This is a genomic window from Pseudomonas californiensis (genome assembly GCF_021147775.1).
Taxonomy (GTDB): Bacteria; Pseudomonadota; Gammaproteobacteria; order Pseudomonadales; family Pseudomonadaceae; genus Aquipseudomonas; species Aquipseudomonas californiensis.
This window is the reverse complement of record NZ_JAGTPK010000010.1, coordinates 1-115,343: the sequence shown is the minus strand read 5'-3', so window position 1 is coordinate 115,343 and position 115,343 is coordinate 1. Positions and strand designations below refer to the sequence as shown.

Annotated in this window: 97 protein-coding genes and 5 pseudogenes (1 of these 102 running past the window's edge); 33 read left to right on the top strand and 69 right to left on the bottom strand. The window is 59.8% G+C overall.

Annotated elements, in window-relative coordinates; translation table 11 throughout:
* On the top strand, positions 1–990 hold the end of the coding sequence (locus KDX37_RS12145; RefSeq protein ID WP_231652952.1) for an RHS repeat-associated core domain-containing protein. 6,606 nt of this gene lie to the left of the window's left edge; only the last 990 of its 7,596 coding nucleotides appear in the window; its start codon lies off the left edge, out of view; the stop codon is at positions 988–990.
* A 290-nt stretch (positions 991–1,280) separates the two neighbouring features.
* On the opposite strand, the gene KDX37_RS12140 is transcribed toward KDX37_RS12145, so the two are convergent.
* The 7 genes from KDX37_RS12140 to cbiE all read right to left on the bottom strand — a co-directional run bounded on the left by KDX37_RS12140 (position 1,281) and on the right by cbiE (position 7,404).
* Positions 1,281–2,654, bottom strand: coding sequence for a PepSY-associated TM helix domain-containing protein (locus KDX37_RS12140; protein WP_231652951.1), 1,374 nt, complete (start codon positions 2,652–2,654; stop codon positions 1,281–1,283).
* A gap of 80 nt (positions 2,655–2,734) precedes the next feature.
* Positions 2,735–3,202, bottom strand: coding sequence for a DUF2946 domain-containing protein (locus tag KDX37_RS12135; protein ID WP_406642112.1), 468 nt, complete (start codon positions 3,200–3,202; stop codon positions 2,735–2,737).
* A 13-nt stretch (positions 3,203–3,215) separates the two neighbouring features.
* Positions 3,216–3,683 (bottom strand): copper chaperone PCu(A)C, encoded by a 468-nt coding sequence (locus KDX37_RS12130; RefSeq protein WP_231652950.1) that lies wholly within the window; start codon positions 3,681–3,683, stop codon positions 3,216–3,218.
* 53 nt (positions 3,684–3,736) lie between these two features.
* Positions 3,737–4,123 (bottom strand): DUF2946 domain-containing protein, encoded by a 387-nt coding sequence (locus KDX37_RS12125; RefSeq protein WP_231652949.1) that lies wholly within the window; start codon positions 4,121–4,123, stop codon positions 3,737–3,739.
* A 253-nt stretch (positions 4,124–4,376) separates the two neighbouring features.
* Complete coding sequence (locus KDX37_RS12120) at positions 4,377–5,093, bottom strand: cobalt-precorrin-6A reductase (RefSeq protein WP_231652948.1); 717 nt, start codon at positions 5,091–5,093, stop codon at positions 4,377–4,379.
* Complete coding sequence (locus KDX37_RS12115) at positions 5,090–6,202, bottom strand: cobalt-precorrin-5B (C(1))-methyltransferase (RefSeq protein ID WP_231652947.1); 1,113 nt, start codon at positions 6,200–6,202, stop codon at positions 5,090–5,092. The genes KDX37_RS12120 and KDX37_RS12115 overlap by 4 nt, the downstream gene beginning before the upstream one ends.
* Positions 6,202–7,404: a precorrin-6y C5,15-methyltransferase (decarboxylating) subunit CbiE gene (gene cbiE / locus KDX37_RS12110; RefSeq protein WP_231652946.1), complete on the bottom strand. Its 1,203-nt coding sequence runs from the start codon at positions 7,402–7,404 to the stop codon at positions 6,202–6,204. The genes KDX37_RS12115 and cbiE overlap by 1 nt, the downstream gene beginning before the upstream one ends.
* Before the next feature lie 135 nt (positions 7,405–7,539).
* Between cbiE and cobG the strand changes: the two genes are divergently transcribed.
* The 10 genes from cobG to KDX37_RS12060 all read left to right on the top strand — a co-directional run bounded on the left by cobG (position 7,540) and on the right by KDX37_RS12060 (position 17,038).
* Positions 7,540–8,880: a precorrin-3B synthase gene (cobG, locus tag KDX37_RS12105; RefSeq protein ID WP_319941694.1), complete on the top strand. Its 1,341-nt coding sequence runs from the start codon at positions 7,540–7,542 to the stop codon at positions 8,878–8,880.
* Entirely contained in the window at positions 8,877–9,503 is a 627-nt protein-coding gene (locus tag KDX37_RS12100; protein ID WP_003368856.1) for a precorrin-8X methylmutase, read from the top strand. The genes cobG and KDX37_RS12100 overlap by 4 nt, the downstream gene beginning before the upstream one ends.
* The gene (locus KDX37_RS12095) at positions 9,503–10,234 is read left to right on the top strand and encodes a precorrin-2 C(20)-methyltransferase (protein ID WP_231653025.1); all 732 of its coding nucleotides are present in this window, start codon (positions 9,503–9,505) and stop codon (positions 10,232–10,234) included. Before KDX37_RS12100 ends, KDX37_RS12095 begins: the two co-directional genes overlap by 1 nt.
* Positions 10,234–11,937: a precorrin-3B C(17)-methyltransferase gene (gene cobJ, locus KDX37_RS12090; protein ID WP_231652945.1), complete on the top strand. Its 1,704-nt coding sequence runs from the start codon at positions 10,234–10,236 to the stop codon at positions 11,935–11,937. The genes KDX37_RS12095 and cobJ overlap by 1 nt, the downstream gene beginning before the upstream one ends.
* A gap of 486 nt (positions 11,938–12,423) precedes the next feature.
* Positions 12,424–13,125: a hypothetical protein gene (locus tag KDX37_RS12085; RefSeq protein ID WP_231653024.1), complete on the top strand. Its 702-nt coding sequence runs from the start codon at positions 12,424–12,426 to the stop codon at positions 13,123–13,125.
* 59 nt (positions 13,126–13,184) lie between these two features.
* A complete protein-coding gene (locus KDX37_RS12080; RefSeq protein ID WP_231652944.1) occupies positions 13,185–13,916 on the top strand; it encodes a hypothetical protein in 732 nt (243 codons plus the stop codon).
* Positions 13,903–14,538: a hypothetical protein gene (locus KDX37_RS12075; RefSeq protein ID WP_231652943.1), complete on the top strand. Its 636-nt coding sequence runs from the start codon at positions 13,903–13,905 to the stop codon at positions 14,536–14,538. The genes KDX37_RS12080 and KDX37_RS12075 overlap by 14 nt, the downstream gene beginning before the upstream one ends.
* Positions 14,539–14,567: 29 nt before the next feature.
* Entirely contained in the window at positions 14,568–15,203 is a 636-nt protein-coding gene (locus tag KDX37_RS12070) for a hypothetical protein (protein ID WP_231652942.1), read from the top strand.
* Between the two features lie 223 nt (positions 15,204–15,426).
* Positions 15,427–16,242 (top strand): hypothetical protein, encoded by an 816-nt coding sequence (locus tag KDX37_RS12065; protein ID WP_231652941.1) that lies wholly within the window; start codon positions 15,427–15,429, stop codon positions 16,240–16,242.
* A 67-nt stretch (positions 16,243–16,309) separates the two neighbouring features.
* Positions 16,310–17,038, top strand: a complete 729-nt coding sequence (locus KDX37_RS12060; RefSeq protein ID WP_231652940.1) for a hypothetical protein — start codon at positions 16,310–16,312, stop codon at positions 17,036–17,038.
* A gap of 57 nt (positions 17,039–17,095) precedes the next feature.
* On the opposite strand, the gene KDX37_RS12055 is transcribed toward KDX37_RS12060, so the two are convergent.
* From KDX37_RS12055 to cpaB, 20 genes are all read right to left on the bottom strand, one after another.
* Positions 17,096–17,692, bottom strand: a complete 597-nt coding sequence (locus KDX37_RS12055) for a MarC family protein (RefSeq protein WP_231652939.1) — start codon at positions 17,690–17,692, stop codon at positions 17,096–17,098.
* A gap of 73 nt (positions 17,693–17,765) precedes the next feature.
* Complete coding sequence (gene retS, locus KDX37_RS12050) at positions 17,766–20,555, bottom strand: hybrid sensor histidine kinase/response regulator RetS (protein WP_231652938.1); 2,790 nt, start codon at positions 20,553–20,555, stop codon at positions 17,766–17,768.
* A 91-nt stretch (positions 20,556–20,646) separates the two neighbouring features.
* Positions 20,647–21,942 (bottom strand): phosphoribosylamine--glycine ligase, encoded by a 1,296-nt coding sequence (gene purD, locus KDX37_RS12045; protein ID WP_231652937.1) that lies wholly within the window; start codon positions 21,940–21,942, stop codon positions 20,647–20,649.
* Positions 21,943–22,137: 195 nt separating this feature from the next.
* Entirely contained in the window at positions 22,138–23,742 is a 1,605-nt protein-coding gene (gene purH, locus KDX37_RS12040) for a bifunctional phosphoribosylaminoimidazolecarboxamide formyltransferase/IMP cyclohydrolase (protein WP_231652936.1), read from the bottom strand.
* 83 nt (positions 23,743–23,825) lie between these two features.
* Complete coding sequence (fis, locus tag KDX37_RS12035; protein ID WP_002555375.1) at positions 23,826–24,146, bottom strand: DNA-binding transcriptional regulator Fis; 321 nt, start codon at positions 24,144–24,146, stop codon at positions 23,826–23,828.
* Entirely contained in the window at positions 24,143–25,156 is a 1,014-nt protein-coding gene (gene dusB / locus KDX37_RS12030) for a tRNA dihydrouridine synthase DusB (protein WP_231652935.1), read from the bottom strand. Before dusB ends, fis begins: the two co-directional genes overlap by 4 nt.
* A gap of 315 nt (positions 25,157–25,471) precedes the next feature.
* A complete protein-coding gene (locus tag KDX37_RS12025; protein WP_231652934.1) occupies positions 25,472–26,863 on the bottom strand; it encodes a DUF3426 domain-containing protein in 1,392 nt (463 codons plus the stop codon).
* Between the two features lie 24 nt (positions 26,864–26,887).
* Positions 26,888–27,766, bottom strand: a complete 879-nt coding sequence (prmA, locus tag KDX37_RS12020) for a 50S ribosomal protein L11 methyltransferase (RefSeq protein WP_231652933.1) — start codon at positions 27,764–27,766, stop codon at positions 26,888–26,890.
* Between the two features lie 126 nt (positions 27,767–27,892).
* Entirely contained in the window at positions 27,893–29,236 is a 1,344-nt protein-coding gene (gene accC, locus KDX37_RS12015; RefSeq protein WP_231652932.1) for an acetyl-CoA carboxylase biotin carboxylase subunit, read from the bottom strand.
* A gap of 17 nt (positions 29,237–29,253) precedes the next feature.
* A complete protein-coding gene (gene accB, locus KDX37_RS12010) occupies positions 29,254–29,709 on the bottom strand; it encodes an acetyl-CoA carboxylase biotin carboxyl carrier protein (RefSeq protein WP_231652931.1) in 456 nt (151 codons plus the stop codon).
* 76 nt (positions 29,710–29,785) lie between these two features.
* Complete coding sequence (gene aroQ / locus KDX37_RS12005; protein WP_231652930.1) at positions 29,786–30,238, bottom strand: type II 3-dehydroquinate dehydratase; 453 nt, start codon at positions 30,236–30,238, stop codon at positions 29,786–29,788.
* 128 nt (positions 30,239–30,366) lie between these two features.
* Positions 30,367–32,154, bottom strand: coding sequence for a protein-disulfide reductase DsbD (locus KDX37_RS12000; RefSeq protein ID WP_231652929.1), 1,788 nt, complete (start codon positions 32,152–32,154; stop codon positions 30,367–30,369).
* A 112-nt stretch (positions 32,155–32,266) separates the two neighbouring features.
* Positions 32,267–32,497 carry a DUF3613 domain-containing protein gene (locus KDX37_RS11995; protein ID WP_406642164.1) on the bottom strand — a complete coding sequence of 77 codons (231 nt, stop codon included), beginning with the start codon at positions 32,495–32,497 and terminating at the stop codon, positions 32,267–32,269.
* 62 nt (positions 32,498–32,559) lie between these two features.
* Positions 32,560–33,312: a tetratricopeptide repeat protein gene (locus KDX37_RS11990; protein WP_231652927.1), complete on the bottom strand. Its 753-nt coding sequence runs from the start codon at positions 33,310–33,312 to the stop codon at positions 32,560–32,562.
* 30 nt (positions 33,313–33,342) lie between these two features.
* The gene (locus KDX37_RS11985) at positions 33,343–34,227 is read right to left on the bottom strand and encodes a type II secretion system F family protein (RefSeq protein WP_231652926.1); all 885 of its coding nucleotides are present in this window, start codon (positions 34,225–34,227) and stop codon (positions 33,343–33,345) included.
* Position 34,228: 1 nt separating this feature from the next.
* Positions 34,229–35,113: a type II secretion system F family protein gene (locus tag KDX37_RS11980; RefSeq protein ID WP_231652925.1), complete on the bottom strand. Its 885-nt coding sequence runs from the start codon at positions 35,111–35,113 to the stop codon at positions 34,229–34,231.
* An 18-nt stretch (positions 35,114–35,131) separates the two neighbouring features.
* Positions 35,132–36,388, bottom strand: coding sequence for a CpaF family protein (locus tag KDX37_RS11975; RefSeq protein ID WP_231652924.1), 1,257 nt, complete (start codon positions 36,386–36,388; stop codon positions 35,132–35,134).
* A complete protein-coding gene (locus KDX37_RS11970; protein WP_231652923.1) occupies positions 36,388–37,578 on the bottom strand; it encodes an AAA family ATPase in 1,191 nt (396 codons plus the stop codon). The genes KDX37_RS11975 and KDX37_RS11970 overlap by 1 nt, the downstream gene beginning before the upstream one ends.
* A complete protein-coding gene (locus KDX37_RS11965; RefSeq protein ID WP_231652922.1) occupies positions 37,575–38,822 on the bottom strand; it encodes a type II and III secretion system protein family protein in 1,248 nt (415 codons plus the stop codon). The genes KDX37_RS11970 and KDX37_RS11965 overlap by 4 nt, the downstream gene beginning before the upstream one ends.
* A 20-nt stretch (positions 38,823–38,842) precedes the next feature.
* On the bottom strand, positions 38,843–39,793 hold the full coding sequence (gene cpaB / locus KDX37_RS11960; RefSeq protein ID WP_231652921.1) for a Flp pilus assembly protein CpaB: 951 nt from the start codon (positions 39,791–39,793) through the stop codon (positions 38,843–38,845).
* A 342-nt stretch (positions 39,794–40,135) separates the two neighbouring features.
* Here cpaB and KDX37_RS11955 point away from each other — a divergent pair, with 342 nt between their 5' ends.
* The gene (locus tag KDX37_RS11955; protein ID WP_231652920.1) at positions 40,136–40,324 is read left to right on the top strand and encodes a Flp family type IVb pilin; all 189 of its coding nucleotides are present in this window, start codon (positions 40,136–40,138) and stop codon (positions 40,322–40,324) included.
* An 88-nt stretch (positions 40,325–40,412) separates the two neighbouring features.
* Entirely contained in the window at positions 40,413–40,820 is a 408-nt protein-coding gene (locus KDX37_RS11950; protein ID WP_231652919.1) for a response regulator, read from the top strand.
* Between the two features lie 9 nt (positions 40,821–40,829).
* On the opposite strand, the gene pbpC is transcribed toward KDX37_RS11950, so the two are convergent.
* Positions 40,830–43,169: a peptidoglycan glycosyltransferase PbpC gene (gene pbpC / locus KDX37_RS11945; protein WP_406642167.1), complete on the bottom strand. Its 2,340-nt coding sequence runs from the start codon at positions 43,167–43,169 to the stop codon at positions 40,830–40,832.
* A gap of 182 nt (positions 43,170–43,351) precedes the next feature.
* On the opposite strand from pbpC, the gene KDX37_RS11940 reads away from it, so the two are divergent.
* Entirely contained in the window at positions 43,352–43,645 is a 294-nt protein-coding gene (locus KDX37_RS11940; RefSeq protein WP_231652918.1) for a hypothetical protein, read from the top strand.
* Between the two features lie 76 nt (positions 43,646–43,721).
* Here KDX37_RS11940 and KDX37_RS11935 read toward each other — a convergent pair whose 3' ends face one another.
* On the bottom strand, positions 43,722–48,671 hold the full coding sequence (locus KDX37_RS11935) for an alpha-2-macroglobulin family protein (RefSeq protein ID WP_231652917.1): 4,950 nt from the start codon (positions 48,669–48,671) through the stop codon (positions 43,722–43,724).
* 216 nt (positions 48,672–48,887) lie between these two features.
* Here KDX37_RS11935 and KDX37_RS11930 point away from each other — a divergent pair, with 216 nt between their 5' ends.
* The gene (locus KDX37_RS11930) at positions 48,888–50,228 is read left to right on the top strand and encodes an MATE family efflux transporter (RefSeq protein ID WP_231652916.1); all 1,341 of its coding nucleotides are present in this window, start codon (positions 48,888–48,890) and stop codon (positions 50,226–50,228) included.
* On the opposite strand, the gene KDX37_RS11925 is transcribed toward KDX37_RS11930, so the two are convergent.
* The 6 genes from KDX37_RS11925 to KDX37_RS11900 form a co-directional block, all read right to left on the bottom strand.
* Positions 50,222–51,121, bottom strand: coding sequence for an alpha/beta hydrolase (locus KDX37_RS11925; protein WP_231652915.1), 900 nt, complete (start codon positions 51,119–51,121; stop codon positions 50,222–50,224). The two genes, KDX37_RS11930 and KDX37_RS11925, sit on opposite strands and share 7 nt — an antisense overlap.
* Positions 51,122–51,209: 88 nt before the next feature.
* Complete coding sequence (locus tag KDX37_RS11920) at positions 51,210–52,679, bottom strand: contractile injection system protein, VgrG/Pvc8 family (RefSeq protein WP_231652914.1); 1,470 nt, start codon at positions 52,677–52,679, stop codon at positions 51,210–51,212.
* A gap of 222 nt (positions 52,680–52,901) precedes the next feature.
* On the bottom strand, positions 52,902–54,815 hold the full coding sequence (gene speA, locus KDX37_RS11915; RefSeq protein ID WP_231652913.1) for an arginine decarboxylase: 1,914 nt from the start codon (positions 54,813–54,815) through the stop codon (positions 52,902–52,904).
* A gap of 100 nt (positions 54,816–54,915) precedes the next feature.
* On the bottom strand, positions 54,916–55,287 hold the full coding sequence (locus KDX37_RS11910) for a translation initiation factor Sui1 (RefSeq protein WP_231652912.1): 372 nt from the start codon (positions 55,285–55,287) through the stop codon (positions 54,916–54,918).
* 300 nt (positions 55,288–55,587) lie between these two features.
* Positions 55,588–56,133, bottom strand: coding sequence for an NUDIX hydrolase (locus KDX37_RS11905; RefSeq protein ID WP_231652911.1), 546 nt, complete (start codon positions 56,131–56,133; stop codon positions 55,588–55,590).
* Positions 56,133–57,215, bottom strand: a complete 1,083-nt coding sequence (locus KDX37_RS11900) for a DUF2333 family protein (RefSeq protein ID WP_231652910.1) — start codon at positions 57,213–57,215, stop codon at positions 56,133–56,135. Before KDX37_RS11900 ends, KDX37_RS11905 begins: the two co-directional genes overlap by 1 nt.
* Positions 57,216–57,487: 272 nt before the next feature.
* Between KDX37_RS11900 and KDX37_RS11895 the strand changes: the two genes are divergently transcribed.
* Positions 57,488–59,143, top strand: coding sequence for a response regulator (locus tag KDX37_RS11895; protein WP_231652909.1), 1,656 nt, complete (start codon positions 57,488–57,490; stop codon positions 59,141–59,143).
* A gap of 18 nt (positions 59,144–59,161) precedes the next feature.
* Here the strand turns inward: KDX37_RS11895 and KDX37_RS29745 are convergent.
* The 3 genes and pseudogenes from KDX37_RS29745 to KDX37_RS11885 form a co-directional block, all read right to left on the bottom strand.
* A pseudogene (locus tag KDX37_RS29745) lies at positions 59,162–59,383 on the bottom strand (response regulator transcription factor); the annotation flags it as partial.
* 86 nt (positions 59,384–59,469) lie between these two features.
* Positions 59,470–59,953, bottom strand: a pseudogene (locus KDX37_RS29740) (response regulator); the annotation flags it as partial.
* Between the two features lie 162 nt (positions 59,954–60,115).
* Complete coding sequence (locus tag KDX37_RS11885; protein WP_231652907.1) at positions 60,116–60,586, bottom strand: prepilin peptidase; 471 nt, start codon at positions 60,584–60,586, stop codon at positions 60,116–60,118.
* 72 nt (positions 60,587–60,658) lie between these two features.
* Here KDX37_RS11885 and KDX37_RS11880 point away from each other — a divergent pair, with 72 nt between their 5' ends.
* Together KDX37_RS11880 and KDX37_RS11875 are read left to right on the top strand one after the other, a co-directional pair.
* A complete protein-coding gene (locus tag KDX37_RS11880; RefSeq protein ID WP_231652906.1) occupies positions 60,659–61,114 on the top strand; it encodes a TadE family protein in 456 nt (151 codons plus the stop codon).
* Entirely contained in the window at positions 61,104–63,890 is a 2,787-nt protein-coding gene (locus KDX37_RS11875) for an ATP-binding protein (protein ID WP_231652905.1), read from the top strand. Before KDX37_RS11880 ends, KDX37_RS11875 begins: the two co-directional genes overlap by 11 nt.
* Here the strand turns inward: KDX37_RS11875 and KDX37_RS11870 are convergent.
* The 7 genes from KDX37_RS11870 to KDX37_RS11840 form a co-directional block, all read right to left on the bottom strand.
* Positions 63,869–65,893 carry a TadG family pilus assembly protein gene (locus KDX37_RS11870; protein WP_231652904.1) on the bottom strand — a complete coding sequence of 675 codons (2,025 nt, stop codon included), beginning with the start codon at positions 65,891–65,893 and terminating at the stop codon, positions 63,869–63,871. The genes KDX37_RS11875 and KDX37_RS11870 overlap by 22 nt on opposite strands.
* Before the next feature lie 154 nt (positions 65,894–66,047).
* A complete protein-coding gene (locus KDX37_RS11865) occupies positions 66,048–66,611 on the bottom strand; it encodes a DUF4136 domain-containing protein (RefSeq protein ID WP_231652903.1) in 564 nt (187 codons plus the stop codon).
* 17 nt (positions 66,612–66,628) lie between these two features.
* Positions 66,629–67,264: a DUF4136 domain-containing protein gene (locus KDX37_RS11860; protein ID WP_231652902.1), complete on the bottom strand. Its 636-nt coding sequence runs from the start codon at positions 67,262–67,264 to the stop codon at positions 66,629–66,631.
* A 19-nt stretch (positions 67,265–67,283) separates the two neighbouring features.
* Positions 67,284–68,033, bottom strand: coding sequence for a methyltransferase domain-containing protein (locus KDX37_RS11855; protein WP_231652901.1), 750 nt, complete (start codon positions 68,031–68,033; stop codon positions 67,284–67,286).
* Positions 68,030–68,335 (bottom strand): MazG-like family protein, encoded by a 306-nt coding sequence (locus tag KDX37_RS11850; RefSeq protein WP_231652900.1) that lies wholly within the window; start codon positions 68,333–68,335, stop codon positions 68,030–68,032. The genes KDX37_RS11855 and KDX37_RS11850 overlap by 4 nt, the downstream gene beginning before the upstream one ends.
* A gap of 107 nt (positions 68,336–68,442) precedes the next feature.
* Positions 68,443–69,300, bottom strand: a complete 858-nt coding sequence (locus KDX37_RS11845) for a MaoC family dehydratase (protein ID WP_231652899.1) — start codon at positions 69,298–69,300, stop codon at positions 68,443–68,445.
* A gap of 31 nt (positions 69,301–69,331) precedes the next feature.
* Positions 69,332–70,687 (bottom strand): 3-oxoacyl-ACP reductase, encoded by a 1,356-nt coding sequence (locus KDX37_RS11840; RefSeq protein ID WP_231652898.1) that lies wholly within the window; start codon positions 70,685–70,687, stop codon positions 69,332–69,334.
* Between the two features lie 109 nt (positions 70,688–70,796).
* On the opposite strand from KDX37_RS11840, the gene KDX37_RS11835 reads away from it, so the two are divergent.
* From KDX37_RS11835 to KDX37_RS11825, 3 genes and pseudogenes are all read left to right on the top strand, one after another.
* Complete coding sequence (locus KDX37_RS11835; RefSeq protein ID WP_231652897.1) at positions 70,797–72,074, top strand: acetyl-CoA C-acetyltransferase; 1,278 nt, start codon at positions 70,797–70,799, stop codon at positions 72,072–72,074.
* A gap of 105 nt (positions 72,075–72,179) precedes the next feature.
* Positions 72,180–72,458 carry a hypothetical protein gene (locus KDX37_RS11830; protein ID WP_231652896.1) on the top strand — a complete coding sequence of 93 codons (279 nt, stop codon included), beginning with the start codon at positions 72,180–72,182 and terminating at the stop codon, positions 72,456–72,458.
* Between the two features lie 32 nt (positions 72,459–72,490).
* A pseudogene (locus tag KDX37_RS11825) lies at positions 72,491–73,961 on the top strand (DUF726 domain-containing protein).
* A gap of 17 nt (positions 73,962–73,978) precedes the next feature.
* Here KDX37_RS11825 and KDX37_RS11820 read toward each other — a convergent pair.
* Positions 73,979–75,007, bottom strand: coding sequence for a bile acid:sodium symporter family protein (locus tag KDX37_RS11820; protein WP_231652895.1), 1,029 nt, complete (start codon positions 75,005–75,007; stop codon positions 73,979–73,981).
* 85 nt (positions 75,008–75,092) lie between these two features.
* On the opposite strand from KDX37_RS11820, the gene KDX37_RS11815 reads away from it, so the two are divergent.
* Complete coding sequence (locus KDX37_RS11815; protein WP_231653022.1) at positions 75,093–75,896, top strand: AraC family transcriptional regulator; 804 nt, start codon at positions 75,093–75,095, stop codon at positions 75,894–75,896.
* Positions 75,897–76,140: 244 nt separating this feature from the next.
* Positions 76,141–77,037, top strand: coding sequence for a PA4780 family RIO1-like protein kinase (locus KDX37_RS11810; protein ID WP_231652894.1), 897 nt, complete (start codon positions 76,141–76,143; stop codon positions 77,035–77,037).
* Between the two features lie 1,328 nt (positions 77,038–78,365).
* Here KDX37_RS11810 and cueR read toward each other — a convergent pair.
* The 3 genes from cueR to KDX37_RS11795 all read right to left on the bottom strand — a co-directional run bounded on the left by cueR (position 78,366) and on the right by KDX37_RS11795 (position 81,422).
* Positions 78,366–78,776, bottom strand: coding sequence for a Cu(I)-responsive transcriptional regulator (gene cueR / locus KDX37_RS11805; RefSeq protein ID WP_231652893.1), 411 nt, complete (start codon positions 78,774–78,776; stop codon positions 78,366–78,368).
* A complete protein-coding gene (locus KDX37_RS11800; protein WP_231652892.1) occupies positions 78,773–80,971 on the bottom strand; it encodes a heavy metal translocating P-type ATPase in 2,199 nt (732 codons plus the stop codon). The genes cueR and KDX37_RS11800 overlap by 4 nt, the downstream gene beginning before the upstream one ends.
* 70 nt (positions 80,972–81,041) lie before the next feature.
* Positions 81,042–81,422, bottom strand: a complete 381-nt coding sequence (locus KDX37_RS11795; RefSeq protein ID WP_231652891.1) for a hypothetical protein — start codon at positions 81,420–81,422, stop codon at positions 81,042–81,044.
* Positions 81,423–81,575: 153 nt separating this feature from the next.
* Between KDX37_RS11795 and KDX37_RS11790 the strand changes: the two genes are divergently transcribed.
* Positions 81,576–81,773: a heavy-metal-associated domain-containing protein gene (locus KDX37_RS11790; protein WP_231652890.1), complete on the top strand. Its 198-nt coding sequence runs from the start codon at positions 81,576–81,578 to the stop codon at positions 81,771–81,773.
* A gap of 138 nt (positions 81,774–81,911) precedes the next feature.
* The gene (locus tag KDX37_RS11785; protein WP_231652889.1) at positions 81,912–83,108 is read left to right on the top strand and encodes a multidrug effflux MFS transporter; all 1,197 of its coding nucleotides are present in this window, start codon (positions 81,912–81,914) and stop codon (positions 83,106–83,108) included.
* 57 nt (positions 83,109–83,165) lie between these two features.
* Here the strand turns inward: KDX37_RS11785 and KDX37_RS11780 are convergent, their stop codons facing one another.
* Positions 83,166–84,179 carry a zinc-binding alcohol dehydrogenase family protein gene (locus KDX37_RS11780; protein WP_231652888.1) on the bottom strand — a complete coding sequence of 338 codons (1,014 nt, stop codon included), beginning with the start codon at positions 84,177–84,179 and terminating at the stop codon, positions 83,166–83,168.
* Between the two features lie 116 nt (positions 84,180–84,295).
* Here KDX37_RS11780 and KDX37_RS11775 point away from each other — a divergent pair, with 116 nt between their 5' ends.
* Positions 84,296–85,201, top strand: a complete 906-nt coding sequence (locus tag KDX37_RS11775) for a LysR family transcriptional regulator (protein ID WP_231652887.1) — start codon at positions 84,296–84,298, stop codon at positions 85,199–85,201.
* Positions 85,202–85,649: 448 nt separating this feature from the next.
* Positions 85,650–86,342 carry an ArsR/SmtB family transcription factor gene (locus KDX37_RS11770; RefSeq protein WP_231652886.1) on the top strand — a complete coding sequence of 231 codons (693 nt, stop codon included), beginning with the start codon at positions 85,650–85,652 and terminating at the stop codon, positions 86,340–86,342.
* A 96-nt stretch (positions 86,343–86,438) separates the two neighbouring features.
* Here KDX37_RS11770 and KDX37_RS11765 read toward each other — a convergent pair whose 3' ends face one another.
* The 7 genes and pseudogenes from KDX37_RS11765 to KDX37_RS11735 form a co-directional block, all read right to left on the bottom strand.
* Positions 86,439–87,392 (bottom strand): adenosine deaminase, encoded by a 954-nt coding sequence (locus KDX37_RS11765; RefSeq protein ID WP_231652885.1) that lies wholly within the window; start codon positions 87,390–87,392, stop codon positions 86,439–86,441.
* Positions 87,393–87,470: 78 nt separating this feature from the next.
* Positions 87,471–88,439 carry an isopenicillin N synthase family dioxygenase gene (locus KDX37_RS11760; RefSeq protein ID WP_231652884.1) on the bottom strand — a complete coding sequence of 323 codons (969 nt, stop codon included), beginning with the start codon at positions 88,437–88,439 and terminating at the stop codon, positions 87,471–87,473.
* 80 nt (positions 88,440–88,519) lie between these two features.
* Complete coding sequence (locus KDX37_RS11755; RefSeq protein WP_231652883.1) at positions 88,520–89,614, bottom strand: BMP family ABC transporter substrate-binding protein; 1,095 nt, start codon at positions 89,612–89,614, stop codon at positions 88,520–88,522.
* Between the two features lie 150 nt (positions 89,615–89,764).
* On the bottom strand, positions 89,765–90,556 hold the full coding sequence (gene fecE / locus KDX37_RS11750) for a Fe(3+) dicitrate ABC transporter ATP-binding protein FecE (RefSeq protein WP_231652882.1): 792 nt from the start codon (positions 90,554–90,556) through the stop codon (positions 89,765–89,767).
* Positions 90,557–90,560: 4 nt separating this feature from the next.
* Positions 90,561–91,529, bottom strand: a complete 969-nt coding sequence (locus tag KDX37_RS11745) for an iron chelate uptake ABC transporter family permease subunit (RefSeq protein ID WP_231652881.1) — start codon at positions 91,527–91,529, stop codon at positions 90,561–90,563.
* Entirely contained in the window at positions 91,526–92,515 is a 990-nt protein-coding gene (gene fecC / locus KDX37_RS11740) for an iron-dicitrate ABC transporter permease FecC (protein ID WP_231652880.1), read from the bottom strand. The genes KDX37_RS11745 and fecC overlap by 4 nt, the downstream gene beginning before the upstream one ends.
* Positions 92,516–93,409: pseudogene (locus KDX37_RS11735) on the bottom strand (Fe(3+) dicitrate ABC transporter substrate-binding protein).
* 276 nt (positions 93,410–93,685) lie between these two features.
* On the opposite strand from KDX37_RS11735, the gene KDX37_RS11730 reads away from it, so the two are divergent.
* Positions 93,686–94,777 carry a calcium:proton antiporter gene (locus KDX37_RS11730; RefSeq protein WP_231652879.1) on the top strand — a complete coding sequence of 364 codons (1,092 nt, stop codon included), beginning with the start codon at positions 93,686–93,688 and terminating at the stop codon, positions 94,775–94,777.
* 97 nt (positions 94,778–94,874) lie between these two features.
* Here the strand turns inward: KDX37_RS11730 and KDX37_RS11725 are convergent, their stop codons facing one another.
* On the bottom strand, positions 94,875–95,753 hold the full coding sequence (locus tag KDX37_RS11725; protein ID WP_231652878.1) for a sensor domain-containing diguanylate cyclase: 879 nt from the start codon (positions 95,751–95,753) through the stop codon (positions 94,875–94,877).
* 550 nt (positions 95,754–96,303) lie between these two features.
* Between KDX37_RS11725 and KDX37_RS29735 the strand changes: the two are divergent.
* Both KDX37_RS29735 and KDX37_RS29730 read left to right on the top strand, forming a co-directional pair.
* Positions 96,304–97,380: pseudogene (locus KDX37_RS29735) on the top strand (methyl-accepting chemotaxis protein); the annotation flags it as partial.
* Entirely contained in the window at positions 97,366–98,238 is an 873-nt protein-coding gene (locus KDX37_RS29730) for a methyl-accepting chemotaxis protein (RefSeq protein WP_406646026.1), read from the top strand. The pseudogene KDX37_RS29735 and the gene KDX37_RS29730, both read left to right, overlap by 15 nt.
* Positions 98,239–98,324: 86 nt before the next feature.
* Here the strand turns inward: KDX37_RS29730 and KDX37_RS11715 are convergent, their stop codons facing one another.
* From KDX37_RS11715 to KDX37_RS11700, 4 genes are all read right to left on the bottom strand, one after another.
* Positions 98,325–100,844, bottom strand: a complete 2,520-nt coding sequence (locus tag KDX37_RS11715) for a hypothetical protein (RefSeq protein WP_231652876.1) — start codon at positions 100,842–100,844, stop codon at positions 98,325–98,327.
* A 104-nt stretch (positions 100,845–100,948) separates the two neighbouring features.
* Complete coding sequence (locus KDX37_RS11710; RefSeq protein WP_231652875.1) at positions 100,949–102,304, bottom strand: 8-oxoguanine deaminase; 1,356 nt, start codon at positions 102,302–102,304, stop codon at positions 100,949–100,951.
* A 168-nt stretch (positions 102,305–102,472) separates the two neighbouring features.
* Positions 102,473–103,159, bottom strand: a complete 687-nt coding sequence (locus tag KDX37_RS11705) for an SDR family oxidoreductase (protein ID WP_231652874.1) — start codon at positions 103,157–103,159, stop codon at positions 102,473–102,475.
* Between the two features lie 27 nt (positions 103,160–103,186).
* Positions 103,187–103,537 (bottom strand): MerR family transcriptional regulator, encoded by a 351-nt coding sequence (locus KDX37_RS11700; RefSeq protein ID WP_231652873.1) that lies wholly within the window; start codon positions 103,535–103,537, stop codon positions 103,187–103,189.
* An 84-nt stretch (positions 103,538–103,621) separates the two neighbouring features.
* Between KDX37_RS11700 and KDX37_RS11695 the strand changes: the two genes are divergently transcribed.
* A complete protein-coding gene (locus KDX37_RS11695) occupies positions 103,622–104,035 on the top strand; it encodes a hypothetical protein (protein ID WP_231652872.1) in 414 nt (137 codons plus the stop codon).
* A gap of 28 nt (positions 104,036–104,063) precedes the next feature.
* Here the strand turns inward: KDX37_RS11695 and KDX37_RS11690 are convergent, their stop codons facing one another.
* From KDX37_RS11690 to KDX37_RS11660, 7 genes are all read right to left on the bottom strand, one after another.
* Positions 104,064–104,990 (bottom strand): ABC transporter permease, encoded by a 927-nt coding sequence (locus KDX37_RS11690; RefSeq protein ID WP_231652871.1) that lies wholly within the window; start codon positions 104,988–104,990, stop codon positions 104,064–104,066.
* Positions 104,990–106,090 (bottom strand): ABC transporter permease, encoded by a 1,101-nt coding sequence (locus tag KDX37_RS11685; RefSeq protein ID WP_231652870.1) that lies wholly within the window; start codon positions 106,088–106,090, stop codon positions 104,990–104,992. The genes KDX37_RS11690 and KDX37_RS11685 overlap by 1 nt, the downstream gene beginning before the upstream one ends.
* Before the next feature lie 11 nt (positions 106,091–106,101).
* Positions 106,102–107,655 carry an ABC transporter ATP-binding protein gene (locus tag KDX37_RS11680; protein ID WP_231652869.1) on the bottom strand — a complete coding sequence of 518 codons (1,554 nt, stop codon included), beginning with the start codon at positions 107,653–107,655 and terminating at the stop codon, positions 106,102–106,104.
* A gap of 503 nt (positions 107,656–108,158) precedes the next feature.
* On the bottom strand, positions 108,159–108,752 hold the full coding sequence (locus KDX37_RS11675; protein WP_231652868.1) for an IMPACT family protein: 594 nt from the start codon (positions 108,750–108,752) through the stop codon (positions 108,159–108,161).
* Between the two features lie 32 nt (positions 108,753–108,784).
* Positions 108,785–109,447, bottom strand: coding sequence for a TetR/AcrR family transcriptional regulator (locus tag KDX37_RS11670; protein ID WP_231652867.1), 663 nt, complete (start codon positions 109,445–109,447; stop codon positions 108,785–108,787).
* A gap of 86 nt (positions 109,448–109,533) precedes the next feature.
* The gene (locus KDX37_RS11665; RefSeq protein WP_231652866.1) at positions 109,534–110,931 is read right to left on the bottom strand and encodes a uracil-xanthine permease family protein; all 1,398 of its coding nucleotides are present in this window, start codon (positions 110,929–110,931) and stop codon (positions 109,534–109,536) included.
* A 185-nt stretch (positions 110,932–111,116) separates the two neighbouring features.
* Positions 111,117–112,037: a LysR family transcriptional regulator gene (locus KDX37_RS11660; RefSeq protein WP_231652865.1), complete on the bottom strand. Its 921-nt coding sequence runs from the start codon at positions 112,035–112,037 to the stop codon at positions 111,117–111,119.
* A 111-nt stretch (positions 112,038–112,148) separates the two neighbouring features.
* Between KDX37_RS11660 and KDX37_RS11655 the strand changes: the two genes are divergently transcribed.
* On the top strand, positions 112,149–113,495 hold the full coding sequence (locus KDX37_RS11655) for an aspartate aminotransferase family protein (protein ID WP_231652864.1): 1,347 nt from the start codon (positions 112,149–112,151) through the stop codon (positions 113,493–113,495).
* Positions 113,496–113,592: 97 nt separating this feature from the next.
* The gene (locus KDX37_RS11650; protein ID WP_231652863.1) at positions 113,593–115,086 is read left to right on the top strand and encodes a CoA-acylating methylmalonate-semialdehyde dehydrogenase; all 1,494 of its coding nucleotides are present in this window, start codon (positions 113,593–113,595) and stop codon (positions 115,084–115,086) included.
* The last annotated feature ends 257 nt before the right edge of the window (positions 115,087–115,343 follow it).

Genomic DNA, 115,343 nt, shown 5'->3' with positions numbered 1-115,343 from the left:
ATCCTTCGCTGCTTTCAGCAGCCTGATAACCTCAGCCCATTCGGCAAGGGGGGGATAAACGATTACAGCTATTGCTGTAATCCCGTGGACTATAGTGATCCAAGTGGGCACATCATGCTCAGTCGATGGGGTAAAGATCGGCTGATTAGCCAATTAGAGCAAAGCTTGCGTGACGCTCGCCCACAGCCAGTCGGGCGACGTTGGAGAGGGGTAGCACTGAGTACGGTATTTGCCGTAACCGGAGTTTTATTGTCAATTCCCACTGGCGGCGCATCCTTCGCTTTCTTCGCGGCGATGACGGTGCTATCAACGCTTTCGCTTGCTCTCGAAATCGCCGCTGTGGCGTTGGAGAACAGCAATCCAAAGCTTGCCAAAGCGCTGGGCATTGCTGGCTTGGTAGTGGGAGGCATATCGATCATTGGCAGTTTGACGAAGGTGGGCGAATACGTGGCGGCGGCTGGCAGGGGGTTACGCTGGATATCGACCACCGCAGGGAAGGTTGTGACACGGGTGCAGACCGGTGCTCGAGGCGCCCTGCGATTTTTCGACAACGCCAAGCGATTTGGGTTTAAGCATGCGTACAAGCTTGCTTCCAAAACCACAGGCCGAAAAGTAGGCGACATTGCGTGGTTATCGCCAACCGAGTTTGTCGAGTACCTGGGAAACGGAGAATTCCTGGCAGGTACTGGAAAGCGGGCAGCATTCGCGTGGCAGCATCCTGAGTTACGGAGCATGATGACATTTACTAGAGAGGTCTATTCGGCTGTCAAGCCACATGTGCTCCGAGGCATCGATACCCTGATATTCGCTTTCGACGCTCAGAATGCTTATGAAGGCAGTCGCGATATGTTATCGAATTACATTGGGGATTGGATTGGAGTATCAAATGCATTAGAAGACCCCAAGTTGGCGGTACCGGCGTCGGGATGGACAAGCCGATGGCATATGAAGGAGGACGGCATTGGTTCAGTTGGAAGAATGGCTGTCTGACATTAGGCCAGAATCTCTCGCAAATAAACGCCTTCACCCGCTTTGAGCCGCGAGGGTTGGACAGGGTCAACGCCTAGATTTCGCCCTTGGCGTTGTCCGGGTAGGCATCGCTTTTTCTCCTGCTGACTACATAAAAGGAAACGCCCCGACAAGTCGGGGCGTTTCAATTGCGTTTCACACAGTCCGCGAAGGCGGCTTTAAAAACATTTGTATCGAGCGAGGCCTGAACCGATCAGGTGAGGAATTCATCACAAAACCGCCCGCCGATTTCAGGCCTCGCCGCGTGCAATTTAAGCTGCTGCCGAGGATTTAGCAAAGCGGGAAAAAACTATTCGATCAAATAGCCATACCGCCACCAGCGAAACGCCTACCAGTGGGAACGCAACGGCGATACCGGACATGATCACAATCGCTGTTTTCCAGCGTGGCAAGTCGTGGCGCAACGGTGGTGCACCCAAGCCTCCCTGCGGGCGTCGTTTCCACCAGATCACCAGTCCGCTGACCGCGCTGAGCAGGATCATCAGGCAGGCGAGGAAGATCAGTAACTGATTGATCCAGCCGAAAAACTTCCCTTCATGCAGCATCACGCCCATCTCAGTGGCCCTTGAAACCAGGCTGTAATCCTGCCAGCCGACGTCGGCCAGTACCTTGCCGCTGTACTGGTCAATGTGCAGCGTTGCGTCGTTGCGCGGGTCGTCAGCAAACACCGACACCGTGAACACGCCTTCGGCAGTTTTCGGTGCGGTGATGCTGTAGCCCGGCTCGATCCCGCGCGCGCTGGCAATCTCGACCACCTGCTGCAGGGTGACTTTTGGCGCCGCAGGACCGGATGACATTCCGTGTTGATGCATGTGCTCGGCATGTTCGCCGGTAGACTGCGGCATGGGCGTGTTTTCAAGCGCCCACGGCACGGTCTGCGCGCTCGCGGTGTTCAGTTCACCTGCCAGTTGCGTGGATTTTGGCACGTCAGTCCACATGGCCGCGGGGAAGGTATTCCAGACCGCTGCGTACTGCTTGCCCCACATGCCAGTCCAGGTCATGCCGCTGAGCAGCATGAACAGCAGAATCAGCGATCCCCAGAAGCCCGTCACCGCATGCAGATCGCGCCACAGCACGCGTCCACGTTGGGTCAGACGTGGCCAGAGCACGCCGGCTGCACGGGTTCCACGCGGCCACCAGAGATACAGCCCGGAGATCACCAGCATGATGCCCCAGCCTGCGGCCAGCTCGATCAGACGGTCGCCGAGCGTGCCGATCATCAGTTCGCCGTGCAGCGCCCGGGCAATCGCCTGCAGGTTTTTCGTAGCGTCCTGACTGCCCAGAATCGTGCCGCGATAGGGGTCGACGAATACATTCAGCTCGTTACCTTGATCACGAATGACAAACTGCGCGCTGCCTTCGGTACTCACCGGAGGGAAGTATTTGCTGATCGCGGCGTGAGGGTAGGTGCTCAGCACCCGCTGTTTAAGCTCATCAGCACTGATCTGATGGTGCGTCGGCGTCACGTTCAGCAAGTCGCCGTACATCAGGTTGTCCAGCTGCGGCTTGAACAGGTAAATGATCCCGGTGAGCGACAGCAGAATCATGAACGGCGCAACGAACAGACCGGCATAGAAGTGCCATCGCCAGGCAAGGTTGTAAAAAGAAACGGTGGGTTTTGACACGGTTGACGCTCCCGAATAGGGACAACACAGCACAACCCGCCTGCAGATCTGAGCTGCAGGAGGTCGTGGAATCTTTGAATTCACACTGTCTGGAGCGTTGGTGGTGCCCTACTTCGGGCATTGGGGAACACTGATCGTTGCGCATGTCCCTGCTGGAGAGCGGCAGCGAAGAAGTCTGCCGGTCGTGGCGGCGTGGCGGCGACCAGCACCAGCACTCGGGACAGTGCCGGGCAACTGAACAACAGCGTGCAGTAACCGCATTTGGCCCACAGCGCATGGTCGCTCATGCCTGCATCGGCAGGCTTGGTGGCGGCATTGTCAGCATGATGGGCGTGGCTTTCAGCCGGCATGTCCATCGAGCCGGGCATCGAGCCAGGCATCGGGTGAGACATCGAGCCTGGCATCGGCATGCTGGCGTGCTGATCCATCGGCATCGACTGGGAAACCAGTGGGCCGATAAAGATCATCAACATGGCGAACAGGCTCAGCCAGGCGCCTCGTGTGCTACGAGGGCTGACGGAAGACGATTCGCGACGCGGGCTGCTCAAGGTTGGTTGCTACTCAGTGCGCGTGTTGAGGTTCGGGGGCCTGTTTTACGACCACAACCTGAACCTCGACATCCCCGGCTTTTTCAAAATGCAGGACGAGTGGAAAGCGCTCGCCAGCGATCAGCTTCGAGCGGTCTTTCAGATCGAGCAGCATGACGTGCCAGGCCATGGGCGCGAAGCTCACCGTGGCACCGGCTGGAACGTCAACGGCCGCTACGTGCTGCATTTTCATCAAACCGTCAGCCTGAACATGCTCGTGCAGCTGCGCCTGACCGGCAATCGGGGTATCCACGCCGAGCAGACGGTCTGCGCTGTCGCCCTTGTTCTCGATGGTGAAATACGCCGCGACCGTCGGCGCGTTGGGCGGCAATGCCATGGACCAGGGATGACCGATCAGCAACGGGCCTGCGGTGTATTGATGGGCATGGGCGAAACAGGCAGGCAGCAGTAACGCGGCCAGCACGAGGGCTTTTTTCAGCATTGGGGTATCTCCGGTCAAACCAGTCAGGTGCGTTGCAACGCGAGGACAGCGGATCAGACCGGTGGAGAGGCTCGAGGATTGGCGCTCGGCCATTGCGGACGTGGTGGCGTGTGAATCAGGAAAATGGCAGGCGGAAAGGGTTCTTCCTCCAGGCGAGCAACCAAACCATGGGTGAAGCCAGACGGGATAACCACAAGCACCGAGCCCGAACAGCAAGGGCAGTGCTGCATCGCCGAATGGCGCGGTTGCTCGGGAATACTGTGCGGCGCCTCGCCCAGGGAAACCGCCACCAGACGCGTCCCGCCACCGCTACAGAACGTGCTCCACAGCGCCTGCTCACCCGAAGCCTGAGGCGTATTCGGTGACAGAGGGATGGCCAACAGGCTGAACAGCACTGCAAAGCAGGCAATCCAGACCGATGTCGTCCGGCGTGGGGACATGACAGTTTCCGTTCTTGTTAGCGATAAACCCTGTCATTTAGCCTGAATCCAGAGAATAAGTAAAAAGGCCAGGCTGTGGTCGGGTGTCGCGTGCGCTATGCGTCATGCCATAGGCCAACGCAATGTCATTCAGTGCTGCGTGCATCAGATCATCATGGGCAGGTCGCCTTCGCCATCAAGCGCAAGGCCGCCCGGTGCTGTCCCGTGAAAGCATGGCTATTGTCTCTTTGCTCGCGAACAGGCGGCCTCGACGTTACTGCGCTAACGCACTCAGCACTTCTTCGACGCTCCACAGTACCCGGTCGACGGCTGGAAGTTCGGGGCGCTTGAGGATCAGGACGGGCATGCCGCGTTCGCGGGCTACGTCCAGTTTGGGTTCGGTGGAGCTGCTGCCGCTGTTTTTGCTGATCAAGACGTCGATATTGCGTTGTTCGAAGAGGCGACGTTCGTCTTCCAGCAGGAAAGGACCACGCGCACCGATCACGTCGCAGCGCTCGTTGCCAGGGTAGGGATCAAGTGCGCGCAGGGTCCAGAACTGGTGCGCCGGGATCTCGTCGAGGTGCTGCAGTGGCTCACGGCCGAGGGTAAACAGTGGGCGTTCGAAGGGAGCCAGTGCTGCCACCAGCTCTGACCAGTCGGCCACTTCGCGCCAGTCATCCTCGGGGCCAGCCTGCCAGGCGGTACGGCGCAATGCCCAGCATGGAATGTCTGCCAGCTGCGCTGCGAGTGCAGCATTGCGACTGATTTGAGCGGCATAGGGATGGGTGGCATCCAGCAGCAGATCAACCCGCTGCTCGCGGATGAATTGCGCCATGCCCTCAGCGCCGCCATAGCCACCGACCTTCAAGTCACACGCGAGGTCGGTGGGCACCCGGCCCACGCCTGCGAGGCTGTAGATGTGCTCTGGTCCAAGCGTCCGGGCGATGGCCAGCGCTTCGGTAATACCACCCAATAACAGAATCCGCTTCATGATTGCCCCTCGGCCTGTTCAACGCCTGCGCGTCCGACGATACCGCCCTGGCGGTCAATGGCGAACACTTCTACCTGAACCTGGCCAGGCACCACGCTGCGGGCAAAATCCAGCGCGTGCTGACAGACCGCATCGCCCAGCGCGATCCCCGCTGCGGCGCTCATGGCCAGGGCCTGCTGACTGGTGTTGGCGTCGCGAATCTGTTGTTGCAAGTGCTCGTTCGCGCCGACGTCTGCAGCCCAGGTCGCCAGTTGTGGCAGGTCGATGCTGGAGTGACGGCTATGCAGATCCATATGGCCGGCAGCCAGTTTACTGATCTTGCCGAAGCCGCCGCACAGGCTCAACTTGTCCACCGGCACCTTGCGCAGATGCTTGAGCACAGCACCGACGAAATCGCCCATTTCGATCAGGGCGATGTCTGGAATGTTGTACACGCGGCGCATGGTGTCTTCGCTGGCGTTGCCGGTGCAGGCGGCGATGTGCAGATAGCCGTTGGTGGTGGCGACATCAATGCCTTGATGAATCGAAGCGATGTAGGCGGCGCAGGAAAACGGCCGGACAATGCCGCTGGTGCCCAGAATCGACAGGCCGCCAAGAATGCCCAATCGCGGGTTCATGGTTTTCAGGGCCAGGGCTTCGCCGCCTTCAACGCCAATCGTTACCTCGAAGCCACCGCGGTGCGCCATCTCCACCGCCAACTGCATCAGGTGCTCGGTCATCATGCGCCGAGGCACCGGGTTGATGGCCGGCTCACCGACGTCCAGTACCAGACCCGGGCGGGTCACGGTGCCAACGCCCGCTCCCGCCACGAAGCTTACGCCTGGCACAGCTCGCAGCCGGACCCGGGCATATACCAGCGCGCCATGTGTCACGTCAGGATCGTCACCGGCATCCTTGAGCGTGCCTGCTTCGGCGAAGTTATCCACAAGGCGGCAGAATTCCAGGCGCATCTGCACCTGTTTGCCTTTGGGCAAGACAATCTCGACCGCGTCGCAGGCCTGCCCGCCGAGCAGCAGCCGCGCCGCCGCCAGGCTGGTTGCAGTCGCGCAACTGCCCGTGGTCAGGCCGCTGCGCAGAGGGGCGGGCTGTTCTGCGGTTTCCTCACGCATCAGGGTTTGACCACTTCCAGCAACGTGATCGGCAGCGCCTGACGCCAGGTATCAAATTCGCCCAACGGCTTCGCGTGCGCGACGTGGATGCGGGTCAGCTCACCGCCATGCTTTTCACGCCAGTTCATGAGCGCCGTTTCGCTTTGCAGGGTCACGGCGTTGGCGACCAGACGGCCGCCGGAGCGCAACTGCTCCCAGCAGGTTTCCAGCACGCCAACACGCGTCACGCCGCCGCCGATGAAAATCGCGTCGGGGCGTTCCAGGCCGTTGAGGGCTTGTGGCGCATGGCCGCGTACCAGTTGCAGGCCTGGCACGCCGAGGGCGTCGCGATTGAATTCGATCAGTTGCTGGCGGCCTTCGTCTGCTTCGATGGCCATGGCACGGCAGGTCGGGTGGGCGCGCATCCATTCAATGCCGATGGAGCCACAGCCCGCGCCGACATCCCACAGCAGCTCACCGGGCACCGGGGCAAGGCGGGCGAGGGTGATGGCGCGTACGTCGCGCTTGGTGATCTGGCCGTCATGCTCGAAGGCGTTGTCTGGCAGGCCCGCAAGAGGGCTCAGGCGCAGGGCTGTCGCGTCGGTACGACAGTCGATTGCGACCAGATTAAGTGCTGCAATGTCAGGATTGCCCCATTCGCTGGCCAATCCGTCGACGCGTCTTTCAGACTCGCCGCCCAAGTGCTCCATCACGGTCATCTGGCTGGGACCGTAGCCCCGCTCACGCAGCAGACCTGCGATGATCGCCGGGCTGCTGCCATCGTTGCTCAGCACCAGCAGACGCATGCCATGGTGGAAATGGGCGTTCAGTGCTGCGACTGGCCGGGCGACCACCGATAGCGTGACCACATCCTGCAAAGGCCAGCCCAACCGTGCGGCAGCCAACGAATAGGAAGAGGGTGCTGGCAGAACGCGCATTTCTTCAATGGCGACGACCTTTGCCAGGCTGGCACCCACGCCAAACAGCATCGGGTCGCCGCTGGCAAGTACGCATACCTCGGCGCCACGCTGTTCCAGCACCGGGCTCAGAGAAAACGGACTCGGCCATGCTCGGCGCTCCGCACGAATGCAGGGCGGCAGCAACGCCAGTTGACGTGGGCCGCCAAACACCTGATCGGCCTGCAACAGAGCGTGCCGGGCGTTCCTGCCCAGGCCTTTGTAACCGTCCTCTCCGATTCCCACGACTGTCAGCCACGGTGACATGTACACACCTCAATCCGAACTTCCGACAGAGCGCCTTTTCATGCCTGCGGACAAAGCAGGCATAATACCGCGCCCAACGGGGTACAAGTGCTCTAATCCACGTCCAGTTCCAGCCAGTTCATACCGGGTGATCCATTGAACGAGCAGAAGTACGCTCGCACAGCCTCCGCAACGCTACGCCCCTCGGCCTGTCCGGGGTTGCTGCGTATCGTCCCGGCGCTGGACGGTGGCATCTGCCGGATCAAACTGGCAGGTGGTGTGATCCGTGCCGACCAGGCGGTGGTGGTAGCACAGGCCGCTCAGGCGTTTGGCGGCGGCGTGATCGAGGCCACCAACCGCTCCAACCTGCAGATTCGCGGGATCGGGGCCGATCACGATGGCTTGATCGAAACTGTGATGGCGGCAGGTCTCGGGCCATCCAGTCCCGACAGTGACGATGTTCGCAACCTGATGCTCAGCCCGACGGCCGGGCTCGATCCACAGATGCTGTTCGATGCCCGCCCGCTGGCTGCGCAGATCCTCGAAGCACTGGAGACCCATCCGCGCTTTCACGAGCTGTCACCCAAATTCGCGTTGTCGCTGGATGCGGGCGAAGCACTGGTCATGCTGGACCATCCACATGACGTATGGCTTTCAGCGCTGGTACACGATGGCGAAGTGCTGCTCGGTTTCGGGCTGGCAGGTTGCCCCGCACATGATCGTCCGTTGGCCGCAGTGCCACTGACCGAGGGCCGGGCGCTGGTGGTCGCCTTGTTGGAGCTGTTTGTTGATCTGGCCCGGCCTGAGCAAACCCGCATGCGCCATCTGCTGGCCGAAGTCCCGGTAGAGGATATCCTCCGCCAGCTTTCAACGCGTTTACAGACGGAGTTGCGTGTAGATCCTGCGATCACCTGCTGGCAGCGCCCAGCGATTCAGCAAAACCGGCACATCGGTATTTATCCACAGGCTCAGTCGGGTCTGGTGGCGGTGGGTGCCGCTGTGCCGCTGGGGCGTCTGAATACCCAGCTGCTTTCAGCGGTGGCGCAACTGGCGCTTGATCAGGGCGACGGCACCTTGCGCCTGACCCCCTGGCAAAGCCTGTTGCTGCCCAACGTGCCGGCCGAGCGGGCTGCGGGCGTGATGGTGGCGTTGCAGGCGGCTGGCCTGATCGGTTCGGTCGATCAACCGCTGGCGCAGATCGTAGCGTGCACAGGCTCTGCCGGGTGTGCCAAAGGGCTGGCCGACACCAAGGGCGATGCCCGACAACTGGCTACGTTGTTGCATGACAGCCAGGCGGTGCATCTGACCGGGTGCAATCGCTCGTGCGCGGCCGCTCATGTCGCGCCGGTGACCCTGCTGGCCGTCTCGCCTGGCCGATATGACCTTTATTATCGCGACGCAGCCCAGAGTGGTTTTGGTGAGCTGCGCGCGCGTGACCTTACTATTGAAGCAGTCGGTGCGCAGTTGAACGCCGACTCACGGAGCAACACTGCATGATTGACTACATCCGCGATGGTCAGGAGATATATCGCAACTCCTTCTCGATCATTCGCGCCGAAGCGCGTCTGGACACGATCCCTGCCGACCTGGAAAAACTCGCCGTGCGCGTGATCCATGCCTGCGGAATGGTCGAGGTCATTGAAGACCTGCGCTTCTCGCCGGGTGCCGGTACGGCCGGGCGCAACGCTCTGGCTGCCGGTGCGCCGATCCTGTGCGATGCGCGCATGGTGTCTGAAGGTATTACGCGCACCCGGCTGCCCGCCAATAACCCGATCATCTGCACGCTGCATGACGAAGGTGTGCGGGAGATGGCGCTGGAGCTGGGCAACACCCGCTCTGCCGTGGCTCTCGAATTGTGGCGGCCGCATCTCGAAGGCAGCGTGGTGGTGATCGGTAATGCGCCGACGGCGCTGTTCTATCTGCTGGAAATGCTCGATGCGGGCGCGCCAAAACCGGCACTGATTCTCGGCTTCCCGGTCGGTTTCGTGGGCGCCGCCGAATCCAAGGCGATGCTTGCTGCCGACAGCCGAGGCGTGCCGTTCGTGATCATGCAGGGCCGTCGTGGCGGCAGCGCCATGGCGGTCGCTGCCGTCAATGCACTGGCCACGGAGATCGAATGATGCAGGCACGCGGTCGATTGATTGGCCTGGGTGTCGGCCCCGGCGACCCGGAGCTGATCACTGTCAAAGCCTTGCGCCTGCTGCGTGAATCGCCGGTGGTGGCGTACTTCGTGGCCAAGGGCAAAAAGGGCAACGCCTTCGGGATTATCGAAGCGCACTTGCAGGATGTTCAGACCCTGATGCCGCTGGTTTACCCGGTGACCACCGAAGCACTGCCGGCGCCGCTGTCTTACGAAAAGGTCATCAGCGACTTTTACGACGAATCCAGCCTGCAAGTGGCAGCGCATCTGGATGCAGGCCGCGACGTGGCCGTGATCTGTGAAGGCGACCCGTTCTTTTACGGTTCTTACATGTACCTGCACGACCGTCTGGCCGAGCGTTACGAAGCCGAGGTCATCCCTGGTGTGTGTTCGATGCTCGGTGGCGCGTCGGTGCTCGGCGCACCGTTGGTGTACCGCAATCAGAGCCTGTCAGTGTTGTCCGGTGTGTTGTCCCATGAGGACCTGAAACGCAAGCTGGCGGATGCCGACGCCGCCGTGATCATGAAACTGGGCCGTAACTTCCACAAGGTCCGCGAAGTGCTGACAGAGTTGGGCATGGCTGAGCGTGCGCTTTATGTCGAGCGAGCCACCATGGCCAATCAGAAAATCGTGCCGCTGGATCAGGTCGACCCGATGTCGTCACCGTATTTTTCGCTGATTATTGTCCCTGGCGACAGGTGGCAAGGCTGATGACCGATCACACTCCGGCCATTGTCATTCTGGGCAACGGCAGCTTTGCCACGGCGCGGCGGATTCAGCAGCTGTATCCCGACGCGTTGATCCATGGGCTGGCTGATCGTGTACAGGGCGCTGACAGCACCTACCGCGAGTTTGGCGCCACCCTGCGTCAGCTGTACCAACAGAACACGCCAATCATTGCCTTGTGTGCCGCGGGCATCGTGATTCGCACGCTGGCCCCGCTGCTGCTGGAAAAAGGCGCAGAGCCGCCCGTGCTGGCGGTGGCCGAAGACGGTAGCGCGGTAGTGCCATTGCTGGGCGGCCTGGGCGGTGTAAATGTCATGGCACGGGCTCTTGCGAGCGGCCTTGGCGTTGCTCCTGCGATCACCACCAGTGGCGAATTGCGCTTTGGCACCTGCCTGCTGAATCCTCCAGGCGGCTATGCATTGGGCGATCTCGAACTGGGCAAGCGCTTCGTTTCCGACCTGCTGTCTGGCGAGCCAGTTCGTATCGAAGGTGAAGCGCCGTGGCTGGCCGCTGCGCAATTGCCTGAAGACCCGCACGCTGAGCGGGCGATTCATGTGGACTGTGCCTTGCGTGAGCCGTCGCTCAACGAGTTGCAGATCTACCCACGCTGCGTGCTGGTGGCGGTGACGACAATCAGCGCCGGGCTGGCCGACCAGGTCCGCTCTGCCTTGCGCGATGCACGTATCGCCGAGCAATCGCTGGCCTGCCTGCTGGCGCCTGACACGCACATGGCCAACGCACAATTGCATCATGCCGCCGCTGAGCTGGGTATCACGCTGCGTTTCGCACTTGCCGGGTCGGCAAGTGACATGGCCATGGGCGCAGTGCCTCAATTGCTGCCCCCGGTTGCACTGAGCAGCGACATGGCGATCGCCATCGCTGCACAGCCTCTGGATGTGCAACAGATCGGCCGTGGCCGGGGTCGGCTTGCGGTGATCGGCCTCGGCCCCGGCGCAGCTGATCTGATGGTGCCTGCGGTCAAGGCAGAACTCGCGCGCGCCAATGATGTGCTCGGCTATGAAACCTATGTCCGTATGGCTGGGCCGTTTCGTGCTGATCAGGTGCTGCATTGCACCGACAATCGTGAAGAAATGATGCGCGCGCGGCACGCCTTCGACCTCGCTGCGCAAGGGCGCTCGGTGGTCGTGGTCTCGTCTGGCGATCCCGGTGTTTTCGCCATGGCGTCGGCGGTGCTTGAGGCGTTGCATGAGTCCGCTGACCCTGAGTGGCACCGCGTCGAGCTGGAAATCCTGCCCGGTGTCTCTGCCTCGCTGGCCACCGCCGCCCAGGCCGGGGCGCCGCTGGGCCACGACTTCTGCGTTCTGTCGCTGTCGGACAACCTCAAACCGTGGGACATCATCGAAAAACGCCTGGACCTTGCCTGTCAGGCGGATCTTGCGCTGGCGTTCTATAACCCCATTTCCCGCTCAAGGCCGTGGCAACTGGGGCGGGCACTGGAAATCGTGCGCCAGCATCGAAATCCGCAAACCCCGGTCACACTTGGGCGCGATATTGGTCGTCCGGGGCAAACGCTGCGTGTCATCACCTTGGGTGAGCTGACCCCGGACCAAGTGGATATGCGCACCATGGTGCTGATCGGCTCGTCCCTTACCTGTGTGTTCCCTCGCAACGAGGGCGGTAATTGGGTGTACACGCCACGCTGGTACGGTGAAAAACCAGCCAAGTGACGCTGGCAGTGTCGGCATTTCCTCAATGACATGTGGGGAAATGCCGAAAACCAGTCGCCCTACGGCAACCTGAGGCTAGTCAATCGCCGGACGTGGTGAGCGAATTGGCACCTGCCTTTCTATGCCGCCCGTAGCTGAATTCCTCAGCTAATCCAGGAATGTTCTTTGCTGCCCTGTTCCAAGGGCTGAAATCGTCTGGATGAAATGTGCATGTTTTACGTTGTTGGCGTTTTGCGACTGCTCAAACACTCGCATGTCCTGAAAAGTGGCTGAACATTCGTTTCGATTAATTCACTAATCTCGCCTCTGTCCACCAGGACGCTTGAATGAATGGATTAATGAAATTAAAGGGAAGTAACGATCATGGATAACAGTTCACAACGTGGCTACATTGCCGCCTGCACCCTGGCCGATGGCTCGCGTTCGTTGGTCGAGCAACTGATGCCGCAGACCACCCCGATGGCTTTCATGGCACCGCTGCCTGAGATGTCGACAGTGGTTGACGGCATTGAGAGCGTTGAGGAAGCCGAAGGTGCCATAGTCGGGGGCAGCGTTGTTGCCTTTGCCGAGGGCGTGTCGCGTCAGAACAAGGAAGACGTCAAGGATTCCCTGTTGCTTGCCACGCTGACCGCCAACAAGGCATTCAACCCTGAAACGCAGGGCGACCAGTGGTACGGCAAATTCAATGAAACACTGGCAGTCATGGGCTGGCTGTCCAGCCACTGGCGTTACGCACGCTATCGTGCCACTCAACAGCGATTCAGCATGGATGAAGTCGGCCTTGAGATTCTGGGCTCCGCCATCGCCGCTGCGGCCCTGCCAGGTCCTGCCTCGTTGGCAATGCTGAAAGTCGCCAAGGATGCCGTGACGGCACTGAGCGCCAAAAAAGAGCCGCTGCGGCTGTTTGAAAAGCACTCCAAAACGCACCGGGGTGGCAGCTTTCGTATTGCGTCCTGCGCGGAGTCGTCGGATGGGACTGTGACACTGGCGATGGCCGGGGTCAGCTTCCAGGCAGACAGTGAGGTCACCAACGTATTGTTCTGGGAATGGCAGGACAGCCAGGTGGAAACGTATCTCGGTGAAAACAGCCTGGTGTTCAACACCCGTGTTTATAACGGTGTACGGGATACCGTTCAGAGCAAGCTGGATGCCAACGCCAAAAGTGCAATCGAAGCGTTTGATATCTGACACACGCATTCACGGAGGCGCCTGGCGTCTCCGTTCTCTGGATGAAAAGGAAGCTGTCCATGGAACAGGTTTTCAACGGTGCCGTCGTCAATGCGGGCTGTCTGCTGTTTTTTCCGGAACAACAGAAAGTTGATCAGCAAAACGATGTTCTGGATTCGCTGCTGTATGTGCAGTTGGCCGCAGTGAAAAAGCACAGGAAGTTCGCCGAATTTCACAAATGGAATGAAACCTGGCTTGCTGCAGCACTGCGCTTTGGCTGGGTCATGAAGGCAACTGAGCATGTCAGTGAATCCTTGCCCGCTGATGAGACAGATACCGTCTGGGGTTGGGCCAACAGAGCACTGGCAGGGTTGGTCCCGAATGACGCTATCGATCATGCTGAGCGGCGCGTACGCAAAGCCTGGGCTCAAACTCCCGGGCAAGAGGCAGTTCGCCTGCTCAACAGTCAGGTGCTGGCGGTGAGTGCTGCCGTGCACGATCCGCTTGAAGTCGGTAGTGAATCCAGGCAGGGCAAGGTTACTGTGGCGCTGCAAATAGGCTATGTCGGTGCCCACCGCAACCTTGGTCTGGCTCAGCTTTACTTCACTACGCGCCAGTCGTTGACCTCCGGCTTCCTGTTCGAAACCCTGGCCCCGGACGAGGTGTGTGGCAATATCGAATTGACCTGCTATTCGATGAGGTTGATGGATCAGGTCTATGCGCAGTTTCGCGAAGCCTTCGATGTAAGTCTGTCGGCCAGACGTGCCGTCTTGTTGAAGCGCTTCGAGGGGGTTGCCGATGTCCAGTCCTGAGCGAAGTATTCTGTCGGGCACCAGCCTCGTATCGTTCGGCCATGGTATATCGCCAGACCTTGGACAGGATATTCTGGACTGCCTGCTGTATGCCCAGTTGAAAGCCGATGAGCAACACACCTCAAAGCGCTCATGGCGTCCCTGGTTCTATGAGTACCAGATGTCGATAAGCGCCAGCGGCGCTCGACCTCATGAGCGGCTGGACGACGACCGGCTGGAGATCCAGAGCCTGCGCGATCTCGACAGATTGCCGTTGCGCTCCAGCCTGTATTCGCCCGAGCTGCGTGACCTGTTCCGGGCATCGCTCGAGGCACTCGTCGCGAGTGATCACGCCCAGACCTTTTTCAATTCATGGTTCACTTCTGGTCGTTCGGAGAGCTTCCAGGTGGTGCCGTGCACTCGACACAACGACGACCAAGTCACGCTCATGATGTGTGGCCTGCAGTTGACCACTTCAGCACTTCGGCCAGCTTTTCTCTTTTGGCAGGCGCTGTCGGGTCAAATGATAGTTGATGTTGCGGGTGGTGCTTTCCGGTTCAGTCGCAGGGCTTTCGATCCTTTTCGTGACGCTGTGGGCGAGGCGCTGTCGCGCCATGCGCTGAAGCGTGTCATTGAGCTGTAGCCTCGCGGTTTGGCAAGGAGGGCGACACGATGTATTCAGGGACGAGTAACGCAGTTTATCTGGGCGATGTACCCAGTATGGCGGCTTTCCTGCCGGGGCTTTCTGATGAGGAGCGGTCTGATGTTCAGGACGTTCTGCTCGATGCGCAGCTTTTTGCGGACCGGCAGTTCGGCTTTCAGGAGCAATGGAGCAGCTGGATGCACTATTACCGCAACAGACTCGGCGCTCGTGGGCTGCAAACAGCCGGTCTGGTATTAGGGGATTCGCTGGTTGTAAGCAGTGTGCAGGATCTTATGACGGCAGCGTTCAGGGTATCGGGACTGCCCGGTCATGATGATCTGGCGGAGATGGTGAAGCGATCGTTCGCCGCGATGGGTATTTTTCAAGCCGCAGAAGCCTACTTTCTAGGAGGTTTCGATCAAGGACATCTGGGCAGTTTTCAGGTGGTGCCATGCAAGCGACATGGTCCCGATGAAATACTGATCCTGCTGTGCAGCCTGCATGTGAGTACTGACACGTATTCTGCTGGAACCCGGCGGCTGTTGTTTCACTTCAAAGGAGGCAGCTACGTCTTCAGCAGGAAGATTTATCAGGCACACCGCGATGAGGTAGTACGTTATCTGGGTGGCAGAGCGCAGGGTCTGATACGTGCGATCACTGTTTGAACGAACGTGATGGGTGTTGTGCGGGCTAAAATACTCTTGTCACGTTAAGACGCTTTGCGAACATTAAGGCAAGTGTGCAATGAGCGACACGGCTCAGAATCTTGTGGATCTGAAAGTCCGGGATTACAGGTCATGGTTGGTAAAGAGTTTGATGTTGAAGTTGAACATGTTTGAGTCTAGGTTTGGCTGGCGGTTACATGAGTTGCCGCCGTTCTGAAATATAATGCAAGGATTGCAGAAAATGACAACCAGTGAAATTATTACGTTACCGACAACCGAGCAAAGCGACCAGTTTTTTCAGGGCCTTCCTGTGCTGGCCCCACGACCTCGTCATGCGATGTTCGTGTCGATAGACGCTGTTGATGATGTTGTTCAGGGTGTCGACGATGACATCGCCAAGGTGAGTAAAGACGCGCCAGCGATCATCGCATTTGCCGATGGTGTCAGCGAGAAGAATCGCGAAGCAGTCATGCTGGGCGTAGAGTTTGCCGAAGTGGTTGCGCGCAGCAAGGCAAGTGTCGAAGAGCAGCCCATTGAATTTCTGAAACACTATTCGGCAGCTATGCTGCAAGCGGGCTGGCTGGGCACCGGCGGGCATGAGTATGGTGAATACACAACGAGCGATAAATCGCTGACGATGGACTCCATCGTTATTGATCTGATCAGCTCGATCGCAGGGCCAAACGCGGCAGCCGTTATCGCGCTCATGAGCTCAGTGCTGGACAAACTGCAACAGAACGAGCCGCTGATGAAGCTGTTCGAAAGCCAGAGCAAGCGCGGTCTGAATACGATCTTCAGAGTCATGCCATGTATTGAATCGGGTTCGGGTATACCGGTTACTTATTTGCTTTCCATGCACTGCGTCTACAGAAGTGACTCGGGCGGAGCCCTGTTCTGGAAGTGGAAGTTTTCCGAGCTGAGTATCAAACGTATGGCAAAAGGCGTCGAGTTCAATTCCGCGACGCTTGAGCGTAACAGGGCGCGAATTATCAACTACCTTGAAGGCGAGGCGGATGATTTCTTCAATGGACTGAAGTAATCAGTCTGGAGGGGCGGCATCAGCCGCCTCTCTGTCATTATTGTATTCGGGGAACGCAATGGATTGCATGAATGATACTTTTCTTGTCGCCGGAAAACTGGTTTGCGCGTTGGGCCCAACACCCGTTGGCCAGTGTAATGAGTTACTTGACTCGCTGTTTTTCGCACAACGGGTTGCTGACGGAAAAGCCAACAGGTTCTGTGAAAATGAGCAATGGCTGACGGAGCATGACAAGGCTTTGGTCGTGGCAAAATGGATGCTTGTGGAAGCCCGCCATGAAAGTTTCAGCCTGGAGGACGAGCCCAGCGTTACGATTGCGTCCCTCATTGAGGATGCACTGCCGGGTCATTTGCCTGATGCGCTGGGCGTCCGGTTGAAAGAAGGCATGGCGTGCATGGCTCGGCTGCCGAAAGACGGCGCTGAATACACACTCTTTCACCGCTCGGTGCTTGAAAAATTACCGCTCAAAGCCCCGGAAGGCGACGCAGCCGAAGATCCAGGCGCTGTCTACAAGGTTGTGCTTCAAATAGGGGTTCTGCAGCAAGAGACCGCTCTTTTTTCGGTGTTTCTTGCTTTCAGCACCACTACAGTTCTCGCTGAAGATCTCTTTGGGCAACCACTTTTTGCAAAAGACCTGCTGGGCCCTGTCCGGGTGCGCTTTGAGCGTCGGGAATGGAGATTTGCGGAATATTCGACAGTGCGGGACAGGGTCGAAAAATTTATAGCCGATAAAAAAGAAGGGCTGATTCTGCCGATTCCATGCGAAGAGCAGTCAGTGCCGTCTGGACAGCGCTGACAGCTCGCAGTCCAAAGAATGCCCGCTCGGTTCTGCAAAAAAACGCGGCTTACAGGATTACTGCACCAGATAGCCTCTTACACCGGTAAAGATGATCTGCGCCGCCAGCGCACACACGAACAGCCCCATCAGGCGGCTGACAATCTGCAGCCCCTGGTCACCCAAAATGCGCTCGATGCGGCTGGCGAGGAAGAGCACCACGCCCACGGTAAAACTGGCCAGCGCGATGCTCAGAATGGCGGTCAGTTTGTCATCCCAGTGCGGCTGGCTGACGCCCATGACCAGCAGGGCGCCGATAGTGCCCGGGCCAACGGTCAACGGGATAGTAAGGGGCACGATCGTGACGTCCTGCTGGACGTTATCGGTCTGAACGGCTGATTTGCCTTGCGCCATACCCAGTGCCGAAATGAACAGCACGCTGCCTGCACCAATCCTGAATGCGTCGACCGTGATACCGAACACGTCGAATATCACCCGTCCGAACAGATAAAGCAGCACGCTGGACACCAGTGTTGCGAGTGCGACTTTCCAGGCCAGCCGACGCTGCTCTTTGCGTGAGTGGCCGCGGGTCAGGCTGATGAAACAGGACAGAACGAAGAACGGGCTGTAAAGCACCAGCATCTTCAGATAAACGCTGAACAGCACATGGAGCATGGTTTGAGCTCGTGACGGCAGGTGGATGGCGTGAGAAGTCTATCAGGCAGAGGTCTCTCTGAGTCCGAGACGATCAGTTTCGCTGATACATGTCGCCGTCGGAGGTCAGCCCACGTACCTTTTCGCGTTGCGCCACCCAATGCTCGACCAGCTCTCGCAACTGAGAAAGCTCGATAGGCTTGGCCATGTGCCCATCCATGCCCGCCTGACGAGCGCGATCCTTGTGTTCGGTGAGGATGTGCGCCGTCAGCGCCACAATAGGCGTGCGCACCCGCTGGTTACCCACTTCCCAGGCGCGCAGTTGTTCCGTTGCGGAGAAGCCGTCGAGGATCGGCATTTCACAGTCCATCAAAACCAGATCGTAGCGCTGGGCTTTCATGGCGCGCAGGGCTTCTTCACCGTTGCTTGCTGTATCCGGGTCGAGATTGAGCTTGCCGAGCATTCCACGGATGACCTTGGTCGAGATGCTGTTGTCTTCAGCTACCAGGATCCGGAAGTCGCTCGGTACGCGCACTGGCGTGTTCAAGACCGGATGTGAATTGAGAGCGATGACGCCCTTGTTCAATTGGGTCAGCTCATCCGCGAGCGTGGTCTTGAGGGTATAACCGGCTACCGGCTTGGCCAGGATGCGTTTGATGCCAGAGTTGCGCGCGATGATCTTGCTCGGTGCGTTGCTGATTCCGGTGAGCATGATCAGCAGGATATCGTGGTTTAGGCTCGGGTCTTCCTTGATCTTGGCAGCCAGTTGCATGCCGGTCATGCCGGGCATGTTCTGGTCAAGCAACACGACATCGAAGTAATCGCGCAGATGCGCCTTGGTGCGCAGCAGCGCGAGGGCTTCCTTGCCAGAGGCCACAGCGCTGACGTTCAAGCCCCACGAGCTGCATTGCTGCACCAGCACCTTGCGGCACGTGTCGTTGTCGTCGACGACAAGGACGCGCGCGTCTTTCAGTGGGCTGTCGAGGTCGAGTGTGGGTTGTTCGAGGAGCTTTGCGTCCAGCGGCAGTGTCAGCCACAGTGTGTTGCCCTGGGGGCCGCCGTTCTGAATGCCGAATTCGCCGTCCATGAGTACGATCAGTTGCCTTGCAATGACCAGCCCCAAGTGGCCGCCGAGCTTGCTGCTGGCGAGGAAGTTCCGGCTGTGCAGCTCGGCATGCAACAGGTCGTCGCGTTCCTCGTCTGACAGCGATTCGCCGCTGTCCTGTACTGAAATGCGCAACCGGGGCTTGCCGGATTTCGAACTGTCGAGCGCAACGGCCAGAAGGATTTCGCCTTCCTCGGTTTTCTTCAGCGCATTCTCCAGCAGACTGAGCAGGGTCTGACGAAGTCGCGTCGGGTCGCCGCTGATCACACGCGGTACCAGCGGTTGTATCAGGCTGATGAGTTCGACCTGTTGCTGTTCTGCCTTGGCCCGGAAGATGTTCAGACAGTCTTCCACCAGTGCGCTGATATCAAACTGGACGTCATCCAGTTCGATCTGCCCTGATTCGAGCTTGGTGATGTCCAGAATCTCGTTGATCAGCGTCAGCAGCTCGTTACCCGCGCTATGGATGGTGTGTACGTAATCGCGCTGCTTGACCGACAGGGGCGTGCCCAACAGCAGCTCGGTCATGCCCAGTACGCCGTTCATGGGCGTACGGATTTCATGGCTGATCTTGGCCAGAAACTCGGCCTTGGCGTTGATTTCAGCGGTGCTCGCCGCCTGATCGCGGCTGATGCTGAACCGGTCTTCGGTGATGCTGCGCTGACGCTCGCTCAAGGCGATGCTCATCAGCAGTCCGCTGATGCAGAACACACACAACAGTGCCAGCAGCAGCCACTGCGGAGGCACCAGGCTGAGCCATAGCAGGCCGGGCAGGACGACCATATAACCAATGTTGAAGGTGATCATGCCCATCACGAACAGGCGGGCCGAGCGGTAGCCTTTCTGCCAGTGCCACACCGAAACCGCCAGTATGCTCAGCGTGGTGATGGCAACCAGCACGAAAGTCAGGATGTTGATTGGCAGGTGGTCGTTGCACAGGACCAGTACAGCGCCGAGCGCCATCAGCACTGCGTTGCCCAGCAACAGACGATCCAGCGCCCTGACGTTGCGGTGCACGAAAAAACAATAGGTGTAGATCAGGCCCGCGACTGCGGCCATCAGTAACGCGATATGAGCACTGGGCGTTTGCGAAACATGCCAGGAATCGAACGGACTGAGCAGGTTGAGCAATAACAGCGCGCTGAGCCCCAGCAAGGCTTCGCAGCCAGCCAGCCACAGGTTGCTGCGCGAGCGCGTGTGCCCGTAACGGGTCAGGTTCTGAACGATGAGCATGCCCAGCGCGCCAAACAACAGGCCGAACAGGAAAGGCTCGTTCTCGTTCGCAGCGCTCTCGATTGCGGGTTCCAGTGTGATGCTGGGGCGCATTTTCTGGTTGGATACCAGCCTGATGTAGAGGTCCAGTGGATCGGCGCTTTGCGGCACCGGCAGCAGGAAATCGTTGGATGGCAGGCGCTGATCTTCCCGAGGCACGTTGTTGCCGGTCCGCAAGTGATCGACGAGCTGGTCGTCGTTCATGACGTACAGGTCGGCGCTGGCAAGGTCCGGAGCAAAGATGCGAAGCAGTTGTTCGTGCTGGCTGGGGTGCAGTCGGTAATGCAGCCATATCGCGCTGTTGCGGCCGGCGGCCACGACATGGTCAAGCTCGACAGGGCTGAATTGATTCTGGTAACGCGCAGAACGGATCTCGTCCAGCTCTAGCGTGGCCTTTTCGTCAAGCAGTGTGGCCCAGCCCGAACCATGCTCGGCATTTGCCGACAGCATGAAGAGCAAGGTCATCAACCCGACAGTTGAGGCAACGGCAATCCTGAGCCAGCGCAATATGAGATCCCTTCCTGAATGAGTGCATAGTGAAGCTGGGCAACGCCGGAACGACCGGCCAGCTCCTGCATTCAGGAGCCGGCCGGAAAGCTTACTCCTGGCTTTCACCGCGCTCACGGGCAATGGCCCGGTAGCCAATGTCCTTGCGATAGAAGCAGCCGTCCCAGTCGACTTTCGCAGCCAGCGCGTAGGCGTTTTTCTGAGCGCTGCCAACGCTGTCGCCCAGCGCGGTCGCACACAGCACTCGGCCACCGCTGGTCACGACCTGCTCGCCCTGCAGGGCGGTGCCTGCGTGGAACACTTTGCCCGGCAAGGTTGCAGCAGCATCCAGCCCGTGGATAGCCACGCCTTTTGTATAATCGCCAGGGTAGCCGCCAGCGGCCAGAACGATACCCAGGCTTGGTCGTGGGTCCCATTGAGCTTCGACCTTGTCCAGTGCCTGTGCCAGCGCTGCTTCAACGAGCAGAACCAGGCTCGATTGCAGGCGCAGCATGACCGGCTGGGTTTCTGGGTCGCCAAAGCGGCAGTTGAACTCGATTACCTTGGGGTTGCCCGCTTTATCGATCATCAAACCAGCATAGAGGAAGCCTGTGTAAACGTTGCCCTCATCTGCCATGCCTCTGACGGTCGGCCAGATAACCAGGTCCATCACCCGCTGGTGAACGTCAGCGGTGACCACAGGTGCAGGCGAATACGCACCCATGCCGCCGGTGTTCGGGCCGCTGTCACCATCACCGACGCGTTTGTGGTCCTGGCTGGTGGCCATGGGCAGCACATTCTTGCCATCGACCATGACGATGAAGCTGGCTTCTTCGCCATCGAGAAATTCTTCGATCACCACGCGAGAGCCGGCTTCGCCAAAGGCGTTGCCCGCCAGCATGTCACGTACCGCGTCTTCGGCTTCGCCAAGTGTCATGGCGACGATCACGCCTTTACCGGCTGCCAGGCCATCGGCCTTGATGACGATCGGTGCGCCTTTTTCGCGCAGATAGGCGAGGGCAGGCTCGATCTCGGTGAAGTTCTGGTAGTCGGCAGTCGGGATCTTGTGGCGAGCCAGGAAATCCTTGGTAAACGCTTTCGAGCCTTCCAGCTGGGCGGCGCCTGCTGTCGGGCCAAAGCAGTCGAGGCCACGGCTGCGGAACAGGTCAACAACGCCTGCCACCAGCGGCACTTCCGGACCGACGATGGTCAGCGATACGTTCTTTTCAGCGAAATCGGCCAGTTGCTCGAGCGCCAGAACGTCGATCGCAACGTTTTCGCACTTGGCTTCAATGGCAGTGCCTGCGTTGCCCGGCGCGACGAATACCTTCTGCACGCGTGGATCCTGAGCGACTTTCCATGCCAGGGCGTGTTCACGACCGCCACTGCCGATAATCAAAACATTCATGTCAAAAACCTCGATGACGCTGATCTGGGAGGTAGCACGGTGGTTCATCGTCAGATGACACCGCAGTACGAGGCCGCAACGGCTCAGGTGTATGCAGGCGGATGGGGCTTGGCTTCGGCAATTGCCGGTTGGCAATGAGCGTCAGCGAAGCCCCATCCAGCGCAGCAGGCCTGCGGCAGCGCGGCCGTATCCTGTTTAGTGGCGGAAGTGGCGCATTCCAGTGAATACCATGGCAATACCGGCTTCGTCTGCCGCCGCAATCACTTCTGCGTCGCGCATCGAGCCGCCTGGCTGGATGACGGCGGTGATGCCGACCTTGGCTGCGTTGTCGATACCATCGCGGAAAGGGAAGAATGCGTCAGAAGCCATGACTGCGCCCTGTACCTGCAGGCCCGCGTGCTCGGCCTTGATGGCGGCAATGCGCGCTGAGTTCACACGGCTCATCTGGCCTGCGCCGACACCGATGGTCTGACGGTTCTTGGCGTAGACGATGGCGTTGGACTTGACGTATTTGGCGACTTTCCAGGCGAAGATCAAGTCGTGGATCTCATGCTCGGTCGGAGCGCGTTTGGTAACCACCTTGAGGTCGGCAGCTGTGATCATGCCGATGTCACGGCTTTGTACCAGCAGGCCGCCGTTGACGCGCTTGTAGTCCCAGGCAGGAACGCGTTCGTTCCATTGGCCGCAGGTCAGCAGGCGGACGTTGGCTTTGCTGGCAACAATGGCCTGAGCTTCGGCGCTGACGCTCGGGGCGATGATGACTTCAACGAACTGTCGCTCGACGATGGCCTTGGCCGTTTCGGCATCGAGTTCACGGTTGAACGCAATGATGCCGCCGAACGCCGACTCGGTGTCAGTGGCGTAGGCCAGTTCGTAGGCCTGACGAATACCGCCTTCCTCGTCCGGGCAAACCGAAACGCCGCACGGGTTGGCATGTTTGACGATCACACAGGCTGGCTTGACGAAGCTTTTCACGCACTCAAGTGCGGCGTCAGTGTCGGCCACGTTGTTGAATGACAGTTCCTTGCCCTGCAACTGGGTAGCGGTGGCGATGCCGACTTCGGCAGGCTTGGCTTCAACGTAGAACGCCGCGCTCTGGTGCGGGTTCTCGCCGTAGCGCATTTCCTGAGCCTTGACGAACTGGGTGTTGAAGGTGCGCGGGAACTGGCTGCGACCTTCGGTGCTGAGGGTTTCAGCAGTCTGGTCGACGCTGCCCAGGTAGTTGGCGATCATGCCGTCGTAAGCGGCTGTGTGTTCGAAGGCCTTGAGCATCAGGTCGAAGCGCTGAGCATAGGTCAGGCCACCCGCCTTGAGGCTGTCCAGCACGCCGGCGTAATCGCTGGCATTGACGACGATGGCGACGTCCTTGTGGTTCTTTGCCGCGGAGCGAACCATGGTCGGACCGCCGATATCGATGTTCTCGATGGCGGTCGGCAGGTCGCAGCCAGGCTTGGAAACGGTCGCTTCGAAGGGGTAGAGATTGACCGCAACCAGATCGATCGGGTTGATGCCGTGCTCGCTCATGATTGCATCGTCGATGCCGCGACGGCCCAGGATCCCACCGTGGATCTTGGGATGCAGGGTCTTGACCCGGCCGTCCATCATTTCAGCGAAGCCGGTGTAGTCGGCCACTTCTACTGCCGCGACGCCTTTGTCGCGAAGCAGCTTGAACGTCCCGCCAGTGGAAAGGATCTCGACGCCCAGCCCTTCAAGCTCGCGGGCGAATTCGAGAATTCCTGTCTTGTCGGATACGCTGATCAAAGCGCGGCGGATCGGCAGGCGGGTAGTCTGGTCGGTCATCTCAATTTCCATCAAAAGCAAAAGAAGTCAGCAAAAAAAGGCGACCGCTATACAAGGTGGGTCGCCTTTTCTGTTTTGAATGCCTAAAGCAGATCGTACTGTTTGAGTTTCTTGCGCAGCGTGCCGCGATTGAGGCCCAGCAGCTCGGAAGCCTTCGTCTGGTTGCCCTTGACGTAGTTCATCACGCTTTCCAGAAGCGGAGCCTCGACTTCCGACAACACCAGGTTGTAGACGTCAGTGACGGATGCGCCTTCGAGGTGGGCGAAATAATTGTGCAGCGCCTTTTCGACACTTCCGCGCAGGGTCTGGCCCTCTTCGCTTGGCGTGTTGAGGTGCTGTTTCAAATTGACGTTGTCGCTCACGGGTGTTGTTCCACTCACTAAAGTCTCGGTCATCATCGTCATGCGGCCACCTCTTTATCATTCTCGTTATCCGGGCCCTTCCAGCCTTGGCTGAAGAACTCCCGGATGTTGGCGCACTGTGCTTCCGTATCTTGCAAACGATTGAAGTGGGCGCGGAACTCCCTGGCGCCCGGCAGGGTTGCGAGATACCAACCTGTGTGCTTGCGTGCAATTCGCACGCCCATCACGTCCCCGTAGAAAACATGGAGCGCTGCCAGATGCTCTAGCAGAATACGTTCCACTTCATTCAGCCCCAGAGCGGGCAATGTTTCTCCGGTGTTCAGGTAGTGTTCGATCTCGCGAAAAATCCATGGCCGCCCCTGGGCCGCCCTGCCAATCAATAATCCGTCCGCCCCTGTGGCGTGCAGCACGTGCCGGGCTTTTTCGGGTGAATCTATGTCGCCATTGGCAAACACCGGAATCGACACCGCCTGCTTGATCGCGGCAATCGTGTCGTACTCGGCTTCACCCGTGTAAAGGTCGGCCCGGGTCCGCCCGTGGACCGCCAGGGCCTGGATGCCGGCCTGCTCGGCGATCTTTGCGACCGTCAGACCGTTTTTGTTATCCCTGTCCCAGCCTGTGCGAATCTTCAGGGTGACCGGCACATCGACTGCGGCAACCACTGCCTGCAGGATCTCGTTCACCAGTTGTTCGTCTTTCAGCAGCGCTGAACCTGCCGCCTTGTTGCAGACCTTCTTGGCCGGACAGCCCATGTTGATGTCGATGATCTGGGCACCCAGTTCGACATTGGCACGCGCTGCGTCCGCCAGCATCTGCGGGTCACCACCGGCGATCTGTACCGAGCGTGGCTCGGGATCACCTTCGTGGATCATGCGCAGACGCGACTTGCGACTGTTCCAGAGGCTCATGTCACTGGTGACCATCTCCGACACAACCAGACCTGCGCCAAGTTGTCGGCACAGCTGACGGAAGGGCTGATCGGTGACACCCGCCATCGGGGCGAGAATCAAGCCGTTATGCACTGTGTATGGGCCGATGCGTACCGCCGACATAGCTTTACCTATCGTGGGGCCGAATCATCCACAGGCCGTGTAATACCGTTTCACACGGTCTGCGACGGCCCGCCCAGTCAGCCGCTTGCGCAACCGTCAGATCGAACCGAGAGTTTGAAAAAAGGGTGGGCATGATACCCGCTCTCGATGACTGGATAAAGGCTGAATTGGATAAAATCTGAACAGTTGTTTTCAGGTCGTAAAGGGGGCAATCCAGTGCCTCTATTACCGGAACTTCACCGATCCTGCTGTAATCATCGCGTAAAGAGCGATATCAGGACGGTTTTTGGGGCGGTGTGTGCGATTGCAGAGCGTTCACTCGGGCGAGCGGAAGTTGAGGCTGTAATTGACGGCTTTGGCGCCGGGATCAAGGATGTCGAGTGCAATGTGAATCGGCGTCTGGGGTGGCATCTCTTCCTTGCCTGCCATTTCGCCGCTCAGGTATTCGCTGGGCTTGAACCGACGACTGGCGATCAGCTGACCGCTGGTATCGGCAAAACGCAGTTCCAGAAGGGGAAATGGCTGAGAGAACGGGGCGCGGTTGTAGATGATTGCGTCCACCACCAGAGCACCCTGAAACTCGGGATGGCTGCGCACCACCAGATTGCTGCTGCGCAACAGGGAGATTTCCACTTTGGACGGCACCTTGCAGCCTATCTGCGGGCAGACTTGCTGGAACAGCGGCCGGTACTGGTCCTGACGGGCCAACTGATCGAAGTGGTACCAGATGTACTGAGTCGCCAGGCCAGCCAGCGCGATCAGAACCAGCAAACCCCAGACCAGACGACGGCCCCATCTTGGTTTGGGGCGCTGCCAATCCAGTTGCAATGGGTCATCGGTCAGATCCAGCAGTGCCTGATCACGGACAGCCGGTTCGTTGCGGGCACGCTTGCCGCGTGGCTCGGGCTCGGGCTCGTCGTCTTCGTCCGGCTCGTCGTCCACCGCCGACCAGCGTTCGACTTTTTCAGTCGTCAGAGGCTTGCGCGAGCTGATTGTCGGAGCCATCGGCTCGTCGTCAACCGGCTCGCTGATCAGAGACAGCGAAGGTTCGGTGCGATCGTTGTCCGAAGGGTTCTCAAGGTCGTCGTGAATCGGTTCTGGATCGTCGATCACCTCGGCTTGCAGCTCGGGCAGGTGATTGACGTCATCGTTGTGCAGCGTGTCGACCCAGGCGGCCTCGTCGGTCTGCGCCGTGTCACGGCGCGCGCTCAGCGAATCTTCACCGGTATGGCTGGCCGTGTGCGGACGTCCGAACCTCTCGGGCTGCCGGGTTTCGCGCCGTTCAAGCCTCGCCAGTTCCTCGTCCAGGTCCATGTTGTCCAGGTCCAGTTCACTGACCTGCCAGGGATCATCCTCTTCCGCTTTTGGCGCAGGCGACGGCAGGGGTTTGGGCTCGGGTGCTGTATGAGCCACCGGCAACGGCGCCACTGGCGGAACGATTTGAGCAGGCGCCTGGTGAATCACGTCAGCGGCTGGAGCCGCTGTCGGCGGCATGACCTCTATGGGCTCGGCGGCAGATGATCCGGTTTGCAGTGGAGCCTGTGAGGTCTCTTCAGTCGCGCGCTGCTCCAGCAGTTGTCTGGCTGCGTTGAAAACCTGCAGGCAGGCTCCGCAACGGACCACGCCACGGGCCACGCTCAATTGGGCGTGGCTGACTCTGAAACTGGTCTGGCAGTGAGGGCACTGGGTAACGAAGCTGTCGGTCATGCTGCGGTCCGGTAGAGGCGGCGGTTAACGGCGACGGCCCGTGATGCGTACCCAGCCATCACGGTTGGCGATCGGGTCCAGATCGAATGTAGCAGCATAGGCAGCTGCCACCTCTTCGCCCTGTTCGGCAAGAATCCCGGACAGTGCCAGGCGGCCGCCGGTCTTGACCAGTGTTGCCAATTGCGGCGCCAGCGAAACCAGAGGGCCGGCCAGGATATTGGCGACCAGTACGTCGGCAGGTTGGCGAGGCAGGTCTTCAGGCAGGTACAGCGGAAAACGTTGCTCGGCGATGTTGTTGCGCCCGGCGTTGTCGCGCGAGGCTTCAAGCGCCTGCACATCGATATCGGTGCCCACAGCCTGTTCCGCGCCCAGCAACAGTGCAGCAATGGCCAGAATGCCCGAACCGCAACCAAAATCCAGCACGGTACAGCCTTCCAGCGCCTGGCCGTCCAGCCATTCGAGGCACAATGCGGTAGTCGGGTGTGTGCCGGTGCCGAATGCGAGGCCCGGATCGAGCAGCAGGTTCACGGCTTCGGGCTCTGGCGCTGCATGCCAGCTGGGGACAATCCACAGACGCTGGCCGAAGCGCATCGGCTGAAAGTTGTCCATCCAGCTGCGTTCCCAGTCCTGATCCTCGATCACCTCGGCGGTGTGCTCGGGCAGCTCGGCGTCGGTCAGCAGGCGCAGGTGCGCCAATGCCATATCAGCGTCCGTGTCGGCTTCGAAGAGGGCGAGCAGGTGGGTGTGCGTCCACAGCGGCGTGGTGTTGAGTTCGGGTTCGAAAATCGGCTGATCTTCGGCGTCCATGAAGGTCACGGACACAGCGCCGACTTCGAGAAGCGCGTCTTCGTAGGTTTCGGCTTGTTCTGGGCTGATGGCGAGACGGACTTGCAGCCAAGGCATGGCGGATTACCTTCGATTCTAAAAGAGGTGCGGATCTTGGCCGCAGGAAGCGGGCAAGTTTACTGCTATGCGCTGCAAACAACAAAGCCGCGTCACTGCGGCTTTGTCGTTCTGCAACAGGCTGGCTTATTGATTAGCCAGTTTATGTTCCAGGTAGTGGATGTTGACGCCGCCTTCGCAGAAGCCTTCATCACGGGTCAGATCACGATGCAACGGGATGTTGGTCTTGATCCCGTCAACCACAATTTCATCCAGAGCATTGCGCATGCGTGCCATGGCTTCTTCGCGGGTCGCGCCCCAGGTGATCACCTTGCCGATCAGCGAGTCGTAGTTCGACGGTACCTTGTAGCCACTGTACAGGTGCGAGTCGACACGTACGCCGTTGCCGCCCGGAGCATGGAAGTGCTTGACCAGGCCGGGGCTCGGAACGAAGGTTTTCGGGTCTTCAGCGTTGATCCGGCATTCCAGGGAATGGCCCTTGATCACTACGTCATCCTGAGTGAACGACAGCTTGTTGCCAGCGGCGATGCTGAGCATCTCCTTGACGATGTCGATGCCGGTGACCATTTCCGAAACCGGGTGCTCCACCTGAACACGGGTGTTCATCTCGATGAAGTAGAAGCTGCCGTTCTCGTACAGGAACTCGAACGTACCCGCGCCGCGATAGCCGATGTCGATGCAGGCCTTGACGCAACTGGCCAGCACTTTGGCGCGTGCTTCTTCATCGATGAACGGTGCCGGTGCTTCTTCCAGCACCTTCTGGTGACGGCGCTGCAACGAGCAGTCACGGTCGCCCAGATGAATCGCCTGGCCCTGGCCGTCGGAAATGACCTGGACTTCCACGTGACGCGGGTTGGTCAGGTACTTTTCCAGGTAGACCATCGGGTTGCTGAACCAGGCGGCCGCTTCGGCACGGGTCTGGGCGGCCGCTTCGATCAGGTCTTCTTCACGGTGCACAACACGCATGCCGCGACCACCACCGCCACCGGCGGCCTTGATGATCACCGGATAGCCGACTTCGCGGCCGATGCGCAACGCGGTTTCTTCGTCTTCCGGCAACGGGCCGTCGGAACCTGGAACAGTTGGCACGCTGGCGCGCTTCATGGCGTCCTTGGCCGATACCTTGTCGCCCATCAGGCGAATGGTGTCAGCTTTCGGGCCGATGAAGGCGAAGCCTGATTTTTCGACCTGTTCGGCGAAGTCAGCGTTTTCAGCCAGGAAGCCATAGCCAGGGTGGATTGCCGTGGCACCGGTCACTTCGGCGGCCGAGATGATCGCCGGAATGTTCAGGTAAGACAGGTTGGCGGGCGCCGGGCCGATGCAGACGGTTTCGTCCGCCAGCCCCAGGTGCATCAACTCGCGATCTGCCGTGGAGTGTACAGCGACGGTCTTGATGCCCAGTTCTTTACAGGCACGCAAGATGCGCAAGGCAATTTCGCCGCGGTTGGCGATCAGAACTTTTTCCAACATCGCAGGCTCTCCCCGGTTCAAACGATAGTGAACAGCGGCTGGTCGAACTCAACCGGCTGACCGTTTTCTACCAGGATGGATTCGATCACGCCGCTGGCTTCTGCCTGGATGTGGTTCATCATTTTCATCGCTTCGACGATGCAGATGGTGTCGCCTTTCTTCACGGTCTGGCCAACTTCGACAAATGCAGGCGAAGTAGGCGCCGGGGTACGGTAGAACGTGCCGACCATTGGCGATTTGACGACGTGGCCGTTCAGTTTCGGAGCCGATGGTGCTTCGGCAGCAACCGGAGCGGCGGCCGGAGCAGGTGCAGCAACTGGCGCTGCAACCGGGGCAGGCGCGTAATACGGCTGTGCTGGAGTCTTGCTGTGACGGCTGATGCGTACCGACTCTTCGCCTTCACGAATTTCCAGTTCGTCGATGCCAGACTCTTCCAGCAACTCGATCAGTTTCTTGACTTTACGAATATCCATTAATCATCAACTCCCAAAGGGTCTGTCAGGTTTGGCAGCCGGTTCAGGCCACGTGGTCAGTATTTTGCTGCACCATTCATGGTCTGGCATTCACGGCCAGTTGTTCCAGGGCGGCCTCCAGGGCCAGTCGGTAACCGCTGGCGCCAAGGCCGCAGATCACTCCTACAGCAACATCGGAAAAGTAGGAGTGATGGCGGAAAGCTTCGCGTTTGTGCACGTTTGACAAATGCACTTCGATGAATGGGATGCTCACTCCCATCAGCGCGTCACGTATTGCGACACTTGTGTGCGTAAAAGCAGCCGGATTGATCAAAATAAAGTCCACGCCTTCATCGCGGGCAGCGTGAATGCGGTCGATCAATTCGTACTCGGCGTTGCTTTGCAGGTACATCAAATGGTGCCCGGCATCACGGGCGCGCTGTTCCAGGTCCTGGTTGATCTGGGGCAGGGTAATGGTGCCGTAGACACCGGGTTCCCGAGTGCCCAGCAGGTTCAGGTTAGGGCCGTGAAGGACCAGGATAGTCGCCATTGTGCATTCCTTTTATTGTCTGCGAGCGTTTACGCCCGGCGACTATGCCGGAAGGGCAATGGACTGTCCAGTTAACTGCAATAGCCAGCACGATGAGCGATGATCGCGCAAAGTTTGTGACTCCACGTCTAGATTTGGTCATTTACCTTGTTCAGGTGGTCAACCAACGCCGCAGCGTCGATTTCTCCCACTACCCGCACGTTTGCCAGTTCTTCTCCGTTTTTACTGAAGAACAGCAATGCCGGAGGGCCGAACAGTTTGTAGCGATCCAGCAAGGCGCGCTGCTCTGCATTGCTTTCAGTCATGTCGAACCTGATCAGGCGATAGCCTGCCAGCCTGTCCACCACGGCCGGGTCCGGCAGGACTTCATGCTCAATGACCTTGCAACTGATGCACCAGTCGGCATACCAGTCGAGCAGCAACGGCACACCGGCAGTTCTTGCCTCGGCCAGAACACGATCAAGCTCAGCGGCGGAGGTGATCGTTTGCCATTGTGATGCTGTCGATGACGCTACCGTTGCGACATTGGTGGTTGTTTGTGCGCGGCCCAACGGGCGTGTCGGATCAGTCTGGCCAGTCAATGCGCCGTACCAGCAGGCAAGAGCGTAGACCAGCAGGACCAGGCCGAGGAGCTGAGCGAGTTTTTGACGAGATGTTTTGTCGGTGAATTCCAGCGTGCCCATGAACAGCGCGACACCAGCACTCAGCAGCCCGACCAGCAGCAGTGTGATCTGCCCCGGCAACACGCGACTGAGCAGGCCGATAGCCAGCGCCAACAGCAGCACACCGATGGCGTTCTTGACGGTGACCAGCCAAGGCCCGCTTTTCGGCAGCCAGGCTGCGCCGCCTGTTGCCACCAGCAGCAGCGGCGCGCCCATGCCCAGGCCGAGCGCGAAGAGCTTCAGGGCGCCGCCGAGCGCATCACCACTGGCACTGATGTACAGCAGCGCACCGGCCAGCGGGGCCGAAACGCAGGGTGAGACCAGCAGGCTGGAGACCACGCCCAATACCGCAGCGCCCCAAAGAGAGCCGCCTTCGGTCTTGCCTGCAATGCGATCCAGACGATTGCTCAGCGCCTGAGGCAGCTTCAATTCGAATGCGCCGAACATTGCGATCGCAAATACCACGAAGAAAGCCGAAAAAGGCACCAGCACCCAGGCCGACTGCAGACGAGCCTGCAGATTGAGGCTCGCACCGAACATGCCCATCAAGGCGCCCAGCACCGCGAAACATATGGCCATGGGCAGCACGTAGGCCAGGGAAAGACTCAAGCCGCGTAAACCGCCGACCTGACCGCGTAACACGACGCCCGACAGAATCGGCAGCATCGGCAGCACACACGGAGTGAATGTCAGGCCGATGCCCGCGAGGAAAAACAGCGCCAGTTCTTTCCAGTTCCAGCCTGCCTTGACGGTGGGCGCCGCTGACGTCCCGGTCGGGCTCGCGGCTACATCACCTATGGCAAGCCGTTCGGTTTCAGGCGGGTAGCACAGGCCCTTGTCGGCGCAACCCTGATAGGTGACGGCCAGCGTAAAAGGCCTTTCCTCACCGGGCTTGCGGGGCAGATCGATATCGAGGATGCCGTGGTAGACCTCTACATCACCAAAGTACTCGTCGTGTTTCTGCTCGCCCTTGGGCAGTTGCGCCGCGCCCAGGCCGATATCGGCAGGCTCGGTGCGGAACTGGAAGCGATGGCGATACAGGTAATAGCCTTCGGTGGCGACGAAGCGCAATTTGATCGACTGCGGTGTGGTTTCGATCAGGCTCAGCTGGAAGGCCTGACGCACGGGCAGAAAGTCTTTGCTGTTATCCAGCGCAGCACCGCCCAGCGTGGGGGCAGGACGACTGTCCAGCAGGCTTGCGCCAGAGGCAGGCAAGGCCAGGATCAACAGCATCAGGCATAGCAAACGGCGCATGGCAGTCCAGAGTCTCGGGGCACAAAGTTCGCGCATGATAACGGAGTGTTCAGCGCTGTGCTGGCAAGAGGTTTGTAAGGACCGATTTCAGGACCGCCCTGAGGGATCGCTCCTACTTTTCGGATGAAAAGCTGCCACCGGTCTCCCGCTCGTAGAATGGAGGTATCGGATGCTTGTAGGTATCCAGCCAGCGTTGCAGGCTAAGGTCTCGTTCGGCCGGAGTGCTGCTTTGCTGTTTGGGCGAGGCCGCATTACCCCGTGCCTGGACTTGTAGCCACGTTTCTGTCTGCGTTTGATCAGGGTGCTGGCCCTGCTCGGCAGAGGCCCGGCGCTCCTCGGCCATCGCTGTGCTTGAAACGGTGGTCAACAAGGCGAGTAGCAAGGTGCGGCTGATCAGCATGCGCTTCATGGTCGTGCTCCCGATGGTTCTGCTGCACGGTTTTCAATCGTTTCCTTACCCAGCATTGCGGCCACCTGTGGCTTGGCGACGGAGGTCCCGGCGGTATGGGGCTTGAGTTTTTCGGCGCGGGCCGTGGCGGCAGTGATCTGTTCCGGGGTCAGGCTTGCCCGCGAGGCCAGTTCGGCGGCTTGCGTCCAGTTGTCCTGATAGATCAGCAGCGTCACCAGATTCAGCGCTGCCAGCGTGTCCGACTGCTTGAGCTCCATGGCCGTCAGGAATTGAAAACGCGCCTGCTCAAGCTTGAGTTGGTTGAGGTACACCACGCCCAGATCGTTACGGATCTTTTCGTCGGTGGGCTCCAGTTTGCTGGCCCGAAGCAGGTGTTGCTGGGCCTGCACATTGTCGCCTCGCGCCGCTGCCAACTGGCCCAGACCATGCTCGCCCTGGGCGGCCCGGCACGTGCCAAGCAGGCTGCGATACAACGGCTCGGCCTCGTTACTGCCCAGCAGACGCAGAACGCGCGCCTTGCGCAAACGCACTTCGCCCAAAGTGTCCGGCAGCCCTTCGAGGTTGGCGAGGCTGGCATGCAGGCGACCTTCATCGGCCATGTTCTGGGCGAGGTTCAGGGCAAACTCCTGATCAGAGGTCAGCTTGGGGCAACTGCTTGCCTGCGTTGAACCCTGCATCCACAGAGCGCTACCGTCACTGGCGCAGCCGCTCAGCAGCAGAATCCCGAGTAGTGTGATGACTGTTTTCATTGCGTGACTTCCTTTTGATCGCATCGGCATTCAGCCGCCAAGTGCTCTGGTCAGAGCCGTAAAACTGGGGCCTGCCAGCACGATGAGCAGCGCCGGGAATAGAAACACCATCATCACCATCGACATCTTGGCTGACATTTTGGAGATGTATTCCTGTAGGCGGGTCATGCGCCGGTCATCAATCAACTGCTTGAGGGCCAGCAGTGATTTCAGTGCGCCGCCGCCCTGGTGTATCAGTTGATTAAGAATCACGCAGGTATCGCTGAACTCGTCCACCGCCAACAGCGCAGCGGTTTTACGCAGTTCCTCACCCAGCTCCAGGCCTGAGTCGACCCTTACCAGAATCACCCGAATCTCTTCAGACAAAACCGGCAGCAGATCGCGTGCCTCGCTGCTGAGCACCCGAAGTGCCTGCTCAACGGCCATGCCAGATTCGAACAGGATGCGCAGCAGCGGGATAAATGTTGATATTTCAACGACCACCTGTTTCTGGCGATGTCTGGCGTAGGCGGCCAATGCTCTTTTGGGCAGGATATAGCCAATACCCAGCGCAAATATCGGAGCGATCATAGGGTGCGCTGCGTCTTTGAAAAACACTATTTGTGCCAGTACCACCACGGCCACCAACCCGGCTGGGGCGCCAATCTGGCAGGCAGCATATAGAGAGCGTTTGGTGGCGCGTCGCCAGCCGATACGGTTCAGCAGCACTTGTGTTTCCGAATCCAGACTGATGCTGCGCTGGCCCAGTCTTGTATCACCCAGTAGTCGTAGCCAGCTTCCAATGCGGCTTTCGCGGATCACCTGGCCTTTCAATCGCTGCGCCACCAGGCGCTCGTTGCGCCGTTGCCGGGCTATCCTGGTCAGCAGCAGGAATGCTGCTGCTATCAGTAACAGGGCGCTTAGCAGTAATTCCATGTCAGACGCTCCGCAGCATGCGCCACAGCGCAAGGCAGCCCAGCATCTGAAACACAAAGGCCAATATCAGCATGAGCTGACCACCTTCATCGTTCCACATGTGCGCGAGGTAGTCGGGGTTGACCATCAAGAAATAGCCCACCATCCCTATCGGCAGTACCGCGAGTACCACAGCGGTCATGCGCGTTTCACCTGTCATTGCACGTAATTGGCGGCCTGCCTGTTCTCGTTCACGTATGAGCCTGATCAGGTTTTCCATCAATTCGCTGGCGCTCCCTCCGTAACGGTTGTTGACGCGCAGGCCCAGCGCGAGCAGATGAAATTCATCGCGTTCATACAGCTCGGCAAAGTCACGGGCGGCGTCGGGCAAGCTCACGCCAAGTTGCACATTGCGCTCAATGCGGCTCATGCCCTCTTTAAGGGGCTGATCCGCAGCTTCTATACCGTGGAGGATGGCGTCAGAGAGTGTCCTGCCCGATTTGAGGCTGCGTACGGTATGGTCGAGCAGTTGCGGCAACTGCTCAACCATCCGTCTCACGCGCTTGCGAGACCTCCATGAAATAAACAGGCGCAACGCCAGAGGGGTGCCGATCAACCCTGCCACAGCTCCAAACCAGTCGAGCATGCCAAACCCGATCAGCACGATAAGGGCCCATATTGTCAGCACCATTCCTGCTCGCTCAGTCGGACGTCCCAGTCCAGCTCGAAGGAAGGCTCGGTCCAGATGAACCCAGCCTGGTTTTTCAATCGTCGGTCGAGTCTGTCCGGCATTCAGGCGCTGCAGCACCCGTTCATTGGCGCCAAGGTTCAAGGACAAGAGAAAAAAATAAACTGCTGCGCCCGAACAGAAGACGAATATGAGCGCCATCAGCAGAGGAGTTTTCATGTGGCCACGCTCCTGCGCTCAATAACCGGGACGAAGTTTCTCGCCTGCGGCATGAATGGCCTCGCGCTGAAAGCCCACGCCGGTGCGCCGGTCCAGTCGAAACAGCGTGTTGGTGACATAGACGTCATCACGAATACCGACCACTTCCACCACTTCGCTGACGGCGCGACGTCCGTCTGGCAGGCGCGTCAGCTGAATGATCACGTCCAGCGCGGCGCAGATCATCTGCCTCAGCGTCTTTTCAGGGATCTGCCGACCGGTCAGGCCCACCAGCGTTTCCAGTCGCAGCAGCGCGTCCTGAGCGTTGTTGGCGTGTACCGTGCTCATGGAGCCGTCGTGGCCGGTGTTCATGGCAGTCAGCACGTCGAGTACCTCAACGCCGCGAATCTCGCCAAGAATGATGCGGTCCGGTCGCATCCGCAGCGAGTTGCGGATCAGGTCGCTCGCGCGCACTTCTCCGTTGCCTTCGGCATTGGGCGGGCGGGTTTCCAGACGAACCACATGCGGGTGGTTGAGTTGCAGTTCGGCAACGTCCTCGATGGTCACCAGCCGTTGGTGGCTGTCGATCAACTGGCTCAGGACGTTGAGCATGGTGGTTTTGCCTGTGCCAGTGCCACCACTGACCAGGATGTTGCAGCGCTTGCCCACAGCCTCGGCGAAAAAATCGAAGATCGGCTGGTCGATGGTCTGCATGGCTACCAGATCGGCACTCTTGAACATCTCTCTGCGAAATTTCCGGATCGACAGGCACGGGCCGTCGAGGGCAATCGGCGGGATGATTGCGTTGACACGGCTGCCATCCGGCAGGCGTGCATCCACCATGGGCGAAGACTCGTCCAGCCTGCGCCCCAGCGGGGCAAGGATGCGTTGCATGACCCGCTCGACGTGATGAGAGTCGATGAAGCGCAGGTCGGTGTGATGGAGCACCCCATCGCGTTCGACAAACACTTTGCCAGGGCCGTTGACCAGAATCTCCGTTACCGAGTTGTCGCGCAGCAGCACTTCCAGAGGGCCGAAGCCGATCAGCTCATCGACCAGTTCTTCGGCCAGACGCTCCATTTCATAGCGCGAAATGGCCAGCCTCAAGCGGGCGACGTACTCGGCGACTTTATCGATCACGAACTGCGCCAGCACCGGACGCGAGCCTTCCAGAAGGTTTTTGCCGCTTTCTTCTATGCCGTCGATGATGTAGCGGTGCAGGACCAGTTTCAGGCCTTGCCCTTCATCGGCGTTGCTTTGCGTACGTGACGAGACGCCAAACAGTTTTTCCGGCATTACTTGCTCCTCCACAGCTGAGCCAACCAGCGGCGATCAGGTTTTTCGTAAGCGTCGGAGTTGTGCGCCAGGTGTTCGCCCAAACGGCGCAAACCTGTGCACAGCGAGTCGCGTGAGGCCAGCTCGAACAGCGTCAGGCCTTGATTTTTGGCGTTGAGGCGCAGCTCCGGTGCGTAGGGCAGGACCGAGCGCACCGGTAGACCAAAGGTCTTGCCGATGGTCTCGGCGTTAGGCGAAACCGTACGTAGAAAACGGTCGACCAACAGCCCGGCGTGGTTCAGTTTCATGCCTTTTTCGCGCCATAGATTGAGCACGGCCAGGTTGCGCCGGCAGTTCAATACGCTCTGGTCGGTGTACCAGAGCAATTGGTCGCAGTGGCTGACCAGCGTGCGTAACGCCTCGCTGTCCGGCTGGCCGACCAGATTGACGACGACATGCTGAAAGTACTGGCGCAGGGCACTGAGCAGCATGTACAGCTCGGCGGCACTGGATTGCTCCAGATGATCGTCCGCTTCGGTGTAGGCAAGAATGCGCAGACCGCTTTCGCTGGTGGTAAAGGCGCTGTCGATCAGGGTTGCGTCGAGCCTGCGCAGGTGGCGCAGCGCATCGCCGAAGCTGAACGAGGACTCGAGACCCAACATCGCCAGGCTGTCCCCGCGCGGCAGGCCGAGATCCAGCAGCAACGTGCGTTGCCCGGTCTTGTGCACCACCATCGCCAGATGCGTTGCGATCAAGGCGCCATCGCCGTCGCACTGCGAGCCATACAGCACCGAAAGGCCGCTCATGTTCGGGTTGGGCGCCACGGCCGGAAGGCGTTTGCTGAGGCGTCGCACCAGGCCGGCAACCTCACTGGAGCGTGACCCATAGGCGACAAAATCCCTCGCGCCGGCGCGCATCGCATTCAGCACCAACTGGTTGTCCATGCCGTCGCCCAGCGCCACGATCGCCAGCATCGGCTTGGCTTCCAGTGCGCCTTCAATCAGCGCGCTCTGGTTCATCAGATGCTCACGGTCCAGGCCGACAAATACCACGCTGGCGAACGTTACATCCACCAGCGCCAGCAGATCGTCAAGGCTGCCGGTCCCCGCACTCACCACCTGACCCAGCGAGCCGAGAGCGCCTTGCAGCCATTCAAGGTCGGTGTTGTTGCGAGTGATGGCCAGAAACGTCTGGCTAAGGCTCTGGCTCATTGGGACAGCCCGCTGCGGCGGTCGAAGTCGCCGTTTTCCAGGAAGTACAGACGCAGGAAGCTCGGGTCATAGTTGCGCAGGCTTTCGCCCGGTAGCGTGGGCAATTGCGCGTTCGCCGCCAGCGGTTGCACGAGGTGCGGGGTCACGATCATCAGCAGCTCGCGTTCGTCACGCTGGATCTGCGAGCTGCGAAAGAACGCTCCCAGAATCGGTATGTCGCCCAGCCCGGGAAACTTGTCCACCGACGAGACATTGCTGGAGCTGATCAGGCCGCTGACCACAAAACTTTCGCCATCCGCCAGCGCAATGCTGGTGTCGGTACGCCGGATGTTCAACGCAGGGACGGTCGTGCCTGCGATGGTGATGCCTGCCGTGAAGTCCAGTTCGCTGACCTCGGGTGCGACCTTGAGCAGAATCCGGTCGCGGCCCACGACCGTTGGTGTCAGGGTCAGGCGTACACCGAATTCCTTGTATTCGATAGAGATCCCGTTGCCCTCACCGTTGGGCACCGGCACTGGAAACTCGCCGCCCGCCAGAAAACTCGCGCTCTGCCCGCTCAGCGCTACCAGGCTGGGGCGAGCCAGGGTGTAAGCGAACCCGCTGTTCTCCATGGCGTTGATCATGCCCAGCACCTTACTGCTGCCACCGCCCCATACGATATTGAAGTTGCTGTTGTTCAGCGGGATATTCGGTCGGGTCCCGCTTACGGTGCCCGGCGTGACGGTCACGCCGGGGACGGTGCCGGGCGCACCAAACAGAAAGTTGTTCGAGCCTTTGCCGAAGATCGAGGTGCTGGCCTCCTTGAGCTTGCTACGGCTCACCTCGATAAAACGGATGTCAGTCTGCACCTGGCTGGGCAGCAGCGCATCTGTCGAAGGCAGCGGCTGGGTGTTTTCCATCGACGCCGTTGCCCGACCCCGGACAAACACCATGCTCTGGCGGGGGGCCTTGGAGCAGGCGGTCCAGACCATCAGGCTGGTGGTGCCGGGTCCGATACCGGTCAGTAAAAAGCCGTCGTTGCCACTGACATACACATCGGCAATTTTCGGATCACCAACCGCAATCCGGCTGATGGCGACCGGCGAGCGAACATCCTGCTGAATGCCCTGAGCGATTTCCATGACGGCTGGCATGGCGGCCAGCCCGGCACACTTGTCTGCCGCCCACGCGGATTCCATGCATAACGTGCTGAGTGCCAACACCAGCAGACGGCGTGGCTTGACGGATACGGAACAACAGCTCATCAGATGCAATCCTTGCTCAATCATGGAGTTTGTTGCGTGGTCTGGCTGCCGCGTATGACCTCGACGGAACGGGAGCGATGCGGTGTGTCGTTTCGTAATGGCTCACTCGGTGGGCTGAAGCTCAATTGATTGAAACTGAGCAACTGGCGATTGGTAGAGTCCAGTCTTTCTGCTATTTCGGAACTTCCAGGTTCGCTGCGCCAGTAAGCTTGCAAGTTGCCTTCTTCTGCGCTGCGCACTGCCAAACGTAAAACGCCAGTCTGCGATGCGAGCATCAAGCGCGCCAACAGCGCTTGTGGCACAGCCACCACTACTGTGCGTGCAGTCATACTGCGCTGTTCCTGCTTGATTCGCTCATCTGCACTCAAGGGCTGTACAGGGTTACCCTCGCGATCCGGGCCAAGCAATTCGCCAACGCTCAGAATACGTAACGCGGGGACTGCGACCTGGCTGGAGCGCTGCAAGTTGCCCGCATCGGAGGGAAGATAAAGCAACACATCGACGTAGTCGCCAGGGCTCAGTTGCCCTGATGCCCCTATGACTTCATCGACAGAAAGCGCGAGAGCACGTTCGTTTGAGCGAATCATACGGGCCAGCGCGCCACCCGCTTCGAAATGGCTATCGCTCAGCCAGGTCCCCGCGGTCAGTGTGCGCCAGCTCATGCGACCGGCAACCTCTTCAATTGCATGAAAGCTTCCGGCTGGAGCTACCTTGAGGCGTTCGACCAACAGATCTTCGGGTTTGATGGGCGTATAGGCAGGCACGTCTCTTATCAATACCACAACGGCCTGGCGCATCACTTCCTCGGCAGGTGGCTGGGGCGCAAGTGGTTGCGGCGGTTCAGCGACCACAGGCGTTTGTGCCGGAGGCGGCGCCTCTGGTGGTTTACTGACGATTATCCCCAAATACCCAGCGACCACTGCACCGAACAAAAATACAACGGCGAGTATCAGGGTGATACGACTGCTCATGGCAACTTTCCCTTTGTCATCGCAGAACAACTCAACTCGATACGTTGGCTTGGCGCCGCTACAAAGAGCAATAGCCTCTCTTTGGTTATATGAAAATAGTCCATACCCTTCAAAACGCCATTCTGTCAGTTACGAAATTACCCTGACCTTGGTCGCATTGCGCAAACACAGAGCAATTACATAAAGGTGAGTCGGCACCCTCAAGCGATCAGTACTTAGTACTTTATGAATAATGCTTTATTACAATTGTGAGTTTGCGGATTGAAGGCAATGCTGTATTGGAAAGCAGTTTCACATGTCGTGCGCATGTCGCGCCATTCAAGGGGCGCAAGGAGAAATTCGATGTTCCTTACCAAGCTTTACATTGCCTGCCACTGCCGCGTCCGGGGCTTTATCAAAGGCAAGGAGGCGGCTTCAGGTATCGAGTACGCGTTGCTGGCGGCAATGGTGGCCGTTGCCCTGATAGCTTTTGTGCCTACTATCAGCGCCCGGATCGGTACACTGTTCACTAACATTCAGAATGCGCTGTAGCGGGAGCAGTAGCTATCTGCTCTTTTTCGAGAGCACAAATGTGGATATCCTGCTCCCGATGATCAACATTTAGTTCAAAGGTATCCAAATGGCCGTCCAGCCCACCCGCCAACAGCTGCTTCTGGTCGATGACGAGGAGGATGCCAATGAAGAATTGGCAGAGCTGCTTGAGGGTGAAGGTTTCTGCTGTTTCACGGCATCCTCCGTCAAGATGGCGTTACAGCAACTGACGCAGCATCCCGATATCGCCTTGGTGATCACTGATCTGCGGATGCCGGAGGAGAGCGGCATCCAACTGATCCGTCACCTCCGGGACCACACCGCACGTCAGCATTTGCCGGTCATCGTCACCTCGGGCCACGCCGATATGGACGACGTGAGCGACATGTTGCGTCTGCACGTGCTGGACCTGTTTCGCAAGCCGATCTACCACGTGCGTCTGCTGGAAACCCTCAACAACCTGTTTCCTGAACCGAAGCTCTTTCAGATCAAATAAGCCGCCCGCTCAATCCACCACGCTGAAATCCACGCGAGCGGTCTGGCCGCTTTCATCCAGCACACTCAGTTGATAACGGCCCAGCTTGCTGAGGGTCGGGTTGAAGTCTTGCTGGTTCTCGGTATCCGCCACTTGTGCACCGTCGATGAACCACCAACGGCGACCGCTGCCGCCCAGGGCTGACAGCTTGAGGCGAAGTGCCTGATGGCTGGCAGCGGGCAGGCGCAGATGATCGCCTTCGCGCACACCAACGATGCTCAACGGCGGTGCCAGGTTCAGGTTTTGCGGCGGGCAGGCCGGGTCCGCGGGTGGCAGCCGTGCTTCGCGTCGTTCGGCCTTGGGCAGCCAGGGTTCCAGAGGTGCAGGCCACAGGGCGATATCCTGAGCGCTGGCGTCCGGGCAATCAGCGGCCACGCGCAGCCCTTGCGGGTTGACCCAGATACGTTCCTGCAAACCGAGCCCCAACGGCTGGTCGGCTGCCTGAAGTGTCGGCGGCGTAGTGCCGTCCAATGTCCAGGCGAAGCGCTGACGGCGGCAATTGGGGTCGCTTTTGCTCATCGGCTGACCCAATGGCCAGCAGATGGCTGCGACTCCGATGTTCAATGGCACGGCCTGAACCGGCGCGGCGATACCGCGCTGGCTGTCACGGTTGACCAGCACATCGTGGACCTGAAGCATCAGCGGTGCGGCCGACGCCAGCCCGAACTGCCCCGGCACCGGTGTGCCATCCGGTCGGCCGATCCATATACCGATCAGAAAGCGTGGCCCCACGCCGATCGCCCATGCGTCGCGAAAACCATAGCTGGTGCCGGTTTTCCAGGCCAGTTGCGGGCGCTGCACCAGTTCGGCACGCGGGTCGATGTCCGGGCGCGACTGGCCGCTGAGAATGCGCCGGATGATCCACGCTGCGCCGGGCGACATCATGCGTCGTTCACGCAGGCGATCCTGCGGTTGCAGACGAATGTCGGCACTGCGCCCACCTCGGGCGAAAGCACTGTAGCCGCCAACCAGCTCTTCCAGACGGCTGCCTGCGCCGCCAAGAATCAGCGCCAGGTTGGGCTCGGCCAGGGGTGGCAAGGTCAGCGGAATTCCGCCGTTGCGCAGCTCGGCGGCGAAGCGCTTCGGGCCGTAGACTTCCAACAGTTGGACCGCTGGCAGGTTGAGTGACATCGACAAGGCCGAACTGGCCGCCACCGGTCCGCCAAAACCTGTCGAAAAGTTGCCCGGTCGGTAGTCGCCATAGCGACGCGGCACGTCCTGCAGCAAGGATTCGGAGTGAATCAGCCCGGCGTCCATTGCCATTCCGTACAGGAACGGTTTGAGCGTTGAGCCGGGTGAACGCAGCGCGGTCACCATGTCGACGTGACCGAAACGCTTGGCGTCGTTGATGTCCACCGAGCCGACGTAGGCGCGTACTGCCATGGTTTCAGCCTCGACCACCAGGATCGCTGCCGAGGTGCGTTCCGGCAGACGTGCCCGCCAACCCATCAGCAAGTCTTCCATGCGTCGTTGCAGGCTGGCGTCCAGCGTGGTTCGGATCAGCGGCGGGCTGCCCGGCCGGTTCAGACGCCGCGCCAGTAACGGCGCCAGGCTCGGCTCCTGGCGTGGGGCCAGCCACAAAGGCTCTTCCAGAGCTTCATTCACGCTGCCTTGCGGCCAGACCTGAAACTCGGCCAGACGCTTGAGCACTTTGTCGCGGGCCAATTGTGCCCGCTGTGGATGACGATCAGGGCGCAAGCGACTCGGCGCCTGTGGCAGCACTGCCAGCAGTGCGGCTTCGGCACGGGTCAGGTTCTGTGGTGATTTACCCAGATACGCCCAGCTTGCTGCCGCCACCCCTTGCAACGTGCCACCAAAGGGCGCGCGGTTGAGGTAGATGCCGAGGATCTGCTCTTTGGACAGGTGCCATTCGAGCTGCAGCGTGCGCCAGAGCTGGCGAAACTTGCCCGGCAGGGTACGTGAATGCGGGTCCAGCAACCGCGCGACTTGCATCGACAGCGTGCTGCCGCCTGACACCACGCGTGCACCGCTGACGTTTTGCCAGGTGGCACGCATCAAGGCCAGCGGGTTGACGCCGGGGTGGCTGTAAAACCAGCGGTCTTCGTAGGTCAGCAGCGCTTCCAGGTAATACGGTGATACCTGCTCGTTACTGACCGGATAACGCCAGACACCGTTGGCATCGGCAAAGCGCCATAACGGCGTGCCATCCTCTGCCAGCACTACGCGCGCCAGATCATCTCTGGGCAGCGGCAGAGGCCACAGTCGATCAGCCAGCCAGAGCAGGGCGACCAGCACAACAAGGCTGATGGCCGTCCAGCGCAGAAAAGTCATCAAACGAGAGCTGCGCATCGGCGCACTGACCGGTGCCGGACGCCTGATCGCCCCTGCCAGTTGCTTGAGGTTTTGCGCAAGTCGCGCAAGAAATTCAGGTTTCAATGCCAAGAGCCTCTATGATCCACGGAACCTGAAACGCCTGGCGATAGCCAAAGCGGACAGATTACTTTCTTCATGACCCCAATCAGGACGTACATATGCAGGTAGAAGGCTTTTTTGAATGGCTGGGACAGGCGATTGGAGCGGTCATTCGCTTCTTTATTGATGGCCTGGCGTGGGTGTTCAACGGGTTTACCCATGCGGGGGGCAATTTTGTCGACGGATTGTCCCGCACTCTGGGCATGGATACCTCACTGATCAGCATCGTGGCGCTGATCATCGGCCTGATGCTGCTGTATTCGGCCGTGCGCGCGTTCATGCGGGCCTCGATCATCCTCGGGATCATCTGGCTTGCTCTGGGGCTCTGGCTGCTGAGCTGGATCGTGCATTGATCCAGCTGCCATGCTGTCACAGGCCCGCTGAACAAGCGGGTCCGCGACAGCGGGAAGCGTCCGGTTCAGTGACCGGTCACTTGCCCTTGACGACCATTTGCGCAGGCGCATCACCCAGTGCCTGCCAGTTCGGACGGTACATCGATTCCACCTGTGGCGGCGGTATACGGTAGGTTCCTGGTGTCACCGCACGGGCCAGATACAACAGATGCACCGTTGTGCCGCTGTCGATATCCAGAGCCGCCACGTAACGATCGCCACGGTATTCCTGATGCTTGATGCCGGCATTCTCCATTGACTGGCGAATGGTCTTCACCTCTTCGCTGGCATCTTCCAGGCTGGCCGAGCTTTGCGCCAGGTTCTGGTTTTCCAGCTCAAGACCGGCAGGCAACAGGTCCACGACCAAAGCGTCCGGCACCCGCTGACGGGCCGCGACTTCCAGGTGCACCAGCACCAATTGCCCGGTTTTCAGCGCGCCGACGTTCAATGGCGCACCGCTGAGGCTCAGGTACTCGCGACGTATGCCAAGGTTCTCGCCACCGGCAGCCGGTGCCTGGGTTGGATAACCCGAGACGGTGAGTTGCTGGTACAGCGGCTCGCTGCCCTGGTTATGTACCGAAAGCGGCGATGCGAGCAGAGCACCGTCGAGTTTGAGGCCCGGTTGCGTGTTGCTCAGCTCGCGGGTTTCAGTGCCACTGGCGATGCTCGCGGTCCAGTCTCTTTCCGGTTTGCCCAGCAGGTTACGGCCAGCCAGGAACAGCGAATTGCTCTCCTGAGTGGACAGGTAGCGGTTGGCGGCTACTTCATCGGCAAGGGCGAAGAGACGGTCATCGCGCTTGTCCTTGGCCATGTCGTTTTCTTCCAGCAGCGCCAGAATCAGCGCCTGATCACGCAGCGGGCTGCCATAGTCGGCCAGCCACTCGTTCTTGCGACTCACGGCCAGACCCGCCGTCAACGCCAGATCCGCACGAGGTTTGTCGCCCATTTTTTCCAGCGCCACGGCCAGTTGCACCAGTGGCAGGCCCGAGCGTGCATCGCTGCGGCGGTCGAACAGGCTGCGCAGAGCAGCCAGTGGCGCCTGTTGACTGCGCGACAGCACCAGCCCGGCATACGCCTGTACAGCAAACCGGGTGTGCTCGGCGTTCTGGCTGTAATTGACCTGCACCTGACCCGCATCCTGCAAGTAGCGCAGCAGGCGTTCGTTGGCTTTCTTGAGCGAGTCCGGCGGTACAGCGAAGCCCTGATCACGGGCGCGCAGCAGGAAGTCGGTCACGTAGGCGGTCAGCCAGTACTCCTCTTCGCTGTCCGAGCCCCACAGGCCGAAGCTGCCGTTGTAGCGCTGCATGCCCAGCAGACGCTCGATACCGATTTCGACCTTGCGCTTGCGCTCGGCATCCGGCTCGCCTTTCAGGCCCAGACGCTTGAGGGTGGCGGCATCGGCGTAAAGCGACGGGTACAAGCCGCTCGCGGTCTGCTCCAGACAGCCGTAAGGATAGGCTTTAAGCGCCCGAATCTGCTCGCCGAGGTTCAGCGGCGGACGGCTCGACAGCGACAGCAGGGCTTCCCGACCGGCAGGCTCGAAAGCTTCCAGCGCGCCTTCCGGCAGGTTCCAGGTCTGGTCATTCAGGGTGGCGCGATAATGCTTGAGCATGGCGGGGTAGGCCGGGCGCACACCAACTGTCCATTCGCGTGTGAACGCGGGCAGGTTTTCGCCTGGCAGGTCGAGGCCATCGACTTGTACCTTGATCTTGCCCTGACCCAGCCCACCTTGCGCCAGCACCGGCACTTTCAGCGTGACACGCTGGCCCTGCTTGAGCTGCAACGGCTTGATCTGATCGCCGCCAGGAATGCTCAGTTGGCCTTCCGCGCTGATTTTCACGTCCAGCTTCTGCGCTTTGCCCGACAGGTTGGAGACGTCAAGCGCCACGCTGGTCTGGTCGCCACCGGCCAGGAAGCGCGGTGTCGACAGTTCGGCAATGATCGGAGCGGCGACGACCGTCTTCGCCTCAGCCATGCCGTAGCGATCTTCAGTCCAGGCCTGAGCCATGACACGCAGTTCACCGTTGAAGTCCGGAATGTCCACGCTGACTTCGCCTTCACCGGCGTCATTCAAAGTCACAGGTGCGCTTTGCAGGGCAACGATGGTGACGCTGGTGTCAGGGCGCTTGCCGCATTTGGCCAGCGCATCACCACCGAACGCAAGGCTGGCCAGACGGCCCTGGCCGGCTTCGATCAACTGGCCGTAAATGTCCAGCTGGTCGGCACCGTATTCCTTGCGCCCGAACAGACTGGCAAATGGGTCGGGTGTGGCGTAGCTGGTAATGTTCAGAATGCCGACGTCTACCGCAGACACCAGCACGCGTACCTGCCTGGGTACGGTGCCGTCAGCGTTTTTGGCGGCTATCTTGAGTTTCAGCGGTTGCTTGGGGCGCATTTTTTCAGGCGCGGTCACGGTCAGCGCCAGCTTGCGTTGCGAACGATCAAGCGGCAGATGCAGGACGCCCACGGCACGCTTGGGCGTGACGTTGGCCTTGCGTTCACCTGGGCGGACCACCAGTGCGGTGACGTACAGATCATGACGCGCCCATTTCTTGTCCAGCGGGACTTCAAAAGTTTTGCCTTCGACAGGCACGTCGATTTCTTTCCACCACAGCGGGCCTTCACTGGACTCGATCAGCAGGTAGCCCTTGCCAGCGGCAGGCGGCGTAACCGTGACCTTGGCCGTGTCGCCGTCGTTGTAGGCTGGCTTGTCCAGTGCCAGTTTGACCTGGTCGGGCCTGACTGCGCCGCCATCGGTGTTGTCCTGCCAGCGATAACCGGCCCAGAAGCGCATGCTGCTGACCAGACCGGTGGAGGGGTCTTCCACTTCAACGCGGTATGGACCCCACTCGACCGGGAAGCTGATCCTGGCTGTGGAGTCCTTCTTGATGCTGACGGTTTCTTCGTTCAGGTTGAGGAATTTCTCGTTGAAGTGATAGCTCCAGCCATCACTGGCCGAGAAATTCCAGTAGTAGTCGCGACGCTCGCGAATCAGGCGAACCTTGACGTTGTCGGCGGCCAGCTTGTTACCTGCGGCGTCCGCTACCACTATTTCGAACTCGGCAGGGCCGTCGCCATCGGTCTGGGCCTCGCCCTTGCTGGCTTCGTCGCCGTACTCATCCTCGCCGGTGCTACTGCCGAACATCGCGCGTACGCCGGGCAACTGCTCGGCAGGCCAGATCGGCTGGACCAGACGGCGGGTGATCGGACGGCCTCCGGATTCCTGCAGGCTGGCTTGCAGGATCAACTGCAGCGGAGACTTGGCTTCGGCCCAGGCGGTTTGCACCGCAAGGGTCGAGTGGCCATTGCCGTCCAGCGTCAGCGGCTCGAGTTCGAGGTCATGCTTGAGGTCTTCTTCGGTGATCGAACCAAATTGATAGCCCGGCAGTTTTGGCACGGCTTCACGCAGCGGACGGACATACACCTGACCTGTCAGGGTATTGCCTGAGGCCGGTGCGCCATACAAATAGCGGCCGGTGATGGCGAACTCCGGGTTGTCGGCAGGTGCTACCGGTTCATCGCTGCCTTTGAGCTCCAGCGCCAGACGCTCTGGCAGGAAGTCCTCGACCTTGAATTCGTAAAGCTGCGGTTTGCCGTCGCCGAGGTCGAATACCAGTTGCCAGCGCCCGGTGGGTGCCTCATCGGCAAGTTGCAGCTGGTACTGGTAGAAGCCTGAGCTGTCGGCTTCCCAGACAAATTTGCGGCTGACCTGATCATCCGGGCGGCGTACTTCAACGGTGATCGGCTGTGGTTTGACGTTCTTGCCGTCGCTGTCGCGCAACAGGCCGTTCAGCAACACGGTTTCGCCTGGACGATAGAGGTCGCGCGGGCCAAAGATAAAGAACTGCAGCGGATGAGCCTGTGGGCCGGAGATATCAAACTCGGCCAGGTCCAGCGCCGAGCTGTTCAGGCGCAACATGCTGGTCTGCTCGTCCTTGTGCGCCAGAACCACGGCAGCCTTGGCAGGTAACGGCAGTTCAGTGTGCCCGTCGCTGTCAGTCTTGCCTTGGGCGACAACCTTGCCGTCGTCGTCATACACATCGACGCTGACACCGCCAAGCGCCTTGCCGCCTTCCAGTGCCTGGGTAAACACGTCCAGTCGGTTGCTGTAGCGGTGCACCGACAGGCCGATGTCACTGAGCGTGAACAGGGTGGCGGGCTGTGAATAGCTGTAAGTGCCCGACGCACGCATCACTGCCAGGTACACGCCCGGTTGTTGCAGAGCCTTGATCCCGGCAATCGGCAGCAGCAGCGTTTCGCGGGTATTGCGCGCAGGCTTGAGGTCAAAGCGTCCGCCGTAGACCAGGTCGGCCATGGGCAGCAGCTCTTCTGAGCTGTAGCTGGACAGGCTCGATGCACCGTCCCATTGGCTGAGGAAGCTCGGCATCGAGTCGGGTTTGACGCGGAAGAATTCGACATCCACCTTGTCGACGTTCAGCGCGATGACGGGCAGGCCCTCGGCCAGGCGCGTCGGCAACAGGCTGCCACGACTGGCGAAGCCCACGGTCGGCTGCAAGTCGCGGGTTTCCAGGCGGCTGATGTATTCAGCGGCCAGTTTAGCCTTGTTGACAGCCAGCAGGCCGGCATCAACGGTCAGGACCAGTTTGCGCTGCGGCTCCAGATGGCGAAGACGCAATTCCATCAGGTTGTCGGAAAGCTCCCAGGCACCGTCAACCTTGCCATTCTTGCTGTCCACCAGATGCAGCTTTTCACCAAACTTCTGTTCCGGATCCAGCGGCGCTGAAAAGCTGACCGAGAGGGTACTGGCACCGTCGACCTGAATTTCCGATACGTCGATCACCGTCAGCTCGCGGCCTGCATAGCGCTTGCTCAGCGCAGCGAGGTCGACGGCAGGCTTGGGCCTGGTTTCACTGACTGCTGCCGGAGGCGCGGCGGCTGCGGCAGGCGCAGGTTTTTCTGACGTGGAGGAATCGCAGGCACTCAGCAGCGCAAGCGCGCAGGCCAGAAACAGTCCTTTGTTGAACATGGGGCACTCATCGGCAGCAGTTGAGAGAGGGAGAGACTATATAGCAGTCATCGTTACAATTATGACAAAGCGCGCGAATAGACCTTCGGATTGAGACTTTGTTCTCAGGCCGCCGCCGATTCGGAGGTTTCCCGCAGAATCTACCGAGTTTTCCTGCAAGAACAATCCGCCTGGTATGTATGGCGTGGCTACAATGTGCGCTTGCCGGGAGTCCTCATGTCCAAGTTGTTCAGCGATTGGCGTCATCGCCCCACCCATCGTCGGGTCTGGGGGTTGGCCGCACCTATGATTCTGTCAAATATCTCCGTGCCGCTGGTGGCGCTGGTCGACAGTGCAGTCATCGGCCATCTGCCGCATGCCCATCAGCTCGGTGCGGTGGCAGTGGGGGCCACGCTGTACACCTTTCTGGCCTGGGCGATGGGGTTTCTGCGCATGGGCACCACCGGCTTCGCGGCACAGGCGGCTGGCCGCAATGACGGTGCCGCACTGCGTCAGATCCTTCTGCAAGGTCTGTTGCTGGCTGCGGGGCTGGCGCTGTTGCTCGGCGTGGTCGCATTGCCGTTCAGTCATCTGGCGCTGGCGATGATGGCGCCGTCCGCCGACCTGCAACAACTGACCCTGGATTTCTTTCACACGCGGCTGTTCGGGTTGCCCGCGGCACTGGCCAGTTACGCGCTGGTCGGCTGGTTTCTCGGTACCCAGAACGCCCGCGCACCGCTGGCTATCCTGTTGACCACCAATCTGGTGAACATCGCGCTCAATTTATGGTTTGTGATCGGGCTGGACTGGGGCGTGGTCGGCTCGGCCCGTGCCTCGGTGGTCGCGGAATGGACCGGCGTCGCGCTTGGCCTGATCCTGACACGCAAGGCCTTGCGCGCATGGTCAGGGCAGATCCTGTGGCCCGCGCTCAAAGTGTGGAGCAACTGGCGACCGTTGCTGGCGGTCAATCGCGACATCTTCGTGCGCACCCTGGCGCTGCAATCGATCATGTTTCTGATCACCGTGCAGGGTGCCCGGCTGGGCGATGCCACGGTGGCGGCCAATGCGCTGCTGCTTAATGGGCTGCTGCTGACCTCGCACGCGCTGGACGGGCTGGCCCACGCGGTCGAGGCCTTGTGTGGTCATGCCATCGGGGCGCGTGATCGCGTTTCATTGCGCCGCTCGCTGGTCGTGGCGGGTGGCTGGTCATTGATTGCGAGCGTCGCGTTTGCAGTGCTGTTTCTGGCGGGCGGGCATTGGTTCGTCATTCTGCAGACCGATATCCCGGACGTACGCGAAACGGCGATTGAGTACCTGCCGTATCTGGCTGTGATGCCGTTGCTGGCGGTCTGGAGCTACCTGCTTGACGGACTGTTCATCGGTGCGACCCGCGCTCGTGAAATGCGCAACGCGATGCTGGTCAGCGTGCTCGGCATCGCACCGTTCGCCTACCTTGCCTCCAGCCATGGCAACCATGCGCTGTGGCTGACGTTCCTGGCGTTTACCCTGTTGCGTGGCTTGAGCCTGGGCGCGATAACCTGGCGCCTGACCCGCAAGGACGCCTGGTTCGCTCATTGACGGGCTGCGTCCGGCTGGGCTGTCGCAGCGGTTGCACGAGGCGCTTTGACAAACAGCACCACTTCGTCAAGCACCGGCGCCAGGCTGCGTAGCGGCCTGGCAAAGGCGCCGATCAGGGTGCCGTGATTGGTGCGAGAAAAGTACAGGTCCCGCACCGACACTCCGTCGCTACGCAGCTTCGAGGCCAGCCCGCCGGTGTTGCGTTTCGGGTTGACCAGCGAATCCTTGTTGGAGGCCAGCAGCAACGCAGGCGGCGCAGCAGCGCTGACATGGTTGATGGGTTGCGAGTCTGGTGGCGAATCCGGAAAGAAAAACACCGGCTTCACGTCCGGGTTCTCGATGGGCAGAAAGTCATAAGGCCCTGCCAGGCCGATCCAGCCGCTGAGAATGGATGGCGACAATCCTTCTCTGGCCAGCCAGCGCGAATCGAGCGCCAGCATTGATGCGTTGTAGGCACCCGAGCTGTGGCCCATCACATACAGTCGATGGTTGTCGCCACCGTAGGCGCTCGCATGGTGATAAGCCCATGCCAGGGCCTTGGCCGAGTCCTCGAGAAAACTTGGGTAACGCACCTGTGGATACAAACGGTAATCGGCAATCATCACCACAATGCCGCGCGCGGCCAGGGCTTCGCCGACAAAGTCATAGTCGCTGCGTGAACCGCTGTTCCAGCTGCCGCCGTAAAAGAACACCACCACCGGCGCCTGGGTTGGTTTCGATTTGGGCACATAGATGTCCAGCTGGTTACGCGGTTCAGGCCCGTAGGCCACGTCAGAGACCTTGGCGACGGTGCTGGACGGCGTGAATGCGTTCAGCACCTTCAGTGCAGAACAGCCTGAAAGAACGGCCAGCAGGGCACCGGTCATCAGCGTACGGAAAATCGCTCGGGTCATGTGGGGCGCTCGGTTGGGCAAAGTGGGTGAAGCTGGGCGCGCCTTGGACGCGAGTAGCGCAAAGACCACGGTGTATGGACACGCTACGTCACAGAACGTTATCCGGATCACTCGAATCGTCGGCAATGCCAATTGCCCGGTCGGGCTCAGGTGCAGAGTCGGCACCTGAGCCCGGTTCGCTGGCAAAGGTGATGCGCGGGCTGATCAAGGTCATTTCTCCCCGTTCGAGCCTCACCTGGCTTGCGCCCACCTGCAGCAGCAGTTCGCTCTCTGGATCAAGCTGAAATGTGGTGTCGCCCAGTTGCACGGTGTTTTCGTCACCCAGCAGCACTTGCCAGTCGAGTTGCATCCGTATGCCGTTGGCTGGCCGCGTGTCGTGCTCTCCGACAGTCGAGAATTCAGGCAGTTGCTCCTGGGTTTGCAGGATGGCGGTAATGACTGGCCGATCCATGTCGTTGTTCTGAAAATCCACCACCGCCTCCGCGCCGCCCTTGCATTGCGCATCTATCCCCGGCGCCACAGGCAGCCAGCACTCGCTATAGCGAGCCCCGACACCTTGTTGCCCCCATTCGAACTGAGCCTTTACCCGCCCGGCTGCGTCACGTTCAGCCGTTTCGCCCATCGGCCCCAGAATCCAGGCACGCTGCAATGCGTTGCCCAACGGGCGGGGCGGCGTGTTCGGCGGCGTGAAGCCCTTTTCCCATGGGATCGCCTGAAAATGGTTCAGGTAACGAGGCTGATAGACAGAAAGGTGTTTCGCATGAGTTCCATAGCGATGTTCGACGCGGGTAACCAGCCACATGTGGTTCCACTGCACCTCTGGATGCCCGGCCAGGGGTAGCAGGTATCCGCAGTCGATAAAAGGCAGCGTACTTTCGCCATGGGCACGCTGAAAGGCGCGGCTGCCCGGCAGATCGACGCCGTCACTGGTCACGTCGAAAGCCGTCACGCCCGGCCGTTGATTGGTCGGATGCCACGCAGCGATCGGTGCCTGCCTGAAGCCACGCAGGCCATCACCAAACACCAGCTCATGACGGCGACGTGAATGATGAAAATGATAGTGAATGCCTTCTTCTGCGCAGAGCCGCTGGACCAGTTCCAAGTCAGACTCGCCGTATTGCACGCAGGTTTCGCGCTCCTGACAGTCAGCCCGAAGGTCGAAGCGGTAGCCGCCGCTCATGCCGTGTTCCTCCAGAACCCGTTCAATGATCTGCGTCGCGCTCATCTGCTGGAACACCCGTTGGTTATAACGCTGACCGAGGCAGGCCAGGCGTGGGCCGATTTTGAGCCGGTAGCACGCAGGACCCGGTCGGTGATGCAGGCGGGCCGCGCCGTGGATCTGCCCGTGGAAGCCGTGCGGGCTGCCTTCGATATTCAGGAAGGCAGGGGTATACATCAGCGTCGCCAGGTCCAGCTCGAAGCCGTCACCCGTTATTTCCAGCTCGAAAACGAACAGTTGGCTGATCGCCTCGGTCGCTCTGAAAGAGGAAACGTTGAAACGGCGACGCAGACGTGCGATCTCCAGGCGAAAGCAGTGCACGCTGGCGGTATCGGGCATGAACAAGGTTCTCCGGCAAAAATTCGGCCGGGGATTCTGGCGGAGAAGGGCGTTGGACAGAGTGCTGAAGGGTAGAAAAGGACATTGCCTACGGCTGGCGGGGGGACAGCCTACGTACTGATACGGTCCGGGGGCTGCTTGGCGATTGCCGACAAACAGGCTTGCCTGATGGTCAGCCTTCGCGAGCAGACGCAGCATCGCGAAGACTGACCGGCACAGGCGTCAGGACGACAGGTATGAAGACCGTGTCAGACCAAGGCGCAGGGCGTCGAGGAAGTAGGTGCGTTCGCGTGGGGTGATCTTGGCGCTGGCGACTTTGTCCCGGTAATGGGTCATCAGTTCTTCCGGCGACAAATGCACGTAGCGCAGCATGTCTTCGATGGTGTCGTGGGTTTCGATGCCTGCGTGGTAAACGCTGCCGTCCGGGTTCTGGTAAATATTGACCGAGTCGGTGTCACCGAACAGGTTGTGCATGTCGCCCAGAATTTCCTGATAAGCGCCGACCAGGAAGATACCCAACAGGTAGTCTTCGCCTTCGTTCAGTGGGTGCACCGGCATGCTGGTCTCGATGCTCTGCTCGTCGACGTACTGCTTGATCTTGCCGTCGGAGTCGCAGGTCAGGTCTTGCAATACGGCGCGGCGTACAGGTTCTTCACCCAGACGGTGCAGCGGCAGAATCGGCAGCACCTGGCCAATCGCCCAGGTGTCCGGCAGGCTCTGGAACACCGAGAAGTTGCAGATGTACTTGTCGGCAAGCTTGTCGTTGAGCTCGTCCAGCACCTGGCGATGCGAGCGCTGACGGGCTTTCAACGAGTTGTGCAGGCGGCGGCATACGGCGAAGTAGCACTGCTCACCCAGAGCTTTCTGCGCCAGGCTGATCTTGCCGTCGGCGTACTGGGTGGCGATGTCGCTCATGTAGTGCGTGGCGCGCCAGTAGGTTTCGGTCACCATCTCGATGTCGGTCGGACCCAGCAGGTCCACCAGCCATTGCACGGTTTCCGGCAGGCTTTCCTTGTCGGCGATTTCCGGGACTTCGTCGTTGTGCTTCTCGACGTCGGTCACCTGCACCACCAGCATGGCGTGGTGAGCGGTCAGCGAGCGGCCGCTTTCCGAGAAGATGTGTGGGTGCGGCAGGCCCTGCGCGTCGCAGAACTCCTTGAGCATGCCGACCACGACACCGGCGTAGTCGTCCATGTCGTAGTTGATGGAGCTGGCATTGCGCGAGTGGGTGCCGTCGTAATCGACGCCCAGACCGCCGCCGACATCGATGTGGTCCACCGGCAGACCGAGGTTGCGCAGCTCGCCGTAGTAACGGATCGCTTCCTTGAAACCATGCTGGTAGTCCGCCAGGTTGGCGATCTGCGAGCCCATGTGGAAGTGCAGCAGGCGGATGCCGTGGTCCAGACCCGCCTTGCGGAAGCGCTCGACCACCGACAACAGTTGCGCAGCGGACAGCCCGAACTTGGATTTTTCGCCACCGGTGTCTGCCCATTTGCTCGACGCCAGGGAAGACAGGCGCACACGCAGGCCGACCTGAGGGGCGACCTTGAGTTCGGCGGCTTCTTCGATCACCAGTTCGACTTCGGACTCTTTCTCGATGACGATGAACACGTTGTGGCCCAGCTTCTGGCCCATCAGTGCCAGACGGATGAACTCACGGTCCTTGTAACCGTTGCAAACGATGGTGCCGCCCTTGGGTGCCAGCGCCAGCACGGCCATCAGCTCCGGCTTGGAGCCGGCTTCAAGACCGATCGAGACGTTCTGGGTGGCGATGATGTTTTCCACCACCGCTTCCTGCTGGTTGACCTTGATCGGGTACAGCGCCGTGTATTGGCTCTGGTAGTCGAGGCGTGCGATGTTGCTGTCGAATGCGCCGGTCAATTGGCGAACACGGTCCTGCAGGATGTCAGGGAAGCGTACCAGCAACGGCAGCGACAAGCCGCTCTTGCGCAGATTGTCGACCTGTTCATAAAGGTCGATCGGCGAGCTTTCAGGCCCGTTCGGACGGACTTCTACGCGCCCGGCTTCGTTGATTGCGAAGTAGCCGGCCCCCCAATGGCGAATGCCATAAACGCTGCGGCTGTCCGCAACGGTCCATTGGCTGCCATCGTCTTTGCGTGTGCGTCGTACGGACATCGAAGTCCCCTATAAAGAAGTCGTAGCGCCAGCCCATAGCCAGCTGGGCGCAGTGTAATAAGTGGAAGTGACGATTTGATTCCCTGGCGGCTACTTTCGCTCAGCCGCCGGATTTCTTGGCCTTGAAGCCTTTTTTGACCAGTTCGGCCAGCAGAAGCTCAACGTGATCGCCCTGAATCTCGATGACGCCGTCCTTGAGCGATCCACCCGTGCCGCACCGCTGTTTGAGGGTCTTGGCAAGGTCTTTGAGCGCTTCTTCGGCCAGCGGCACGCCGCTGATAGTGGTGACTGTCTTGCCGCCGCGACCCTTGCTTTCGCGACGAACGCGAGCAACGCCATCCCCTTCAGGGATAGCGGTCTGCTTGCAGGTGCAGGCGGCGACGGGTTCACGACAGTCCGGGCAGTGGCGCCCTGAGTCGGTTGAAAATACCAGGCCACCCAGGGCGGCGAGCGAAGCGGCTTTTTTAGCCACGGGAAATCCTCTTGTTGAGGACTGAAAATGGGTCGGGTTCAGGTGAACCATCGACCGCGAAGCCCCACTCTGGCAGGGGCAGCGCTAAGCTCTGTACGTAAAGTGACTGCACTCGGTGACGCCGCGTTAAAACAGGCTCGTGGGTGACTTCGACCATTCCTCGCCTGTTTTGCCTTGCTTGACCTTCGCTCGCCGACTTTTCGTACAGATACCGCGAACCCGGCAGGGCCGGTCCGGTTTGAAAAGGTCGCGCAGTGTAACGGCAATCAGGCCACTTGCTAAGGGGTTGAATGCGCCAATTTACTGAACATTTGCGACCTGCGTCAGGTAGCGTTTCAGTGCGGCCAGTGAATCAGGGCAATAGGGCTTTTGTTCGGCTTGGCGCAACACTTCGTCGATGGGCAGAAAGCATGCTTCAAGGACTTCTTCAGGCTGCAGCTTCAGGGGGCCATCCCACAGGGCAGAGAACACTGCGCACCAGATACGATTGCCCGGCTGGTCGAAGAAAAACTGCTCATGGGCGAGCAACGGTACCCCGCCTACGCCCAGCTCCTCTTCAAGCTCCCTCCCTGCCGACTCCGCATAGGTTTCGTCAGCCTGGACCATGCCGCCTGCCGCCACATCCCAGTAACCGGGATAAATAGCCTTGCTCAACGTACGGCGGTGCACGCACAGCTCACCTGCGGAGTTGAACAGCAGAATATAGGTGCCGCGACCAATCAGTCCGCGCTCGCGCAGTTCGGCGCGAGCCATTGAGCCCAGTGGCTGGTCCAGTTCATCGACCCAGGCGATCTGCTCGGCGTCGGAGGCGGCGCGGTGCGCGGCCTCCTTCAAGGGAATCGCCATCAACCCTGATTCAGCAACTGACGAAGATCGATGACGGCCGCATTGGCGCGCGAGATGTAGTTGGCCATGACCAGCGAGTGGTTGGCGAACACACCGAACGGGCTACCGTTGAGAATCATCGGGCTCCACAGAGGTTCTTGCGAGGCTTCCAGTTCACGAATGATCTGGCGCACGCTGACCGTTGCGTTTTTCTTGGCCAGTACGTCGGCGAAGTCGACTTCGATGGCGCGCAGCAAATGCGACAGCGCCCAGGCCTGACCGCGGGCTTCGTAGAACACGTTGTCCACTTCCAGCCACGGCGTTTCCACAATCTCTTCATCAACCTGCGGCACTTCGCCTGGCTTGACTGACACAACTGCGGATTCGGTTTTCAGGGTGCTGTTGAGCTTGACCCTACCGACACTTGCCGACAAACGCTGCGACAGCGAGCCCAGACGTGTGCCGACATCGCCCAGCCAGTTGTTCAGATTGTCGGCGCGAGCATAAAACAGTGCGCCTTTCTGATTCGGGTCTGACAAACGTGCCTGATAGCGGCTCAGGGCACTGATGCCTTCTGCATACTGCGATTCACTGGAAGGCAGAATCCAGCTGCGGTTATTGAAGTTGAACAACGGCTCGGCACGGGCCAGATCGCCGTCTTCCGCCGATTGCGACTGGGAGCGGGCGAAGTCTTTGCGCAGGGCGCGGCTCAGGTCGCGAACCTGCACCAGCACGCCATATTCCCAGCTGGGAATATTGTCGAGCCACAGGCCAGGCGGCATGCGGTCGTTGGACAAGTAGCCACCGCGTTTTTCCAGCAGGGTACGCGTGACGGTCTTGAGCGTCTCGACGGTGGTATAGCCAATCACCATCGGCTTGCCTTCGCGCTCGGCGGCGGCTTGCGCGTTCTGTTGCACCGGAAACAGGGCAGGTTCCTTGCTCCAGTACCAGCCGACCACCAGTGCGACCAGCAAATAGATCAAGATCAGGGCGCCCAATGCACGGCTGTAAAACAGGTTGCCCATAAAACCGCGTCTTTTGACCGATGAACTGTCAGCGGTACGCTCACTCGCGCTGCCTGCGCGGTTTTTCCAATCCAGCATGGTGGGGTCCTTTTGATCTTGAGTTGAATGCTTCACGAGGCGTTCGACCGCAACCATACCTCAAGGTGCAATTGACTGGCACGCTCAGGGGCGTTTTGTTGACACGTACTGGCAAGGTCCCGAAGGCGCTTTTTACGCGTTGGCGAGCGTTCCCGGCCAGACGTCACTGTTTTGTTGTCAAATAAGTGACTTGCGGTGATCTTCTGACGTATAGGAGGTGCTAGCATAGCGCCATCAGCCGACCCGCTCAGCAAACTCACAGTAGTCTGAATATGACCGAGCATGAAGATCCTAGCCGCGATCGTCTCAAGCACCATTTTGCCCAACGGGTCATCCATCAGGCACGTCAGATTCTCGAGACGTGGCAACGGCTGCAGAAGACCGAGTGGTCGGTCTCCGACATGGCTGAGCTGAAAGACTCTACGTCTCGTCTTTCAAGGTTCGCCGAGCGTTTTGATCAGCACGAACACATCGCCCTGGCACGCAACATCAGTCAGGCGCTGGACGTTATCGAGGCCAATCGCGGTCGTCTCACCAGCGACGCCATCACCGAACTCAATCGCCTGATGCAGCGTTTGTCGCGCACCGGCTTGCGTCACGGTGACAGGCTTGAGCAGACATCACTGCCGCCCTTGCGCAAGCCCGTTTACGTGGTGCTTCAGGACTTTGAGCGGGCTGAACGGCTGGCCAAGCAACTCGAGTTTTTCGGCTTGTCCGCCCTGTCGCTGTACAGCGTCAGTGAGTTTCAAGAGGCCATGGCGCAGCGACTGCCCGCAGCGATTGTCATGGATGTCGACTTCGGGGGGCCGGGCGAAGGCCTGCGCATGGCGTTGCAGGCCCAGCAAGGGCTTGAACAGAAGCTGCCGTTGCTGTTTTTCAGCCTGCATGAAACCGACACCCCGACCCGTTTGGCCGCTGTGCGTGCTGGCGGGCAGGAGTTTCTGACCGGTGCTCTGGAAGCATCAAGCCTGCTGGAAAAGATCGAAATCCTCACCTGTGTGGCGCAATACGAACCCTATAAAGTGCTGGTCATCGATGATTCACGTGCTCAGGCCACGCACACCGAGCGCGTGCTCAATGCTGCCGGAATTGTGACGCGGATCCTTTTGGACCCGATTCAGGCGATGTCGGAACTGGCAGACTTTCAGCCGGATCTGATCATTCTCGACATGTACATGCCCGGGTGCACAGGGACTGAGCTGGCCAAGGTGATTCGCCACAATGACCGCTATGTCAGTGTGCCGATCATTTACCTGTCGGCCGAGGACGATCAGGACAAGCAGCTGGACGCCATGAGCGAAGGCGGTGATGACTTCCTCACCAAGCCGATCAAACCGCGTCACCTGATTACCACCGTGCGTAATCGTGCAGCACGGGCGCGCAGCCTGAAATCTCGCATGGTTCGTGACAGCCTGACGGGCCTTTACAACCACACGCACATCCTGCAATTGCTGGAAGACTGCAGTTTTCGGTCCCGACGCGAAGGCAAGCCACTGTGCTTTGCCATGCTCGATATCGATCACTTCAAGAAGGTCAATGACAGTCACGGGCACCCGATGGGCGACCGGGTGATCAAAAGCCTTGCGCTGTTTCTCAAGCAGCGACTGCGCAAGACCGACTTCATCGGGCGTTACGGCGGTGAGGAGTTTGCCATCGTCATGCCCGACACGGATATCCAGAGCGCCCATAAAGTACTTGAAGAGATTCGTCTTCGTTTTGCCGAAATCCATTACCCGGCGCAGCCCTCAGACCTGTTCTGCACGTTCAGCGCAGGCGTGGTGTCGCTGGGGCCGCTGGATGACAGCCTGAGCCTTGCGTCCCAGGCCGACAGTGCGCTTTACCGGGCCAAGCATGCCGGCCGCAACCAGGTGCATTCAGCGCTGGTCGAGCAGCCCTATCACGTGGTGCTACCTGAAATGGAAGCCTGACTGCACGCGGCATCGACGTCAGTTCTCTGTCGCGCGTTGTCGAGTGCCAAGCGAGCCGGGTGACAACGCCAACGCCAGTTGTGTCCGGTTATGCATCTGCGTCAAGCGCAGCACCTGTGACACATAGAGTTTGACGGTGTTTTCAGTGATACCCAGCTCGCAGGCAATCTGATAATTGGTCTGCCCGGTGCTCACCAGCCGTGCGACGTCCAGCTGACGCGGCGACAACTTTGAGAACACCAGAGGCATGTCCTGATCGGTTTTGGTCTCTGTGGTTTCGCTGCTGGAGCGAGCGGTCTTTCTGGCTGTCGATACCGGGCGAGATTTGTCCAGGTCCTGATACAGATCGTCGATGGTGGCCGCCAGAAACTGGAGTTTCTCGTTGAGCATGCCCAGTTGCTGATGATTTCTCTGCCGCTCTTCCAGTGCTTCGACCTGAAGCTGAACGCCTTCCAGCACCTCAGGCAGATTGACGGGTTTCTGGTAATAATCGGATATACCGGCCCGCAGTGCCTTGATCACATCCTTTTTCTCGGCGCGCCCGGTCAGCATGATGGCTTCGAACAGGTGGCGCCTGCCTCCCATGACCTTCATCGCTTCGACCATCTCGATCCCGTTCATATCGGGCATTTCCAGGTCACACAGGACAATGCCTATGCTCGGGTCCTCACCGAATTGTTCGATGGCTTGCTGGCTGGAATGGCAGGAGACACAGTGATATCCACTGCTCTCTAGAAACTCGCTGAGCTCCTCGACAATCAGCGGTTGGTCATCGACCACCAGAACCTTTATCGGCGAATAATTGATCACGCGCTACTCCATGCTGGTGGCCGCAGAAGGGATACTGCGGCCTGAGTCCATTCAGCAAAAACACAATGAGCATTACTTACATTGCTTCAAGGTGGGTGTCAGTCAGGTTTAAACCTAGCCTTACTTTATGACTATGTACATAGGATTGGCGGGTTATTTCGACTAGTGGATCATCGCCGCAGTTAATAAGAGCCCTGTAAACAGGAACGGCGAAAAGGGATATTTATTTGTCGTTTCAGCGCTCATGTAGTGATAACGCTGCGTAACGTGATGGTTCATAAGGGGCCAGACTTTTTTGTGCAACAAGAGCCACGCCAGCATGGCGAGTGCCGCGCCGACCAGAGAGCCCAGCAGGTAAATACGGTCGGAGGCCAGTGCCAGTCCAGCCATCAGCTTCACGTCGCCAGCGCCCAGGCTGCGCAATGCATAGCCTGGCAGCGTAAGAGCCAATGCCAGCAATAGCGCCCAGCCTGCCTCGCCTGGCTCCGCGCCCATCCATGACTGGCCGCGATAGCACAGATACCCCAGCGCCAGTGCCGTGCCGCCCAGTGTCAGCCAGTTGGAAATCTCCCGTTGTCGAGCATCCTGTTCGGCGCAAACACCGAACCATGCGAGTAGGAAAAATAATTCCATGGGCTAAAACATCCTCTTTCCCTGAAAGAAACTATGCTGTCCTGAGTAACAAATGTCAGAGTAGACGTGGACATGCCATTCAGCTCCAGAACTTCCTTGCCTCATAAACAGCGCGGCGCCGCAGCCATTGAGTTTGCAGTGGTTTTCATTATTTTTTTTGCGGTGTTTTACGGCGTGGTGAGTTATAGCCTGCCGCTGTTGATGATGCAGTCGTTCAACGCAGCCGCCAGCGAAGCGGTGCGACGCAGTGTTGCCCTGAGCCCCGCAGCGGTCAATTACGATCAGTTGGTCGTCAGTCAGGCAAGAAGCGTGGTCATGACGCAGTTGGCATGGATGCCGGCTTCGCTGGGGTTTACGACGAGCGATGCTACGGTGACCTACACCGCAGGTGTCCTGACTGTCAGGATTGCTTATCCCAAGACTCGACTGATGCGGGTGCTGCCATTCCTGACGTTGCCGGGCATTGGTGAGGTTCCGCGTCTGCCAGCCCAACTCTCAGCCCAAGCGAGTATGAAACTTGTCCCATGACAAAAGCCGATTGAGTCGCTGGCTGGGCCGTACCGAGGCCGCTCCAGCAACGCAGAGCATGCTGGCGGCAACCGAGCCGGATCCGATCGGAGCCGAGCTGTACCTGTTGCTGGACGACGACGGTCGTATTGTGGACATCAGCCCGCACCTGGCCTCAAGGTTGGGTATCAATGCGTCCGGTTTCACGGCGCAGCGCTTGATGAGTCTGCTGCTGCCCAACAGCGCGCTGGTGATCGAGGGCGTGCCGCATGACTGGCTGGGTCACATGCTCGATCTGGATTTCAAGAGTAACGATGCGCATATTCTGCATTCGCGTGGCTGGGTGCAGGCGCACGGCAAGGATTGGCTGCTGCAGTTGCTGGACATCAGCGACCTGATGGAGGAAGCCAGCGCAGCGCGCAGTCGTCAGCAATGTCTGCGTATCGCAGGCCAGGTGGCTGAAAAGGTGCGGGTCTGCAGCGTTGACCGGCTGGCAGCGGTGGTCACCGAGCAACTGGAGGAGCTGGCGCAACTGTGGCGTATCCCCTGTGTGGCGCTGGCATTGCCGCAGGCGGGAGGCGTCGGCTGGCGGGTTTATTGTCAGTACAGCGCCCATACGGCACCGGAGTTGTGGCAGGTCGGTCAGCGTCTGGGCGCAGCGCTGGATGGCCTCGACGGCAACGTAACCCATCAACTGTCGTTCGGCTCGGACTCAAGCTCCGAGGCATTACAGGGTGTATTCGGCAATGCCAATGGTTTTCTGATGCCGCATAGCCGTGACAGCGTCGCCAAAGCCTGGCTGCTGTTCGGCTTCTACGATGCGCGTCAGCAGGCACCGGACCTCGGCGAGCGGGAATGGTTGAACCTGTGCTCCGCGCTGGCTGGCCCGGTGCTGTTCCGGTTGTCCGAGCAGCACAACCGTCACCATGTCGAGCGTCTGGCGGTATTGCAGGACCTGCTTGGGACCGGCTGGTGGGAGTTGCTGGCGGGCACTGACGAAATGCTGTTGGCCCCGCAACTGGCGCGCAGTCTGCGGCTGGGCGACCGGGTCGAGAGCCTGCCGCGCCAGGACTGGCTGGCGCTGATTCATCCGGCGGACCGTCAGGAACTCGCCAGTCGCCTCACTCAGTTGCGTGACAACGGCACGCCGTTATTGCTTTGTGTGCGCCTGCTGCAGTCCGATCCTGCTCAGGAAACCCTCTGGTTCCGGATTCAGGGGCAGGCCTTGATCAGTGGTCAGGTGCAACGTGTGCTGGGTTTCATGCTGGACGTCAGCGATATCAAGAATCAGGAAACCGATGCCGCCGCCGCTCACGCGCGTCTGGACAATCTGATCGCCAGTTCACCCGCTGTGATTTACGTCCAACGCTATGACCAGGGCAATCTGGAGCCAACCTTTTTCAGTGACAGTCTGACGCCGCTGTTGGGCTGGACGCTGGCGGACTGTGTCGAGGGCAAGCTGGCGGAGTACATCCATCCTGACGACCGCGATGTCTGGTTCGAGCGCAATCGACAGCTGTTGCGCGAAGGTTTTGTCAGTCGTCGCTATCGGCTGCGCAGCAAGGACAGCACCTATCACTGGCTGCTGGATGAGGCGCGGCTGTTGCGTGACGATCTCGGCATGCCGGTCGAGGCCGTGGGTTTGTGGCTGGACGTCACTGACGCCACGCTCGCTGCCGAGCAGGTCCGTCAGAGTGAAGAGCGCTACCGGATTCTGGTTGAAGATTCGCCCGCGATGATCTGCCGCTACACGCCGGACCTGGTGCTCAGTTTCGGCAATCGACCACTGGCCAATTACATGGAATGCACGCCGGAGCAGTTGACCGGCATCAACCTGGGCGACTGGCTCTCTGATGAACAGCGTGAGGCGTTCACCCGGCGTATCGGCCTGCTGACCCCGGAAGCGCCCTTGAGCACCGAAGAAATCTGCATCGAGTTGCCCGGTCGTGAGTACGCCTGGTGGGTGTGGGCCGACCGTGGCGTGTTCGATGAGCAGGGCAAGCTGGTCGAGGTGCAAGCTGTGGGTCGCGACAATACAGATGTGCGCCTGTCGCGCATGCAACTGAACCAGAGTGCGAAGATGGCGACGCTGGGGGAAATGGCCACCGGCCTGGCCCACGAAATCAATCAGCCGCTGAATGTCATGCGCATGGCCGTAGTGAACGTGCTCAAGCGCCTCGGACGCGGCGACGTGGACATCGATTACCTCACAGAAAAGCTCAACCGTATCGACACTCAGGTGCAGCGCGCCGCCAGAGTGGTTGATCACATGCGGGTATTTGGCCGTCGCTCGGAAATCGAAGAACAATTGTTCGATCCCGCCCAGGCGGTGGAAGGCACGGTGTCGATGCTTGCCGAAGGCCTGAAAGGTAAAGGCGTGCAGCTTCGTGTCGGCGAGAGGGCAGAGCCGGTACAGGTGCGTGGGCATGTCGATCAACTGGAACAAGTGCTGATCAATCTGCTGGTCAACGCTCGGGACGCGCTGTTGTCACGCCGCGAGAAAGATCGCGACTTCCAGCCGTGGATCAGCCTTGAGGTCGAGCGCGACGAAAATATTATCCGGCTTGTGGTACAGGACAACGGTGGCGGTATTGATCCACGTTTGCTGGAGCGGATCTTCGAACCTTTTTTCACCACCAAACCGGTGGGCGTCGGCACCGGTCTTGGACTGTCGGTCAGCTACGGGATCGTGGACCAGATGGGCGGTCAGTTGAGTGTCAGCAACGTCGACGAGGGCGCACGCTTTCGTATCGAACTGCCGATTTTCACTGCGAGTCAAATCACCAGCGTGGCCTGACCGTAATTGCAGCTCAGGTTTGCGCCGACATCGGCGGGTGCCAGGCTCACGCCGAGTGCCGCCAGGAGCGGGTCAATCACTGAAGTCAGCAAGGGCTTGAGTGTCGCGTCCACAACTTTGTCGAGCTCCAGCGTCAGCGTGCCCAAAAAGGAAGCTGCACTCGCGATCACATTGCCCAGGACAGTGCTGCTGGCTGGCTTGTAGGCACTGACCCGGACGCTTGAAAAAACCCCATCCAGAGCGCTGCTGGGCTTTACCGACGCCACCTGGTTCTGGAATTTGGCGGGGCTGCTGATTTCGGGCAGGTTGGGAGAACTGAACGTGGAACTGGTCGAAACCGAATTGCCCAGCGGCGACTGGTTGACCGGGTCGAAGGTGAGCCCAACGCCGCCGCCGCCAAAAGCAGTGCGCGTACTGCAGCTGCCCACCCCTAATATTCTCTGACACGTCATGGTTCCGATATCGATCACCGGCAGCGGAATGGCGGTGACTGCCGTCGGGGCGGTGCTGGCCGGAAACGGATCGCTGACCTGGCCTGCCCGAATGGTGACCAACGCACTGTCGGTGTGTACGGTCAGTGTCTTGTTGGTGTTGTTGGTGCAGGTGTAGCCGGTGACGTAACTGTCGGCGCTGGCCAATGACAGGCTCAGGTCGATCTTTGGCCCGGCACTCGACGATGTGGCGGATGGCAGAAATTTTACGTCGGTGACCATGCAACTGGTGAGCCCGAGGGCGCAAGTCGTGGAACCCAGCACACCTGCAATATTCAGGTTCAACGCTGCGTTGAGGACCGGTGTCAGACTGCCAATGACTGATCCGGCGGTACTGACCAACGGCGCGATGGCGTCCAGCAGCGGGAGGTTGATCGACACCAGGGCACGCATTTGAGCGGTGCGCACATAAATCCGGTTGGGTCCGTTCGCAGGGTTCGTCGGGTCAATCTGGCTGGGGTCGCCGATGGCTGACAATTGCGGAGGCTCGATGACCTGAATTCGGGCGGTGACTTGCGCCAGCCCTGGCAGGTTGATTTGCGTAGCGGCTGAAATGCCGTTCTTGTCGTTGGCCAGTTGCGCGAGACCCTGAACCAGATCAATCAGCCGCAGGTTGGTGTTCAGCTGCGCAATATCTGAACTGCCCTGGATCGCCAGCAAATCCCCGAGCACCACCGTGGTTGCGCCGGTGGCCGCCTTCACCGCCTGCAATCCTGCGATGTAGGCTTGGCCACTCAAAGTGCCGCCCGGGTCCAGCACGTTCACTGCACTCTGTATCAGTTGGCTGACGGACACGGTGGCGGCAAGCACTTGGGTATACCCGACTGCCGTAAGGTTCAGGTCGGTTTTCAGTCGGTTCAGGTAGCTGAGCAGGCTCAGATCAGTGCTGGCCAGGCCTTGCCAGTTTGCAACGCTCAGGTTCAGCGCGCCGCCCAGCATGCCGCCAACGATCGGATTGAGGATCGAGGCCGTTGCACTGTCCACGGTCAACGCAGCGCTGCGAATGGTCAATGCAGCAACCGGAGGCGTGCTCATTGCAACCGCAGTGGCGCTGAGCAGAATATTGGGCGAGGCAGGAGCACTTGAGAACAGCGCACCAATGCCTGCCGCAAAGCTGCGCGGGACCGGATGACTGGCGACCACCTGGATGGCCTGGGACTGCGTGGCGTTGGCGGTGAATACGCGCTGGCTTTGGGCGCCTACCGCCAGCGTGCCGCAATGGGTGGTGAGCAAACGTCCGTCACTGCCCACCACAAAGCCGTTACGGGCAGCACTCTCATTGGCGAATGTAGCTGCGCTGGCAGCTGTCGCGCAGGTCCCTTTGCGACCGGCGGCCTCCAGAGCGGCGATGTCTGCGACACGCTGCAAAGAGCGTTTCTCCATGTACAACCTGCCGCTGTCCACCACCACCAGTGTGCACAGCAGCGCCAGCCCCAGAGTCAGCGCGGCCATCAATCCAATAGCCCCGCGCTGCTTGTCCTGCATGGCGGCATAACGATTCGGGGGACCCATAGCACTCCTTCGGCATGGCCATCGCTTGGTGGTCCGTCTGCCGGGGAGTGTAGTCAATGCCGGGGAAGTGCGCTGGCAAGGTGCCAGATTGCCTGATGGGCCAGGTCAGCGCCTCGTGCGCTGCCCTGGCTGTGCCGGGGGAAGGTCTGAGTAATCAGCGTGGCGGGTACTGTTCAAGGATCTTGGCGACCGTGGTGCGGATGGCTGCGTCACGGTCGGCAGGGTTGCCGTTGCTGTCACCTACTATGCGCTCGGTGCTGCCGCGCCAGACCAGTTTGCCGTCCTTGCCATCGAACAGGTCGATCTGCAGGGTGCTGACCTTGTAATCCACACTGCGGGTTTCAGTGTTCATCGGGCCGCCCCAGTAGCCATAGCCACCCCAGGGGCTCCAGCCACCACCGTAGTTGGTGCTGACCAGTTGCTGGCGATTCTCGACGATCAGCCATGCCTGCACCTTGAGGTCTGAACGCCCGCCCGTTGGGGCCATGCGCAAGCCTCGCTGATCAAGCTGGTCACTGATGGACTGGCGGATGCGCTGCTCGGTCAGGTCGCTTTTGAGGCGCGGATCATCTGGCTGATATTGCACGGCGGGTTCTTTCCAACTCCAGCTGCGGTAGCCGCCAAAGTCGCGTTGAGCATCGAAGTCGCGGTTGACCTGCTGACTTTGACAAGCAGCAATCAGCAGCACGCAGGATAGTAAAACGAGGCGGCGGAACATGGCAGTTCTCCGAAAGGTCACGAAGGAGGGTAGGCGGTCAGAGCCTGTTGCACGGCCTGACGCAAGGCTTTGGTACGGTCTGACTCATTACTGCCAGCACGCGCATCGGCGCTGCTGCTCCATACCGGTTGTCCGGTGCGGGCGTCGAACAGGCTGATCTGCACCACCATCACGCGCTCCTGATAGGTGCGCACCACCGGCACGCTCGCATAGCCGCCATAGCCGGGCCGGTAGCCGTCATAACGGTTATATCCCATGCCGCCGCCATAATAAGGGTCGTAATCCTCACGCACCTGACGCAGCCGGGTTTCCTGTCGGGTGGAGGCGCTGACGAACAGGTCGGCAGGCTGATTACGTGCGGGGCGCAGGCCGCGCTGGTCCAGACCGTTGCTGACGGCTTCCACCACCTGCGCAGAATCCAGCGCCGCTGTGCCGGGCGGAAGTTGGCCATTGAGCCAGGCCCAACTGCGATAACGGCCATAGTCGCGTGGCGGCGCTGGATAGACACTCATGTCTCGGGTGGTGGCCGCCTGCGGTGGAGCCGGCGGAATAGGGTTGGAGCTGGCCACATACGGGTTGTTGCTCTGGCAAGCGGCAAGCCCGAAGAAACTGGTCCCCAGCAGCAGGGCGAACATGGCGAGGCGATGGTTCATGACGCTCTCCGCAGTGATGTCAGACGGGACGGCACATCCAGTGCAGATATCGACCCAGACCAGCAAAGGCTGGATGACGTCGGTGCGCCAGCTCCATTTCCAGCAAACCCGCCAGCTCGGCCCGCGCCTGGAATTCAACCGGCATGTAGTCGTGGAACACCCGCACGCCGCTCTGGGTTTCGACCCGCCACGTGCCTTCGAGTTGCGTCGCAAGCTCTCGCGGGTCGAGCGGCTGCTGGGGCGTCAGGCTCTGCTTTTCGCCTGCCATGTCATTTTTGCGCATCTTGCGGAAATGACCTTTGAGCAGATTGCGATAGATCAAGGCGTCGCGGTTGTAAAACGCCAGGGACAGCCAGCCGTCAGCTTTTACGAGTGAGTGCAGCACCGGCAGAATCGCATGAGGCTCAGCCAGCCATTCCAGCACCGCATGGCACAGCACCAGATCGTAGGTGTCGGTGAGCAGTTCCGGCAGCGCCTGCCAGGGCGTCTGGATAAAGGTCGCAGCCTGCCCTGCCTCGGCAAAGCGCTGGCGGGCACCCTCAAGCATCGGCTCGGCCGGTTCGGCCAGCGTGACGTGATGACCGCGTTCTGCCAGCCACAGCGACATGTGCCCAAGGCCCGCGCCGATGTCAAGCACACGCAACGGTCGGTCAGGCAGTACCTCCAGCAGATCTGCCTGCAGCACTGCCAGCCGGATGGCGCCTTTGGCACCGCCGTAGATCTTTTCCGCGAACCGGGTGGCCAACTGGTCGAAATGGCGGTCGCTCACTTGGCAAATCTCCGCTCGCTGTCCGCGAGCTTGCTGCGCACCACATCTTCCATGTTCAGCCCCAACTCACTGCACAACAGCAGCAGATAAAGGACGATATCGCCTATTTCCTGGCCCGCATGGGCCAATTTTTCGGCAGGTAGTTCGCGGGACTGGTCCTCGCGCAGCCACTGGAAGATCTCCACCAGCTCGGCCATTTCGACACTGGCGGCCATGGCGAGGTTTTTCGGGCTGTGAAACTGCTTCCAGTCATTCTGGTCGCGAATGCGATGCAGGCGTTGGGTCAATTCGTCGAGGTTCATCATGCTCTCCTGAAGACGTATAGCTTCAAGAGAAACACGCCGTCAGGCAAGCGGGCTTTCGGGTTTGTTCAGTTTGCGCGTGCCATGCGCGGCTGCGCCTGGACCGGTCACTCCGTCAGCGGTTGCCAACTGCCGACCATGTGCACAATGTCCTGCTCGCCCTCCAGGCGGAACTGGCCGTGGGAGCCGGCCGCGCTGGCCGACAGGGTGACGTTGGCGGGCAAGCGTACTGGCTTCTGGAACTGCACCGAGATGACCACGTTGGATGCAGGCAGATGATCGTCCAGTTCGGCCAGCGTACGTGCCTTTAGCCACATACCGTGGGCGATGGCACGCGGAAAGCCGAACAGTCTGGCGCTGGCCGCGCTCAGGTGAATAGGGTTGTAGTCGCCGGAAATTTTCGCGTATTCGCGTCCTATCTGTGCAGACGCCTGCCAAGTGGTCAATTCGATGACCGGCAGATCGCTGGGCTCGATGTGAGCGTCGGTCTCGCCTTGCAACTGCACGCCCTTGCAGAGCATGGTGCTTTCCTCTTCCCACAGCAGGCCCAGTCCATCCTCTATCCGGGTGACCAGAGTAAACGTCGCGCCTTTGGGATGAGGTTGCAGATTGGACGCTTCTACGCCGACGTACAGTTGCGTGACGCCGCCCAGCGGGCGATGAATGCTGATACGGTTGGCGACGTGGATCAGCCCCAGCAGCGGAAACGGAAACTCTCGGGAGGTCATCAACTGCATTTGCAGCGCAAACGCCAGAACATGCGGATAGGTCGGTGGCAGCAGACTGCCGTCCTTGAAACCACACACCTTGCGATAGGTTGCCAGCGCGTCGGCATCGACCGTCATCCAACTGCGCAGACCCAATTCGGGCAGTTGCGTACCGGTCACTTTGCGGCGCAAGGCTGCCTGAAGAAACGAGGTTGGCAATGCTTGCTGAGAATGCAGGTAGCGCCAATGATCAGTCATGGTCCATCTCCTTGAGCTGTAATACAAGGGCTCAGGCCCCAATCACGCTTTGACCGCACACGCGCAATACCTGGCCGCTGACCGCACCGCTGCACGGCTGGCTGAACCAGGCGACTGTTTCGGCGACGTCCTGCGGCGAACCACCCTGGCCCAGAGAGCTCATGCGTCGACCGGCTTCGCGCAGGGTGAAGGGCATATGCTCGGTCATTTTCGTTTCGATGAAGCCCGGTGCGACGGCATTGATGCTGATCCCCCGTGGTTTCAGGGTGGGTGCCATGGCTCTGGCGTAACCGATCAGGCCCGCCTTGCTGGTGGTGTAGTTGGTTTGTCCGCGATTACCGGCCAGTCCGCTGATCGAGGCCATCAGCACTACGCGAGCATTGTCATTCAATGCGCCGTTGTCGAGCAGCGTCTGGGTCAAGACTTGCGGCGCGTTGAGGTTGATGGCCAGCACCGAATCCCAAAAGTCCTCCGGCATGTTGGCCAACGTCTTGTCGCGCGTGATACCTGCGTTGTGGATCAGAATGTCGATGCCGCCCTGCACGTGTTCAAGTAGCTGGGCAGGTGCGTCCGCAGCGCAGATGTCGAGCAGCAGTGGCTGGCCGCCCAGACGCGCTGCCAGCGCTTCCAGGTCAGCCCTGGCCTGTGGCACATCCAGCAGAATCACCTGAGCGCCATCACGGGTCAGGGTTTCGGCGATGGACGCGCCAATGCCTCGCGCAGCACCGGTGACAAGTGCCTTGAGACCGGCCAGCGGACGTGTCCAGTCATGGACCTTGGCGGCGCAGGCATTGAGCCGAATGACCTGGCCTGAAATAAACGCGCTCTTGGGTGACAGAAAGAAGCGCAGCGCCCCTTCGAGCTGATCCTCTGCCCCGTCGTCGACCTGTAACAGCTGCACGGTCGCGCCGTTGCGCATTTCCTTGGCCAGCGAGCGACTGAAGCCCTCGATGGCCTGCTGCGTGCTGGCCGCCAGCGGGTCTTCGAGCGTGAACGGTGAGCGAGCAAGAATCACGACATGCGCGCAGTCAGCCAGGTTGCGCAGCAGCGGCTGAAAGAAATCCCGCAATTGCCGGAGTTGGTCGGTGCGCAGCAGCGGGCTGGCATCAAACACCACCGCCTTGAGGCTGGGGCTCTGATTGGCGACCCAGGCGGTGGCGCCGGGGATATCGCTGCCGAGGCTGTACAGCGTATCTGTGAAACGATGGGCGAGCACTCGTGCATGGTCGGCGAGTGGTCCGGCGCTGATCAGCAGTGGGCCATCTATCGGACGCAAACGCCCGGCCTGCCAGCGTTCCAGACGCGTTGGAGTCGGCAGACCGACGGCTTTCACCAGGCGACGGCCTACGTCGGAGTTGGCGAAATCGATATAGCGATCTGACGGCATGGAACACTCTCCTGGGGTCGGGGTTCAAAGGAGTTGACCACAGCGGTACGGCGTTTGTTCTTGCTCATCTACGCTGTTCATCCATCCGTTAGCAGAAAGGGAGTTTTCCATGACGCATCCTCGTCGCGTCGCCATCGTTGGCGGTAACCGCATCCCGTTCGCCCGCTCCAATGGTCCGTACGCCACTGCCAGCAATCAGGACATGCTCACCGCTGCGCTGGAAGGCCTGATCGAACGCTTCAATCTGCATGGCCAGCGCATGGGCGAAGTGGTGGCCGGCGCAGTGCTCAAGCACTCACGGGATTTCAACCTGACCCGTGAATGCGTGCTGGGCTCACGACTGTCTGCGCAGACCCCGGCTTACGATATACAACAGGCCTGCGGCACCGGGCTGGAAGCCGCCCTGCTGGTCGCCAACAAGATCGCTCTTGGGCAGATCGAATGCGGCATCGCCGGAGGTGTGGACACCACCTCCGATGCGCCGATTGGTGTCAACGAGGACCTGCGCAATATCCTGCTGCAGGTCAATCGGAGCAAGACCAGCGGCGACAAGCTCAAGGCTCTGCTGCAGTTGCGCCCGCACAACCTCAAACCCGAGCTGCCACGCAATGGCGAGCCGCGCACCGGGCTGTCGATGGGGCAGCATTGCGAGCTGATGGCACAGACCTGGGGCATCGAGCGGGCGCCACAGGACCAGTTGGCGCTGGAAAGCCATCAGAAAATGGCGGCATCCTACGCCCAGGGCTGGCAAGACGATCTGATGACTCCGTACCTGGGGCTCAATCGTGACAACAACCTTCGGCCTGATCTGACGCTGGAGAAACTTACGGCCCTCAAGCCTGCGTTCGAGCGCACTGCGAAAGGCACATTGACGGCAGGTAACTCGACACCTTTGACGGATGGTGCGTCAGTGGTGCTGCTGGCGAGCGAAGAGTGGGCGCGTGAGCGAGGTTTGCCGGTCCTTGCCTACTGGCGGGACGGCGAGGCGGCGGCGGTCGATTTCGTCAACGGTGAAGAAGGCCTGTTGATGGCACCGGTGTACGCCGTGCCGCGGTTGCTCGCTCGTAATGGCCTGACGCTTCAAGACTTCGACTATTACGAAATTCACGAAGCCTTTGCCGCTCAGGTGCTGTGCACGCTCAAGGCATGGGAAGACGCCGACTACTGCAAATCGCGCCTGGGGCTGGACGCGCCGTTGGGTTCGATTGATCGCAGCAAACTGAACGTCAAGGGCAGCTCGCTGGCCGCTGGTCATCCATTTGCGGCCACCGGCGGCCGAATTGTCGCCAACCTGGCCAAGTTGCTGGACGCGGCGGGCAGTGGTCGCGGGCTGATCTCCATCTGTGCGGCGGGCGGTCAGGGCGTCACGGCGATTCTGGAACGTTGAGTGGCTGGCATTCGGGCCGATGGTATTAGATCCGGGCCATGGGCATAATCGATGGCTGCGAGGCCATCGGGCCTCGCACTCGTTGGTATCGCTGACAGGTGAAACATGGGTCTGATGATTGGCGTTGCGGTACTTCTGATCCTGTTGGGTGCGTTTCTCTACCTGCTCGATAAAGGCGCGAGAACGCGCTGGTTACGCCCCTACATCGGCCTGGCGCTGATTGGTTTGCTGATCGCGGGCATGGGTCTGCTGGTCGGGCTGATTTCCGATGAGGTCGAAGGGTATTTCCTGCTGGTTGCCAAAATCGTCATTGCCGCCACCGGTATCATGTTCTGCCTGAGGCTGATCATGCTGATCGCCAAGCGATTCATCGTCAGGAACTGAGGAGGCGCCAGCGCCAGGCGAGACGGTACAACGTGGACAATCACTTCAAGTTTCTGACCTTGCCCAAAACCTCGGGCAGCGTTGCCAACATTTTCATTCACGGTTATTCCTCGGGGCACGACCTGAGCGACCGGCGCATGCTGGCCAACAGTATTCCGGCCGCGCTGCGCCAGTGCGTGAACATCATGGCCTTCTGGCCTTCCAGCCATTTCACTCAAATGGGCAACCGCTCGCGTGGCCTGCTGATGGCCGCCGCCAGGGTTCATCCACTGGCCGCAGCTGCGGCACTGGCGGGCGACCGCGCTTATCATTTTTCGCGCATTCGCGCATTCGCGCATTCGCGCCCGCGCCGAAGTCATGGGTGGCGTGCTGCTGGAGCAACTCGACCGATACCTGTTCGAACAGCACCCAGGCGTGACGCGGGTCAATCTGATCGGGCACTCCTTGGGCGGGCGCCTGCTGATCAGCGCCCTGAAGGGTTTTGAACGCCCACCGGAACATGGGCTGGTGATTGGCGACGTGTTGTTGATGGGCGCGGCGGTACGTGTCAGCGCAGCGCAGGCGAAGGTTTATACGCGGCGTATCAAGTGGCGCCTGATCAATGCGTATTCGCGCAACGATGCGGTGCTGTTGCTCAATCTTGGCGAAAAAAGCCTGGGCCGTGGTCCGGTCGAGCATTTCGAAAACGTGCTGATGGCGGGCTATGGGCATCATCATTACTGGAAGCGTTTGCATGAAGTACTCATCGCCACCGGCTTCAGTGGCTGCGAAGGGCTGCATCCAGACGAGGTCGGCGCACTCGAAGCGACCCGCGACCCGGTGCTGCAGGATGCTTATCTGCATGGCGTACTGGCTCGCTCGCCGGACTATCTGCTGGACGCCGCCATCAAGCACTTGAGCAGCAGCCGCTGGACCCGCATCAGGGACGCAGAGACAGATCGTGCCTATGCTTTTGTTCGCGAATTTCAGCTGGTCGCCGGACACTGTGTCGTCAACGCAGCCAGGCGGCATGGCGTTTCCTACACCCGAGCGCTGGGCATGCTGGCGCGCCAGTACGATCTGGGGGATGCCCTGCATCACTGCGCCACGGTGGTGGAGGTCGAAGCATTGCTGCTCAAGACCTTTTTCAGACACGCATTTACCGCGTTGCACCCGCTGGCCGAAACCCCGATGGCCAGTGTCAGGGCCATGCCCTGGGATGTTTATGCCCGGCATATCGACACGCTGGCTGAACGCCTGACGGTGACCTCATTCTTCAGGCCCGTCGCGAACGATGCTTCATTGGCAACCGAAGAGTCTGAATCCAGAGCCGTTGCGACCCTGGAGGCAGGGCGTACTCCCGGTCCGCTCAAAGGGCTGCTGGCGGCGATTCGGGAGGCACCCGTGCAGCGCGTGCTGACCCGCTTCAGCACCGCGTTGAGGCCGGGTTACTCGGCGTTGATCCCCACCGTGGCGATCATCTTCTACGCGCGCGTCATGCTGGATGACGACGAACTGATGTAGCCTCGCCAGCACCTTGGTTACGCCGCTTTCGCGTCTTCCAGTGCCGCTTCCGACAACTGTTTGCGATGACGACCGGCGTAGTTCTCGGCAATGATCGAACAGACGATCAGCTGCATCGGGTGATAGATCATTATCGGTAGCAGGATCAGCCCCAGCCCTGGGTTGCTGCCGAAGATCAGCGCAGCCATTGGTGCACCTGCCGCCAGAGATTTCTTGGTGGCGCAGAACACCGCCGCCACTTTGTCTGCGTGATCGAATTTCAGCGCCTTGGCCGTGCGAGTAGTCAGCAGCAGAATCAATGCCAGCAGCACCGCGGTGCCAGCGAACGCCATCACCAGCACATTGTTGCCCTGGCTCTGCCATGTGCCGGAAAGCATCGAATTGCAAAACGCTGCGTAGACCAATAGCAGAATGACGATCTTGTCGATCAGGTTGGTGTACTTCTTGTGACGGCTGAAAAACTTGCCCAGCAGCGGGCGCAGCAGTTGACCGAGCACCAGCGGCAGCAAGAGCATTGCGCACAGGTCCAGCAGCGTATCGCCCAGATCGATCCCGCCTGCGCCGGTTCCGACGACAAGGCTGACCAGCCACGGGGTGATGAAAATCCCCAGAACGCTGGACATGCTGGCGTTGAGAATCGCCGCAGGTACGTTGCCGCCCGCACTGCCGGTCAGGGCCACGGAGGATGAAATGGTCGAAGGCAGGGCGCACAGGTAAAAGAACCCCAGCATCAGCAGTGCCGGGACATACGAGCCCAGCAGCTTGTCGCACGCCAGCCAGATCAGCGGAAAGACAAGGAAGGTGAAGGCCTGGATCATCAGGTGCAGACGCCAGTTGCTCAGGCCCTTTTTGATCTGCTCGCTGGACAGATTGACGCCGTGCAGAAAAAACACCACAAACACGCCGATGTTGATGACGTATTCCGCGTGCATGCCGCCGCCCTTGCCACCAAAGTGCGGGAAGAAGTACGCCAGCACAGTGGCCAGTACCATGCCCCACAGGAACCAGTCGGTGGCGACGCGTTTGAAATGTTTGAGTGATTGCATGGGCAGTCCGGACAACTTTTGTAAACAGGGGTGACCGCAGGCTACTCTGATGCCTGACAGCCGTCTTGCGACATAAGGCCATATGATGCCGTCCAACGGACAGATTGATCAGCGACATCCACAAAGTGAACGGCAGATACCCACCTTGCCAGGTCTGCCACGGCCGCTGTATGCACGTGCCGAAAGCCTCAGCGCGGGCTCATGGACGCCGCCTCATCGGCATGAGTGGGTGCAGTTCTCATACGCGATCAGTGGCGTATTGGGCGTGCACACCGCTGAAGGCAGCTTTTTCGCGCCTCCACAATGGGGTGTTTGGGTTCCCGCAGGGCTCGAACATCAGGTGGTGACGTCGATGCGCGCCGAAATGCGTAGTCTGTACGTACGCACTGCAGTCTCTGACTGGGCGCCGCAGCGCTGCCGCGTGCTTGAAGTCACGCCGCTGGCGCGGGAACTGATCAAAAGTTTCTGCCTGCTGCCGGTGATGTACCCCGAGCACGACAGTCCTGAGGCGCGTCTGGTCCAGGTTTTGCTGGACCAATTGGCGCAACTCCCGGAGGTCGGTTTCTCTCTGCCATTGCCCCGGCACACGCGGTTGCTGGGCCTGTGCAATGAACTGATCGAAGCTCCGAGCCAGTCCGTCACCCTGCGTGACTGGGCTGAACGGCTTGGTGCCTCCGAGAAAACCCTGATGCGGATGTTCCAGCGAGAAACCGGTCTGAGTTTTCGAGGCTGGCGTCAACGGGCCCGGCTGCTGTCATCGCTCAGTGCACTGGAGGAGGGCGACAGCGTGACCAATACCGCGTTGGCGTGCGGTTACGATTCGACCTCGGCCTTCATCGCGGCCTTCAAGGGCTTGTTCGGTCACACGCCGGGTGAATTGTTCAAATAAGCCGATGCGGCACGTGGCACTAAAACAGCTTCAATCCCCGATTTTTACGGCACGCTGACATTTTGCGATGGAATATCTTTTATCTGCCGCGCGGCATGAAAGGTGCTTAATCCGGGGCATTGCGCGGTTTTTTCTCAAAAACCAAAGCAATGTAAGAAACACTACCCCCTACTCGCTGGCTGAGGATTGCCGTATAACGGCAACAATCGCGTATCTGGCAACAAAGGACCCACAATAAAAGCTGATGAAAACTCCTAAACGCATTGAACCCCTGATCGAAGACGGTCTGGTCGACGAGGTGCTGCGCCCGCTCATGAGTGGTAAAGAGGCAGCTGTTTATGTGGTGCGCTGTGGCAAAGAGCTGCGGTGCGCCAAGGTTTACAAGGAGGCTAACAAACGCAGTTTCCGCCAGGCGGCCGAGTATCAGGAAGGTCGCAAGGTACGCAACAGCCGACAGGCCCGGGCCATGGCCAAGGGCTCCAAGTTCGGTCGTAAAGAAACCGAGGACGCGTGGCAGAACGCTGAAGTGGCAGCGCTGTTCCGGCTGGCCAGTGCGGGCGTCCGTGTGCCCAAGCCGTATGACTTCCTGGAAGGCGTACTGCTCATGGAGCTGGTCGCCGATGAATACGGTGACGCTGCGCCACGTTTGAACGATGTGGTGCTGGAGCCGGATCAGGCGCGCGAGTACCACGCGTTTCTGATCGAGCAGATCGTGCTGATGTTGTGTGCCGGTCTGGTGCACGGTGACCTTTCCGAGTTCAACGTGCTGCTGGCGCCGTCCGGTCCGGTCATCATCGATTTGCCCCAGGCGGTCGATGCGGCGGGCAACAACCATGCGTTCAGCATGCTCGAACGCGATGTGGGCAACATGGCCCTGTACTTCGGCCGCTTTGCGCCCGAGCTGCGCACTACCAGATTCGCCAAGGAAATGTGGTCGTATTACGAAGCGGGCACGCTGTCGCCCGCCACGGTGCTGACCGGTGAGTTCGATGAGCCGGAAGACGAAGCCGATGTGGGTGGAGTCTTGCGCGAAATCGAAGCTGCTCGTCTGGACGAGGCCCGCCGTCAGGCAGCCCGCGCTGCAGATGATGCGCCACCGAGCAAGTCCACCGAAGAGCCGCCACCGCCCTGGTTGCAGTGATGACTTGAGCAGACCGGGCTTATGCCGGGTTTGTTTTTTGTTCTGCTGCGACTTGGCTTTGTTTGATCTGATTGCCTGGCCGGGCGATATTGAGCAGAGATTTCAATGGATACGGTCGTTGCAGTCTGTGGATATCAGTGATGTCTGCGCCCGACTCAGGTCACCTTTTCGCCCCTCGGCGACCCACTTTGATGGGGCCAAAGTAGGCAAAGCCCCAGGCTCCGGTTGGGTCCGCCTGCGGCGGATTCCTTCGTCCTGATGCTGATCCGGCGGTCGCTGCAACGGGCCATCCATGGCCCGGTGCAGCTCAATCGGCATCCATGCCGATTGCCCCCCGGATCAGCGCCAGAACTCAGCCTGCACCTTGCTTCGCATCGGGTGGGAGTGAGCTTGCTCACGAAGACTGATTTGAAGACGCCGCATCAATATCAGACTGATCCGTCTATCACCTTTGCCTTTGATCTTGATCTTCAACCCCCAATCTCACTGACGACGCCAATCGCGCGTATGGAAGGCCGAATGCAGGCGTCGTGGAAGGGGTCGATCGGCAGGGATGCCGAGAGAGCGCCGTTGGGCCATGGATGGCCCGTCGGCGCGGGCCCCTTCCACGATGTCTGCATGAGGGAACCCCGGCTTGCCGGGGCCTGACGTCAGCGCAAATGGTTTGGTTACTTTGTCGAAACAAAGTGACCCGGCCGTCAGGACGGAACCTTTCTTGGCAGCGCGAACCCCGTCTGGATATGTATACTGTCGTCAGGATCGGAGTTTTCCAAGGTTTGGATGGCTTTGCTTGAGGCATTTGGGACTGTGGACTCAGTGACTTGCGCGCTCGGCTGAGGTCACCTTTTCGCCCCTCGGCGACCCACTTTGAGGGGGCCAAAGTGGGCAAAGCCCAAGGCTCCGGTTGGGTCCGCCTGCGGCGGATTCCTTCGTCCTGACGCTGATCCGGCGGTCGCTGCAACGGGCCATCCATGGCCCGGTGCAGCTCAATCGGCATCCATGCCGATTGCCCCCCGGATCAGCGCCAGAACTCAGCCTGCACCTTGCGTCGCGTTCTGCGGTGTGACGGCTATCGGGGGATAAAGGCGCTGTTTGTTTTCGGCCCGCAGTGGCTGGAGGTTTTTGATTCTGATCCTGGCGTTGAATTCGATATCCAGCGGGTAACTTCATGAGCACACCGGCCTCTTCGTCAGCAAACGGAGCGCCCGTGGGAGTGAGCTTGCTCACGAAGACGGATGTGAAGGCGAAGTATCAACACTGCCGGGGACTTCCCACAGGCTATCGCGCACCGAAGCCGCGCGCCACAAGGGCAGAAGCTCGGTTCTGGATTATTTGCGGCGATCACAACACCCGCCCGAGGCGAGGTCTTTGAGGATCGGGCAGTCTGGACGGTCGTCGCCCTGGCAGTGTTCGACCAGCTCCTGAAGGGTGTCACGCAGGCTGGCCAGTTCTTCGATCTTCTGGTTCAGGTCGACGATGTGTTGACGGGCGAGAGCTTTGACGTCGGCGCTGGCGCGCTGACGATCCTGCCAGAGGGTCAGCAGTTTGCCGACTTCCTCCAGCGAAAACCCGAGGTCCCGCGAGCGCTTGATGAACGCCAGGCTGTGCAGGTCATCAGGGCCGTAAAGGCGATAGCCGCTGTCGCTGCGATGCGCCGCGCGCAGCAGGCCAGTGGATTCGTAATAACGGATCATCTTGGCGCTCAATCCGCTGCTCTTCGCCGCCTGACCGATGTTCATGGCGCCTCTCCGATATTTTTGGGTTTCCAGGTCTTGAGCAGCAAGGCGTTGCCGACCACGCTGACGCTCGACAGCGCCATGGCTGCACCGGCCAGGACCGGGTTGAGGTAACCGAGCGCCGCAAGCGGGATGCCGATGAGGTTGTAGACGAAGGCCCAGAACAGATTCTGACGGATCTTGGCGTAGGTTCTGCGACTGATGTCCAAGGCGGCGGGAACCAGGCGCGGGTCGCCGCGCATCAGGGTAATGCCCGCCGCGTGCATTGCGACGTCCGTGCCGCCGCCCATGGCGATGCCAATGTCGGCGGCTGCCTGGGCCGGAGCATCATTGATGCCGTCACCGACCATGGCGACCACGTGATGGGCTTTCAATTGGGTCACCGCTGCCGATTTGTCGGCCGGCAGGACTTCGGCGTGCACATCGTGGATGCCCAGCGCCTTTGCGACGACCTGAGCGCTGCCCCGGTTGTCACCGGTGAGCAGATGGCTGGTGATGCCCCGGTCGTTCAGTTCCCGCACTGCTTGATCAGTTCCAGGCTTGAGCGTGTCGCCGAAAGCGAACAGGCCGATGACTTTGGGCTCGGGCGCCTCCTCGATCAGCCAGGACAAGGTTCTGCCTTCGGTTTCCCAGATACGTGCCGATTCGGCGAGTTCACCCATGGACAAGCCACTGTCTTCCAGCAGACGCCGATTGCCCAGCACCAGGTTGTGACCCTGAACCGTGCCCGCAATACCGAGCCCGCTCAGTGCCCGGCTGTTTTCGACAGGGTCAAGTTTCAGTTGCCATTCATGGCAGACATCCAGCACTGCTCTGGACAGCGGGTGTTCGCTGCCACGCTGCAGCGCACCCGCCCGTTGCAACAGCAGCTCTTCGTTGCCTTCGACTGCAATCATGTTGGTGATGCGTGGCGTGCCGGAGGTGAGTGTGCCGGTCTTGTCGAACACCACAGCGGTCACTTCATGTGCACGCTCCAGCGCTTCGGCGTCCTTGATCAAAATACCGTAGCGCGCCGCTACACCGGTGCCCGCCATGATCGCAGTAGGCGTTGCCAGCCCCAGCGAGCAAGGGCAGGCGATCACCAGTACGGCGACGGCATTGATCAAGGCCTGTTCCAGAGAAGCACCTATCAACAGCCATCCACCCAAGGTAAAAAAGGCAATCACCAGCACCGTCGGTACGAACACCTGACTGACCTTGTCCACCAGCTTTTGTATCGGAGCCTTGCCCGCCTGGGCGTCTTCGACCAGACGGATGATGCGCGCCAGAACGGTTTCAGAGCCCAGTGCCAGGGTCCTGACCAGCAAGCGACCCTCGCCATTGATGGCGCCGCCCGTGACTCGATCACCGGGCTGTTTGGCCACTGGCAGGCTTTCACCCGTGATGAGTGCTTCGTCGGCATGGCTGTGACCTTCAAGAACCTCGCCGTCCACGGGAAAACGCTCGCCCGGCTTGACCAGCACATGGTCGTCGATCTGCAGCGCACTGATTGCGACCTCGGTTTCTACCCCATCGACCACTCGCAGGGCGCGCTCCGGGCGTAGCGCCTCAAGCGCGCGAATGGCGCTGGCCGTCTGGCGCTTGGCGCGGCTTTCCAGGTATTTACCCATCAGTACCAGCGCGATAACCACGGCCGATGCTTCGAAGTACAGATGAGGCGTGCTGCCGGGTTCTGCGCTCAGCCACTGATAAACGCTCAGACCGTAACCGGCGCTGGTGCCGATGGCGACCAGCAGGTCCATGTTGCCGGCACCTGCCCGAACGGCTTTCCAGGCCGCGACGTAAAAGCGCGCCCCAAGAATGAACTGCACAGGTGTCGCGAGCGCAAATTGAACCCAGGCGGGCAACATCCAGTGCACGCCGAAAGGAGACAGCAGCATCGGCAGAATCAGCGGCATGGCCAGCACAATCGCCATTAACAAGGCCAGGCGCTCACGGTGCAGACTCTGCCGCCTGCTGTCCGCCGCGACGCTTTCGTCCTGAAGCAGGGTCGCGCTGTAGCCCGCGTGGGTAACGGCGGTAATCAGCGTTTGCGGGTCTGTACCGGAGCTGGTCACGACATGGGCGCGTTCGTTGGCCAGATTGACCGTCACGCTGTTGACCCCCGGCACTTTGGTCAGGGCACGCTCGACCCGACCGGCGCAGCTGGCGCAGGTCATGCCACTGATGGGCAGGTCGAAGGCGATGGTGTCTTGCATCTCAATCACTCCCTGAGGCTTGTATGCCTGCAAGGATCAACCTTGCCATATGGGCAAGGTCAAGAGCGAATCAATAGTTGAGATCGGCTTTCTTGAGGTAAAGGCCATTCAAGTCAGTGGCGATGCGGTACTTGAGAATATCGCCAGCCTGCAGACGGATTTTGGTGTTGTTCTGCACTTCCATCCCGGACTCACAGCCCGGGATGGTGCCCCGCAACTTGCGCAGACGCACGGACACTTCACCCGGGGGAAGGTTGAACGACACCGAGTCTTCCTGAAACAGTCGGCCCGCCAACTGGTCTTGAATATAGATGCCGATTTCACAGGAGGTCGCAACTTCGAGGCGCTCTCGGGAAATGATCAGGATGCCGTAGTCCTGAGCGGATTGGACGGTGGGGGCGGCAGCCAGAAGACCGATAATGCTGAAGAGGCTGAATGCTGACCAGCGCATCGCTGATGCTCCTGATGTAAATGATGTAAACGTGTTGATACAGCTTGGCCCACGATACCTCGGATTACCAGCCCGGCAGGAACGACGGAAACTTGACCTTGCCACGATGACAAGGTTGAAGATGGCGCCATTCACTTATCAAGGAGTACCACTATGCAGACATTCAAGGTTCAGGGCATGACGTGCGGGCACTGCGTCAAGGCGGTGACTCATGCGATCCAGCAGGCTGACCCTGCTGCTGATGTGCAGGTCGATCTTGCTGGCGCAACGGTTCAGGTTCAGAGTGAATTGCCCGCAGAACGGGTCGTCGAGCTGATTACCGAAGAAGGCTATCAGGCACAGTCGGTCTGAAGTCAATGAAGGGGGGCTGGCAGAGTCTCCTTCTTTTTCTGCGCTGTAAATTTTTGAATTAATTTGTCCGTCCAGCGTTCTCTGAAGGGTAAGCCGGTTAGACTAACCCGTTGCCCTGTACATGCTGATGGACACCCGATGAATCTACGCACAATCCTTATTCTTGGCTCTTTGAGCGCTTTCGGCCCGTTGGCCATCGACTTTTATCTGCCTGGCTTCCCGGCTATGGCGTTGTACTTCGCCACTGACGAAAAGCATGTCCAGTTGACCCTGGCAGCGTATTTCCTTGGCTTGTCTCTGGGGCAACTGGCGTATGGTCCTGTGGCGGATCGCTTTGGTCGCCGGATCCCCATGCTGGTTGGCGTCACGCTGTTTACCCTGGCTTCCCTGGCCTGTGCCTTTGCGCCCAGCCTGGAATGGCTGATTGGTGCGCGTTTCGTTCAGGCGTTGGGTGGATGTGCGGGAATGGTGCTGTCGCGGGCGATCGTCAGCGACAAGTGTAATGCCGTTGAATCCGCCAAGGTCTTTTCGCAGTTGATGTTGGTGATGGGGCTGGCACCTATCCTGGCGCCCATGCTCGGCGGCGTGCTGGTCGGGGCGTACGGTTGGCAGTCGATTTTCATTAGCCTGACGCTGTTCAGCGCACTGTGCCTGACGGCTGTTGCGCTCGGCTTGCCGGAAAGCATGCCTGCCAGCACGCCTCGGCAACCTCTCAGTGGCGCCCTGCGTCAGTACGGCAATCTGTTCAAGGATCGCGTATTCATCGGACATGCACTGACCGGCGGGATCGCCATGGCAGGGATGTTCGCCTATGTCGCCGGTTCGCCGTTCGTGTTCATCAAGTTGTATGGCGTGCCTGCCGAGCACTACGGCTGGCTGTTCGGGATGAACGCGGCGGGGTTTATTCTGGTGGCGCAGATCAATGCGCGGATCCTGCGCAAGGTTGGCCCGGCGTTTCTGCTGGTGCGCACGGTATGGGTCTATCTCGCGGCAGGCCTGATATTGCTGGCCATTACCGGGTTTCGTACTGAGGCGCTGTGGCCATTGCTGGTGCCGCTGTTCATATGCGTAGCGAGCCTGGGCTGTATCATTCCCAACGCCTCAGCGTGCGCAATGAACGGGCAATGGGCGCGCGCGGGCAGTGCGTCTGCGCTGTTGGGCTGCCTGCAGTTCAGCGTGGCGGCAGCGGCGGCCAGTCTGGTGGGCGTGCTGCACGACGGCACCTCTACGCCAATGGCGCTGGTGATCAGCCTGTGTGGCGTACTGGCCGTCAGTGCGTCGGTATACACGCGACGCTTGCAGAGCAAGCGTGATGCGCAGGCCAAACCTGCCTGATCCGGGCGGGTGAAAAAAGGTGCAGCGTCAGTGGTTGCTGACGCTGCACCTGTGTCGTCAGAACCCTTCCAGCACTACCTTGCCTTTGGCTTTACCGCTTTCCAGCAGCGCATGGGCACGACGCAGATTGTCGGCGTTGATGGTGCCGAAGTGCTCGCCGAAGGTTGTTTTCAGGGTGCCGGCGTCGATCAGCTCGGCCACGCGATTGAGCAGGTTGTGTTGCTCGATCATGTCCTCGGTTTCAAACATCGACCGCGTGTACATGAACTCCCAATGCAGCGAGAGGCTCTTGCGCTTGAGTTTCGACACATCCAGCGACTTTGGATCGTCGATCAGACCCAACTTGCCCTGCGGCTTGAGCGCCTCGACCAGTTGGTCCAGATGTTGATCGGTCTGGGTCAGGCTGGCGACATGGGTCACTGCACCGAGGCCAACGCGCTTGAGCTCTTCACTTAGCGGTTTGCTGTGATCGAGTACTTCATGGGCGCCCAGTTCGCGTACCCAGGCTTCGGTTTCCGGCCTGGAGGCGGTGCCGATGACCTTGAGTGACGTCAACTGACGGGCCAGTTGAGTCAGAATCGAACCCACGCCGCCTGCTGCGCCCACGATCAACAGGCTCTGTTGGGTTTGGTTTTTTTCCTGCGCGATATTCAGGCGCTCGAAGAGCAATTCCCAGGCCGTGATCGCCGTCAGCGGCAGCGCGGCAGCATGGGCAAAGCTCAGCGACTTGGGCATATGCCCGACAATGCGCTCGTCTACTACGTGCAGTTCGCTGTTTGCGCCCGGGCGTGTCAGCGATCCCGCATAGAACACCTTGTCGCCTGGCTGGAAGAGGGTGACATCGCTGCCAACCGCCTTGACCACGCCTGCGACGTCCCAGCCCAGCACCTTGGCATTGTCGCCTTCAGGCTGGACGTTCTGCCGGATTTTGGTGTCCACCGGGTTGACGGAGATCGCCTTGACTTCGACCATCAGGTCGCGCGGGCCGGCAACCGGGTCGGGCAATTCGACGTTTTGCAGTGACTTAGCGTCACTGATCGGCAGCGAGTGGTAATAGGCGATGGCTTTCATGGCTGGGTCCTCAGAAGGTGGGAATGTGATGGTCGGATCATTGGCTATTTCCAGCCAAGATAAAACCCGATAAAACGGCAGTCTCTTTCAATTTTATTTTGATAATCGAGAATTCGATGCTGCGTTTTGATGACCTGCAACTGTTCGTAAGGGCAGCTGATCTGGGCAGCTTGTCAGCTGCTGCGCGGGTAATGGACCTGTCGGCGGCAGTCGCCAGCGCAGCGCTGAAGCGTATTGAACGTCAGTTGGGTGCGCGCTTGTTGGCTCGCTCGACCCGCAGCCTGCGGTTGACTGCCGAAGGTGAGGGCTTTCTGGAATACGCGCGTGCCGCACTGAGCAGTCTTGAGGAAGGACAGCGGTTGCTGGCCAGCAGTCAGGACCGCTGTGAGGGTGTTCTGCAACTGTCTGCACCATCGGATCTGGGGCGCAACGTGCTGCTGCCATGGCTGGACGAGTTTCAACGTCAGCATCCTGGACTGACCGTGCGCCTGCTGCTGGGCGATCGGGTCGCTGATCTGTTTCGGCAGCCAGTGGATGTCGCCCTGCGTTACGGCGAGCCCGAAGATTCAAGTCTGGTCGCGCTCTCCGTTCTGCCAGACAACCGCCGCGTGTTATGCGCCTCGCCAGCTTATGTGAAGCGTCATGGCGAACCGAAGCAGGTGGAGCAACTGGCGCAACACAACTGCCTGATGTTCATGCTGGCGGATCGTGCTCATGACCGTTGGACGTTTCACGACGGCAAACGGGAGATGAGCCTGACCGTACAAGGTAATCGGTTCAGCGATGACGCCGATGTCGTGCGTCGCTGGGCTGTGGCCGGTGAGGGCGTGGCGTACAAGTCCTGGCTGGACGTGGCCGACGATGTTCGGGCTGGCCGTCTGCAGGTATTGATGCCTGGATTGCTCGGTGAGCGTGCACCGCTGAATCTTCTGTGTGCTCATCGCGCTCAACTCAGCAAACCGGTCAGTCTGCTGTTGGATATGTTACGCACACGTTGTAAGCAGCACGCTGTAAGCGAATAAATTATAACTGACGTTTAGCGTGCCACAGCACTTGTAGAATTGACCTACGGATGCGTCGGAAAATAAAGTGTTTAAATGCATTTCCGATATGCAAACTTGCCGCCCCTGCCAGGCGTCAAGTGGGTGGGTTGTTAAAAGTACTCGTTGTGTCGGTCATGGCTATTTTCTGTTTGTCCCTGATGTTTTTCAGACGATTAAGCTGAAACCCCCGTATGCCGAGGCCTGTAGCTATTTTTACGCCGTGCGGCTCCTTGTTGGCGGCTGTTTCTGTTGCCGGGCTTTTACAACGTTCATACTTCAAGTCGTACGAAAGGTTCTGCCGGTCGGCCGGTAAAGCGTGGGGTTTATACTTGTCATTTCAGTTTGGGTCCGCGTTCAACTTTACTGGGGCGTGAATGCTGTCATTATGTCATCGCGTTAGATGAGTGTTTCAACAGGGAGTGAATACATGGAATATGCACCTTGCATCAGCCAGATTGCGACATTGCTGGCCGACCCCAAGCGCAGCGCAATGATCTGGGCACTGATGGATGGTACTGCTCGCCCCGCCGATGAGTTGGCATTGCTGGCGGGCCTCTCGACGTCGTCGGCCGGGGCGCATCTGGCGCGCCTGGCCAGCGGCGGTCTGTTGAAGCAAGAGGCCCGAGGTCGCAAGCGCTTCTTTCGCCTGGCGGCGCCTGAAGTGGGTGCTGCAGTCGAGGCGCTGGCCAGCGCATCTCTGGCCAGCGCCGATCAGATCAGCCGCAGTGTCGCGCAGCCGATCCCGTTATTGCCGTTGCGCCGGGCCCGCATCTGCAGTGACCACCTTGGCGGTGAAATGGCCGCCGAGCTTTATCAGCGTCTGCTGGGTGCTGGCTGGATAGAACAGCAGGACAAGCGCGTGGAAGTCACGAGCAAGGGCATGGCCAAATTTGCGGAACGCGGCATTTACATACCGGCGCTCGCCCAGCGCAAACGCCGGACAGTGTGTGTCTGCCCTGAATGGGGTGGACGCAGCCCTCACCTTGGCGGTGCGCTGGGTGCCGGTTTGCTGCAGCTGTTTATTCAGATGGGTTGGCTGCGCACGACAGAGGAATCCACCACCTTGCAGGTTTCGTCGAGTGGGCAGCGGGAGATCAACAGGATAGCGTCAGCGGCATGAGCGCCCGCGAGCCCGGCTGTTTCGAGCATGTTGCTGTGATCAGGATGACGCCGCAGGCGGGATCGACAATCGCTGCCGACCACGCCCGTCAGTCAGTCACGGTTTGACCAGACGTGCGTCCATGCTGTTTTGCGCCAGACGCCTGGCCTGATCCTGAGTCATGCCCAGATGCGTATACAGTGCATGGAAGTTCTCGGTCACGTAACCGCCAAAGTAGGCCGGGTCGTCAGAGTTGACGGTGACTTTTACGCCGCGCTCGAGCATGTCGAGAATGTTGTGCTGGGCCATGTCGTCGAACACACACAATTTGGTGTTGGACAGCGGGCATACCGTCAGCGGGATCTGCTCGTCAATGATGCGTTGCATCAGGCGTTCGTCTTCGATAGCGCGCACGCCATGGTCGATACGCTGGATTTTCAGCAGATCGAGCGCTTCCCAGATGTATTCCGGCGGACCTTCTTCACCCGCATGGGCAACGGTCAGAAAGCCTTCGTTGCGGGCGCGATCAAAGACTCGCTGGAACTTGCTCGGCGGGTGACCCATTTCTGAGCTGTCCAGGCCGACGGCCACGAAAGCCTCGCGGAACGGCAGCGCCTGATCGAGGGTCTTTTCGGCTTCGTCTTCGGTCAGGTGACGCAGGAAGCTGAGGATCAGACCACTGCTGACACCCAGTTTCGACTTGCCGTCCTTCAGCGCGCCGTTGATCCCGGCCAGTACCACTTCGAACGGGATGCCACGATCGGTGTGGGTCTGCGGATCGAAAAACGGTTCGGTGTGGACAACGTTCTGCTCCTTGCAGCGCAGCAGGTACGCCCAGGTCAGGTCATAGAAGTCCTGCTCGGTACGCAGCACGTCCGCGCCCTGGTAATACAGGTCAAGGAATTCCTGCAGGTTGTTGAAGGCGTAAGCCTTGCGCAGCGCTTCGACGTCGTTCCACGGCAGCGCAATCCTGTTGCGCTCAGCCAGGGCGAATAAAAGCTCAGGCTCCAGCGAGCCTTCAAGGTGCAAGTGCAATTCTGCCTTGGGCAAAGCGTTCAACCAGTCGTACATGTTCTTTTCTCATCAGGTGCAGATCGCGGGCATTCTACAGATGCACGTCGCTGCGCAGGGTAAAACCTGACCGGCCGTTCAAGTTGCAGCCTCCTGTTCGCGACGATAAGCGTAGGTATCGGCAAAGCGCGAGAGCAGAAACTCGGCACAGGTCGTCACAGGATAGCGCGCCGGATCGGTTTCACTCTGACAACCGGGCAGGCATTCAATGCGTGTATCGGGATGCGGTTCGGCAAAGAATGGCATGGAGTAGCGGTCAGCACCCAGTGGGCTGATGACCCGGTGCGGTGTGGAGAGGTAACGGTCGTTGCTCCAGCGCGCCATCATGTCGCCGAGATTGACCACGAAGGTGCCATCGATGGGTGGTGCGTCGATCCAGTGGCCCTTCACGTCGCGTACCTGCAAACCGCCTGCGCTGTCCTGATGCAGCAGGGTGATACAGCCGTAATCGGTGTGGGCCCCGGCACCCTGCTGGTCGCTCGAGGTAGCGGTGTGGCGCGGCGGGTAATGAATCATGCGCAGCACGCTGACCGGGTCCTTGAAACGCTGGTCGAAAAAGTCCCGCTCGATGCCCAGTGCCAGGGTCATAGCGCGCAGCAGGGTTTGCGCCAACGCCTGCATGTCCAGATAGTGCTGTTCCATCAAGGCTTCCCAGCCGGGTATGTCCGGGTGGCGGTTGGGGCCGCGCAGTGGCTTGCCTGCCAGCACGTCCGGGTGCGCGGCGTTCATGTGCAAGCCCATGTCGAAGGTTTCTTTGAGGTCACTCGGCAAGGCCGGGTCCAGTTGTTCGGTAGCAATGGCGCCATAGCCGCGATGATGCGTGCTTTGGGTGATGTCGATCCTGAGCTTGTCAGCCGCAGGTCGGCCGAAAAACGCTTTGGCGGCGGCCTGCACCTCTTCGATCCGCTGAGTGCTGATCGGATGACCCTTGATGTAGAAGAAGCCCCATTCCCGACAGGCGCTGTCGATCCGGGCTGCGACACGCTGCCATGCCTGGGTATCGGTGCCGTAGAGAGGGGCAATATCAATAATGGGAAGCTGGTCCATGAACCGGTCCTGGGAATCGTGAGGTTCGAATGTCGATCGACCATGCTCCGCTGTGCGCAGAGCATGGCTGTGCAAGCGAGTTATTTAGGCAGTTCGGCCTTGATACCCTCGACGTAATAGTTCATCGACGCCAGTTCGGCGTTGGTCGCGACCACGCCAGCCGGGATCTTGACCGTGCCAGTCTGATCCTTGATCGGCCCGGTGAAGGGGTGGAACTCGCCGCTCTCGATGCTGGCGATGATTTTCTGCGCTTCGGCTTTGACGTCGGCGGGGACCAGATCGCTGATCGGCAGCTCAACCGTGCCTTCTTTCAGGCCGCCCCAGTAATCCTGAGGGGTCCATGTGCCGTTGATCACGCCCTCGGTGGCCTGAATGTAATGCGGCCCCCAGTTATTGACGATCGAGGTCAGTACCGCTTTGGGGCCGAAGTGGGCCATGTCCGATGCGTAACCCACGGCGTAGACGCCACGACGCTCGGCGGTCTGAATCGGCGCCGGGCTGTCGGTGTGCTGGAAGACCACGTCCACGCCCTGGTCGATCAGGGCGTTGGCGGCATCGGCTTCCTTGCCCGGATCGAACCAGGAATTGACCCACACCACCTTGATCTCGGTACCAGGGTTGTATTTGTTCAAGGCCAACTGGATGGCGTCGATGTCGCGCAGCACTTCCGGGATCGGGAAGGAGGCGACGTAACCGATCTTTTTGGTCTTGGTCATCTTCGCCGCGATATAACCGCCCACGTAACGGCCTTCGTAGGTGCGGGCCAGATAGGTGCCCATGTTCTTGTCCTGCTTGTAGCCGGTCGCGTGCTCGAATTTCACTTTTGGAAACTGCTTGGCGACTTTCAGTGTCGGGTTCATGTAGCCGAACGAGGTGCTGAAGATCAGGTCGTAGCCGCCCTTGGCCATGTTGCGAATGACCCGCTCGGCGTCCGCGCCTTCCGGCACGTTTTCCACATAGCTGCTGCTGACCTTGTCACCCAGCGCAGCGACCATCGCCTTGCGGCCCTGCTCATGTTGATACGTCCAGCCGTGGTCGCCGATAGGGCCGATGTAAACGAAACCGACTTTCAGTGGATCGGCCGCCGAGGCGAGCAGGGCGGAGCCGAGACCGACGACAGCGGCCATGGCGCACAGCAGTTTTTTCAACGGACGACGTGGGTTGGTCAGGTGCATCGGGTCTAGCTCCTTGCGGTCTTGTTGGAGTGCTTACCCCGGCAATGCAAATTACTGACCAACAGGACAACTTATGATGCAGACGCCTCCCGTAGCGCGTTGGCCGTGTCAGGATGCGGTGGGACGGTGCAGAACGGCGGGTCAGCGCCGCTAACTGGTGCAGCGGGTGCTGCGTTCGACGATACACATCGGCGTGCCCGCGACCGGCTCGCGAAGAATTTGCACCTGTACGTCGAATACCTGGCATACCAGTTCGGCATTCAGGACCTCGTCGGGCGAACCGCAGGTCACCAGACGCCCGGCCTGCATGATTGCCAGGTGATCGGCGTACCGACAGGCCTGGTTGATGTCGTGCAGCACGGTGATTACCGTTTTGCCTTCGGCGCTGAGCGCCCGCATCAAGTCCATCAGTTCGACCTGGTGGCTGATGTCCAGATACGTGGTCGGTTCGTCGAGCAGCACGATGTCTGCGTCCTGCGCCAGAACCATCGCCAACCAGGCCCGCTGACGCTGCCCGCCGGAAAGATCGGACAGCGGGCGTTCGGCCAGCGTGTCCAGTTCCATGCGCTGCAAGGCCTGATCGACGCTGCGTTGGTCGGCACCGCTCAGACGTCCCCACAGGCTGTTATGAGGGCTGCGTCCGTAGGCCACCAACTGACGCACGCTGACACCCTCCGGGATTGGCAGCACCTGCGGCAGAAAAGCCACCCGCCGCGCCAGTTCTCTCGCCGACAACTGTCCGAAGGCCTGGCCGTCCAGGCTCAGGCTGCCGGACTGCGGTGTGAGGATACGCGCAAAGGCCTTGAGCAACGTCGACTTGCCGCAGCCGTTAGGGCCGATCAGCGCAGTGACTTTGCCCGGTGGCGGGCTGAACGAGAGGTCTTGCACGATCCGTGTGCTGCCATAGCCGATGTCGAGTTGCTGTGCCTTGAGAATGCTCATGTGATCAACCTTTGAATCGGGCCAGCAGCCAGAGGAAATACGGAGCGCCGATCACTGCAGTCAGAATGCCAGCGGGGATTTCGCTGGGCGCGATCAGCGTGCGGCCCAATGTGTCGGCCAGCACCAGCAGCAACGCCCCCAGAGCCATTGATGCAGGCATCAAGTATTGATGGTGCCCGCCCACCAGCCGCCGCGCCATGTGCGGCGCAACCAGACCGACGAAGCCGACCGGGCCAATGATGCCGACGCCCAGGCTGGTCAGCAGCACTGCGCTGCCCATTGCCAGCCAGCGAACACGTTTGAGCCCTGTGCCCAGACTCTGCGCGGCTTCGTCACCCAGCCCGATCAGGTTCAGCGGTTTGGCCAGCAACAGGCTGGCCGGGATCAGCAACAGCAACGGCAAAGCGAGCAGCACATGGTGCCAGTTACGGCTCCACAGGCTGCCGGTCAGGGCCAGCAGGGCGGTGTTGATGTCCAGCGGGTTGGACAGGATCAGGAACTCGGTGATGCTCGACAACGTGACCGCAATGGCCACGCCGGACAGGGCGAAACGCACGCCGGAAAACTGCACGCCGGTGTTGTACAGGGCCAGCAGCAGCGCACCTGCCGCGCCGCCCAGGCAGGCCACGAACGGCAGGGCCGCCACCGGCAACTGCGGCAGGCCGATGATCGCGATGGTCAACGCCAGACCTGCGCCCTGAGTCACGCCGAGGATTTCCGGCGAAGCCAGCGGGTTGCGGATCACGCCCTGAACAATGGCACCGGCCAGACCGAATGCACTGCCGGTCAGTATCGCAATCAGGCCGCGCGGCAAGCGATGGTTCCACACCTCGAAGTCTTTGCTGTCATGCGCAATCAGGTGATCAAGCACGGCGCCGGGTGTCAGCCAGACCGTCCCGGCACTGAGGCTCAGCAGCAACGCCAACGCCAGGATAACCAGCAAAAGCAGCAGGCGGGAGCGGGAGGGGTTCATAGCGCTCGCCTCGCCAGAAACAGGAAGAACGGCGCGCCGATCAACGCGGTCACGACACCCGCCGGCGTTTCGACCGGAAAGGCTACGGCCCGGCTGATCAGATCAGACGCCAGTACAATCGCCGCACCCAGACCGGCGCTGATCGGAACCAGCCAGCGATAGTCGTTGCCCAGCCATTGACGAGCGATATTGGGCGCGATCAGGCCGACAAACGCTATCGGCCCGACGGCGCAGACGCTCGCGCCGACCAGCAGCAGGCTGACGACAAACACCAACAGCCGCAGCGCGCCGATTCTCACGCCCAGCGAGCGTGCGGCGTCTTCGCCCAGGTTGATGAGGTTCAGGCGTGGCGCACAGGCGATCGCCAGTACCACGCCAATCAGCGTGCACGGCCAGAGCAACTGCAATTGTTCTGCACCGACGTTGGCCAGCGACCCCGCCAGCCAGTTGAGTACGCTTTGCGCTTGGGCTTCGACGAGGATCACCGTCAGGCGCGTCAAGGCTGCACACAATGCCGCGACCGCGACGCCGGCCAGCACCAGTCGGCCCTGGGCCGTGGCGGGCGACCATGCGCCGCCCAGGCTGAAAACGGTAATCCAGGCCAGCGCGCCGCCAATGCAGGTCATCAACAGAGCGCCGCCGGGAAAGGGCAGGCTCACCAACCCGGTGGAAAACAGCGCCAGCCCCAACGCGGCACCGGCGGTGACGCCAAACAGCGATGGCGATGCCAGCCGGTTGCGGGTAATCCCTTGCATCAATGCTCCGGCCACACCGAGACACGCGCCGACCAATGCTGCGCAGGCTGCGCGCGGCACGCGTAACTGGGCGACTATGTAGGCGATGTTGCCGCCTTCACGACCCTGCGTGAACAGCCCGTTCCAGGCATCCACCTGGCGAATGCTGAAAGACGAGAGGGCGAACAGCGACACCCAGAACAGGGCCAGACAGCTCACGGCAATCACTGCCGCCATCAACCAGCGGCGCATTTACGGGTTCAGCACGGCCTTGCCGCCCTTGAGCACTGCCAAGGCGTCATCAGCGATTTGCTCGGACGCCATGATGCCGCGATTACGCGCCCAGCTGTCGCCATCAACCTCGGCGACCTGCTTGTTACGGACGGCGCTCAATACCTGCTACAGCGGTTGTTTGCTCCAGCTGTCGACAATGCTGGGGCGGCGGTAATGGCCGACCAGCAACCAGCCAGGGTCCAGCGCCAGCAGTTGCTCCAGGCTTACAAACTCGGTTGGTGCGGCATTCTTGCGGACTTCCGGCACTTTCAAACCTATCGCCTGCAACACGCTGCCCGCGTAGGCATGCGGGCCATGAACCGAAAAACTGTCTTCACGCGCCACACCGAACAACACCTGGGTATTGGCCGGAATCTGCGCCGCAATGGCTTTCAGATGCTGCTGGTTTTCGGCGATGCGCGCCTGCATTTGTGGACCTTTGCCCAGCGCCTGGCCGATCAGTTCGGCGGACTTCAGGCTGCCCTGATAATCCTCGCCCCGGGACGGCAGCATCAGCGTCGGTGCCAGGCTGGCCAGGTCGTTGTAAAGCGCCTGATGGCGACCGAGGTCGGCGATGATCAGGTCCGGCTTGAGGCGCGCAATCACTTCTATATTGGGCTGCGAGCGCAACCCGACCGATTGCCACTCGCCCACAGCCTTGCGCACCTTGGGCAGCACGCGATTGGCATCGCCATCATCCGCCGCGCCGACCGGTGTCACGCCAACCGAGGCCAGGCCGTCAAGAAACGAAAACTCCAGTACCACCACGCGTTTCGGGGTGTCGGGCAGATGAACCTTGTGTTGGCCGTCATCAATGTCGATGGGCGCCGCCTGAACGGCGCTTGCCAGCATCGTCAGTACGCCAACAGCCAATAAAGAGAAGAGTCGAAGAGTCGAAGAGCGCGCATGGCGAATGTCCTTTGTCGGGGAAAAAATCCCGGAACAGCCGCGCCGTAAAGGTCGCGACGAAAACGGCGGGCACTATTTCACATCGTGGCGGCGGGATCAAAAGTCATTTACGCGTGGGTGGTGTTCTCATTGCGGGCATTTTTTGAAACCTTTTGTCACACCCTGCACTCTCAACGGCTTCACTGACAGACACCTTCATGAACATCCGCGGCGATGTGTCGCAAGGGTTTGGGGAACATCATGGGCACTTTGCTCAAGCAAGAAAAATTTCTGGTACTGGCAATCATCGCCATGTTCGCGGCTTATCCACTGGAACATGTGTTGCTCGGCAACGGCCAGGTGGTGGCGCTGGTGTCCGGGCTGGCGCTGGTCGGTTTCATCGTCTGCGCCTCGATGCGCGTGGCGCACCACGCCGAAATGCTCGCCGAGAAAGTCGGCGATCCCTACGGCACAATGATCCTTACCTTGTCAGCAGTGCTGGTTGAAGTGGTGATCCTGGCGATCATGATGAGCAACGAGCCATCACCAACGCTGGTGCGCGACACGATCTACTCGGCAGTGATGCTCGACATCAACGGCATTCTCGGCCTGGCCGCGCTGATGGGCGGGCTCAAGCATGGTGAGCAGTCATATAACGATGATTCGGCGCGTACCTACAGCGCGATGATTCTGACGGCAATGGGCGTGTCCATGGTGGTGCCCGAGTTCATCCCCGAAGGCGACTGGAAGCTGTACTCGGCCTTCACCATCGGCGCGATGATCCTTCTCTACAGCATGTTCCTGCGCATGCAGGTCGGGCCGCACAGCTACTTTTTCAGCTACAGCTACCCTGAAAAGAAGAAGCGTAAAGACCCGCCGGAAGAAGCCTCTGAACCAGTCAATCTGACCCGTTCCATCGCGACCCTGATCACTGGTGTGGTGGTGATTGGTGCGCTGGCAGAAGTAATGTCCAAGACGGTTGATCTGGGGCTGGAAGGCACTGGCGCGCCGCCGGTCATGACAGCAATCCTGGTGGCCGCGATTTCTGCAGCGCCGGAAATTCTCACTGCATTGCGTGCGGCACTGGCCAACCGCATGCAGTCGGTGGTCAATATCGCGCTGGGCGCCTCGCTGTCGACGGTGATTCTGACCGTACCGGTGATGGAAGCCATGGCGCTGTACAGTGGTCAGCCATTCCAGATGGCAATGACGCCGGTGCAGACGGTCATGATCGTCATCACCTTGCTGGTCAGCGCCATCAACCTCAACGACGGCGAAACCAATGCGATAGAAGGCATGACTCACTTCGTGCTGTTCGCGACATTCATCATGCTCTCCTGCCTGGGGCTTTGAGCCGAAGCAGCAGGTGGGCGAAACAGGCTGCTTGCTGCACAAGCCCTGGAAACACGCGTTGGTGAATGCCCGGCACGTCGCCCGATCCACGGTCGACTCAGGCCTTTTGCTCTTTGTTGTTTGAAGAGCGATGCCTTTTCATTCGGTACATTGCATCGTCCGAGTGAGTGAGCAGTGCATCGGGATCCGTTCCGTCCTCGGGATAGAACGCAACGCCAATACTGCACAACGGCATCTTCAGCGCGCCGAACTCAAAGGGCAATGGCGCGGCCATAGCCTGGTGAATCTGCTCCAGCTTGCGGGTGATGGCTTCTCTTGACTGAATACCCGTCAACAGCACCGTAAACTCATCGCCGCCCATGCGAGCAACTGTGTCGGTCTCACGCATGCAGCTTTCCAGCCGGCGGGCAACCATGCAGAGAATACGATCCCCCGTCTGATGGCCATGAACGTCGTTGATACCTTTGAAGTTATCAATGTCCAGAAACAGCAGCGCCAGCCCGGTATTGTCGAGCTGCGCCGAGAGCAGGGCAGACTTCAGGCGGTCGCTGAACAGCGAGCGGTTGGCCAGTTTTGTCAGCGGATCGTAATGAGCGAGCGAGCGCAGCTCTTCTTCGGCCTGAGCCAGCGCTGTCACATTGCGCGCCACACCTATCCTCGCACCCAGGTCCTCAGACCAGAATGCGGCCCAGAGGATGTACACGACTCCTCCATCCTTGCGGATGTAGCGATTGCGAAAATCAACGTGAGGTTTGCCATTCATGACGCGGGTGATCGAGGCCCGTGTGGCCATCAGGTCTTCAGGGTGCATGTAGCGGGTGATGGGCGTGCCTTTCATCTCGTCAGGACGATAACCCAGCAGTGCCTCACAAGCGTCGCTGACAAAAACAATGTGATCGTTCTGATCAACCACAAACACAGTATCCAGCATCAGTTGGATCAGTTTCGGGTAGAGCGCCTGCAGATCAACGGTCATAGGTCGTGGGGTCTGATGTTAAGAGCTCGATCATATCCTGATCGAAAGGGCGGACGACGATGAAATGTGCAGTCGTCAGTTGGGTGGACGTCAACCAGAGTGGTGCCTCACATCCTGTGTAGAACGATCCTGTACAGCCTCCATTTCAAGCTTTCTGAGACAAACCGGAATGCGCCGGATTCCTGGCTGCTGACTCGGCCTGTCAAGCGTCGGCCGCTCCTCGTTTGTTCAGATTGAGCAACAGCTCATGGTGCGTGAAAGTTCAATTCTTATACAAAATTTAATTTTGTACAAGTTTTTCTAAAGTCTGTACAACGTTGGCCGATGGCGTGGCTGAAACGGTAAACGTCAGCCACGCAACGCTGTACGTCAACGCTTCAAGCGATGTTCTGATGCTCGCTTGGTAGTGATGAGTTCCTGAATCACCTGGGTGGCTGGAGCCTGCCCTTAACTTCGCCTCGGATGACGAAATTTACCCTTGTGGGCAGCAATCGCTGCTTGAATTTTTGTGCCGTGCGGATGTACGCCGGATGGGCACCTGAGGACGGAAATGGGACAGGTATCTAGGCTTTTGGACAATGTCAGGGTGTCTCGTAAATTAGGCATCGGTTTTGGCATTCTTTTATGCGCGGTGATCGCCGTCGCGTTTGTCGGTTACAACAGCAACAATATTCTTGTGGACCGCCTGGACACCACGCGTCTGATCGGCAATATCAACGATGCGTCCCAAGACATGCTGCTGGCTGAAAAGCAGTACGAGACGGCTGCAGATCCAGAGTCTCTGGATACTTACGGCGCTCGGCTCAAGGCCCTGCAAGACTTGAATGCCAAGGCGCTCGTCATGATGACCCGCCCTGAAAACCGGCAGGCTCTGCTTCAGTTGCAAGCCGCAACAGCGGACTACGACCAGACGGTCAAGCAACTGGTTGATATCGACAAGACCACCTCAAATGCGCTCAAGCCACTGGGCGCATTGTCCGACAGGTATGTCGATACCTTTTCAAAGATGCTCGAAACCGTTACTTCAAGCGCGTTGGAGGTGTCCGATGCCGAGCGAGTACGTGAACTGAGAACAGTCGCCGATCTGCGCAACAGCATGACAATGTTCCGTTTGGTGCTTCGCCGGTATATCGCAGTGTCCAGCACCGCGAACAAGAACGCCCTGATCGAGACGACCGACGGCTTCCTGTCGGACATCACCAAGGCACGCAGCAGCCTGCCTGCTACGCTCTCCAGTCAGCTTCAGGAAGCCTCCGATGGTATGCGCAAATACCGGGAGGTCATCCTTGAGGTCTCCGCGCTTTTCGATAAAAAGCAGGCGCTTCGCCAACAAGTGAATCAACACAGCGAGAAGATGGATCGCATCGTCAATGGCTTGATGGTCATCCAGCAGCGATTGGCCCGTGAAGATCAACGTGACGCATTCGTCCAGATGGTTGCACTCACCTTGGTCGCCTTGGTGGTCGGTATCTTTGCGTCAATCGTCATCTCCCGTCAGATCACGTTGCCGCTGGGTCAGACGGTTGAATTGGCGCGTCGCATTGCCAAAGGTGATCTGACTGTCGATTTGAAAACTGCGCGTCGTGATGAGCTGGGTGATCTTCAAACGGCCATGCATGACATGGCCCAAAGCTTGAACACGCTGGTACAAGGAATCGGCAGCGGAGTTGCCCACATTTCTGTTTCCGCTGAAAAGCTCTCGGCAATGAGTGAGCAGACGAGCGCGGGGGTACGTCAGCAGAAGGTTGAGGTGGACCAGGTTGCAACCGCAATGCACGAAATGGCATCGACGGTTCAAGAGGTTGCGCGAAACACGACTGATGCTTCGGCGGCGGCTACGTTGGCAGAACAGCAAGCGCGCCATGGCGGAGAAGTCGTCAAGCAAGCGGCGGCCCAGATCACTGAGCTGTCCGAGGCCATCGAAAAACTTGGCGGTGCCATGGGTGTGCTCACTCAAGGGAGTGATCAGATCGGCAAAGTGATCGACGTGATCAAGGCCGTGGCAGAGCAAACCAACCTTCTGGCGTTGAACGCCGCCATTGAAGCTGCACGAGCGGGCGAGCAGGGGCGCGGATTTGCGGTGGTTGCAGACGAAGTACGCTCACTGGCGCAGCGTACTCAGAACTCCACCAAAGAAATCGAAACGTTGATCCTGACCCTGCAGCAGGGGACTCAAGCTGCATCCGAGCTGATGGTATCGAGTCGCGAACGCACGTTGGACACGGTTGTGCTTGCGCAAAAAGCCGAGCAGGCGATTGCCGAGATCAACCATTCCATTGGTACGATCCAGGGGATGAGCCTGCAGATATCTGCTGCCGCTGAACAGCAGAGCGCGGTGGCTGATGAAATCAATCGCAGCATCCTCAGTGTTCGTGATGTAGCGGACCAGTCCGCCATCGCCAGTGAAGAAAGCGCAGCAGCGACTCTGAAGCTTGCTTCTCTCGGGAGCGACTTGCAAAAAATGACCTCGCACTTCAAGACGTAGGCGTGTCTGCCAACCTGATCGTGCTCAACACCAGGGTTGAGTGCTTTGACGCATCACGTGTCTCGGCGCTCAACTCTGCCTTGCCTTCACTCGTCCTCAATCGTCCGGGACTGTCCGCGCCAAGGCTGCAAAGGCGTTTTGTCCAGGGCCTGCCACAATGGCGCGTCAGTCTGCTGGGCAGCCAGCAACCAGAGCCCGTCCCGTTCGACAAGCTGCTCAACCGGCAGCGCCAGCCAGTCATCCAGCTTGATTGACGTTACCCGGCCCTTGTCTGGATAACGGTCTGACGCAAAGTCATGCTCGAACGTACGCACGCGCAGCTTTCCATTGTCGAAGCCCTCGAACTGCGGTCGGTTGCCCGCTGGATAATTCCAGGTGCGCAACGTGCGGTCGTGGACATCTAGCAGCAGGAGCTCCCAGTTGCGCTGCATGTCCGCGTGCAGGCGGGTCAGGGCCAGGTAGCGAGCATCCGGCGACCAGCACATTGATGGCGCCAGATCATTGAGTACGCATCCCGAAGCGGTCAGCAGATGGCCGCCCAGCCTTCCGGATTCGGCACGCAGCCAACTGTCGGCGTATTCGGTTTCAGTGCCGAACAACCAGGCCGCATCGCTGCCGTCCGCGGCGGGCTGAACGAAATCACCGTCGGCATTGGCCGCCTGTGGCTGTTCGACCACGCGCCAGCACGGAGCAACACGCATACCGTCTTCGCCGACCCGCAACTCGACCATTCGGTAGTAAGGCCGCGACTCCTCACGGTAGTCACAAAAGCCCGCCGCGTTGCCAATCGGCGGCGCGGGAATGTCGAAGCGCTTGAGGGGAGAAGACGCGGTGCCTTCTTTCAATCGTCCCAGCACCAGCGTGACCATGAGCGAACCTGACCGGAAGTCCAACAGGTTGACCACTTCCATGGCCGGTCCGTCGAGGCGTCGGCGTTTCAGCGCATCGACTACCACTACCTTGCCTGCGCTCGCTGGGTGCTCGTTGAAGGGAATCAGCGCCAGATAGCGTCCGCAGTCCGATACTCGATGGTCCAGCAGCCAGAGCCCGGGCATTTCCCAATCTTCTATCCGACAGCGGTAACCGCCCGTACCAGCGTGATTGTCCATCTGCCATGTCAGGCAGGCGCGCGTCCTGTTCAGAAGCGGTTCGGACTCGATGCTGCTCATGCCCCGCTCGCCATCGCCGGTCAGTGGTACAACCAGCCTTACTTTTGTCAGTTTGCGGTCGCTTGCCTGCAGGCAGCCTTGTGCGTCATGACCGGTTTGAATCTGAGTGTCACCATGAACGCAACGCAGGCCATAGCCATACATGCCACGGTCAGGGTTTGCAAAAGCCAGGTAGCCGCCGATCCTCAAGTGTTCCGCGTCCAGACTCAATGGTTCGTTCCAGCTCAACGAAAGGTCGTTATCGCCGACGACCCAGGGAGTAGGGAGTGAATGCCAGCCAGCGTCAGGCTGCCAGACCCAGTATCTGGCCTCCTTGTCGTCATGATGTCGGGCGACGATGCTCAACGCCTTGCCGTCGTCGCGCCATACCACGGGCGCGTCGGCGTAAAAATACAACGGGCTTTCCCGATCATCCAGGCTCAGCTCATAGACTGGGTAGCGCAGCGCATCCAGCGGTTGCTCCAGCTCCCGCAAACTCTCGGGCATGACCAGCTTGCCCTCGATGCGGTGCCGTTTGTGCGGACCGATGTGCTGCACGGTCGCGCTGGCCAGGTGATATTCCAGCAAGGCAGGGTCAACCCAGATATCACCGACAGGCTCCAGTTGCGTCATGGAGGATGCCTTGAGCATGGCCTGCAGGCTGATGGCGCTCGCGCGGTTATCCACCAGTGGGCTGACCCGTCCACGCAGCTCGGTGTTGGTGAACTCGTCCAGTTCCCACAGGTGATCGTTGTCGCACTGATAGGTTCGCCGCATGTGACGGTCGAGAACGATCAGCCCCCACTGGTTGCGTGACGGGACAGGTGCGGCGAAGTAGCGGCCATCCGTGGAGAACTGCGCCGATGAACCGATGCCCTGCAACAGCACGCCATCCGGGAACAGATAGTCGAAATAGACCGGTCCGCCCATGGCAATTTCGCCCATGTTGAACAACCGAATGGGCTGACCTTCCGGCGTGACATCAAGCTCTTGCCCACCCCATGCGCTGCGGGCGCCTCGGGTGTCATGGGTTTTGTACAGGCACGCTGCGGTTTTGCCCTCTTCATCAGGCTTTCCATCGTCGACTGTGCTGACCCCCAGCTTTTCACACAAGGCGCCCAGCGCGACCAGGCCACCTGCGATGACGATGAAGGCTGCAAACACATTCCAGTAGTTGGGCAGCGACAGGCCGAGTCCCAGTCCCAGGCCAAATACTGCGCACCCGCTCACCCGTGAAAAAAAGCTGGCAACGCGTTTCCAGCCGAACCAGGCTGTCAACGCGGTCATGCCGCCCGCGCCAAGCGTTATCACCAGCCCGAGCAAAGGTGGCGACATCGTCACCAGCACCACGGGCGCCGCCAGCAGTAAAAGGCTCCAGCTCAGACTGAGCAGAATCCTGGCGAGGTCAAAGAGCAACTCCATCATGCTCTGGTCGTCGCGTTGCGAAGGAGTGGGCACGGAATATCGCCTGGCTGCCGAGAAGAACGCCACTGTAGCGGATCCTTCTGCGGTCGTGCGTCGATCCGCTCACACTGTGATCGAATCGTGAACAGACCGAATGGTCAGCCTTCTATCAGCTCGCGCGCGGCCTGACGGTGATCCGCGATCAGTTGCTGAAGATCCAGTCCTTCGACCTGACCCTCGACGACACGCCACTGACCGCCAATCATCACCCGATCCGCACGGTCTGCACCGCACAGCAGCAGGGCTGATATCGGATCGTGGCTGCCGGAAAACCGCAACTCATCGAGCTTGAACAGCGCCAGATCGGCTTGCTTGCCCACGGCCAGCTCGCCGATATCGCCGCGCCCCAGCAACTGCGCGGAGCCTTGGGTTGCCCAGCCGAGCACCAACTGCGGGGTGATCCGCTGCGCGCCGTAGCGCAGTCGTTGCAGGTAAAGCGCCTGTCGGGCTTCCAACATCATGTTCGAGGCATCGTTGGACGCCGAACCATCGACGCCCAGCCCCAGCGGTGCGCCCGCTGCGATCAGCTCCAGCGTCGGGCAAATGCCGGAAGCCAGGCGCATGTTCGAGCTCGGGCAATGACAGACGCCGGTACCGGCCGCGCCAAGCCGGGCGATTTCATCCGGGTTGAAATGAATGCCATGCGCGAGCCAGGTGCGCGGCCCCAACCAACCCACGCTGTCCAGATAGTCCACCGTGCGCAGGCCGAATCGTTGCAGGCAGAAGTCTTCCTCATCCAGGGTTTCGGCCAGATGGGTATGCAGGCGCACGTCGAGTTTTTCCGCCAACGCGGCGCTCTCGGCCATGATCTGCGGTGTGACGGAAAACGGCGAGCAGGGCGCCAAGGCAATCTGAATCTGCGCACCGTCGCCGCGCTCGTGGTAGGTCTCGATCAACCTTTGGCTGTCGGCCAGGATCACTTCGCCCTGTTGCACGGTCTGTTGCGGTGGTAGCCCGCCATCCGCCTCGCCCAGGCTCATCGAGCCACGTGTCAGCATCGCTCGCATGCCCAGTTCCCGAACGCTCTGCACCTGCACATCGATGGCATGTTCCAGTCCATCAGGGAACAGATAGTGATGGTCCGCAGCGGTTGTGCAGCCAGACAGCAGCAGCTCGGCCAGCGCCACCTTGCTGGCGACGGTCAGTTTCTCCGGCGTCAGGCGCGCCCACACCGGGTAAAGCGTCTTGAGCCACGGAAACAACGGCTGATTGACCACCGGGGCCCAGGCACGAGTCAGGGTCTGATAGAAGTGATGATGGGTATTGATCAACCCCGGCAGCAGCACATGCTCGCGTGCGTCGAACACCTGCGTACATGGCCTTGCGGGTTGCTGACCGGCGGCCAGCACTTCAGTGATGACACCGCCTTCAATCACCAGGCCGCCACGGGCGTCGAGGTCATTGGCGGTAAATATTGCGAGGGGGTTTTTCAACCAGATACGGATCGCGGACATGGGCCGGCTCCTCTGAAAAATGAGTTCAGGGTTAGCCAGCTCAGTGTTGTCCTGTCTGCTGATCCAGGCGTGCCGGGCGCGAGGCCTGCGCACATATGCAAAAGCCTGCGTTCAGGCGCTGGCTATCTTATCGAAGACAGCGCCCTGCGAACCACTCATACACCGCATTTACCAGGCGATCGTGTCGCCTTTGTAATCGATGAAGTAATGCCCACCCTTGCCCGCGTAGGCATCGAGCTGTTTCACAAGGCCGGTGGTGCTGGTCAGCACATCGATGGCCGCGTTTTCGCCGCCCATGTCGGTCTTCACCCAGCCCGGATGCAATGACAGAACCGTCGGACGGTTTTCACCCAGTTGATGTACAAAGGTATTGGTCATCGAATTCAGGGCAGCCTTGCTGGCTTTATACAGCCCCATCTCGCCACCTTCCGGGCACGCAACGCTTCCCAGGACTGAACTCATGAACGCAAGCACGCCGGTATCAGGACGGATGTGCCCGATAAAGCGCTCGGCCAGGCGAATCGGTGCAACTGCGTTGGTCAGGAACAACTGGCCCAGCTCGGCAGCGGTCGCCTGAGCAGCACTCTGATGCTGCGGGCCTGAAATGCCCGCGTTGACGAACAGCACGTCAAACACCTCGCCTTTCAGCTTCTGGACCAACACCTCCAGCGAGGCGGTTTCATCCATATCCACGGTTTCGATCCGTACGCCCTCAATGGCTTCCAGAGCTTCGGCCTTCAGCGGATCGCGGACCGTGGCAGTGACCTTCCAACCCTGTTCGGTCAGGCGTTGAACCAGCCCAAGCCCCAGGCCACGCGAGGCGCCGATGATCAGCGCGGTTTTGGTAGTGGTCATGACAGTTTCCTTGGCAATTGAATAAGTTCAGGGGCGCAACGGGCACGATTGGCCGACGCGCTGATGCAGCTCGCTACGCAACTCATGCAACTCAGCGATGCGGTTGTCGATCAGCGCCAGTTTGTCCTGAAGCAACAGGGCAATGGCGGCGTCCGGCGCAGGAGCCTTCCACAGTTCGGCAACGTTGCTGCCCACTTCGTTCAGGCTGAAACCCAACCGTTGCGCCACCTTGATGAACTGGACCAGTTGCACCGTTTCTACAGGGTAGCGACGATAGCCGTTGGCACTGCGCTGCGCGATGATCAAACCGCGTTGTTCATAGAAGCGCAGCGTGTCGCGACTCACCGCTGTGGCCTTGGCCAGTTCGCCGATACGCATGGGCAGACGTCCTTGAAGTGCTTGACCCTGGAGCGTACTCCAGCCTTTAGCCTGTTGGAATCTCAATCGGCAGGAAGCATTTGCATGTGGAACCCCAGGCAATACCGAAGCATCGTACGGGCCAGCGGCTGGTACGACTTGATCATCACCGCAGCCTTTGTCACGCCCTGGAGTTTCGCGGTATTGCACGGCGCTCTGACGACGCTCACCCAACAACTGAACCTGACGGGCGATCTACCCGCGTTTGCACCCATGCACATGTTGATGGCGAACCTGCTGGGCTCGATTGTCTGCGTGTGGGCAGTGGTGCGAATCCGCGATCCGCAGCGATTGTTCGGACGCTACGATGCGGTCGGCCGTTTGCTGTTTGCCACCTGGCAGGCGTACGCCTTGGCACAGGGTGTCAGCAGCGTGCTGATCGTTATCCTGATAGCCGAACTGGCGTGGGCAATACTGCAGCTGTGGCCAGTGCGCTCATCCGTGAGCGCATATCCTTGATGCTGAAACATCAGCGTCCATACGGGCGTCAGTGGCCCGCCCGCCATGGCTGGCCCAGTGAAACCGGTGCGTACAGCCGGGTGCGCAGGGCGTCGCGGGAGAGCAGGACCAGCACGATGATGGTTGCGACGTAAGGCAGCATCGCCAGCAGATTGGACGGAATTGCCAGGCCAATGCCTTGCGCCACCAGGTGCAGGATACTGGCCAGGCCGAACAGGTAGGCGCCCAGCAGCAGGCGCCACACGCGCCAACTGGCGAACACGACCAGCGCAAGCGCGATCCAGCCTCGGCCAGCGCTCATGTTTTCGGCCCACATGGGGGTGTACGCCAGCGACAGGTAAGCCCCGGCCAGCCCTGCCATTGCGCCGCCGAACAGCACCGCAAATGTTCTGACCCGCAACACCGGCAGGCCCATGGCGCTTGCCGCGTCAGGGTTTTCGCCGACAGCCTGGATGATCAGGCCTACGCGGCTTTTCAGCAGCGCCCAGGCGACCAGCGCGAATAATGCAAATGACAGATAAACCAGCAGGTCCTGAGCGAACAGCATACGGCCGATCAACGGTATGTCACTCAGCAGAGGAATGGCTACGGGCTCGAAACCGCTCAGCGGTTTACCCACCCAGGCGGCGCCCACGAAGCTGGACAAACCGACACCGAAGATAGTCAGCGCCAGGCCTGTCGCCACCTGATTGGCGTTGAACACCAAAGCAACCAGAGCAAACAGCGCTGACAACAGCATGCCCGCGCACATGGCCAGCATTACGCCGAGCCACAGGTTGCCCGTACTCAGCGCCACGATAAACCCGGTCACTGCACCGAACAGCATCATCCCTTCCTGGCCGAGGTTGATGACGCCGCTTTTTTCACAGATCAACTCGCCCAGTGCCACCAGCAGCAAGGGCGTGCCGCAGCGCACCATGGCGTAGAAAATGTTGCTCAACAGGTCGATATCCATCACACGGCTCCCGCCACTGGGGTCATCTGGCGCTTGGCCCAGCGCAGCTTCAGGCGTGGGCGATAAAGGATCAGCACATCGCAGGCCAACAGGAAGAACAGCATCATCCCCTGAAAAAGCTGCGTGATGGCCGGAGGCAGGTTCAAGGTCATCTGCGCACTTTCACCGCCCAGATAGAGCAGGGCGATCAACAGGCTGGAGAACAGAATGCCAATGGGATTAAGGCGCCCAAGAAAGGCGACGGTGATCGCCGCATAGCCGTAGCCGGGTGACACCTGCGGCACTAACTGACCAATGGGGCCGGCGACTTCCGACACGCCAGCCAGCCCTGCCAGCCCGCCACTGATCAACAGCGCGAGCCACACCAGACGTTTTTCCCGAAAGCCGACAAAACCCGCGGCGCGCTTGTCCAGCCCGAGCACTTTGATCTGAAAGCCCACGAAGCTGCGTTGCAGAAGTACCCAGACCACGACCAGCGCCAGCAGCGCGAAATACACGCCCACGTGTGCGCGACCCTCTTCCATCAGCAACGGCAGACGGCTCGCGTCACCGAAGGTGGCCGACTCAGGGAAGTTCATGCCCGCCGGGTCCTTGAGCGGGCCGTGGACGAAGTACAGCAGCAGGTTGAGGGCGATGTAATTCAGCATGATGCTGGTGAGGATTTCGTTGGCATTGAAATGGGTGCGCAACCAGGCCGTCACGCCTGCCCAGGCGGCGCCCGCCAGCGTTCCCGCGAGCAGCACCATGACCAGGGCCCAGCGGCTTTCCATCTCGATGATATTCACTGCAACGGCACTGCCTGCCAGCGCCCCCAGAAGCAGTTGGCCTTCGGCCCCGATGTTCCAGATGCGTGCCTGATAGGCAACCGCCAACCCCAGCGCGCAGAGCAGAATCGGCAACGTTTTGACCATCAGTTCCGACAGGCCATACAGATCACTGACCGGCGCGATCAGCAGAGTGTGCAGCGTCACCCAGGGGTTGAGCCCCAGCGCCATGAACAGCAGCGACCCACATATCAGCGTCAGAACCGCCGCGAGCAGCGGAGAGCACCAGAGCATGGCGCGCGATTGTTGGCCGCGCGGTTCCAGAGAAAGCAGCATGTTTTGCTCCGTTAACCCGCCGCGTGGGCCTGGGTGTGAGAATGATCGAACTGTCCTGCCATCCATCCACCGATCTGCACGGTGCTGGTGTGTTCGGTGGGGATCAGGTCTGAAAGCCGGCCTGCGCTGAGTGCGGCAAGCCGGTCGCTGATCTGGAACAGCTCGTCAAGATCTTCCGAGATCACCAGAATCGCCGCGCCTGCATCGCGCAAGGCAATCAGCGCCCTGTGGATCGCCGCGGCTGCGCCGATATCCACGCCCCAGGTCGGATGCGCAGCGACCAGCAATCTGGGTTGTTGCAGGATCTCTCGGCCCAGAATGAATTTCTGCAGATTGCCGCCAGACAGGCTGCGCGCCGGGGCCTGTGCATCGGGTGTCTTGACTGCAAAGCGGCGAATGATTTCATCAGCCAGTGCCCGCACCTTGCCACGCTGAACAAGGCCTGCGCTGACCAGCCCTTGCTGGAAAGCCGTGAGCAGCGCGTTATCGGCCAGACTCAGTTCCGGCACCGCGCCGTGGCCCAATCGTTCTGCCGGGACGAACGCCATCCCGTGTTTGCGTCGCGCATCAGGGCGCAGATTACCGACCGGGACGTCTGCAAAACGTAACGTCGCTGCCTGTGTATTCGGCAATCGTTGTTCGCCGCTGAGCAACGCGAGCAATTCGTCCTGGCCATTACCCGCCACGCCTGCAATGCCAACGATTTCGCCACTGCGCACTTCCAGGCTGATCTCGTTCAGCGAGCAGCCGAATGGATCAGGGTTGTGCCAGGACAACCTGTCGACCCTGAGAAATGGTGTGCCGCCGCTGACTTTCTGGTACTGCTCGGTCAGGCCCTCTGCATCACCTACCATCATTCGCGCCAGCTCCAGGTCTGAGCATTCTGCCGGTATGCAATGCCCGGACACCTTGCCGTTACGCAGCACCGTCGCGCTGTGACACAAGGCGCGTACTTCGCCCAGCTTGTGGCTGATGAACAGAATGCTGCAGCCTTCCTGTGCCAGGTGTCTGAGCGTCACAAACAGCTCTTCGGCTTCTTGTGGCGTGAGTACGGAGGTAGGTTCGTCGAGGATGAGCAGGCGGATGTCCTGCATCAGGCAGCGGATGATCTCAACTTTCTGCCGCTCACCAATCGACAGACTGTGCACCAGTCGCTGAGGTTCGAGTGCCATGCCGTAGCGCTGAGACACTTCGCGTATGCGCGGCTCCAGTTGTTTGGGTGTGCCGGCCGCTGCGCCCATGGCCAGCGCAATGTTCTGCGCGACGCTCAAGGTTTCGAACAGCGAGAAATGCTGGAACACCATGCCGATGCCCAGGCTTCGAGCCTGGGCTGGGTTGCGCATGATTTGCGTCTGCCCTTGCCAGGTGATCGTGCCGGAGTCTGGCTGCGTCACACCGTAGATGATTTTCATCAGCGTACTTTTGCCGGCGCCGTTTTCGCCCAGCAATGCATGGATTTCTCCGGGCTTGATCGTCAGGTCGACGGCGTCGTTGGCCAGGCAACCGGGATACCGTTTGCTGATATGGCGCAGTTGTAGACGCGCAGGTGTCGCATGGTTTGGCATGACAGGCTCTGATCCGGGAATGGGTCGCTCGTGGATAAAGCAAAATCCTGGCCAGGGAGTCAGGTTTCATCGCAACGGCTTCAAATCGGCTCGTCGTCGAGCGTTTCAACTATTTACGGAAGGGCGTTGTAAATTTTCAGCACCAGTTCGGGGCAGGGCGACGGGTGTGGAGGCTCAATATGGCCCATGACATTGAGCAAAAAATGTACAGCCCGCAGCAAAGGCCATGCGCCGAGCGATTGGGGGACCCTTGCACCTGTTATCCACAGGTTCTTCCACAGTAACGGTGCGCAACCTCGACAGCGCAGAATAACGTCCCATGGACTAGCGTCCAAACGTGCTAAGCGAGGTTAAGATGATGTTTTAAGGCGGGTTTTTATCCACTGGATACAAATTGGTCAAAAAACGATCATTTGCTTGTGAGGCTTGTTCTGTATGGCTTGCAGCGCAGTACACCCAGCTTATCCACAGTCAGGTGCACAGTAGTTGTGGGCAAGAGCGAGCTAGCTGTCAGCGTCCGGACGCAGAAGGATTCTGCCGCGGCTCAGGTCGGCCAGTTGCTGTTGCGCAATGCCGACATGCTCAGGACCAATGGCAATCGCCATCTCCACACCGTTGGCAGTGAAGTGTTCTTTTTCGATCATGGCGTTCAGCTCATGCAGGCGCAGTTTGACCAGCGCCAGCTCACTGAACGTGCATTCGAGGGTGTAGGGCACACGGTTGATCAGCGCAATGCGTTCAGCCTGCTGCAGGCATTTGTTTGCGCCGCCGCCATAAGCTCTGGCCAGCCCGCCAGTCCCCAGCTGGGTGCCGCCGTACCAGCGAATCACCAGCACAATGATCTGATCGAACATTTGCGCCTCAATGGCGGCGAGGATCGGACGACCTGCGGTGCCGCCCGGTTCGCCGTCATCATTGCTGCGGTATTGGCCGCCGAGCTTCCAGGCCCAGCAGTTGTGGGTTGCGTTGAGGTCGCTGTTCTGCTCGATAAACGCCTGCGCATCGGCAGGGCTGCCAATCGGGGCGGCGAGGGTGATGAAGCGGCTCTTGCGAATTTCTTCTCGAAACTCGCAAGGGCCAGCAAGGGTAAATGACATGCAGACTTCCAGCTGACGGCGAGAGGCAGATTCTACAGGGTCGGCGGCGTTAACCCGCAGCCCTTGAGAATGATCCGGGTCAGGTTATCGCTGGCCTCGTCCATGTCCTGCCTGGTCAGGCGCGTACGTCCGGTAACGCGGCAGATCTGACTCGCAAAGTCGGCATAGTGCTGAGTGCTGCCCCAGAGCAGAAAGATCAGATGCACCGGGTCGACTGGGTCCATTTTTCCTGCGTCGATCCAGGCCTGGAATACCGCAGCCCGGCCCTGAAACCACAGGCGGTAGTCCTGGCTGAAGTACTCGCTCATGCACTCACCGCCGCTGATGATCTCCATGGCGAAAATTCGCGAGGCCTGAGGCTGGCGTCGTGAAAACTCCATCTTGGCGCGGATATAGCGGGCCAGTGCCTGGGCAGGATCGTCGTCGACGCTCAAGGCGTTGAAGGTGCTGTCCCACAATTCGATGATGTTGCTCAGCACTGCGATGTACAGGCCCAGTTTGTTGGTGAAGTAATAGTGCAGGTTGGCTTTTGGCAACCCGGCCTTCAGAGCAATGGTGTTCATGCTGGTGCCCTTGAAGCCATGACGGGCAAATTCGTCTTCTGCCGCTTTGATGATGGCTTCTTCGTTCTTCTGACGAATGCGGCTGGCAGGCTTGGGGACGTGAGCGCTGTGGGCAGAGACTTCAAGTGTCATGGGGGCAATTCCGGACAGGTCAGGGGGCGCAACGAGTGCACTGATAACGTACCCGCGCGCATCCCGCAAGCGCGTGCGCAGGAAATTTATCTTGAATGCTCAAGGGGTTCGGTTTCCTGTGGCGCAACCGCTGCAATAGCGGCAGTTTTCCCCTCAGGTATCAGCAGACACATGGCGATTGCGGTGATGCCGCCGCTGGTGATCGCCGAGTCAAACAGGTTTTGAACAAGCATGGGCATGTGGTGCAACAACGCAGGCTGTAATGCGATGCCTAGACCGACGCCGAACGAGGTCGCGATGATCAGCATGCTGCGTCTGTCCAGGGGCGACTGCGCGAGGATCCGCACGCCTGCCGCCGCGACACTGCCGAACATCACCAGGGTCGCGCCGCCAAGGACGGGTTTTGGAATCTGCTGCACGATTGCGCCGATGTGAGGGAACAGCCCGAGCACGAAGAGTACGGCACCTATGTAGAGGCCGACATACCGACTGGCGACGCCGGTCAACTGGATCACGCCATTGTTCTGGGCAAACGTGGTGTTGGGGAATGCGCTGAAGGTGGCGGCGATCATGCAGCTCACGCCGTCGCCCAGCACGCCACCCTTGAGCCGTGCCACGTAACTCGGGCCGCTGATGGGTTGGCGGGCAAGCATGCAGTTGGCGGTCAGGTCGCCGACGGTTTCGATGCTGCTTATCAGATAAATCAGCGCAACGGGCAGGAAAGCCGTCCAGTCAAAATTGAAACCGAACCTGAACGGGATCGGCACGCTGATCATCGGCAAGTCATGAATCGGCTGCGGCACGAGTTTGCCGCTGAACCAGGCCGCAAGGCTGCCGACCGCAAGCCCAATGATGATTGCGGACAAGCGTACCCACGGCGTGCTGGAGCGGTTAAGCCCGATAATGACCGCAAGCACAAGCCCGCCAAGCGCGAGGTTCAAGGGCGTGCCAAAGTCTGGTGCATTGAACCCGCCCCCCAGATCGGTGACGCCGACCTTGATAAGGCTAACGCCAATCAGCGTGATGACGATGCCGGTCACCAGCGGCGTAATCACCCGTCGCAACTGGCCTATAAAGCGGCTGAGTACGATTTGCACAATCGCCCCGAAAAAACAGACACCGAAAATCATCGCCATGATGTCTTCCGGGCTGCCGCCTCGCTGCTTGACCAGAAACCCGGCAGACAGCACCGCGCCGAGAAAGGCGAAACTGGTACCTTGCAGGCAGATCATCCCGGCACCGATGCCGAAGGGGCGGCGCGCCTGAATGAAGGTGCCGACGCCCGAAACCATCAACGCCATGCTGATCAGGTAGGGCAGATAAGCCGTCAGTCCGAGGGTGGACCCGATAATCAACGGCGGGGTAATAATGCCGACGAAGCTGGCGAGCACATGCTGCAATGCGGCAAGCACAGCTGTCATTGGCTTGGGCCGGTCGTTGAGGCCATAGATCAGGTCGTTGTTGTCGGGTGTTTCGGACTGCATGACAGGTCCTCGAGCCGGGACGAGCCATGTGCTGGCCTGTCGTTGATGGGTTCTTTGCAAAAAGCTGTCCAACTGCTCAGCTTATTGCGGGGTCGAGTCTGGTATCCCATTGATATCTGCCGGACAGACGTTGCCACGCTTGACAGGGTATAGGGCTGAAATGTCTGACCCGCGACGCTCATGCGTCATCGGGTAGCAGCCAGGCCGTCTAAAAAGCTTTCCAGCACTAAATGAGGGCGTCGCCCTTTACGGGTGACCGTCACCAGGCTCAGATCATAGTATTTGGAAGTGGGCTTCAGGGCGCGCAGACGGCCTTCCTGCACCCAGGCGTTGGCATAGTGATCTGGCAGGTAACCGATGTAGCGCCCGGTGAGAATCAGAAACGCCATGCCCTCACGGTCTGAAGCACTGGCCGTACAATTGAGCGCCTGATAGTGGTCCTGAATGTCACTGGGCAGCCGAAAGGTTGGCGCAATGGCTTCCTGCAAAGCCAGGCGATGGTCGTCGAGCGCGGCATCGTCGGCATAAAACAACGGGTGCCCGACGGCGCAATAAAGCAGCGAGCGCTCGCTGTACAGCGACTGGTACTCCAGACCCGGCAACGCGCTGGCCTGTGGCACGACCCCCACATGCAAGCTTCCATCCAGCACGCCTTGCTCAACCTCGGCGGGGGCGACCATGCGGATATTGATATGCACATCCGGTCCGTGCTCTTTGAGGCGGGACAATGCGTTGGTGATGCGCATGTGCGGGAGGGTGACAAGGTTGTCCGTCAGGCCGATATTCAACTCGCCCCGCAAATTTTGATGCAGCCCGTTGACCTCGGTCCGAAAGCTCTCCAGTGCGCTGAGCAGTTGTAATGACGATTGATAAACCTCGCGGCCCTCATCAGTCACTGAAAATCCGGCCCTACCACGCTGACACAGCCGCAAGCCGAGGCGCTGCTCAAGATCACTCATTTGCTGGCTGATTGCAGACCGGCCAATCCCCAGCACGCTTTCTGCAGCAGAAAAGCCACCGGCCTCGACTACGCTTTTGAAGATGCGCAGCAGCCTGATATCGAAGTCACTGACTTGAGCGAGCGGATCTGAACGGCGAGTGACCATTGTTTAGTAGATGCCTGACTAAAGATCGTAAAAGTTGGGTTTTTCGGACTGTAGCCCCGTGGCACCGTTGTCGCAATCACATCCGCTCACGCCTTCGCGAGGTCCGCTTCCATGAACATGTTCGAAACTTCAGAACTTCCGGTTACCAGTCAATTGAAGCTCGACGCTCACTGGATGCCGTACACCGCGAACCGCAATTTTCAGCGTGACCCGCGCATGGTCGTTGCAGCGCATGGCAGCTACCTGACCGATGACAAAGGTCGCAAGATTTATGACGGGCTTTCCGGCCTGTGGACCTGTGGGGCGGGGCACACGCGCAAAGAAATCCAGGAAGCAGTTTCCCGGCAGTTGGGCATTCTGGATTACTCGCCGGGCTTTCAGTTCGGCCATCCCTTGTCATTTCAACTCGCTGAAAAAATCACTGAGCTGACGCCTGGCAACCTCAACCACGTCTTCTATACCAACTCCGGTTCTGAGTGTGCGGACACGGCGGTGAAGATGGTTCGTGCCTACTGGCGTCTCAAAGGGCAAGCGACCAAGACCAAGATGATCGGGCGGGCTCGCGGTTACCACGGTGTGAACGTAGCGGGCACCAGCCTTGGCGGTGTGAACGGCAACCGTAAAATGTTCGGCCAGTTGATGGACGTCGATCATTTGCCTCATACGCTGCTGGCCAGCAACGCTTACTCCAAAGGCATGCCTGAAGCGGGCGGCATTGCGCTGGCCGATGAAATGCTCAAGCTGATCGAATTGCACGATGCGTCCAACATCGCTGCGGTTATTGTTGAGCCCATGGCGGGCTCTGCCGGAGTGATCGTTCCGCCACAGGGCTATCTCAAACGCCTGCGCGAAATCTGCGATCAGCACAATATCCTGCTGATCTTTGACGAAGTGATTACGGGGTTCGGCCGTACGGGTTCGATGTTTGGCGCCGACAGCTTTGGCGTGACGCCTGACCTGATGTGCATTGCCAAGCAGATCACCAACGGTGCGATTCCGATGGGTGCCGTCATTGCCAGCAGCGAGATCTATCAAACCTTCATGAACCAGCCGACGCCGGAATACGCCGTCGAGTTTCCTCATGGTTACACCTATTCGGCTCACCCGGTGGCATGCGCGGCTGGCATGGCGGCGCTGGAATTGTTGCAGCGGGAAAACCTGGTGCAACAGGCCGCCGAAATCGCACCGCACTTTGAAAGCGTATTGCACGGCATCAAAGGAGCAAAAAACGTCGTCGATATCCGCAACTACGGCTTGGCGGGCGCCATTCAACTCGCCCCGCGTGACGGCGACGCCATCGTCCGGCCGTTTGAAGCAGGCATGAAGCTGTGGCAAGCAGGCTTCTATGTGCGCTTCGGCGGCGACACGCTGCAGTTTGGCCCAACGTTCAACAGCAAGGCGCAGGACCTGGATCGTCTGTTCGATGCTGTGGGTGAGGCGCTGAGCCTCATCGACTGATTAACCGGGTTACGACGTTCTTCTATACCTCTTCTATATAGGCAGTAACAGCAGGCGCGAAGCGATTCGCGCCTGCCGCAATCCTGGAGTCGTTTTCATGAGTAGCATTCAGCATCTGATCCACGGTGAGTTCGTTTCCGGGGAAGGCCGCACTGCGGACGTGTTCAATCCGTCCACTGGGCAAGTTATCCACACGGTTGCCCTTGCCAGTCGTGAAACCGTTCAGCAAGCCATCGACTCCGCCAGGACCGCGTTTCCGGCCTGGCGCAACACACCGCCCGCCAAGCGGGCTCAGGTCATGTTCCGTTTCAAGCAATTGCTGGAGCAGAACGAAGCCCGTATCGCACAGTTGATCAGCGAAGAGCATGGCAAGACTCTGGAAGACGCTGCCGGCGAGTTGAAGCGCGGTATAGAAAACGTCGAATACGCCTGCGCGGCGCCAGAGGTGTTGAAGGGCGAGTACAGCCGTAATGTCGGGCCGAACATCGATGCATGGTCCGACTTCCAGCCGTTGGGCATCGTGGCGGGTATTACGCCTTTCAACTTCCCGGCCATGGTGCCGTTGTGGATGTATCCGCTGGCGATCGCTTGCGGCAACTGCTTTATCCTCAAACCTTCCGAGCGTGATCCCAGCTCGACGTTGCTTATTGCAGAGCTGTTGCATGAGGCCGGGCTGCCGAAAGGCGTTCTCAATGTGGTGCATGGCGACAAGGTCGCAGTGGATGCGCTGATCGAAGCGCCCGAGGTCAAGGCATTGAGTTTTGTCGGTTCGACTCCGATCGCTGAATACATCTATAAAGAAGGAGCCACGCGGGGCAAGCGCGTCCAGGCGCTTGGCGGCGCAAAGAACCACGCCGTGCTGATGCCCGATGCGGATCTGGACAATGCAGTCAGTGCGCTGATGGGCGCTGCCTATGGTTCGTGCGGCGAACGCTGCATGGCAATATCGGTTGCCGTCTGCGTGGGTGATCAGATCGCGGATGCGTTGGTAGCCAAACTGGTCCCGCAAATTCAAAGCCTGAAGATCGGTGCGGGCACTACGTGTGGCCTGGACATGGGGCCACTGGTGACCGGCCAGCATCGTGACAAGGTCAGTGGCTATATAGAAGACGGCGTGCAATCGGGCGCTACCCTGGTAGTCGACGGCCGAAATCTTCAAGTGGCCGGGCATGAACAAGGCTTCTTCATGGGGGGCTGTCTGTTTGATCGTGTGACGCCAGCGATGCGCATCTATAAAGAAGAAATCTTCGGGCCTGTGTTGTGCATTGTCCGCGTCGACAGCCTCGAGCAAGCCATGCAACTGATCAACGATCACGAGTATGGCAATGGCACCTGCATCTTCACGCGTGACGGCGAAGCGGCGCGTTTGTTCTGCGACGAGATTGAAGTCGGGATGGCAGGGGTTAACGTTCCGTTGCCGGTCCCTGTCGCATACCACAGCTTTGGCGGCTGGAAGCGTTCACTGTTTGGCGATCTGCATGCTTACGGTCCGGATGGCGTACGCTTTTATACGCGCCGCAAGGCGATTACCCAGCGTTGGCCGCAACGTGCGAGCCACGAGGCTTCGCAATTCGCCTTCCCTAGTTTGTAAGGGGCGCGTCGGGAGCGCACTGCGGTGCAGGTTTGCTCCCGTGTTTACAGGGGTGGGAGAAATAGATAGGTTATTTGTGAAATTAACGGTTGACGTGGTTTCTCAGGTGTCTATAATTCGCCCCACTTCCGGCGCAGACGGAAACGAAAAAGCCTTGTAGATCAACAGGTTGCAAGGTTTTCTCGAAGAGAGTCAGCGAGGAAGGAGGTCGATTGAAAGTTGATCGACAGCGGTGAGAAAAAAGAGTTTGACATGCG

What these genes read in the sequence shown, in the direction of transcription:
- KDX37_RS12130 (WP_231652950.1), bottom strand. Translation starts at nt 3,683, where the DNA reads ATGCTGAAAAAAGCCCTCGTGCTGGCCGCGTTACTGCTGCCTGCCTGT.
- KDX37_RS12125 (WP_231652949.1), bottom strand. Translation starts at nt 4,123, where the DNA reads ATGTCCCCACGCCGGACGACATCGGTCTGGATTGCCTGCTTTGCAGTG.
- KDX37_RS12120 (WP_231652948.1), bottom strand. Translation starts at nt 5,093, where the DNA reads ATGAAGCGGATTCTGTTATTGGGTGGTATTACCGAAGCGCTGGCCATC.
- KDX37_RS12115 (WP_231652947.1), bottom strand. Translation starts at nt 6,202, where the DNA reads ATGCGTGAGGAAACCGCAGAACAGCCCGCCCCTCTGCGCAGCGGCCTG.
- cbiE (WP_231652946.1), bottom strand. Translation starts at nt 7,404, where the DNA reads ATGTCACCGTGGCTGACAGTCGTGGGAATCGGAGAGGACGGTTACAAA.
- KDX37_RS12100 (WP_003368856.1), top strand. Translation starts at nt 8,877, where the DNA reads ATGATTGACTACATCCGCGATGGTCAGGAGATATATCGCAACTCCTTC.
- KDX37_RS12095 (WP_231653025.1), top strand. Translation starts at nt 9,503, where the DNA reads ATGCAGGCACGCGGTCGATTGATTGGCCTGGGTGTCGGCCCCGGCGAC.
- cobJ (WP_231652945.1), top strand. Translation starts at nt 10,234, where the DNA reads ATGACCGATCACACTCCGGCCATTGTCATTCTGGGCAACGGCAGCTTT.
- KDX37_RS12085 (WP_231653024.1), top strand. Translation starts at nt 12,424, where the DNA reads ATGTCGACAGTGGTTGACGGCATTGAGAGCGTTGAGGAAGCCGAAGGT.
- KDX37_RS12080 (WP_231652944.1), top strand. Translation starts at nt 13,185, where the DNA reads ATGGAACAGGTTTTCAACGGTGCCGTCGTCAATGCGGGCTGTCTGCTG.
- KDX37_RS12075 (WP_231652943.1), top strand. Translation starts at nt 13,903, where the DNA reads ATGTCCAGTCCTGAGCGAAGTATTCTGTCGGGCACCAGCCTCGTATCG.
- KDX37_RS12070 (WP_231652942.1), top strand. Translation starts at nt 14,568, where the DNA reads ATGTATTCAGGGACGAGTAACGCAGTTTATCTGGGCGATGTACCCAGT.
- KDX37_RS12065 (WP_231652941.1), top strand. Translation starts at nt 15,427, where the DNA reads ATGCAAGGATTGCAGAAAATGACAACCAGTGAAATTATTACGTTACCG.
- KDX37_RS12060 (WP_231652940.1), top strand. Translation starts at nt 16,310, where the DNA reads ATGAATGATACTTTTCTTGTCGCCGGAAAACTGGTTTGCGCGTTGGGC.
- KDX37_RS12055 (WP_231652939.1), bottom strand. Translation starts at nt 17,692, where the DNA reads ATGCTCCATGTGCTGTTCAGCGTTTATCTGAAGATGCTGGTGCTTTAC.
- purD (WP_231652937.1), bottom strand. Translation starts at nt 21,942, where the DNA reads ATGAATGTTTTGATTATCGGCAGTGGCGGTCGTGAACACGCCCTGGCA.
- purH (WP_231652936.1), bottom strand. Translation starts at nt 23,742, where the DNA reads ATGACCGACCAGACTACCCGCCTGCCGATCCGCCGCGCTTTGATCAGC.
- fis (WP_002555375.1), bottom strand. Translation starts at nt 24,146, where the DNA reads ATGACGATGATGACCGAGACTTTAGTGAGTGGAACAACACCCGTGAGC.
- dusB (WP_231652935.1), bottom strand. Translation starts at nt 25,156, where the DNA reads ATGTCGGCGGTACGCATCGGCCCATACACAGTGCATAACGGCTTGATT.
- KDX37_RS12025 (WP_231652934.1), bottom strand. Translation starts at nt 26,863, where the DNA reads ATGACCGACAGCTTCGTTACCCAGTGCCCTCACTGCCAGACCAGTTTC.
- prmA (WP_231652933.1), bottom strand. Translation starts at nt 27,766, where the DNA reads ATGCCTTGGCTGCAAGTCCGTCTCGCCATCAGCCCAGAACAAGCCGAA.
- accC (WP_231652932.1), bottom strand. Translation starts at nt 29,236, where the DNA reads ATGTTGGAAAAAGTTCTGATCGCCAACCGCGGCGAAATTGCCTTGCGC.
- accB (WP_231652931.1), bottom strand. Translation starts at nt 29,709, where the DNA reads ATGGATATTCGTAAAGTCAAGAAACTGATCGAGTTGCTGGAAGAGTCT.
- aroQ (WP_231652930.1), bottom strand. Translation starts at nt 30,238, where the DNA reads ATGGCGACTATCCTGGTCCTTCACGGCCCTAACCTGAACCTGCTGGGC.
- KDX37_RS12000 (WP_231652929.1), bottom strand. Translation starts at nt 32,154, where the DNA reads ATGCGCCGTTTGCTATGCCTGATGCTGTTGATCCTGGCCTTGCCTGCC.
- KDX37_RS11995 (WP_406642164.1), bottom strand. Translation starts at nt 32,497, where the DNA reads ATGGCCGAGGAGCGCCGGGCCTCTGCCGAGCAGGGCCAGCACCCTGAT.
- KDX37_RS11990 (WP_231652927.1), bottom strand. Translation starts at nt 33,312, where the DNA reads ATGAAAACAGTCATCACACTACTCGGGATTCTGCTGCTGAGCGGCTGC.
- KDX37_RS11985 (WP_231652926.1), bottom strand. Translation starts at nt 34,227, where the DNA reads ATGGAATTACTGCTAAGCGCCCTGTTACTGATAGCAGCAGCATTCCTG.
- KDX37_RS11980 (WP_231652925.1), bottom strand. Translation starts at nt 35,113, where the DNA reads ATGAAAACTCCTCTGCTGATGGCGCTCATATTCGTCTTCTGTTCGGGC.
- KDX37_RS11975 (WP_231652924.1), bottom strand. Translation starts at nt 36,388, where the DNA reads ATGCCGGAAAAACTGTTTGGCGTCTCGTCACGTACGCAAAGCAACGCC.
- KDX37_RS11970 (WP_231652923.1), bottom strand. Translation starts at nt 37,578, where the DNA reads ATGAGCCAGAGCCTTAGCCAGACGTTTCTGGCCATCACTCGCAACAAC.
- KDX37_RS11965 (WP_231652922.1), bottom strand. Translation starts at nt 38,822, where the DNA reads ATGAGCTGTTGTTCCGTATCCGTCAAGCCACGCCGTCTGCTGGTGTTG.
- cpaB (WP_231652921.1), bottom strand. Translation starts at nt 39,793, where the DNA reads ATGAGCAGTCGTATCACCCTGATACTCGCCGTTGTATTTTTGTTCGGT.
- KDX37_RS11955 (WP_231652920.1), top strand. Translation starts at nt 40,136, where the DNA reads ATGTTCCTTACCAAGCTTTACATTGCCTGCCACTGCCGCGTCCGGGGC.
- KDX37_RS11950 (WP_231652919.1), top strand. Translation starts at nt 40,413, where the DNA reads ATGGCCGTCCAGCCCACCCGCCAACAGCTGCTTCTGGTCGATGACGAG.
- pbpC (WP_406642167.1), bottom strand. Translation starts at nt 43,169, where the DNA reads ATGCGCAGCTCTCGTTTGATGACTTTTCTGCGCTGGACGGCCATCAGC.
- KDX37_RS11940 (WP_231652918.1), top strand. Translation starts at nt 43,352, where the DNA reads ATGCAGGTAGAAGGCTTTTTTGAATGGCTGGGACAGGCGATTGGAGCG.
- KDX37_RS11935 (WP_231652917.1), bottom strand. Translation starts at nt 48,671, where the DNA reads ATGTTCAACAAAGGACTGTTTCTGGCCTGCGCGCTTGCGCTGCTGAGT.
- KDX37_RS11930 (WP_231652916.1), top strand. Translation starts at nt 48,888, where the DNA reads ATGTCCAAGTTGTTCAGCGATTGGCGTCATCGCCCCACCCATCGTCGG.
- KDX37_RS11925 (WP_231652915.1), bottom strand. Translation starts at nt 51,121, where the DNA reads ATGACCCGAGCGATTTTCCGTACGCTGATGACCGGTGCCCTGCTGGCC.
- KDX37_RS11920 (WP_231652914.1), bottom strand. Translation starts at nt 52,679, where the DNA reads ATGCCCGATACCGCCAGCGTGCACTGCTTTCGCCTGGAGATCGCACGT.
- speA (WP_231652913.1), bottom strand. Translation starts at nt 54,815, where the DNA reads ATGTCCGTACGACGCACACGCAAAGACGATGGCAGCCAATGGACCGTT.
- KDX37_RS11905 (WP_231652911.1), bottom strand. Translation starts at nt 56,133, where the DNA reads ATGGCGATTCCCTTGAAGGAGGCCGCGCACCGCGCCGCCTCCGACGCC.
- KDX37_RS11900 (WP_231652910.1), bottom strand. Translation starts at nt 57,215, where the DNA reads ATGCTGGATTGGAAAAACCGCGCAGGCAGCGCGAGTGAGCGTACCGCT.
- KDX37_RS11895 (WP_231652909.1), top strand. Translation starts at nt 57,488, where the DNA reads ATGACCGAGCATGAAGATCCTAGCCGCGATCGTCTCAAGCACCATTTT.
- KDX37_RS11885 (WP_231652907.1), bottom strand. Translation starts at nt 60,586, where the DNA reads ATGGAATTATTTTTCCTACTCGCATGGTTCGGTGTTTGCGCCGAACAG.
- KDX37_RS11880 (WP_231652906.1), top strand. Translation starts at nt 60,659, where the DNA reads ATGCCATTCAGCTCCAGAACTTCCTTGCCTCATAAACAGCGCGGCGCC.
- KDX37_RS11870 (WP_231652904.1), bottom strand. Translation starts at nt 65,893, where the DNA reads ATGGGTCCCCCGAATCGTTATGCCGCCATGCAGGACAAGCAGCGCGGG.
- KDX37_RS11865 (WP_231652903.1), bottom strand. Translation starts at nt 66,611, where the DNA reads ATGTTCCGCCGCCTCGTTTTACTATCCTGCGTGCTGCTGATTGCTGCT.
- KDX37_RS11860 (WP_231652902.1), bottom strand. Translation starts at nt 67,264, where the DNA reads ATGAACCATCGCCTCGCCATGTTCGCCCTGCTGCTGGGGACCAGTTTC.
- KDX37_RS11850 (WP_231652900.1), bottom strand. Translation starts at nt 68,335, where the DNA reads ATGAACCTCGACGAATTGACCCAACGCCTGCATCGCATTCGCGACCAG.
- KDX37_RS11845 (WP_231652899.1), bottom strand. Translation starts at nt 69,300, where the DNA reads ATGACTGATCATTGGCGCTACCTGCATTCTCAGCAAGCATTGCCAACC.
- KDX37_RS11840 (WP_231652898.1), bottom strand. Translation starts at nt 70,687, where the DNA reads ATGCCGTCAGATCGCTATATCGATTTCGCCAACTCCGACGTAGGCCGT.
- KDX37_RS11835 (WP_231652897.1), top strand. Translation starts at nt 70,797, where the DNA reads ATGACGCATCCTCGTCGCGTCGCCATCGTTGGCGGTAACCGCATCCCG.
- KDX37_RS11830 (WP_231652896.1), top strand. Translation starts at nt 72,180, where the DNA reads ATGGGTCTGATGATTGGCGTTGCGGTACTTCTGATCCTGTTGGGTGCG.
- KDX37_RS11820 (WP_231652895.1), bottom strand. Translation starts at nt 75,007, where the DNA reads ATGCAATCACTCAAACATTTCAAACGCGTCGCCACCGACTGGTTCCTG.
- KDX37_RS11815 (WP_231653022.1), top strand. Translation starts at nt 75,093, where the DNA reads ATGCCGTCCAACGGACAGATTGATCAGCGACATCCACAAAGTGAACGG.
- KDX37_RS11810 (WP_231652894.1), top strand. Translation starts at nt 76,141, where the DNA reads ATGAAAACTCCTAAACGCATTGAACCCCTGATCGAAGACGGTCTGGTC.
- cueR (WP_231652893.1), bottom strand. Translation starts at nt 78,776, where the DNA reads ATGAACATCGGTCAGGCGGCGAAGAGCAGCGGATTGAGCGCCAAGATG.
- KDX37_RS11800 (WP_231652892.1), bottom strand. Translation starts at nt 80,971, where the DNA reads ATGCAAGACACCATCGCCTTCGACCTGCCCATCAGTGGCATGACCTGC.
- KDX37_RS11795 (WP_231652891.1), bottom strand. Translation starts at nt 81,422, where the DNA reads ATGCGCTGGTCAGCATTCAGCCTCTTCAGCATTATCGGTCTTCTGGCT.
- KDX37_RS11790 (WP_231652890.1), top strand. Translation starts at nt 81,576, where the DNA reads ATGCAGACATTCAAGGTTCAGGGCATGACGTGCGGGCACTGCGTCAAG.
- KDX37_RS11785 (WP_231652889.1), top strand. Translation starts at nt 81,912, where the DNA reads ATGAATCTACGCACAATCCTTATTCTTGGCTCTTTGAGCGCTTTCGGC.
- KDX37_RS11780 (WP_231652888.1), bottom strand. Translation starts at nt 84,179, where the DNA reads ATGAAAGCCATCGCCTATTACCACTCGCTGCCGATCAGTGACGCTAAG.
- KDX37_RS11775 (WP_231652887.1), top strand. Translation starts at nt 84,296, where the DNA reads ATGCTGCGTTTTGATGACCTGCAACTGTTCGTAAGGGCAGCTGATCTG.
- KDX37_RS11770 (WP_231652886.1), top strand. Translation starts at nt 85,650, where the DNA reads ATGGAATATGCACCTTGCATCAGCCAGATTGCGACATTGCTGGCCGAC.
- KDX37_RS11765 (WP_231652885.1), bottom strand. Translation starts at nt 87,392, where the DNA reads ATGTACGACTGGTTGAACGCTTTGCCCAAGGCAGAATTGCACTTGCAC.
- KDX37_RS11760 (WP_231652884.1), bottom strand. Translation starts at nt 88,439, where the DNA reads ATGGACCAGCTTCCCATTATTGATATTGCCCCTCTCTACGGCACCGAT.
- KDX37_RS11755 (WP_231652883.1), bottom strand. Translation starts at nt 89,614, where the DNA reads ATGCACCTGACCAACCCACGTCGTCCGTTGAAAAAACTGCTGTGCGCC.
- fecE (WP_231652882.1), bottom strand. Translation starts at nt 90,556, where the DNA reads ATGAGCATTCTCAAGGCACAGCAACTCGACATCGGCTATGGCAGCACA.
- KDX37_RS11745 (WP_231652881.1), bottom strand. Translation starts at nt 91,529, where the DNA reads ATGAACCCCTCCCGCTCCCGCCTGCTGCTTTTGCTGGTTATCCTGGCG.
- fecC (WP_231652880.1), bottom strand. Translation starts at nt 92,515, where the DNA reads ATGCGCCGCTGGTTGATGGCGGCAGTGATTGCCGTGAGCTGTCTGGCC.
- KDX37_RS11730 (WP_231652879.1), top strand. Translation starts at nt 93,686, where the DNA reads ATGGGCACTTTGCTCAAGCAAGAAAAATTTCTGGTACTGGCAATCATC.
- KDX37_RS11725 (WP_231652878.1), bottom strand. Translation starts at nt 95,753, where the DNA reads ATGACCGTTGATCTGCAGGCGCTCTACCCGAAACTGATCCAACTGATG.
- KDX37_RS29730 (WP_406646026.1), top strand. Translation starts at nt 97,366, where the DNA reads ATGCATGACATGGCCCAAAGCTTGAACACGCTGGTACAAGGAATCGGC.
- KDX37_RS11710 (WP_231652875.1), bottom strand. Translation starts at nt 102,304, where the DNA reads ATGTCCGCGATCCGTATCTGGTTGAAAAACCCCCTCGCAATATTTACC.
- KDX37_RS11705 (WP_231652874.1), bottom strand. Translation starts at nt 103,159, where the DNA reads ATGACCACTACCAAAACCGCGCTGATCATCGGCGCCTCGCGTGGCCTG.
- KDX37_RS11700 (WP_231652873.1), bottom strand. Translation starts at nt 103,537, where the DNA reads ATGCGTATCGGCGAACTGGCCAAGGCCACAGCGGTGAGTCGCGACACG.
- KDX37_RS11695 (WP_231652872.1), top strand. Translation starts at nt 103,622, where the DNA reads ATGTGGAACCCCAGGCAATACCGAAGCATCGTACGGGCCAGCGGCTGG.
- KDX37_RS11690 (WP_231652871.1), bottom strand. Translation starts at nt 104,990, where the DNA reads ATGGATATCGACCTGTTGAGCAACATTTTCTACGCCATGGTGCGCTGC.
- KDX37_RS11685 (WP_231652870.1), bottom strand. Translation starts at nt 106,090, where the DNA reads ATGCTGCTTTCTCTGGAACCGCGCGGCCAACAATCGCGCGCCATGCTC.
- KDX37_RS11680 (WP_231652869.1), bottom strand. Translation starts at nt 107,655, where the DNA reads ATGCCAAACCATGCGACACCTGCGCGTCTACAACTGCGCCATATCAGC.
- KDX37_RS11675 (WP_231652868.1), bottom strand. Translation starts at nt 108,752, where the DNA reads ATGTCATTTACCCTTGCTGGCCCTTGCGAGTTTCGAGAAGAAATTCGC.
- KDX37_RS11670 (WP_231652867.1), bottom strand. Translation starts at nt 109,447, where the DNA reads ATGACACTTGAAGTCTCTGCCCACAGCGCTCACGTCCCCAAGCCTGCC.
- KDX37_RS11665 (WP_231652866.1), bottom strand. Translation starts at nt 110,931, where the DNA reads ATGCAGTCCGAAACACCCGACAACAACGACCTGATCTATGGCCTCAAC.
- KDX37_RS11660 (WP_231652865.1), bottom strand. Translation starts at nt 112,037, where the DNA reads ATGGTCACTCGCCGTTCAGATCCGCTCGCTCAAGTCAGTGACTTCGAT.
- KDX37_RS11655 (WP_231652864.1), top strand. Translation starts at nt 112,149, where the DNA reads ATGAACATGTTCGAAACTTCAGAACTTCCGGTTACCAGTCAATTGAAG.
- KDX37_RS11650 (WP_231652863.1), top strand. Translation starts at nt 113,593, where the DNA reads ATGAGTAGCATTCAGCATCTGATCCACGGTGAGTTCGTTTCCGGGGAA.